The 94,900-nt window shown below is 70.3% G+C and carries 85 protein-coding genes, 2 tRNA genes and 1 pseudogene; 45 read left to right on the forward strand and 43 right to left on the reverse strand.

What is annotated here, in order from left to right; genetic code table 11:
- The 3 genes from KUM49_RS46050 to KUM49_RS46060 form a co-directional block, all read left to right on the forward strand.
- Positions 1-1,237, forward strand: a 1,237-nt coding sequence (locus KUM49_RS46050) for a VWA domain-containing protein (protein WP_254402783.1), incomplete at its 5' end; no start/stop codon positions are given.
- 92 nt (positions 1,238-1,329) lie between these two features.
- Entirely contained in the window at positions 1,330-2,946 is a 1,617-nt protein-coding gene (gene metG / locus KUM49_RS46055; RefSeq protein WP_217242961.1) for a methionine--tRNA ligase, read from the forward strand.
- A gap of 114 nt (positions 2,947-3,060) precedes the next feature.
- The gene (locus tag KUM49_RS46060) at positions 3,061-3,537 is read left to right on the forward strand and encodes a hypothetical protein (protein ID WP_217243046.1); all 477 of its coding nucleotides are present in this window, start codon (positions 3,061-3,063) and stop codon (positions 3,535-3,537) included.
- A gap of 97 nt (positions 3,538-3,634) precedes the next feature.
- On the opposite strand, the gene KUM49_RS46065 is transcribed toward KUM49_RS46060, so the two are convergent.
- Positions 3,635-4,975 carry a polysaccharide lyase family 1 protein gene (locus KUM49_RS46065; protein WP_308407027.1) on the reverse strand — a complete coding sequence of 447 codons (1,341 nt, stop codon included), beginning with the start codon at positions 4,973-4,975 and terminating at the stop codon, positions 3,635-3,637.
- 186 nt (positions 4,976-5,161) lie between these two features.
- The gene (locus KUM49_RS46070; RefSeq protein WP_254402784.1) at positions 5,162-6,745 is read right to left on the reverse strand and encodes a DUF4956 domain-containing protein; all 1,584 of its coding nucleotides are present in this window, start codon (positions 6,743-6,745) and stop codon (positions 5,162-5,164) included.
- A gap of 184 nt (positions 6,746-6,929) precedes the next feature.
- On the opposite strand from KUM49_RS46070, the gene KUM49_RS46075 reads away from it, so the two are divergent.
- The 3 genes from KUM49_RS46075 (at position 6,930) to KUM49_RS50565 (ending at position 11,424) form a co-directional block, all read left to right on the forward strand.
- Entirely contained in the window at positions 6,930-7,751 is an 822-nt protein-coding gene (locus tag KUM49_RS46075; protein WP_217242963.1) for a YsnF/AvaK domain-containing protein, read from the forward strand.
- Between the two features lie 81 nt (positions 7,752-7,832).
- Positions 7,833-8,102 carry a hypothetical protein gene (locus tag KUM49_RS46080; protein ID WP_217242964.1) on the forward strand — a complete coding sequence of 90 codons (270 nt, stop codon included), beginning with the start codon at positions 7,833-7,835 and terminating at the stop codon, positions 8,100-8,102.
- Between the two features lie 112 nt (positions 8,103-8,214).
- Complete coding sequence (locus KUM49_RS50565) at positions 8,215-11,424, forward strand: VCBS repeat-containing protein (RefSeq protein WP_217242965.1); 3,210 nt, start codon at positions 8,215-8,217, stop codon at positions 11,422-11,424.
- Positions 11,425-11,482: 58 nt separating this feature from the next.
- Here KUM49_RS50565 and KUM49_RS46090 read toward each other — a convergent pair whose 3' ends face one another.
- The 3 genes from KUM49_RS46090 to aspS all read right to left on the reverse strand — a co-directional run bounded on the left by KUM49_RS46090 (position 11,483) and on the right by aspS (position 15,884).
- Positions 11,483-12,835, reverse strand: a complete 1,353-nt coding sequence (locus tag KUM49_RS46090) for an MFS transporter (RefSeq protein WP_217242966.1) — start codon at positions 12,833-12,835, stop codon at positions 11,483-11,485.
- Positions 12,836-13,044: 209 nt separating this feature from the next.
- Entirely contained in the window at positions 13,045-13,968 is a 924-nt protein-coding gene (locus tag KUM49_RS46095; protein WP_217242967.1) for an intradiol ring-cleavage dioxygenase, read from the reverse strand.
- Positions 13,969-14,120: 152 nt separating this feature from the next.
- Positions 14,121-15,884, reverse strand: a complete 1,764-nt coding sequence (gene aspS, locus KUM49_RS46100; protein WP_217242968.1) for an aspartate--tRNA ligase — start codon at positions 15,882-15,884, stop codon at positions 14,121-14,123.
- 150 nt (positions 15,885-16,034) lie between these two features.
- Between aspS and KUM49_RS46105 the strand changes: the two genes are divergently transcribed.
- Both KUM49_RS46105 and KUM49_RS46110 read left to right on the forward strand, forming a co-directional pair.
- Positions 16,035-18,152: a SpoIIE family protein phosphatase gene (locus KUM49_RS46105; protein WP_217242969.1), complete on the forward strand. Its 2,118-nt coding sequence runs from the start codon at positions 16,035-16,037 to the stop codon at positions 18,150-18,152.
- A 129-nt stretch (positions 18,153-18,281) separates the two neighbouring features.
- Positions 18,282-18,755 (forward strand): carboxymuconolactone decarboxylase family protein, encoded by a 474-nt coding sequence (locus KUM49_RS46110; protein WP_217242970.1) that lies wholly within the window; start codon positions 18,282-18,284, stop codon positions 18,753-18,755.
- Between the two features lie 284 nt (positions 18,756-19,039).
- Here KUM49_RS46110 and KUM49_RS46115 read toward each other — a convergent pair whose 3' ends face one another.
- Together KUM49_RS46115 and KUM49_RS46120 are read right to left on the reverse strand one after the other, a co-directional pair.
- Complete coding sequence (locus tag KUM49_RS46115) at positions 19,040-20,011, reverse strand: pirin family protein (protein ID WP_217242971.1); 972 nt, start codon at positions 20,009-20,011, stop codon at positions 19,040-19,042.
- Between the two features lie 164 nt (positions 20,012-20,175).
- On the reverse strand, positions 20,176-21,732 hold the full coding sequence (locus tag KUM49_RS46120) for an MFS transporter (RefSeq protein ID WP_217242972.1): 1,557 nt from the start codon (positions 21,730-21,732) through the stop codon (positions 20,176-20,178).
- Positions 21,733-21,861: 129 nt separating this feature from the next.
- Here KUM49_RS46120 and KUM49_RS46125 point away from each other — a divergent pair, with 129 nt between their 5' ends.
- Positions 21,862-22,596: a TetR/AcrR family transcriptional regulator C-terminal domain-containing protein gene (locus KUM49_RS46125; protein WP_217242973.1), complete on the forward strand. Its 735-nt coding sequence runs from the start codon at positions 21,862-21,864 to the stop codon at positions 22,594-22,596.
- A gap of 6 nt (positions 22,597-22,602) precedes the next feature.
- Here KUM49_RS46125 and KUM49_RS46130 read toward each other — a convergent pair whose 3' ends face one another.
- Positions 22,603-23,076 (reverse strand): SseB family protein, encoded by a 474-nt coding sequence (locus KUM49_RS46130; RefSeq protein ID WP_217242974.1) that lies wholly within the window; start codon positions 23,074-23,076, stop codon positions 22,603-22,605.
- Between the two features lie 180 nt (positions 23,077-23,256).
- Here KUM49_RS46130 and KUM49_RS46135 point away from each other — a divergent pair, with 180 nt between their 5' ends.
- From KUM49_RS46135 to KUM49_RS46160, 6 genes are all read left to right on the forward strand, one after another.
- The gene (locus tag KUM49_RS46135; protein ID WP_217242975.1) at positions 23,257-24,108 is read left to right on the forward strand and encodes an intradiol ring-cleavage dioxygenase; all 852 of its coding nucleotides are present in this window, start codon (positions 23,257-23,259) and stop codon (positions 24,106-24,108) included.
- 136 nt (positions 24,109-24,244) lie between these two features.
- Positions 24,245-26,071, forward strand: coding sequence for an acyl-CoA dehydrogenase (locus KUM49_RS46140; protein ID WP_217242976.1), 1,827 nt, complete (start codon positions 24,245-24,247; stop codon positions 26,069-26,071).
- Between the two features lie 99 nt (positions 26,072-26,170).
- Entirely contained in the window at positions 26,171-27,466 is a 1,296-nt protein-coding gene (locus tag KUM49_RS46145) for a M18 family aminopeptidase (RefSeq protein WP_217242977.1), read from the forward strand.
- Positions 27,467-27,565: 99 nt separating this feature from the next.
- The gene (locus tag KUM49_RS46150) at positions 27,566-27,817 is read left to right on the forward strand and encodes a DUF6458 family protein (protein ID WP_217242978.1); all 252 of its coding nucleotides are present in this window, start codon (positions 27,566-27,568) and stop codon (positions 27,815-27,817) included.
- 291 nt (positions 27,818-28,108) lie between these two features.
- Positions 28,109-29,218, forward strand: coding sequence for a glycosyltransferase family 2 protein (locus KUM49_RS46155; RefSeq protein WP_308407030.1), 1,110 nt, complete (start codon positions 28,109-28,111; stop codon positions 29,216-29,218).
- Positions 29,219-29,263: 45 nt separating this feature from the next.
- The gene (locus KUM49_RS46160) at positions 29,264-29,428 is read left to right on the forward strand and encodes a hypothetical protein (RefSeq protein ID WP_217242979.1); all 165 of its coding nucleotides are present in this window, start codon (positions 29,264-29,266) and stop codon (positions 29,426-29,428) included.
- 166 nt (positions 29,429-29,594) lie between these two features.
- Here KUM49_RS46160 and KUM49_RS46165 read toward each other — a convergent pair whose 3' ends face one another.
- Entirely contained in the window at positions 29,595-29,987 is a 393-nt protein-coding gene (locus tag KUM49_RS46165; protein ID WP_217242980.1) for a cupin domain-containing protein, read from the reverse strand.
- Between the two features lie 52 nt (positions 29,988-30,039).
- On the opposite strand from KUM49_RS46165, the gene KUM49_RS46170 reads away from it, so the two are divergent.
- Both KUM49_RS46170 and KUM49_RS46175 read left to right on the forward strand, forming a co-directional pair.
- Positions 30,040-31,029 (forward strand): helix-turn-helix domain-containing protein, encoded by a 990-nt coding sequence (locus KUM49_RS46170; protein WP_217242981.1) that lies wholly within the window; start codon positions 30,040-30,042, stop codon positions 31,027-31,029.
- Positions 31,026-31,520 (forward strand): LURP-one-related/scramblase family protein, encoded by a 495-nt coding sequence (locus KUM49_RS46175; RefSeq protein WP_217242982.1) that lies wholly within the window; start codon positions 31,026-31,028, stop codon positions 31,518-31,520. The genes KUM49_RS46170 and KUM49_RS46175 overlap by 4 nt, the downstream gene beginning before the upstream one ends.
- Positions 31,521-31,704: 184 nt before the next feature.
- Here KUM49_RS46175 and KUM49_RS46180 read toward each other — a convergent pair whose 3' ends face one another.
- The gene (locus tag KUM49_RS46180; RefSeq protein WP_217242983.1) at positions 31,705-32,499 is read right to left on the reverse strand and encodes a carbon-nitrogen family hydrolase; all 795 of its coding nucleotides are present in this window, start codon (positions 32,497-32,499) and stop codon (positions 31,705-31,707) included.
- A 184-nt stretch (positions 32,500-32,683) separates the two neighbouring features.
- Here KUM49_RS46180 and KUM49_RS46185 point away from each other — a divergent pair, with 184 nt between their 5' ends.
- Positions 32,684-33,508 carry a maleylpyruvate isomerase family mycothiol-dependent enzyme gene (locus KUM49_RS46185; protein ID WP_217242984.1) on the forward strand — a complete coding sequence of 275 codons (825 nt, stop codon included), beginning with the start codon at positions 32,684-32,686 and terminating at the stop codon, positions 33,506-33,508.
- Between the two features lie 28 nt (positions 33,509-33,536).
- Here the strand turns inward: KUM49_RS46185 and KUM49_RS46190 are convergent, their stop codons facing one another.
- Together KUM49_RS46190 and KUM49_RS46195 are read right to left on the reverse strand one after the other, a co-directional pair.
- The gene (locus KUM49_RS46190) at positions 33,537-34,838 is read right to left on the reverse strand and encodes a nitrate/nitrite transporter (RefSeq protein ID WP_217242985.1); all 1,302 of its coding nucleotides are present in this window, start codon (positions 34,836-34,838) and stop codon (positions 33,537-33,539) included.
- Positions 34,835-35,485: a GntR family transcriptional regulator gene (locus KUM49_RS46195; RefSeq protein ID WP_217242986.1), complete on the reverse strand. Its 651-nt coding sequence runs from the start codon at positions 35,483-35,485 to the stop codon at positions 34,835-34,837. The genes KUM49_RS46190 and KUM49_RS46195 overlap by 4 nt, the downstream gene beginning before the upstream one ends.
- 232 nt (positions 35,486-35,717) lie before the next feature.
- On the opposite strand from KUM49_RS46195, the gene KUM49_RS46200 reads away from it, so the two are divergent.
- Positions 35,718-36,620 (forward strand): D-alanyl-D-alanine carboxypeptidase family protein, encoded by a 903-nt coding sequence (locus KUM49_RS46200; RefSeq protein WP_374200284.1) that lies wholly within the window; start codon positions 35,718-35,720, stop codon positions 36,618-36,620.
- A gap of 114 nt (positions 36,621-36,734) precedes the next feature.
- Here the strand turns inward: KUM49_RS46200 and KUM49_RS46205 are convergent, their stop codons facing one another.
- The 3 genes from KUM49_RS46205 to pdhA (KUM49_RS46215) are packed head-to-tail and all read right to left on the reverse strand — an operon-like array spanning position 36,735 to position 40,387.
- Complete coding sequence (locus KUM49_RS46205) at positions 36,735-38,174, reverse strand: dihydrolipoamide acetyltransferase family protein (protein WP_217242988.1); 1,440 nt, start codon at positions 38,172-38,174, stop codon at positions 36,735-36,737.
- Positions 38,175-38,184: 10 nt separating this feature from the next.
- Positions 38,185-39,186 (reverse strand): alpha-ketoacid dehydrogenase subunit beta, encoded by a 1,002-nt coding sequence (locus KUM49_RS46210; protein ID WP_217242989.1) that lies wholly within the window; start codon positions 39,184-39,186, stop codon positions 38,185-38,187.
- A gap of 1 nt (position 39,187) precedes the next feature.
- Complete coding sequence (gene pdhA / locus KUM49_RS46215; RefSeq protein ID WP_217242990.1) at positions 39,188-40,387, reverse strand: pyruvate dehydrogenase (acetyl-transferring) E1 component subunit alpha; 1,200 nt, start codon at positions 40,385-40,387, stop codon at positions 39,188-39,190.
- Between the two features lie 602 nt (positions 40,388-40,989).
- Between pdhA (KUM49_RS46215) and KUM49_RS46220 the strand changes: the two genes are divergently transcribed.
- Positions 40,990-42,027, forward strand: coding sequence for a phosphotransferase (locus tag KUM49_RS46220; RefSeq protein ID WP_217242991.1), 1,038 nt, complete (start codon positions 40,990-40,992; stop codon positions 42,025-42,027).
- A gap of 90 nt (positions 42,028-42,117) precedes the next feature.
- Here KUM49_RS46220 and KUM49_RS46225 read toward each other — a convergent pair whose 3' ends face one another.
- Entirely contained in the window at positions 42,118-43,692 is a 1,575-nt protein-coding gene (locus KUM49_RS46225; RefSeq protein ID WP_217242992.1) for a protein kinase, read from the reverse strand.
- Positions 43,693-44,027: 335 nt separating this feature from the next.
- Between KUM49_RS46225 and KUM49_RS46230 the strand changes: the two genes are divergently transcribed.
- On the forward strand, positions 44,028-45,662 hold the full coding sequence (locus KUM49_RS46230; protein ID WP_217242993.1) for a protein kinase: 1,635 nt from the start codon (positions 44,028-44,030) through the stop codon (positions 45,660-45,662).
- 84 nt (positions 45,663-45,746) lie between these two features.
- Here the strand turns inward: KUM49_RS46230 and KUM49_RS46235 are convergent, their stop codons facing one another.
- Entirely contained in the window at positions 45,747-46,289 is a 543-nt protein-coding gene (locus KUM49_RS46235; RefSeq protein WP_217242994.1) for a bacterial proteasome activator family protein, read from the reverse strand.
- Positions 46,290-46,436: 147 nt separating this feature from the next.
- On the opposite strand from KUM49_RS46235, the gene KUM49_RS46240 reads away from it, so the two are divergent.
- Positions 46,437-46,973 (forward strand): hypothetical protein, encoded by a 537-nt coding sequence (locus tag KUM49_RS46240; RefSeq protein WP_308407029.1) that lies wholly within the window; start codon positions 46,437-46,439, stop codon positions 46,971-46,973.
- Between the two features lie 21 nt (positions 46,974-46,994).
- Here the strand turns inward: KUM49_RS46240 and KUM49_RS46245 are convergent, their stop codons facing one another.
- The gene (locus tag KUM49_RS46245) at positions 46,995-47,975 is read right to left on the reverse strand and encodes an NAD(P)H-quinone oxidoreductase (protein ID WP_217242995.1); all 981 of its coding nucleotides are present in this window, start codon (positions 47,973-47,975) and stop codon (positions 46,995-46,997) included.
- A gap of 238 nt (positions 47,976-48,213) precedes the next feature.
- Between KUM49_RS46245 and KUM49_RS46250 the strand changes: the two genes are divergently transcribed.
- Positions 48,214-49,242 (forward strand): ATP-binding cassette domain-containing protein, encoded by a 1,029-nt coding sequence (locus KUM49_RS46250; protein WP_217242996.1) that lies wholly within the window; start codon positions 48,214-48,216, stop codon positions 49,240-49,242.
- On the forward strand, positions 49,239-50,087 hold the full coding sequence (locus tag KUM49_RS46255) for an ABC transporter permease (protein ID WP_217242997.1): 849 nt from the start codon (positions 49,239-49,241) through the stop codon (positions 50,085-50,087). Before KUM49_RS46250 ends, KUM49_RS46255 begins: the two co-directional genes overlap by 4 nt.
- 18 nt (positions 50,088-50,105) lie before the next feature.
- Here the strand turns inward: KUM49_RS46255 and KUM49_RS46260 are convergent, their stop codons facing one another.
- The 6 genes from KUM49_RS46260 to pdhA (KUM49_RS46285) all read right to left on the reverse strand — a co-directional run bounded on the left by KUM49_RS46260 (position 50,106) and on the right by pdhA (KUM49_RS46285) (position 57,043).
- Positions 50,106-51,203, reverse strand: a complete 1,098-nt coding sequence (locus tag KUM49_RS46260; protein WP_217242998.1) for a TrkA family potassium uptake protein — start codon at positions 51,201-51,203, stop codon at positions 50,106-50,108.
- Entirely contained in the window at positions 51,200-52,579 is a 1,380-nt protein-coding gene (locus KUM49_RS46265) for a molybdopterin molybdotransferase MoeA (RefSeq protein ID WP_217242999.1), read from the reverse strand. Before KUM49_RS46265 ends, KUM49_RS46260 begins: the two co-directional genes overlap by 4 nt.
- A complete protein-coding gene (locus KUM49_RS46270) occupies positions 52,576-53,493 on the reverse strand; it encodes an NTP transferase domain-containing protein (protein WP_217243000.1) in 918 nt (305 codons plus the stop codon). The genes KUM49_RS46265 and KUM49_RS46270 overlap by 4 nt, the downstream gene beginning before the upstream one ends.
- Before the next feature lie 81 nt (positions 53,494-53,574).
- Positions 53,575-54,906 (reverse strand): dihydrolipoamide acetyltransferase family protein, encoded by a 1,332-nt coding sequence (locus tag KUM49_RS46275; protein WP_217243001.1) that lies wholly within the window; start codon positions 54,904-54,906, stop codon positions 53,575-53,577.
- Positions 54,906-55,910, reverse strand: a complete 1,005-nt coding sequence (locus tag KUM49_RS46280; RefSeq protein ID WP_217243002.1) for an alpha-ketoacid dehydrogenase subunit beta — start codon at positions 55,908-55,910, stop codon at positions 54,906-54,908. Before KUM49_RS46280 ends, KUM49_RS46275 begins: the two co-directional genes overlap by 1 nt.
- Entirely contained in the window at positions 55,907-57,043 is a 1,137-nt protein-coding gene (pdhA, locus tag KUM49_RS46285) for a pyruvate dehydrogenase (acetyl-transferring) E1 component subunit alpha (RefSeq protein ID WP_217243003.1), read from the reverse strand. Before pdhA (KUM49_RS46285) ends, KUM49_RS46280 begins: the two co-directional genes overlap by 4 nt.
- Positions 57,044-57,232: 189 nt before the next feature.
- On the opposite strand from pdhA (KUM49_RS46285), the gene KUM49_RS46290 reads away from it, so the two are divergent.
- Positions 57,233-57,718: an Lrp/AsnC family transcriptional regulator gene (locus tag KUM49_RS46290; RefSeq protein ID WP_217243050.1), complete on the forward strand. Its 486-nt coding sequence runs from the start codon at positions 57,233-57,235 to the stop codon at positions 57,716-57,718.
- 2 nt (positions 57,719-57,720) lie between these two features.
- Here KUM49_RS46290 and KUM49_RS46295 read toward each other — a convergent pair whose 3' ends face one another.
- Together KUM49_RS46295 and KUM49_RS46300 are read right to left on the reverse strand one after the other, a co-directional pair.
- Entirely contained in the window at positions 57,721-58,311 is a 591-nt protein-coding gene (locus KUM49_RS46295; protein ID WP_217243004.1) for a TetR/AcrR family transcriptional regulator, read from the reverse strand.
- A complete protein-coding gene (locus tag KUM49_RS46300; protein ID WP_217243005.1) occupies positions 58,308-59,825 on the reverse strand; it encodes a 3-hydroxyacyl-CoA dehydrogenase in 1,518 nt (505 codons plus the stop codon). Before KUM49_RS46300 ends, KUM49_RS46295 begins: the two co-directional genes overlap by 4 nt.
- A 160-nt stretch (positions 59,826-59,985) precedes the next feature.
- On the opposite strand from KUM49_RS46300, the gene paaN reads away from it, so the two are divergent.
- Positions 59,986-61,692 (forward strand): phenylacetic acid degradation protein PaaN, encoded by a 1,707-nt coding sequence (paaN, locus tag KUM49_RS46305; protein ID WP_217243006.1) that lies wholly within the window; start codon positions 59,986-59,988, stop codon positions 61,690-61,692.
- 223 nt (positions 61,693-61,915) lie between these two features.
- Here the strand turns inward: paaN and KUM49_RS46310 are convergent, their stop codons facing one another.
- Genes KUM49_RS46310 through KUM49_RS46320 form a run of 3 tightly spaced genes read right to left on the reverse strand, consistent with a single transcriptional unit; the run spans position 61,916 to position 64,904 of the window.
- A complete protein-coding gene (locus tag KUM49_RS46310) occupies positions 61,916-62,677 on the reverse strand; it encodes an RNA methyltransferase (protein ID WP_217243007.1) in 762 nt (253 codons plus the stop codon).
- Positions 62,674-63,915: an HTTM domain-containing protein gene (locus tag KUM49_RS46315; protein ID WP_217243008.1), complete on the reverse strand. Its 1,242-nt coding sequence runs from the start codon at positions 63,913-63,915 to the stop codon at positions 62,674-62,676. Before KUM49_RS46315 ends, KUM49_RS46310 begins: the two co-directional genes overlap by 4 nt.
- The gene (locus KUM49_RS46320; RefSeq protein WP_217243009.1) at positions 63,912-64,904 is read right to left on the reverse strand and encodes a DUF5819 family protein; all 993 of its coding nucleotides are present in this window, start codon (positions 64,902-64,904) and stop codon (positions 63,912-63,914) included. The genes KUM49_RS46315 and KUM49_RS46320 overlap by 4 nt, the downstream gene beginning before the upstream one ends.
- Positions 64,905-65,190: 286 nt before the next feature.
- On the opposite strand from KUM49_RS46320, the gene paaA reads away from it, so the two are divergent.
- The 6 genes from paaA (at position 65,191) to KUM49_RS46350 (ending at position 70,096) form a co-directional block, all read left to right on the forward strand.
- Positions 65,191-66,222 carry a 1,2-phenylacetyl-CoA epoxidase subunit PaaA gene (gene paaA, locus KUM49_RS46325; RefSeq protein ID WP_217243010.1) on the forward strand — a complete coding sequence of 344 codons (1,032 nt, stop codon included), beginning with the start codon at positions 65,191-65,193 and terminating at the stop codon, positions 66,220-66,222.
- Positions 66,219-66,506 (forward strand): 1,2-phenylacetyl-CoA epoxidase subunit PaaB, encoded by a 288-nt coding sequence (gene paaB / locus KUM49_RS46330; RefSeq protein ID WP_054242083.1) that lies wholly within the window; start codon positions 66,219-66,221, stop codon positions 66,504-66,506. The genes paaA and paaB overlap by 4 nt, the downstream gene beginning before the upstream one ends.
- Complete coding sequence (paaC, locus tag KUM49_RS46335; RefSeq protein ID WP_217243011.1) at positions 66,503-67,240, forward strand: 1,2-phenylacetyl-CoA epoxidase subunit PaaC; 738 nt, start codon at positions 66,503-66,505, stop codon at positions 67,238-67,240. Before paaB ends, paaC begins: the two co-directional genes overlap by 4 nt.
- Positions 67,234-67,773: a 1,2-phenylacetyl-CoA epoxidase subunit PaaD gene (paaD, locus tag KUM49_RS46340; RefSeq protein WP_217243012.1), complete on the forward strand. Its 540-nt coding sequence runs from the start codon at positions 67,234-67,236 to the stop codon at positions 67,771-67,773. Before paaC ends, paaD begins: the two co-directional genes overlap by 7 nt.
- Positions 67,773-68,834, forward strand: a complete 1,062-nt coding sequence (locus KUM49_RS46345) for a 2Fe-2S iron-sulfur cluster-binding protein (protein ID WP_217243013.1) — start codon at positions 67,773-67,775, stop codon at positions 68,832-68,834. The genes paaD and KUM49_RS46345 overlap by 1 nt, the downstream gene beginning before the upstream one ends.
- A 128-nt stretch (positions 68,835-68,962) precedes the next feature.
- On the forward strand, positions 68,963-70,096 hold the full coding sequence (locus KUM49_RS46350; protein WP_217243051.1) for an acyl-CoA dehydrogenase family protein: 1,134 nt from the start codon (positions 68,963-68,965) through the stop codon (positions 70,094-70,096).
- A 132-nt stretch (positions 70,097-70,228) separates the two neighbouring features.
- Here the strand turns inward: KUM49_RS46350 and KUM49_RS46355 are convergent, their stop codons facing one another.
- The 4 genes from KUM49_RS46355 to KUM49_RS46370 form a co-directional block, all read right to left on the reverse strand.
- Positions 70,229-70,558 (reverse strand): rhodanese-like domain-containing protein, encoded by a 330-nt coding sequence (locus KUM49_RS46355; protein ID WP_217243052.1) that lies wholly within the window; start codon positions 70,556-70,558, stop codon positions 70,229-70,231.
- Between the two features lie 64 nt (positions 70,559-70,622).
- Positions 70,623-71,465: a J domain-containing protein gene (locus KUM49_RS46360; RefSeq protein ID WP_217243014.1), complete on the reverse strand. Its 843-nt coding sequence runs from the start codon at positions 71,463-71,465 to the stop codon at positions 70,623-70,625.
- Between the two features lie 100 nt (positions 71,466-71,565).
- On the reverse strand, positions 71,566-73,026 hold the full coding sequence (locus KUM49_RS46365; RefSeq protein ID WP_217243015.1) for a DUF2252 domain-containing protein: 1,461 nt from the start codon (positions 73,024-73,026) through the stop codon (positions 71,566-71,568).
- A 191-nt stretch (positions 73,027-73,217) separates the two neighbouring features.
- Entirely contained in the window at positions 73,218-73,583 is a 366-nt protein-coding gene (locus KUM49_RS46370; protein ID WP_217243016.1) for a helix-turn-helix domain-containing protein, read from the reverse strand.
- 131 nt (positions 73,584-73,714) lie between these two features.
- Between KUM49_RS46370 and KUM49_RS46375 the strand changes: the two genes are divergently transcribed.
- The 3 genes and pseudogenes from KUM49_RS46375 (at position 73,715) to KUM49_RS46385 (ending at position 75,256) form a co-directional block, all read left to right on the forward strand.
- Positions 73,715-74,368: an FMN-dependent NADH-azoreductase gene (locus KUM49_RS46375; RefSeq protein ID WP_217243017.1), complete on the forward strand. Its 654-nt coding sequence runs from the start codon at positions 73,715-73,717 to the stop codon at positions 74,366-74,368.
- 269 nt (positions 74,369-74,637) lie between these two features.
- A pseudogene (locus KUM49_RS50995) lies at positions 74,638-74,820 on the forward strand (helix-turn-helix domain-containing protein); the annotation flags it as partial.
- 22 nt (positions 74,821-74,842) lie between these two features.
- A complete protein-coding gene (locus KUM49_RS46385) occupies positions 74,843-75,256 on the forward strand; it encodes a hypothetical protein (protein WP_254402787.1) in 414 nt (137 codons plus the stop codon).
- A 184-nt stretch (positions 75,257-75,440) separates the two neighbouring features.
- Here KUM49_RS46385 and KUM49_RS46390 read toward each other — a convergent pair.
- Positions 75,441-75,524: transfer RNA gene (locus KUM49_RS46390), tRNA-Leu, on the reverse strand.
- A gap of 486 nt (positions 75,525-76,010) precedes the next feature.
- On the opposite strand from KUM49_RS46390, the gene KUM49_RS46395 reads away from it, so the two are divergent.
- From KUM49_RS46395 to pknB, 6 genes are all read left to right on the forward strand, one after another.
- Positions 76,011-76,886, forward strand: coding sequence for a DUF3662 and FHA domain-containing protein (locus KUM49_RS46395; protein ID WP_217243020.1), 876 nt, complete (start codon positions 76,011-76,013; stop codon positions 76,884-76,886).
- Between the two features lie 10 nt (positions 76,887-76,896).
- Complete coding sequence (locus KUM49_RS46400) at positions 76,897-77,412, forward strand: FHA domain-containing protein (protein WP_217243021.1); 516 nt, start codon at positions 76,897-76,899, stop codon at positions 77,410-77,412.
- 98 nt (positions 77,413-77,510) lie between these two features.
- A complete protein-coding gene (locus tag KUM49_RS46405) occupies positions 77,511-79,070 on the forward strand; it encodes a Stp1/IreP family PP2C-type Ser/Thr phosphatase (RefSeq protein WP_302185589.1) in 1,560 nt (519 codons plus the stop codon).
- Positions 79,071-79,097: 27 nt separating this feature from the next.
- Positions 79,098-80,540, forward strand: a complete 1,443-nt coding sequence (locus tag KUM49_RS46410; RefSeq protein ID WP_217243022.1) for an FtsW/RodA/SpoVE family cell cycle protein — start codon at positions 79,098-79,100, stop codon at positions 80,538-80,540.
- A complete protein-coding gene (locus KUM49_RS46415) occupies positions 80,537-82,018 on the forward strand; it encodes a penicillin-binding protein 2 (RefSeq protein WP_217243023.1) in 1,482 nt (493 codons plus the stop codon). The genes KUM49_RS46410 and KUM49_RS46415 overlap by 4 nt, the downstream gene beginning before the upstream one ends.
- Before the next feature lie 170 nt (positions 82,019-82,188).
- Positions 82,189-84,210, forward strand: coding sequence for a Stk1 family PASTA domain-containing Ser/Thr kinase (pknB, locus tag KUM49_RS46420; protein WP_217243024.1), 2,022 nt, complete (start codon positions 82,189-82,191; stop codon positions 84,208-84,210).
- An 88-nt stretch (positions 84,211-84,298) separates the two neighbouring features.
- Here pknB and KUM49_RS46425 read toward each other — a convergent pair whose 3' ends face one another.
- Genes KUM49_RS46425 through KUM49_RS46450 form a run of 6 tightly spaced genes read right to left on the reverse strand, consistent with a single transcriptional unit; the run spans position 84,299 to position 88,492 of the window.
- The gene (locus tag KUM49_RS46425) at positions 84,299-85,057 is read right to left on the reverse strand and encodes a class E sortase (protein ID WP_217243025.1); all 759 of its coding nucleotides are present in this window, start codon (positions 85,055-85,057) and stop codon (positions 84,299-84,301) included.
- Positions 85,058-85,070: 13 nt separating this feature from the next.
- Positions 85,071-86,153, reverse strand: coding sequence for a class E sortase (locus KUM49_RS46430; protein ID WP_217243026.1), 1,083 nt, complete (start codon positions 86,151-86,153; stop codon positions 85,071-85,073).
- A complete protein-coding gene (locus KUM49_RS46435; RefSeq protein ID WP_217243027.1) occupies positions 86,150-86,788 on the reverse strand; it encodes an aminodeoxychorismate/anthranilate synthase component II in 639 nt (212 codons plus the stop codon). The genes KUM49_RS46430 and KUM49_RS46435 overlap by 4 nt, the downstream gene beginning before the upstream one ends.
- Positions 86,785-86,946, reverse strand: a complete 162-nt coding sequence (locus KUM49_RS46440) for a hypothetical protein (protein ID WP_217243028.1) — start codon at positions 86,944-86,946, stop codon at positions 86,785-86,787. Before KUM49_RS46440 ends, KUM49_RS46435 begins: the two co-directional genes overlap by 4 nt.
- 52 nt (positions 86,947-86,998) lie before the next feature.
- On the reverse strand, positions 86,999-87,685 hold the full coding sequence (locus KUM49_RS46445) for a class E sortase (RefSeq protein ID WP_217243029.1): 687 nt from the start codon (positions 87,683-87,685) through the stop codon (positions 86,999-87,001).
- Between the two features lie 27 nt (positions 87,686-87,712).
- Entirely contained in the window at positions 87,713-88,492 is a 780-nt protein-coding gene (locus KUM49_RS46450; protein ID WP_217243030.1) for a DUF881 domain-containing protein, read from the reverse strand.
- Positions 88,493-88,632: 140 nt separating this feature from the next.
- On the opposite strand from KUM49_RS46450, the gene crgA reads away from it, so the two are divergent.
- A complete protein-coding gene (crgA, locus tag KUM49_RS46455) occupies positions 88,633-88,887 on the forward strand; it encodes a cell division protein CrgA (RefSeq protein ID WP_217243031.1) in 255 nt (84 codons plus the stop codon).
- 264 nt (positions 88,888-89,151) lie between these two features.
- Here the strand turns inward: crgA and KUM49_RS46460 are convergent, their stop codons facing one another.
- Positions 89,152-90,039 carry a rhomboid family intramembrane serine protease gene (locus KUM49_RS46460; protein ID WP_217243032.1) on the reverse strand — a complete coding sequence of 296 codons (888 nt, stop codon included), beginning with the start codon at positions 90,037-90,039 and terminating at the stop codon, positions 89,152-89,154.
- Between the two features lie 100 nt (positions 90,040-90,139).
- On the reverse strand, positions 90,140-90,673 hold the full coding sequence (locus tag KUM49_RS46465; RefSeq protein ID WP_217243033.1) for a peptidylprolyl isomerase: 534 nt from the start codon (positions 90,671-90,673) through the stop codon (positions 90,140-90,142).
- 365 nt (positions 90,674-91,038) lie between these two features.
- On the opposite strand from KUM49_RS46465, the gene KUM49_RS46470 reads away from it, so the two are divergent.
- Entirely contained in the window at positions 91,039-91,752 is a 714-nt protein-coding gene (locus KUM49_RS46470; protein ID WP_217243034.1) for a DUF5324 family protein, read from the forward strand.
- A gap of 189 nt (positions 91,753-91,941) precedes the next feature.
- On the opposite strand, the gene KUM49_RS46475 is transcribed toward KUM49_RS46470, so the two are convergent.
- Positions 91,942-92,014: transfer RNA gene (locus KUM49_RS46475), tRNA-Ala, on the reverse strand.
- A 183-nt stretch (positions 92,015-92,197) separates the two neighbouring features.
- Here KUM49_RS46475 and KUM49_RS46480 point away from each other — a divergent pair.
- Together KUM49_RS46480 and KUM49_RS49585 are read left to right on the forward strand one after the other, a co-directional pair.
- Entirely contained in the window at positions 92,198-92,746 is a 549-nt protein-coding gene (locus tag KUM49_RS46480; protein ID WP_217243035.1) for a DNA-binding protein, read from the forward strand.
- A 203-nt stretch (positions 92,747-92,949) separates the two neighbouring features.
- Positions 92,950-94,900: serine/threonine protein kinase (locus KUM49_RS49585; RefSeq protein WP_254402788.1), on the forward strand; the 1,951-nt coding region annotated here is incomplete at its 3' end.

The following is a 94,900-nucleotide window of genomic DNA, read 5'->3' on the forward strand; positions in this document are numbered from 1 at the left end:
GGTGGAGACGCCGGTCGCGGAGGCCACTCCCGAGCCCGAGCCGGTGGCGGCCGAGGAGCCGGTCGCGGCCACGAAGGTCACGCCGGAGCCGGAGCAGGTCGCGGAGGTTGCGCCCGAGCCCGAGCCGGTGGCGGCCGAGGAGCCGGTCGCGGCCACGAAGGTCACGCCGGAGCCGGAGCCGGTCGTCGAGCCGGAGCCTGAGCCGGTCGCGGAGCCGACCGCCGAGGTGACGCCCGAACCCGCGCCCGAGCCGGTAGCGGAGGTCAGCCCCGAGCCGGAGCCCGCCGCCGAACCGGTCGCGGTCACGGAGGTTGCTCCCGAACCCGAGCCCGAGCCGGTCGCGGAAATCGCTCCCGAGCCCGAGCCCGAGCCGGTGGCGGAGGTCAGCCCCGAGCCGGAGCCCGAGCCCGTCGTCGAACCGGTCGCCGCCGCAGACCCGGAGCCGGTCGCGGAGGAGACCCCGGCCCCCGAGCCGGTCCCCACCCCCGAACCGTCGGCCGCCGACGGCGAGGACGCCCCACAGGTGCCACCCGCAGTCGACGACGAAAGCAGCACGGGTGGTGCGGGTGGGAACACCGAGGCCGAAGGCGAAGCCGAGGCCACCGTCCCCGCCACCCTCCGAACCGCCTACGAGGCCGCCGACACCACCCTCAAGGACAGGAACCTCACCGGCACCCGTGCCAAGGTCTACCTCGTCCTCGACCGCTCCGCGTCCATGCGCCCGTACTACAAGGACGGCTCCGCCCAGGCCCTCGGCGAGCAGACCCTCGCCCTCGCGGCCCACCTCGACCCCGAGGCCAAGGTCCACGTGGTCTTCTTCTCCACGGAACTGGACGGCACCGGCGAGCTGACCCTCACCGACCACGACAACAAGATCGACGAGCTGCACGCCGGCCTCGGCCGCATGGGCCGTACCAGCTACCACGCCGCGGTCGAGGCAGTCGTCACCCACCACGCGCAGGAAGCGGCCCCCGGCACCCCCGCCCTCGTCGTCTTCCAGACGGACGGCGCCCCCGACGCCAAGACCCCGGCCACCCAGTCCCTCACGGACGCCGCGAAGAGCCACCCCACCGTCTTCTTCTCCTTCGTCGCCTTCGGTGAGCAGGACAACAAGGCCTTCGACTACCTCCGCAAGCTGAAGACGGGCAACACGTCCTTCTTCCACGCGGGCCCGACCCCGCGCGAGCTCACGGACGCCGAGCTCTACGAGGGCGTACTGGCCACCTGGCGCCCGTAGCCCCGCAGCGACCTCGGGGGGTGGACCGATCTCCGGTCCACCCCCCGAAACGCATGTGAGTCGATCTTCGCGAGCCCAGTAGGATTTCGGGCATGGCGGCCACTGGATCCGAGAAGCAGGGGGCGAAGGCGTACTACGTCTCGACCCCCATTTACTACGTCAACGACGCTCCTCACCTGGGCCACGCCTACACGACCGTCGCAGGGGACGTGCTCACGCGCTGGCACCGTCAGCGCGGCGAGAAGGTGTGGTACCTCACCGGCACGGACGAGCACGGTCAGAAGATCATGCGCACCGCGGACGCGAACGGGGTGAGTCCGCAGGAGTGGTGCGACAAGCTCGTGGAGGAGGCCTGGAAGCCCCTCTGGGAGCACCTGGAGATCGAGAACGACGACTTCATCCGCACCACGCAGAAGCGGCACACCGACCGCGTCCAGGAGTTCGTCCAGGACCTGTACGACAAGGGCGAGATCTACAAGGGCGGCTACGAGGGCCCGTACTGCGTCGGCTGCGAGGAGTACAAGCTCCCGGGCGAGCTGCTCGACGGCGAGGGTGACTTCGCGGGTCAGAAGCTGTGCCCGATCCACAAGAAGCCGGTGGAGATCCTCAGCGAGGAGAACTACTTCTTCAAGCTGAGCGAGTACGGCGAGAAGCTGCTCGCCCACTACGAGGCGAACCCCGGCTTCATCCAGCCGGAGTCCGCGCGCAACGAGGTCGTGAACTTCGTCCGCCAGGGCCTGCAGGACCTGTCGATCTCCCGCTCGACCTTCGACTGGGGCATCCCGATCCCGTGGGACCAGAAGCACGTGATCTACGTGTGGGTCGACGCGCTGCTGAACTACGCCACGGCGGTCGGTTACAACGAGAACCAGCAGAAGTTCGAGGAGACCTTCCCGGCCGACGTCCACCTGGTCGGCAAGGACATCCTCCGCTTCCACGCGGTGATCTGGCCCGCGATGCTGATGGCACAGGGCCTCCCGCTGCCCGGCAAGATCGCCGCGAACGGCTGGCTGATGGTCGGCGGCGAGAAGATGTCGAAGTCGAACCTGACCGGCATCAAGCCGCAGGACCTGACCTCGCACTTCGGCGTGGACGCGTACCGCTGGTACTTCCTGCGCGCGATCGCCTTCGGCCAGGACGGCTCCTTCTCCTGGGAGGACTTCTCGGCCCGCTACACCAGCGAGCTGGCCAACGACTACGGCAACCTCGCCTCCCGCGTGGCGGCCATGGTCGGCAAGTACTTCGGCGGCGCCCTGCCCGAGGCGACGGCGTCCGGCGAGGCCGAGAAGGCGGTCCAGGACGGCCTGGCGAAGGCGGTGGCGGAAGCCGACCGGAAGATCGGCGAGGAGCTGGACTTCCAGGGCGGCATCCTGGCGGTCTTCGACTTCGTCAAGCAGGTCAACGGCTACATCACGGAGCAGGAGCCGTGGAAGGTCGCGAAGGACACCTCTGACGAGGGCAAGGCCCGCCTGGCCACGATCCTCTACACGGCCGCGGAGTCCCTCCGCGCGGCCGCGGTCCTCCTGAACCCGGTCATGCCGGACACCTCCCAGAAGCTCTGGGACTCGCTCGGCGCCGGGACCTCCCTCGGCGCCCTCGCGGACCAGAAGGTCCAGGAGGCCGGCGAGTGGGGCAGGCTGCCGGTCGGCACGACGGTCACCAAGGGCGCGGTCCTCTTCCCGCGTCTGGAGGAGAAGCCGACGGCGTGACGCGCGCGCTCGACAGCGCGGGGCCCGGGAAGCACACCGCTTCCCGGGCCCTTGCCTGTACCCCTACCCCCTGCCGGAATGTCCCCGACCACCCGTATGGTTTCCGCCATGGCAATGGCAGTACCCGAGGTCATTCCGATCGCCTACGCGCCCAGGCGTCACACCGAGTCCATCGGCCGGTACGCGGACGGCCAGTTCCTGGCGTCGATCACGTACGCCTTCCCCGAGGGCTTCCGTCCCGACGAGGGCTGGGAAGAGCACAAACGCCTCTACGTGGCACTGCACACCTTCGACGCGGACGGCCACTACCGCGACTCGGAGATCTGGTGCGCGGGCACCTGGGCGGACCAGCAGCGCGCCCCTGACGGCAACGACTCGGTCCTCGGCCGCGCCCGCATCCACCTGTCGAAACTCCTGCGCAGCCTGCCGCGCCGCTCCTACACCGACATCGCCGTCCGCCCCTTCCAGCTCACCGTCGACGGAGTCCGTTTCGGCCTGGTGATCCGCAAGGAGGAGGACGAGTCCTGGGCCGAGCTCTACCCGGACCGCCTGGAATTCGGCGAACCCTGGGACGGCCGGTACGTCACCTGACCCGCAGCCGGTGCAGGAGGGCGGCGAGGCCGCTCTGGATGAGCACGGCCTGACCGCCCTCGCGCAGGGTGCCGGCCCCGCCGGCCTCGGCGGTGCCCTACAGCACCCCCGCCCCCGTCGTCGTCGCCAGCGACGTCAGCAGGTTCTTCGCCGACGGCTCCAGCCCCGCCGTGAGCGACGGCGTCCAGTTCACCGTCGTCTTCAGCTTCTTCGAGTTCGCGGCGTTGTACGCGGCGACGACATCCGTCGCCGTGCCGTTGACGAGGTTGCCGCCGCCCGCGACCGAACCCGTGCCGTCGCCGCTGAGCAGCTTGGCGACCTTGCCGCCGGCCGGCACCGTCCAGTAGTTGTTCTCCGCGACGACCTGAGCCTTGGCGCGGGAGTCGATGCTGTACTTCGGCGCGTAGCCGTTCAGCGTCGTCGTGTCGTAGACGTTGTTGTAGATGTGGATCTGGCCGATGCGGGCCAGCGGGGCCCGCTGGGTGATGCCCTTCCACACGTTGTGGTGGATGGAGACACGCAGCTTGCCGACGCTGTCGGTGTCGCTGCTGCCGATCAGCATCGTCTTGTCGTGGTTGGTGAACTGGTTGCGCTCGACGGTCACCAGGTCCGAGCCGTTGGTGATGTCGAGGGCGCCGTCGTGGATCTGGTACTTCCGGCCGAAGTACGTCTTCTCCGCACTGTCGAAGAACGGCGCGTCGGTGAAGGTGTTGTGGTCGGCCCAGACGTGGGTCGCCCCGCGCAGGGTGACGGAGTCGTAGTTGGAGTTCCACTCGCCCGCCGAGCCGTCGGTCGGGTCCCATTGCGGGAAGCAGTCCTCGGTGGCGGCGAAGGTGAGGTTGCGGATGATGACGTTGTCGACGCTCTTGACCTGGAGACTGCCGCCGGTGATGCCGGCCTTGGTGCCGGGGACGCCGACGAGCGTCGTGTTGGCGGGCACCTTGAAGACGATGTTCTTCGCCTGCTTGGCCTGGGCGGCGGCGCGGGCGCTCTCCTGGGTGCCGGAGGGCAGCTTCGAGGTGCCGTACGTCGCCGGGTCGAACGCCTTCAGATAGGCCGACAGCGAGTAGCCGGTGCCCGACGCGTAGTCCGCGCAGGTCAGTTTCTTGCCCGCGGCGTCGGTGTTGGCGTCGATCGTGCCCTTGACCTTGATGATCCGCGGCGTGGTGTCGGAGGCGGAACCGAGCGCCTTCACTAATTCGGCGCGGGTGGAGACGGTGAAGGTGTGCGCGGAGTCGGCCTTCGCGCCACCGGTCGTGCCGGTGCCGGAGGCCGCCCAGCCGTTCTTGGCGGCGAGCGACTGGTGGTACAGGTCCACGGCATCGGCGTTCGCGTTCATCACGAAGACACCGGCGCCGGCCCCGGCGGCCAGGGCGGCGACGGAGACGACGAGGATGCGCCGCGAGCGGAGGGACCGGCGGTGGGAGGGTGCTGCCACGGAGGAGTCCTTACGTGGGTGTGTGCGCATGTGTTGTGTGCTGCGCGTGTTGTCCGTGAAGCTCCGGTGAACGGGGCTTCCGACTCCTCAGTGGCCGCCGGGATCACAAGGGTTGCCGTGAAGAGAGAAATTGACGGAACGCCAGGTGCGGCAAAAAACTACAGACCCTCCCGAACCTCCGGATCTCTACCTCCGCCCGCCCCCGAAGCCGCCCTCCGGTGCCTCCCCCGCCGTCACCGTCGCGAGCTCCTCCGCCGAGCCGAGGTCGCCCGACGTCGCCAGACCGCCCGTGCTCGCGCCGGACGCCGAGCCGCCGGAGTGGATCCGGTACTCCTCGCCGCTGCTGACCGCGGCGGAGGAGAAGACGACGTTCTGGATCGCCTTCGAGGTGACGTACGTCGCCACCACCTTGCCGTCGGCGTCCACCACGTGCAGCGTCGTACCCGCATCGACCGTCGTGTCGAGCGTCGCCGACACCCAGCCCTGCCCGGACTCGGTGTCGGGGGCGACGGCCATGCCCGCGCTCCCGGCGGCCATCACCACCCCGCCGCTGACGGTGAAGCTGCCGTTGACGTCGAGTGCGCCGTTGCCGCCCTGTTCGGGGCCGTTGACGACGAGGGTGCCGCCGGTGATCTCGGCGGTGCCGTTGGAGTCGAAGCCGTCGCCGTCGGCGTTGATGACCAGGGTGCCGCCGGTGACCTTCAGGGTGAAGTCCCCCGCGGGCTCGCCCCCGCCGCCGCCCGGGCCGCGGCCTGCGCCGCCGCTCTCCTCCGTCGTCGTACCGCCGGACGCGTTCACCCCGTCGTCGGAGGAGGTGATCTCCGTCGAGCCGCCGGCGACCGTGATGTCCTTGCCCTCCAGGCCCTCGTTGGACCGCGTGAGCTTCACCGTGCCGCCGTCGACGACCAGATCGCCCTCGGCGTGCACGCCGTCGTCGCCGGCGGCGATCGTCACCGCGGCCCCGCCCAGGTGCACCGCCGCGTCGCTGTGCACGCCGTCGGCGGAGGAGTCGACGGCGACGGTGCCGTGCTCCAGGACGGTGATGACGCCCGACTTCAGTCCGTGCGCGGAGCTGTCGTCGGCGGCCTCGCTGTGCACGTCCAGGGAAACGCCGCCGGTGACGACGAGGTCGGTGGCCGCGTCGACGCCGTCGCCCGTGGAGGTCACCTCGACCGTGCCGCCGTCGACGGCGACGTAACCGGCATCCGCCTTCTCGGTGTTGTCGGCCTTGAGTCCGTCGCCCTCGGCGGTCACGGCGAGGTCGACGCCCCTGACCGACAGGTTCACCACCCGACCGCCCAAGAGCATGTCGAGGTGTGCGCGCAGGGCGTCCTCGTCGGTGTAGGCGGAGTCGAGGCGAAGGCTGCGCGTGCGGTGCCGGGCGAACAGGCGGGGGTGGTCACCGAGGTACATCGTGCCGACGATCAGCAGGGTCAGCGCGGTGGTCAGCACGGTCGCGTGTTGCGGCAGTCCGCCGAGCAGTCCGATCGCCAGGGCGGAGAAGTAGTACGCGATCTCGTGCTGGGCGATCTCGTACGACCGCAACCGGATGATCGACAGCACCCCGAACAGGCCCATGCCCAAGCCGATCCCGACCGACGTGGAACTGAGCGTCATCGCCACGGAGAGCACGCCGACGTTGACACCGAGGAACGCGGCGACGAGGTCCCGGCGGTGATGACGCGGGAAGAAGACGCCGAAGGTGAGTACGGAGACTGCGACGAGGTCGCAGGCGACCAACACCAGTTGGTTCACGGCCGTTGAGGTCATGGGACGACAGTCGGGGAGTCGTCTGTGAAGCGTCTTTGAGCTGCCTTAAATGGGCGTTCCCCATGTCCAGCGTCACAGGCTCATCGCGACTTGCTGAGAGATTTCCGCTTTTTCGTGATTTTCCGCTTTTGCCACGGCAGCGAGTGGTTACGCGTAAGGAACGACAGAAGCAAGGAGAGCGCCAATGATCACTCGCGACCAGATTGCCACCGTTCTGGATCATCCCGTCCACGACGCGGAGGGCGTCAAGATCGGTGACGCCAAGCACGTCTTCTTCGACGATGTGACCGGTGAGCCCGAATGGGTGAGCGTGAGGACCGGCCTGTTCGGGACCAGCGAGTCGTTCGTGCCGATCCACGACGGGACAGTGGTGGAGGACCACTTGGAGGTGCCCTACGCCAGGGACACGGTCAAGGACGCGCCGAACGTCGACGTCGACGCCGGCGGACACCTGTCCGAACAGGAAGAGCACCGCCTCTACGAGCACTACGGCATCGACTGGGACACCGCTTGGCAACAGGCCAACCAGCCCCCCGAAGGCGGCCGGGCACGCCTCGGCACCGACACCACCGGGCAGGACATGACCGCTACCGGGACGCGGCCTGGAGGCGACGACGCGATGACGCGCTCCGAGGAGCAGATGCACGTCGGTGTCGAACGCCGAGAGACCGGCCGGGCGCGCCTGCGCAAGTACGTGGTCACCGAGGAGGTCCAGCGGACCGTTCCCGTGCGCCACGAAGAAGTCCGCGTCGAGCACGAGCCGATCACCGACGCCAACCGGGACGCGGCCATGTCCGGCCCCGACATCACCGAGGCCGAGCACGAGGTGATCCTCCACGAGGAGCGCCCCGTCGTGGAGACGGAGGCCGTCCCCGTCGAACGCGTCCGGCTGAGCACCGAGGAGCGTACCGAGGAGGAAACCGTTCATGGCGAGGTCCGCAAGGAGCGGATCGAGACCGATCGCACCGACGAGACCGAGACCGAGACCGGCCAGGGTGACCGATGACCGGATCCTCGTGGACCCGCCGGACCCACCCGGACACGCACTGCGGGATCTTCTCGTTGATCAGCGCATGAGGAGGACGTCATGGGCACCATCAGCCAGCCCCTCACCGACGAAAGCATCAAGGTCCGCCAGCTCAGCCACTACCAGTTCAGCTGGGTCGCCGGCGACGCAGGCGCACGCGGCACGTTCACCCTGCAGCTCGTTCTCGACGAGGGCGCCTGGGAGGAAGTGCTGACCATCGACGTCGACGACGCCGATGTCCTGGACGACCTGCTGAAGACCACCGGCACCGTCCACTACGACGTCGGTCGCCGCACCCTGATCTTCGGCGTCACCCGCGTCGCCGGCTAGACCAGGCTTAGCACCCGCCCTGCCCCTCCACCTGCGCGGACACACCCCCGCCCCCTGATAGCATCCGGCCACTTGTGCGAGGGCGGGGGCCCTCGTGGGGAGGGAACTTCACGTGGGCAGACACGCCCCGAGACGGGGCGGTCGTGCCGCTCTCGTCTCCGTGCTCGCGGTCGCCGTGGCGGCCGGATCCATCACCCTGTTCTCCGGTACGGAGGACGGCGGCGGCGCGGCGCAGGCCGCCACCACGGCCGCGGCGGCCGGAACCACCGAGATCGTCCTGGACGATCCGCGCCTTGAGCTGCGGCGCGCCGAGCGGCTGCTGGCGGCGGGCGAGACCGGCTTCCTGCACCGCCAGGCGGGGGCCGCCGGCCTGTTCTGGACGGACTACGAGGACGGCAGCACCGTCACCGTCGAGGGACCGTCCGGGGTCTACTCGCCGACCACCACCAGCTGCTACGACGAGCAAAGGCGCTGTGCCTCGGGCGTGTTCGGGCAGGCCGCCGACACGGTGGCGCTGCCGAACAGGACCGACGGCGGCGACCCCGTGTCGCTGTGGAGCCCGGACGGCGGCGCCCTGCGGACCCTGGACCTGAGCCAGTCGGCCGACCGCGTGGGCACGTACGGCGAGACCACCGTCACCGTCGAGTACAACGGCGTCGTCGACGGCACCGAACTGGACGGACACGTGCTGCACCTGGTCGACCTCGTCGACGGCAAGCAGCGAGACCGCCTGGTCACCGGCTACCCGGCCGACGTGTTCTGGGAGTGGAACTTCGCGCGCACCGGCGACGAGAACGGCGCCCTGCTGACCCACCCCGCCCGCGACGAGAACGGCGCCCTCACGTCGTACACCGTCGGCTACCTCGACTTCGCCACCGCGCGGCTCACCCCGGTCTTCACCGGTCTGTCCAAGGAGACGGTGCCGGAGGTCGTGCTGAGCGACGACCGCGTCGGCTGGTACACGCAGGCCGCCGGTCTGCACCTCAAGCCGCGCACCGACCTCGCCGCCGAGGAGACGGTCCCGGTGGCCGGGGAGGAGACCACCGTCTCCCCCGTTCCCGTCCTCGTCGGTGACTGGCTGGTCCTGACCGGCGCCCCCGGCGTCAAGGCCGTCTCCCTGGCCGACGGCACCACCAAGACCCTGCTGCCCGGGTCGTACGGCACCCCGCTGGCCACCCCGGACGGCGGCGCCCTCGTCACCGGCGGCACCACCACGACCGACTGGTGGGTGCAGCGCGTGAGCCTCGGCGCCGACGGCACCCCGCAGGTGGCGAAGCTGACCAAGGTCCCTCCGTACGAGAACAAGAAGACCGGGCTCGCGCTCAGCCGCGGCAGCCTGCGCGTCGCGGAGGACACCACGAGCAGCACCTCGGACACCACGTCCGTCCGCAGGCTCACCACCAACGGCAGCACCCTGCTGACCGCGTCCGCCGCCACGGAGAGCAGTTCGGTCAGCCCGACGTGCCCGTACCCGAACACCACCTGCTCGGCGATGTGGGGCAACTTCGACGGCACCGACCCCGAGGACGTCTACCTCGACACGTTCTACGACGGCGACGAGGGCGGCAGCGGCCTGGAGAACGCGGACCGGCTGGTCTCCATCGGCTACAACCCCCTGTCGTTCTTCGGCACCACGGGCGGCTCGATCGTCGACGTCTCCGACGACTACGCCGTCTACAACTCGGGCGGCTCCGCCCCGGCGCAGTACGTCGGCGAGTTCGGCTACGCGCAGAAGCTGAAGCGCTCGGTGCGCGCCGCCGCCCTGAACGGCTCCACGCTCTGGAGCGCCGCCGGCACCGGCAGGCTCACCTCCTACAGCCTCACCGAGGACAAGACCCTCGCCACGCTGACGGTCCCCTCGCTCGCCTGTACGCCGAGCGAGCTCCAGGCGGCGGGCCGCTGGGTGTACTGGTCCTGCGGGACGGCCTCGGCGGGCGTCTACGACACCAAGGCCGGTACGTCCCGCGCCGTGCAGCCCGGTGACGTGCTGCTCGGCGACGGCTTCACCGTCCGCCACGACCACGACGCCGACCGGCTGGTCCTCACCGACGCGGCCACCGGCACCACCCGCGTGATCGCCTCCGGCCTGCCGGACAGCGGCCTCGCGGTGGACCGCCGCTACCGCTGGACGGTGGACGAGTACACGGGCCTGGTCGCCTGGTTCGACTCGTTCGAGCAGACGCACGTGGCCACCACCGGCGTCACGCCGTCCACGCCGACGGCCTTCTCCACGGAGACCGAGGGCATCATGGAGCCGCCCTCGGCGGAGCCGTGGAGCGGTCACTGGCTGCTCTCCCGCCCCGTCACCTCCTGGTCCCTCACCCTCACCTCGGTGCAGAGCGGCGCGAGCGGCAGGGCGACCCGCACGATCACCGGCGGTGCGACCTCGGCCTGGGTGTCGGCGACCTGGAACGGCAGGACGGCGAGCGGGGGTTACTTCCCCAACGGCGCGTTCACGTGGACGCTGAACGCGACCGGCCTGGGCACCTCGACCCCGGCCACGGTGAAGTCCGGAGAGGGGTTCGTCCTCCGGGGCGCGCCCGCACTCCGCGACTTCACCAGCCCCGACGGCCCGGACGGCAGGGGCGACCTGCTCACCCTCAACGCCTCCGGCGGCCTGACCTTCCACAGCGGCACCGGGACCGGAAAATTCGGCGAGAAGACCACCGGCACCGGCTGGCCGACGACCGCGAGGCTCGTGCCCTTCGGCGACCTCAGCGGCGACCGCTGCAACGACGTCCTGGTCCGCCTGAGCAGCGGCGCCCTGCGCCTGTACAAGCCGGGCTGCAACGCGGCGGTCAGGCCGTCGACGTCGTACACGACGCTGTCGACCGGCGGCTGGACCCAGTACGACGTCCTGACCTCCCCCGGTGACGTCAGCGGCGACGGCCGCCCGGACCTGATCGCCCGCAACACGTCCACCGGGACGGTCTACCTCTACAAGGGCACCAGCACCGGCAAGCTGTCCGCCCGCGTGAAGCTCTACGACAACTGGAAGACGTACAAGAAGATCGTGGGCGTCGGCGACCTCAACGGCGACGGCATCGGCGACCTGCTCGCCCAGGACAAGGCGAACACCCTGTACCGCTACTACGGCAAGGGCAACGGCACCTTCGGCGCCCGCACCCAGCTGTTCGCGAACTGGGGCGGCTCGTACAACGTGATCGTCGGCGTCGGCGACATCACCGACGACGGCAAGGCCGACATCGTCTCCCGCGACAGCAGCGGCAACCTGTTCCGCAACAGCGGGGACGGCAAGGGGTCGTTCGGGGCGCGGGCGACGATCGCCACCGGCTGGAGCGGCTACAAGTCGCTTTCGTGAACTGTGAGTTCGAATGCGGGCGCCCGGGGTTCGGTCACCCCGGGCGCCTTCGCGCTTCTCAGGACACGACAGGCCGCTGTGCGCTCGCCTCCGGCGCGGTCCGCGGCAGGGCGCCGGACGTCCCGCGGGTGTTCCTGATGAAGACCACCCCGATCACCGCGAGGAGCGACGCGGCGGAGAGCGTGTACAGGCCGCCGTTCGTGCTGCCGGTCGTGTCCTTGAGGTAGCCGAAGAGCGTGGGGGAGACGAAACCGCCCAGGTTTCCGATGGAGTTGACCACGGCGAGTCCCGGCGCGGCGACCTTGAGGTCGAGTCCGGACTGGGCCATCGGCCAGTACAGGGTGGCCGCGCACTTCCCGCCGACCGCGGCGAGCGTGAGGGCGGCGAGCCCGAACCAGGGGGAGCCCAGGGTGGCGAGGAAGGTGCCCACGGCCGACAGGACCAGGGCGATCGCCAGGAAGGGGCGGCGGTCCGGGGCGGCGTCGGTGAAGTGGCTCACGGTGTACATCGCGATCACGGCGCAGATCCACGGTACGGCGGTGAGCAGCCCGACCTGGAAGGACGACAGCCCGCCGATGTCGTCGACCAGGCTGGGCAGCCAGAAGGTGATCGCGTACCCGGTGAGCGCCATGGCGAAGAAGACGCCGGTCAGCAGGGCGACCTGGGGGTGGAACAGGAGCTTGAGCCGGGAGACCCTGGGGGCTCGGCTGCGGGCTTCCTTGTCGCGGTCGACCGCCGCGCTCAGTGCCGCCTTCTCTTCGACGGTGAGCCAGCGGGCGTCCTCGATGCGGGAGACGAGGAAGAACCCGGCGACGATCCCGACGAGGATCGAGAAGGCGCCCTCCAGCGCGAACATCCAGCGCCAGCCGGCGAATCCGCCCGCCCCGTGCAACTCCAGCAGGGCTCCGGTGATCGGTCCCGTCACGATGTACGCCGTGGCCGAACCGCCGAGGAAGATCGCGCTCGCCCGGCCCCGGCTGGAGTCGGGCAGCCACTGGGTGAAGTAGAGGAGCACGCCGGGGAAGAAGCCGGCCTCCGCGACGCCGAGGAGGAAACGGAGGGCGTAGAACATCGCGACGTTGTGGATGAAGCACATCGCCACGATCACCACGCCCCAGGTGATCATGATGCGGGTGAGCCAGACCCGGGCGCCGAACCGCTCCAGGAGCATGTTGCTCGGCACCTCGAACAGCGCGTACCCGATGAAGAACAGGCCGGCGCCGAGACCGTACGCGGTGGCACTCACCCCCACATCGGCCCGCAACTCGTCCTGGACGAAGCCGACGTTCGTCCGGTCCATCTGGTTGACCAGCAGCATCAGGACCAGGATCGGCAGCATGCGACGCAGGAACTTGCCGACTGCTCGGCTTTCGGCGTCGGGTGTCACGACCTCTGACACGACTTCTGACATCGTTGTCTCCCTCGCGATGCACATACGTGAACTGCAATCACGTACGCGGGCACTGGGGGACGTTACGGAGGGCGATCTTCCGGGTCAATGGGTTGAGCAAATGTTCATGTACGCGAACGACGTGAACCGCGTGAACCGCGTGAACAACCCATCGACCCGGTAGGTGCACGGCAGGGATCAGGTGCCGTCGTGATCAGGTGCCGTCATGATCAGGTGCCGTCGTTCGTCTCGTCAGGCGCGACGCCCACGGTGAGGGAGCCGACGACGCCCTTGGCGATGTTCTTCTTGTTGTACTTCAGCCTGAGGAGACCGCCCTGGGTGCCGCTCTGGTCGTAGATCGTGTCCTCGGTGAGCGTGGTGCGCTCGGTGGTGCTGGTGGCGTACGGCTCGACCTCGGCGGAGGCGAGCACGGACTCCTCGTCGAAGAAGAACTGGCCGGTGTGGCAGGCGTGTCCGCCCTCGTAGCCGGCGTCGGTCCACTCGCCGTCCACGTGCACCTTGGTGTGGATGTGGACGCAGCGGCCGCGGTACCAGCCCGGGAAGATCGTCTTGAAGGTGACCCGGCCCTGCTTGTCCGTCTTCCAGGTGCCGCGCAGGTAGCGCTCGTCGTCCGTGGGCTCCTCGTGAACCCCGCCACCGCCGGGGCCGCCGGACGGTGCGCCCGACGGCGGTTCTCCCGTCGGCGTGCCCGAGGGGGCGCCGGTCGGGGCGGTGCCGCCACCGCCGGTCGACAGGCTCTCGTAGCCGGAGTAGATGCCCAGCGCGTCGCAGTGCCAGATGTCGACGGCTGCGTCGCGGATCGGCTTGCAGGTCTCGGAGTCGATCACCTTGAGGGTGAGGGTGAGCGGGATGCCCTCCTTGTCCTCGGTGATGTCCTGGCGGATCTTGTCGGCGTCGATGTAGTAGGGACCCTCGGTGGTCTCCGAGGTGAGCTTGTAGCAGACCTCCGCGCTGCTCGACGTGCTCGACGCGGTCGAGGTCGCGCTCGCCGTCGTCTCGTCCGCGGAGGCGGTCATGGCGAGGGCACCGCCCACGCCCACGGCGGCCACCGCCGCGCCGCCCGCCACGACGACCTTGCGACGCGTCGGATCCTGCTTGTGTTTCGGCCCTTGGGCCGTCTGGTTTCCCGTCATGAGCAGGGAAGTTAGGTAAGGAGACTGTCAAAGACATGGGAGCGGACTGTGGCTTCCCCAGGCACGCCGAAGGGGCCTGAAACCGACGTCGGTTTCAGGCCCCTTCGCGAAGCGAACCACCAAGCGGACTACGAAGCGGATTCCGAAGCGGCCTACTTCGGCTGCGGCTTGCGCACCGTCAGGTGCAGCTCCCGCAGCCGCGCCTCCTCCAGCTCCGTCGGCGCGCCCATCATCAGGTCCTGGGCGTTGCCGTTGAGCGGGAAGGCGATGGTCTCGCGGATGTTCGGCTCGTCGGCCAGCAGCATGACGATGCGGTCGACGCCGGGGGCGATGCCGCCGTGCGGCGGGGCGCCGAAGCGGAACGCGCGGAGCATGCCGGCGAACTTCTCCTCGACGGTCTCCCGGTCGTAGCCGGCGATCTCGAAGGCCTTGAGCATGATCTCCGGCTCGTGGTTCCGGATCGCGCCGGAGGACAGCTCGACGCCGTTGCAGACGATGTCGTACTGCCAGCCCAGGATGTCCAGCGGGTCCTGGGTCTCCAGGGCCTCCAGACCGCCCTGCGGCATGGAGAACGGGTTGTGCGAGAAGTCGATCGTGCCGCTCTCCTCGTCCTTCTCGTACATCGGGAAGTCGACGATCCAGCAGAACCGGAAGACGTTCTCCTCGAAGTGCCCGGCGCGCTTGGCGGCCTCGACCCGCACCGCGCCCATGATCTTCGAGGCCTCGTCGAACTCGCCCGCGCCGAAGAACACGGCGTGACCGGCGGCGAGCGACAGCCGCTTGGTCAGCTCGGCGACGTTCTCCTCGGTGAGGAACTTCGCGATCGGGCCGGTCAGCGAGCCGTCCTCGGTCACCCGCACCCAGGCCAGGCCCTTCGCGCCCTGCGAGACCGCGAAGTCACCGAGCTGGTCGAAGAACTTGCGGGGCTGCGCGGAGACGTCCGGCACCGGCAGGGCACGCACGTGCTTGCCGGCGAAGGCCTTGAACTCCGAGCCCTCGAAGATGTCGGTGATGTCGACGAGCTCCAGCTGGGCGCGCAGGTCCGGCTTGTCCGAGCCGTACTTGAGCATCGCCTCGCGGAAGGGGATGCGCGGGAAGGGGGACGTCACGTGCCGGCCGTTGCCGAACTCCTCGAAGAGCTCGGTCATGAGCTTCTCGATCGGCTGGAAGACGTCCTCCTGCTCGACGAAGCTCATCTCGACGTCGAGCTGGTAGAACTCGCCCGGCGAGCGGTCCGCGCGGGCGTCCTCGTCGCGGAAGCAGGGCGCGATCTGGAAGTAGCGGTCGAAGCCGGAGATCATCAGCAGCTGCTTGAACTGCTGCGGGGCCTGCGGGAGGGCGTAGAACTTGCCCGGGTTCAGGCGGGAGGGGACGACGAAGTCGCGGGCGCCCTCGGGGGAGGTGGCGGACAGGATCGGCGTCGCCATCTCGTTGAAGCCCAGCGCCGTCATCTTGTGCCGGATCGCGGAGATGACCGACGTACGCAGCAGGATGTTGCGGTGCATGCGCTCGCGGCGCAGGTCCAGGAAGCGGTACTCCAGACGCCGCTCCTCGTTGACCCCGTCCTCCGTGTTGATCGTGAACGGCAGCGGGGCGGCCGCGCCGAGCAGCTCGACCTCGCCGACCTCGACCTCGATCTCGCCGGAGGGGAGGTCCGGGTTCACGTTCTCGGTTCCACGTGAAACAACGCGGCCGTCGACGCGGACCGTGGACTCCTTGGAGACCTTGTCCAGGGCCTCGTACGCCGGGGTGCCGGGGCGGGCGACCAGCTGGGTGATGCCGTAGTGGTCGCGCAGATCGATGAAGAGGATGCCGCCCAGGTCGCGCCGATTGTGCAGCCAGCCGCTCAGCCGGACGTCGGTGCCGACGTCAGAGGCGCGGAGCTCGCCGCAGGTGTGGGACCTGTACCGATGCATCGTCGTTCATCCAGCCTTCGCTGATCGGGAATCTCCGGGGCCCGGTGCCCGGACCTCCCAAGGGTACCGGCCACCTCGAGATCGCCTCCCCACCATTGAAGAGCCGGTGATCAGTGGCACTCCTCGTCCTCGTCTTCTTAGAGTGGGGCAATGCGCAATGGCGAGCCTCTGCCCGCCGTGGGGGAGGTTCTCGCCGTCCTCGCGACCGGCCTGTGGCACTGGGACACCGCCACCGGACTGGTCACGGTCGACGCCGAGGCAGCCCGGCTGCTCGGGCTGCCCGCCGAGCAGACCGTCCTCACGGAAGCCCAGACACGGGCCCGTCTCCACCCCGTCGACTGGAACGAGATCACCGGGGTGATCCAGCTCGCCGTCGCCGAGGACACCCTCGCCGAAGTGCGCGTCAGGATCATGGACCCCGAGGGGCACGTCGTCCGCGTCGTCCGCAGCCGCTCCAAGCCGTCCTTCGACCCGGCGAGGAAGGTGTACGAGCTGATCGGCACCCTCCAGGAGGTCACCGAGCCCAGACCCGGCACGCCCGCCGGACGCACCGCCGTCACGGGCGACTGGCGCCGCTCCCGCGAGGCCTTCCTGCTGGACGCGGGCCGCGCCCTGGCCGAGGCCCGCTCCACGGCCGAGGTCCTGCGGGTCGCCGCGGGCCTGTCCATGCCCGGCTTCTCCCCGGACGGGCTGGCCGTCTTCGGAGTCGAGGGAGACCGCCTGACGATCATCGGCCACCACGGCCACCGGCCCGGTGACGATGGCCCCTTCTCCCAGATGTCCCTCGCGACCGACTACCCGGCCGCCGAGGTGGTCCGCACCGGCCGCGCCGTCTACCTCTCCGACCCCGAGGACTACAAGTCCCGCTACCCGCTCACCTGGCCGCTCGCCCGGCACTTCGGCCGCCGGTCCTGGGCCTTCCTGCCGCTGACCGTCGCCGGCCGCACGATGGGCGCGTGGATGGCGGCCTTCACCTATCCGGTGGCGTTCACCCCGGACGAGCGCTCCGTCCTGACGACGGTGGCCCGCATGCTCGCCCAGGCCCTCTCCCGGGCGGGCGCGGCGGAGTCGGAGCGGGAACTCACGGACGGCCTCCAACGCTCGATGCTCCCCACCCTCGGCCCTCGGATACCGGGCATGAGCATCGCCGCGCGGTACGTCCCCACCGGCGGCGGCCTCCAGGTGGGCGGCGACTGGTACGACATGATCCCCCTGCCGGGCGGCCGCTTCGCCCTGGTCATCGGCGACGTCCAGGGCCACGACGTCCGCGCGGCCGGCCTGATGGGCCAGCTCCGCATCGCGCTCAGGGCGTACGCCTCGGAGGGCCACCGCCCCGACGCGGTCCTCTCCCGCGCCTCCCGCTTCCTGCACGGCATGACGTACGACGATCCCGAGACCGCCGACCACCGCTTCGCCACCTGCCTGTACGTGGAGGCCGACCCCACGACCGGCATCCTGGACGTCGCCCGCGCCGGCCATCCCGACCCCGCGATCCGCATGGCGGACGGCACGGTCCTGACCCGCCCCACGGCAGGCGGCCTCCCCCTGGGCATCGACCCCGACGCCGACTACCCCACCACCCGGATCACCCTCGAACCCTCCGAGACCCTGCTGCTGTGCACCGACGGCCTCATCGAGACCGGCGGCCACGACATGGAGACCGGCTGGAAGCGCATCCGCACGATCCTGGAGGACCACGAGGGCGACCTGGAAGCCCTTGCCGACGCCCTGGTCCAGGCCGTGCACGGGCCCTCCTCGCACCACACCGTCGGGCCCCTGGCCGACCGCCGCGAGGACGACATAGCCGTCCTGCTGCTGTGCCGGCAGGGCGAGGGCTGCGGCTGCGGCGACACGGTCGCCGTAAGCCCCAGGGTCCGCCGCACGATGCTCTCGGTGGCCCAGGTCGAACCGGAACGGGTGGCGGTGGCCCGGCAACAGCTGCGGGAGCTGCTGCACGACTGGGCGTCGCAGGACCAGATCGACTCGGCGGTGCTGCTGCTCTCCGAGATGCTGACCAACGTCCTGGTCCACACCGACGCGGACGCCCTGCTGCTGGCCGAGGTGCGGGGCGAGCCGGGCGCACGCCGGATGCGCGTCGAGGTCACGGACACCAGCGACGACCTCCCGCACAAGCGCAGACCGGGTGAGCTGGCGTCGTCCGGCCGCGGCCTGGTGCTCATCGAACTGCTCGCGGACGTGTGGGGGGTGGACCCGCGGGGCGAGGGGAAGAGCATCTGGTTCGAGTTGTTCGAGGCCGGCAAGTCGTAGAACGGGTGGTCCTCGCAGGCGTCGTGAGCCGCGCGGCGAGGAGACGCACGTCACATTCGAGCCTGTCACATCTTGGTGAGCTGTTCCGTCAGGGAGGTGTAACCACCAGCCACCACACAGGAGTTCACCATGGACGCTCGACTGAACCTCTTCGGCAGCCCGGTCGCGGCCAAGTTCCTGAGGCACATCAACTCGGCGGGGAAGGTGGTCGCGGACACGACCCTGCCGGCCGCGACGCAGGAACTGGTGAAGATCCGCGCCAGTCAGATCAACGGCTGCGGTTTCTGCACCGACATGCACACCAAGGACGCCGCCCACGCCGGGGAGACCTCGACCCGCCTCAACCTGATCGCGGCGTGGCGGGAGGCCAAGGTGTTCACCGAGGCCGAGCGCGCCGCCCTGGAGCTGACGGAACAGGGCACTCGCATCGCCGACGCGGCCGGCGGTGTCACGGACGAGGCCTGGGCGGACGCCGCGAAGCACTACGACGAGGAACAGCTCGCCGCCCTGGCGGCCCTCATCGCCGTCATCAACGCCTACAACCGCCTGAACGTCATCGTCCAGCAGCCCGCCGGGGACTACCAGCCCGGCCAGTTCGGATAACGAGAGCCGGGACGGCGGACCGGGGGCCCGAGGCCCCCGGACGACGACGGGGCCCGGTCCACCCGGGCCCCGTCCGAGCCCTAAGGGGTCCTTTCACTATGCCCGTTCGGGTCGCGCGGCCTGGCACCGCACCTCGCCGCGTTGCCGAAACGCCCACGTGGCTCCTCCCCCCCCACGCTCGAACAACCTCGCGTGGGGGAACCTCCATCGCGGCCGCTCCGGCGCCTTGCGATGCACGGCACCAGACCACGCGTCCTGATCGGACGCTCATAGTGAAAGGACCCCTAAAGGCCACCCTCGGACATCCCGTGCACCGCCGGGATCGTCCCCAGCCGCCCCTTCTGGAAGTCGTCGAAGGCCTGCTGCAGTTCGTCCCGCGTGTTCATCACGAAGGGCCCGTAGTGGGCCATCGGTTCACGGATCGGCTGTCCGCCCAGGACCACGACTTCGAGGTCCGGCGTGTGGGAGTCCTGCCTCTCGTCCGCGCGGACGGTCAGCGAGGAACCGGCGCCGAAGACGGCCGTCTGGCCCATGTGGACGGGACGCCGCTCGGCGCCGACCGCACCCTTGCCCGCCAGGACGTACGCGAGACCGTTGAAGTCCTCCCGCCACGGCAGCGTGAGCTCCGCGCCCGGGGCCAGCGTCGCGTGGACCATGGTGATGGGGGTGTGGGTGATACCCGGACCCTGGTGACCGTCCAGCTCACCGGCGATCACGCGCATCAGCGCGCCGCCGTCCGGCGAGGTGAGCAGCTGCACCTGGCCACCGCGGATGTCCTGGTAGCGCGGGGGCATCATCTTGTCCCTGGCAGGCAGGTTGACCCAGAGCTGAAGCCCGTGGAACAGCCCGCCGGACATGACCAGCGCCTCCGGCGGGGCCTCGATGTGCAGGAGGCCCGAGCCCGCGGTCATCCACTGGGTGTCGCCGTTGGTGATGGTGCCGCCGCCACCCTGGCTGTCCTGGTGGTCGAAGATGCCGTCGATGATGTAGGTGACGGTCTCGAAGCCGCGGTGCGGGTGCCAGGGCGTGCCCTTGGGCTCACCCGGCGCGTACTCCACCTCGCCCATCTGGTCCATCATGATGAACGGGTCCAGATGGCGGTAGTTGATCCCGGCGAACGCTCGGCGCACCGGGAAGCCCTCACCCTCGAAACCGCTCGGCGCGGTCGTGACGGTGAGCACGGGACGGGCCACGGCGTCGGTGGGCGCGGCGACGCGGGGCAGCGTCAACGGGTTCTCGACGGTCACTGCAGGCATGTCGGTACCTCCTTGTGCTCCGAGTTTAGTTGAGCGTTGAACTTTCTGCCACCTCCAACCCCGAAACACGGGAAGCCATTCCCGCCCTTCGGCCGTGACGGCGGCCAACGCCCGAGGCCGGCACCCTTCCCAGGGCACCGGCCTCCCGGCCCAACTCAATCAGGTCAGGCGATCAGCTCGGACTCCTTCACGGAATCCGAGCCCGAACCCAGGGCCTGACCCGCCTCGGCACCCGAACCCGCCTGCGGCTCCTGCGGCCGCTTCTTCCCGTCCCGCATCACCACCGCCGCCAGCACCGCCGCCACCAGCACACCGATCGCGCTCACGGTGAAGGTCGTCGACATCGACGCGGTGAAGGCCTCCCGCGCCGCCCGCACCAGCCCGCTGTCCCCCTGGGCCACCGCCAGCGCCTCCGCGATCGAGTTCCCGGCCCCTTCCGGAGCGTCCGCCGGCATCTCCGCCCTGAAGCCGCTCGACAGCAGCGAGCCGAGGATCGCGATGCCCAGGGCCGTACCGGCCTGCTGGATGGTGTCGTTCAGGGCCGAGCCGACGCCCGCCTTGTCCGCGGGGATGGTGCTCATCAGCGCGGCCACCGCGGCCGGCATCGCGAGGCCCGCGCCGAGGCCGAGGAGCCCCAGGGCCACCGCCGGGAGCGTGAAGCCGGAGTCGGCGTCCACCGTGGCCATCAGGGCGAAGCAGACGACCATGAGCAGCATGCCGCCGAGGATCACGAACCGGTTGCCGATCGCCGCGGAGAGTTTGACGCCGACCCCGTTGCCGATCAGCGCGGCGACCGCCAGCGGCAGGAAGGCGAGGCCCGCCTCGATCGCCGAGTAGCCGAGCACGAACTGCAGGTACTGGGTGAGGACCAGCAGCAGACCGCCGTTGCCGATCTGGACGAGGGCGAGGGACAGCGAGCCGCCGCTGAAGTTGCGGTGCTTGAAGAGGACCAGCGGGACCATGGGGGACTTCGTGACGTTCTCCCAGATCACGAAGCCTGCCAGGGACAGCACCGCCACCACCAGCGTGAGGGTGGAGCGGCCGCCGAGCGCGCCGTGCTGCGGCAGCTCGATGATCCACCAGACCAGGGCCGTCATGCCGGTCGCGGACAGCACCGCACCCAGCGGGTCGGCCTTCTGCCAGGGCGCCTTCGACTCCGGCATGAGCGTGACACCGGCGACGAGGGCGAGCGCGACGACGGGCACGTTGATGAAGAAGATCGCCTGCCAGGAGAAGTGTTCGATCAGTACGCCGCCCAGGACCGGACTGCCGACCAGGCCCAGCATCGACACCGAGCCCCAGGCCGCCATCGCCTTGCCGCGCTCGTCCTCGTCGAAGACCGTGATGAGGATCGAGAGGGTCGACGGCATGATCAGCGCCCCTCCGACACCCATCGCGGTGCGTACGGCGATCACCTCGCCGGGGCTGGTGCAGAAGGACGCCGCCAGCGAGGCGGCCCCGAACAGCAGCAGGCCGATCAGCATCACCCTCCGGCGGCCGAAGCGGTCGCCCAGGCTGCCGGAGGTCAGGAGCAGACCGGCGAACACCAGGATGTAGGAGTCGAGGATCCACTGCGTGTCCTGGGCGCTGGCACCGAGGTCCTCGGTCATCGCCGGCACCGCGACGGTCAGCGCCATGTTGTCGACCACCAGGACCAGCGTGCTCAGGCAGAGCACGACGAGGATCCACCAACGACGTGGGTTGCGGGCTTCGGCTTCCATGGGACTCCCCTTCGCGAACACCGTTCCTTCGATGCGCACACTGTACGCATGACGGAACAGCGTACGCAACCGCCTATCGCTGTACGCTCGATGCGAACGACGTACGCAGCAGGTCGCGTGAGGAGTGACATGGCAGCCAAGACGACGAAGCAGAACCCCATCCCGTCCGTGTGGGCCCGCCCCCAGCCCAGGGCCGACCAGCCCACCCTCAACCGGAACGCCATCGTCCGTGAAGCCGTCGCCATGCTGGACGCCGACGGCATCGAGGCCCTGAGCATGCGCAAGCTCGGCGCCCGCCTGAACGCCGGCGCGACCTCCCTCTACCGGCACGTGGCCACCAAGGACGAGCTGATGGAGCTCGCCGTGGACGAGGTCGCCGCCGAGATCCACGTACCGGCCGCGGACGGCTCCGACTGGCGTGCCGCCGTCAGCGAGGCCGCGGGATCGTTCCGTACGACGGCGCTACGCCACCCCTGGCTGTCCTCGGTGCTCGGCCAGGCCGGACTCGCCTACCTCGGCCCGAACCTGATGTCCTTCTCCGAGCGGCTGGCCGCGCTGTTCAAGGGTGCCGGGTTCCTGGAGCCGGAACGCGCGATCGAGACGGTCATGGCCTACGTCGTCGGCATGAGCACCACCGAGGCGGCCTGGCTCACCACCATCGCCCGCTCCGGCGAGAGTGAGGCGGACTTCATCGCCCGCCTCCTGCCCGCCGCCCAGCAGGCCGCGGCCGGCCACGCCCACCTCGAAGGCGGCTACGCCGATGCCACCGCCGCGACCCAGGACCCCGTGGCCGTGCGGGACGGGAAGTTCGCGTACGGTCTGGAGGTCGTCCTCGACGGCCTGGCTCTGCGCCGACCGGAGTGAGAACGATCAGCCGTACATCCGCCGCATCGCGAACTCGACCATCTGTTCCACGGCCTTCGCGTCGAAGACCATGCGATGCTCGCCTTCCATGTCGAGGACGAAGCCGTAGCCGGTCGGGAGCAGGTCGATGACCTCGGCGCCCGTGATGACGAAGTACTTGGACTCCTTGCCCGCGTACCGGCGCAGTTCCTTGAGCGAGGTGAACATGGGGATCACCGGCTGCTGGGTGTTGTGCAGGGCGAGGAAGCCGGGGTTGTCACCGCGCGGGCAGTAGACCTTCGAGGTCGCGAAGACCTGCTGGAAGTCCTCGGCGGACATCTGCCCGGTGGTGAAGGCGCGCACCGCGTCCGCGAGGGAGGGCGGGGACGGCTCGGGGTAGAGCGGCGGCTGCTGGCCGTAGCCGCCGACGCCGCCGGACATGGGCTGCTGCGGCGGGGCGTACCCCTGCTGTGCACCGACGTTCTGGTCGTAGCCGTACATGCGCGCAAGAGTACCGAGAGCGGCCGGGGAGCGGGCCGCTACGGGGTGGGTCGGCAAACCGACAGGGGATCGACAGTGACTTGACAGCCGTCGGCCTGGTGTTCTCGCCGCCACGGCTCATAACGTCTGCCATGCCAGATAAAAGCACCGGAACGGCACCACACGGGCAAGGGGACAGCCATGCACGGACACCACGGCGACGAGGTCCACGAGCACGACAGGGGACTCTCCTACGACCTTCCCGTCCTCGCCCGCCGCCGGATGATCCGGCTGATGGCGGGGGCGAGCCTGGTACCGCTGGTGGGCTGCACCACCGAGGACGCCCCGTCCACCCCCTCCGCCGCCTCGTCCGGCTCACCCTCCGCCGCCGGGAGCTCCGCCGCCGCGGGAACCTCTCCCGAGTGCGCGACGATCCCCGACGAGACCGCCGGCCCCTTCCCCGGCGACGGGTCGAACGGCGTGAACGTCCTGAAGGAGAGCGGGGTCGTCCGCAGCGACATCACCAGCAGCTTCGGCGACTCCGCGGGCGGCACCGCGCAGGGCGTGCCCCTGACCCTCACGCTCACGGTCGTGGACGCGGCCTCCGGCTGCGGGACCCCGAAGGCGGGCGCCGCCGTCTACGTCTGGCACTGCGACCGGGACGGCGACTACTCGCTGTACTCGGAGGGTGTCTCCGACGAGAACTACCTGCGCGGCGTCCAGGAGACCGACGACAAGGGGCAGGTCACCTTCACGAGCATCTTCCCCGGCTGCTACCCGGGACGCTGGCCGCACGTCCACTTCGAGGTCTACGGCAGCCTGGACGACGCCACCGCGGCGACGTCCATCACGAACACCTCGCAGCTCGCCTTCGCCCAGGACGTCTGCGACACGGTGTACGCCACGGACGGCTACAGCGGGAGCGTGACGAACCTCGGCCGGCTCTCCCTGGAGACGGACAGCATCTTCAGCGACGGCCACGAGCAGCAGATGGCGACGACGACCGGCAGCGTCGAGAAGGGATACACGGCGACGTTGACGGTTCCGGTGTGACCTGTCACAGATGTCGGATCGGGGTTGCTTCTTATTACCGGCGGGTAGCATCATCAGTAGCTACTTGTTGGTACATGAACTAGGTGCGAGGAGCCAGTGCCTCGCCGATCCGCCGATCCGCTACGGAGCCGTCGCCATGGGGCACTACAAGTCGAATCTCCGCGACATCGAGTTCAACCTCTTCGAGGTCCTCGGGCGCGACAAGCTGTACGGGACCGGTCCGTTCGAGGAGATGGACACCGAGACCGCCAAGAGCATCCTCGAGGAGATGACCCGCCTCTCGGAGAACGAGCTGGCGGAGTCCTTCACGGACGCCGACCGCAACCCGCCGGTCTTCGACCCGGAGACGAACACCGCGCCGGTCCCGCCGTCGTTCAAGAAGAGCTACAAGGCGTTCATGGAGTCGGAGTACTGGCGCCTCGGACTGCCCGAGGAGGTCGGCGGTACGACCGCTCCCCCGAGCCTGATCTGGGCGTACGCGGAGCTGATCCTCGGCGCCAACCCGGCCGTGTGGATGTACTCCTCCGGCCCGGCGTTCGCCGGCATCCTCTACGACGAGGGCAACGACGTACAGAAGAAGATCGCGCGGCTCGCCGTGGAGCGGACCTGGGGTTCGACCATGGTGCTCACCGAGCCCGACGCGGGCTCCGACGTGGGCGCCGGCCGTACCAAGGCGATCCCCCAGGACGACGGCTCCTGGCACATCGAGGGCGTGAAGCGCTTCATCACGTCCGGTGAGCACGACATGGAGGAGAACATCCTCCACTACGTCCTCGCCCGCCCCGAGGGCCACGGCCCGGGCACCAAGGGCCTGTCCCTGTTCCTCGTCCCGAAGTACCACTTCGACGTCGAGACCGGCGAGCTGGGCGAGCGCAACGGCGTGTACGCGACGAACGTCGAGCACAAGATGGGCCTGAAGGCCTCCAACACCTGCGAGATGACCTTCGGCGACCGGCACCCCGCCAAGGGCTGGCTGATCGGCGACAAGCACGACGGCATCCGCCAGATGTTCATGATCATCGAGGCCGCGCGGATGATGGTCGGCACGAAGGCGATCTCCACGCTGTCGACCGGCTACCTGAACGCGCTGGAGTACGCCAAGGAGCGCGTCCAGGGCCCCGACCTCGCCAACTTCATGGACAAGACCGCGCCCAAGGTCACCATCACGCACCACCCGGACGTCCGCCGCTCGCTGATCACGCAGAAGGCGTACGCGGAGGGCATGCGCGCCCTGGTCCTCTACACGGCGTCGGTGCAGGACACCATCGTGGTCAAGAAGGCGAACGGCGAGGACGCCTCGGCCGAGGAAGCCCTCAACGACCTGCTCCTGCCCATCGTCAAGGGCTACGGCTCCGAGAAGGGCTACGAGCAGCTCGCCCAGTCCCTGCAGACCTTCGGGGGCTCCGGCTTCCTGCAGGAGTACCCGATCGAGCAGTACATCCGCGACGCCAAGATCGACACCCTGTACGAGGGCACGACCGCGATCCAGGGCCAGGACTTCTTCTTCCGGAAGATCGTCCGCAACCAGGGCGCGGCGCTGAACTCCCTCGCCGAGGACATCAAGAAGTTCCTGGCGCTCGGCACCGGCGGCGAGGCCCTGTCCGGCGCCCGTGAGCACCTCGCCAAGGCGGCCGTGGAGCTGGAGGCGATCGTCGGCCTGATGCTTACGGACCTCGCGGCCACCGAGCAGGACGTCAAGAACATCTACAAGGTGGGCCTGAACACCACCCGCCTGCTCATGGCCTCCGGTGACGTGGTCGTCGGCTACCTGCTCCTCAAGGGCGCCGCGATCGCCGCCGAGAAGCTGGAGACGGCCTCCTCCAAGGACGTGCCCTTCTACACCGGCAAGATCGCGGCGGCGAAGTTCTTCGCGGCCAACGTCCTGCCGGGCGTCACCCTGGCCCGCAAGGTCGCCGAGGGAGTGGAGCTGGACCTGATGGACCTGGACGAGGCCGCGTTCTAGGACACATCAGACCAGCCGCCCGGACCTCCACACCGTCCTTACGAGGGCCCGCTCCGCATCGCCGGGAGCGGGCCCTCGTACGTCGTTAAGGTGAACCCCATGAGCGCACCCTCCCGCTTCGACCGCGGCCACACCGACGACCTCATGACCTTCCTGGCGGCGAGCCCCTCGCCGTACCACGCGGTGGCCAACGCGGCCGAGCGCCTGGAGAAGGTGGGATTCCGACAGGTCGCGGAGACGGACGCGTGGGACGGGACGACCGGCGGCCGGTACGTGCTGCGCGGCGGGGCGATCGTGGCCTGGCACGTGCCCGAGGGCGCCCAGCCGCACACCCCCTTCCGGATCGTCGGCGCCCACACGGACTCGCCGAACCTGCGGGTCAAGCCGCGGCCCGACACGGGGGCGCACGGGTGGCGGCAGGTGGCTGTGGAGATCTACGGCGGGCCGCTGCTGAACTCCTGGCTGGACCGCGATCTGGGCCTGGCGGGCCGGCTGACCCTGCGGGACGGTTCGACGCGGCTGGTGAACGTCGACCGGCCGCTGCTGCGGGTGCCCCAACTCGCCATCCACCTGGACCGTTCGGTGTCGGCGGAGGGCCTCAAGCTCGACAAGCAGCGGCACCTGCAGCCCATCTGGGGGCTGGGCGGCGACGTCCGGGACGGCGATCTCATCGCCTTCCTGGAGGAGGAAGCCGGGATCGGCGCGGGTGAGGTCACCGGCTGGGACCTGATGACGCACTCCGTGGAGCCGCCGGCCCACCTGGGCCGGGACGGCGAGCTGGTCGCCGGGCCGCGCATGGACAACCTGCTGTCCGTGCACTCCGGGGTGGCCGCGCTGGCCGCCCTCGCCGGCGGCGGCGACCTGCCGTACATCCCGGTGCTCGCCGCCTTCGACCACGAGGAGAACGGTTCGCAGTCGGACACGGGCGCGGACGGGCCGCTGCTCGGGAGCGTGCTGGAGCGTTCGGTGTTCGCGCGCGGCGGGTCCTACGAGGACCGTGCCAGAGCCTTCGCGGGGACCGTCTGTCTGTCCTCCGACACGGGCCACGCGGTCCACCCCAACTACGCGGAGCGGCACGACCCGACGCACCACCCGCGCGTCAACGGCGGCCCGATCCTGAAGGTCAACGTCAACAACCGCTACGCCACGGACGGTTCGGGGCGTGCGCTGTTCGCCGCCGCCTGCGAGAAGGCGGACGTGCCCTTCCAGACCTTCGTCTCCAACAACTCCATGCCGTGCGGCACGACGATCGGCCCGATCACCGCGGCCCGCCACGGCATCACGACCGTCGACATCGGTGTGGCGATCCTGTCCATGCACAGCGCACGGGAGTTGTGCGGCGCGGACGACCCGCATCTGCTGGCGAACGCGCTGGTGGCGTTCCTGGCGGGGTAGCTTCCGAGCTCGAACGGTTCCCTGCGGCATGGGGGTTGACAGACGGGGTACCCGCAGTTCCGGACCGGATCGACCGGACCGGACAGGGAGGCGACACTCATGGGCCTCGGCGGGTGCATCATCCTCATCGCCGTGGGCGCCATCCTCACGTTCGCGACCGACTGGGACATGCAAGGGGTCAACCTCGACCTCGTCGGCATCATCCTGATGGTCGTCGGACTGATCGGCGTCAGCACCTTCAGCAGCATCGCGCGGCGCAGGCGCGTCGTGATGCCGCCCAACACGCCGGTCGTCGAAGAGGAACGGCCCCACAGCAGGCGGAACGGATACAGCGACGGCTACGGCGTCTGACCGGCAGGCTGCATGACGCATCGGCAGGTAGCCCCGATAAAACCCCAATCGGGGCACAGGCACTGCAGCGGCACAGGACCCCCGGAGCGGTATGCACAGGGCATGCGGAGACAACCTTGAGCATTTCGTAACCGGGGGCATCTTGTGCGCTTGTGTGAATATCGTGAAGAGTGGAGTCTCTGAGGCCCGGGGGGATGCAGTGCCGGGCCGTTGCACCAGTACCTCGGGGGGCTCCACGTGCTCGACCTCGCTGCCCCGGCGTCCGCTCCGGCACACGATCCGCGGCAGCGGATCTCCGGCCGCCATGCCGCTCGCCGCGCGCACGCCGCCCCCGAGAACCCCGGCCCCGTACCGCGCGTCGCGGCACTGATACCGGCCCACAACGAGCAGGACCGCATCGCGGCCGCCATCCAGGGCCTGTGGAACCAGACCCGGCCCCCGGACCTCGTCGTGGTCATCGCCGACAACTGCACCGACGACACCGCCCTCGTCGCCGCGTCCCTCGGCGCCCAGGTCTTCCACACGCAGGGCAACACCCACAAGAAGGCCGGCGCCCTCAACCAGGCCATCGCCTGGATGCTGCCGCACCTGGACGACCGCGACCTGCTGCTCGTGCAGGACGCCGACACCGTGCTCAACCCGTGGTTCGCCGAGACCGCCCTCGCCACCTTCAACCGCAGGGTCGGCGCCATCGGCGGCGTCTTCTACGGCGAGGAGGGCGGCGGCTTCCTCGGCCTGCTCCAGCGCATGGAGTTCCACCGCTACGCCTGGGAACTGGAGCGCACCGGCGGCAAGGCGCAGGTCCTCACCGGCACCGGCACCATGTTCCGCGCCCGGGTCCTGCGCGAGGTGCGCGCCGCCCGCCGCGACGGTGTGATCGGCGGCGGCACCAGCTACTACAGCCTCGCCTCGCTCACCGAGGACGACGAGATGACCAAGGCGGTCAAGACCCTCGGCTACCGGGCCATGTCCCCGGCCGGCTGCGCGGTCACCACCGAGGTCATGCCCACCCTGGGCAAGTTGTGGCACCAGCGGCTGCGCTGGCAGCGCGGCGCCCTGGAGAACCTGCGCGACTACGGCTGGACCCGGGTCACCGCCCGCTACTTCGCCCAGCAGTTCCTGATGGGCTTCGGCGCGCTGTCCTTCCTCGTCTACATCACCTTCATGATCACGTACACGACGCTGTACGGCTGGCCCGGCTTCTCTCCGTTCTGGACCGCGATCGGCCTGCTCTTCATGGTCGAGAAGACCGTCTCGGTGCGCCGGGCAGGTCCCCGTGCCGTCCTGGTCGCGGCGCTGATGATCCCGGAGATGTTCTACGACCTGTTCCAGCACGCCATCTACTTCACGTCGCTGTGGGGCCTGTTGCGCCGCAGCGAGGAGAAGTGGGTGGCCACGTGAACCGCCCCCCACGGACCACCGCACCACACCACTAGGAGAACGACCATGTACGGAAGAGTGATAGGCGTCGGTTCCACCGGTGCCGGCGGCGCCACCCTGGCCGCCACCGGCCTGTGGGTGAACAGCATGGCGCTGATGGTCACGGCCACCACGCTGGTGGCCGCGGGCGTGGCCCTGTACAAGCTGGCACCGCGCCCGCGCCGCCGCTGACCACGACGACGGGGCCCAGGAGGCGTCCGGCCCGGCGAGCACGAGGGGCAGACGATCCGCCACGCCCTCGGTGAGGCGGACCGGGACGCCCCAGTTTTGCTGCGAGGGTGCGGGAGAGATCACTTCCCGCACCCTCGCCTTTGAGCCTGCCACCGAGCACCGACAGTCACGTCAGCGCGTGGCCCGTGGTCACGTCCACGTGGTCCGGTACGTCGTCGTGACGGTCGCCGACGGTGAGGGTGCCGGTGGGTTCGAGGACGAGGATCGCCGTCGGCCGCGGGGCGTAGGGCTTGTGTTCGGTGCCGCGCGGGACCGTGAAGACCGAGTCCTTGGGGAGGACGACCGTGCGCTCGCCGTCCGTCTCCCGCAGGGCGATGTGCAGTTCGCCGTCCAGGACCAGGAAGAACTCGTCGGTGTGGTCGTGGACGTGCCACACGTGCTCGCCCTCGACCTTGGCGATGCGTACGTCGTAGTCGTTGACGGCGGTGACGATGCGGGGGCTCCACAGGTCGGCGAACGACGCGAGGGCCTGGGGAAGGGAGACGGGTTCGCTGCTCATGGGGTCATGGTGCGGGGTGCCCGGGCCGCCGTACGAGTGCTAGAAATCGCACATGCCGCAAGGATCCTCTCAGCCGCACACAGTGGTTCTGCTCGTGGACGAGAACTCCAACCCGTTCGAAATGAGCTGCGCCATCGAGATCTTCGGGCTGCGGCGACCGGAACTGGGCCGGGAGCTGTACGACTTCCGGCTGTGCGCCGCCGAGCCCGCGACCCGTATGCGGGACGGGTTCTTCACGCTCACCGGGGTCGCCGGGCTGGAAGCGGCCGAAGAGGCGGACACCCTGATCGTGCCGAACCGGCCCGACACCAACGCCCCGCGGTCCCCGCGCGTCCTGGACGTCGTGCGCCGGGCACACGCGCGTGGCGCCCGGCTCGTCGGCTTCTGCTCCGGGGCGTTCACGATCGCGCAGGCCGGGCTGCTGGACGGTCGCCGGGCCGCCTGCCACTGGATGTGGGCGGACTCCTTCCGGACACGCTTCCCGCGCGTACACCTGGAGTCTGACGTCCTGTTCGTCGACGACGGCGACATCCTCACCGCGTCGGGCAGCGCCTCGGCCCTCGACCTGGGCCTGCATGTCGTACGGCGCGACCACGGTGCCGAGGTCGCCAACCACGTCTCCCGGCGCCTCGTGTTCGCCGCGCACCGGGACGGCGGGCAGCGGCAGTTCGTGGAGCGGCCGGTGCCCGCGGTGCCGGACGAGTCGCTGGGGCCGCTGCTGGCCTGGGCGCAGGAGCGGCTGGGGGAGCCACTGACGGTGGCCGGCCTGGCGGCGCGGGCGGCGGTGTCGCCGGCGACCCTGCACCGGCGCTTCCGCGCGCAGCTGGGGACGACCCCGCTGGCCTGGCTGACGGGGGAGCGGGTGGCGCTCGCGTGCCGGCTGATCGAGCGCGGGGAGGAACGGCTGGACGTGGTGGCGGCCCGCAGCGGGCTGGGGACGGCCGCGAACCTCCGCGCGCGCGTGCGGCGCGAGACCGGACTCAGCCCGTCGGCCTATCGGCGGCGTTTCGGACCGGGCGGCGGGGAAGCCCTGGTGTCATGAGATTCCTCGTACGCGACCGGATCCTCGGCATCGGTGACGACTACTGGATCGAGGACGACCACGGCAACAGGGTGTTCCTCGTCGACGGCAAGGCGATGCGCCTGCGGGACACCTTCGAGCTGAAGGACACGCAGGGGCGCGTCCTCATCGACATCCGCCAGAAGATGTTCGCCGTGCGCGACACGATGGTGATCGAACGGGAGGGTGAACCGCTCGCCACGATCCGCCGCAAACGGCTCTCACTCCTGCGCAACCACTACCGTGTGGCCCTGGCCGACGGCAGCACCGAACTCGACGTCAGCGGCAAGATCCTCGACCGCGAGTTCGCCATCGAGTACGACGGCGGACTGCTCGCCGTCGTCTCCCGCCGCTGGCTGCACGTGCGCGAGACATACGGAGTCGACGTCGTCCGGGAGGACGCGGACCCGGCGCTGCTGATCGCGGTGACGGTCTGCGTGATCCACCTGGCGGAGAAGGAGCGACGGGACTGAACCCCAGCCCGTCCGGCGCCTGTGGAGCGACGGGGACTGAACCCAGCCCGTCCGGCGTTTGAGGACGAGGCCGTTCAGGCCGAAGCGGGGGTCTGGGGGCGGCAGCCCCCAGGGACGGGACGGGAAGGGGCGGCGGGGGCGAAGAAACCCTGGTGGAAACCCTGCGCGCGGCTCCAGGCCACCTTCACCGACGCGGCGCCGCCACCCCGAGTACCCGGTCCCTGAGCGCCGGGAACTGCTCGCGGGTCGTCGTGACCTTCTCCGGGGCGAACTCCACCGTGAGGACCTCCTCGTCGGCGCCTGCCTCGGCCAGCACCTCGCCCCACGGATCGACCACGATCGAGTGACCGGCCTGCGGAACCCCGGCGTGCGTCCCGGCCGTTCCACACGCGAGCACGAACGCCTGGTTCTCGACCGCCCGCGCCTGGGCCAGCAGCGTCCAGTGCGCCCGGCGGCGCTCCGGCCAGCCCGCCGGGACGACAAGGGTCTGGGCACCGGCATCGACGAGACCGCGGAAGAGTTCGGGGAAACGGAGGTCGTAGCAGGTCGCAACCCCGACGGTCGTGTCGGGCAGACGCACCGTCACCAGGTCCTCGCCCGCACCCATCAGCACGGCCTCGCCCTTGTCGAAGCCGAAGCGGTGGATCTTGCGGTAGGACGCGGCCAGGTCGCCGGAGGGAGAGAAGACGAGCGAGGTGTTGTAGAGCGTCCCGTCCGGGGCGCGCTCCGGAATCGAACCGGCGTGCAGCCACACGCGCGTGTCACTCGCGGCCTTCGCCATGGCCTCGTACGTCGGCCCCTGAAGCGGTTCGGACTCCCGCCCGAACTCCTCGAACGCGAACGCCCCGGTGGTCCACAACTCGGGCAGTACGACGAGGTCGGCGCCACCTTGATCGCGTACCAGGGAGGCCACGCGCAGCCGCCGGGAAGCGACCGATTCGCCCTCGTCCACGGCGATCTGGATCAAAGAGGCGCGCACACTACCACCGTCCTGGCATTCGAGCCGTCCACACGGGCCTACGATCGTCACACGAAAGCACTGCCGGGGTGCCTCACAGCAGCGTAACTTAGCGTTCCAAGACACCCGCCGACAGCCACCTCCCGCTGGCAACGCCGCCGACGCCACCACCGCCCGAGTACCGACCGCCGAGGGGTCCCGTTCCGTGAGTCTGCATCCCACCCTCCAGCCCTACGCCGACGCCTGGACCCACTCCATCGAAGCGATATCCGAGCTGGTGTTGCCCCTGGTGGAGGGTGAGTGGAACCGCCGCACCCCGTGCCCGGGCTGGTCGGTCCGTGACGTCGTCTCCCATGTCATCGGCCTGGACTGCGAGATGCTCGGCGACCCGCGTCCCATCCACACGCTGCCGCGCGACCTGTTCCACGTCACCAACGAGCACCAGCGCTACATGGAGATGCAGGTCGACGTCCGCCGTCACCACACGGCGCCGGAGATGACCTCCGAGCTGGAGTACGTGATCATCCGCCGCAACCGCCAGCTGCGCAACGAGTCGCGCGACCCCGGCCACAAGGTGCGCGGCCACGTCGGCACGGAACTCACCCTCGAAGAGTCCATGCGCGGCCACGCCTTCAACGTGTGGGTGCACGAGCAGGACCTGCGCGCCGCCCTCGGCCGCCCCGGCAACCTCGACTCCCCCGGCGCGCACATCGCCCGGGACGTGCTCCTCTCCGTCCTCCCGCGCATCGTGGCGGAGGACGCGGGCGCGCCCCGCAGTTCGGCGATCGTCTTCGACGTCCACGGGCCCATCGAGTTCCTGCGCACGATCCGCGTCGACATCCAGGGCCGCGGCACCCTTGAGACGGCTCCCGCCCTCGGCCCCGCCGCCACCCTCACCCTGGACTGGGAGACCTACGTCCGCCTCGCCTGCGGCCGCGTCACACCGGAGGCCGTCGCCGACCGGGTCAAGGCGGAGGGCGATCCGCAGCTCACCGGGGCGATTTTGCGGAACTTCGCGGTGACGCCGTAGCGGGGGTGCCGCCAACCAGCCGGGTGCCCTACGCGGGCACGTGCACCGTCTCCACCCGGCTGGCGACCAACCGCTCCCGCTCCCTGCGGGCCGTCCGCTTCCGCAACCGCAGAATCTGACTCACCCCGACCGCCTGGAGCACGAACACCGAGGAGAACGCGACGCGATAGTCGTCGCCGGTCGCGTCCAGCAGCACCCCGATCGCGAACAGCGTCGTCATCGAGGCGACGAAACCCCCCATGTTCGTGATCCCGGACGCGGTCCCCTGCCGCTCCGGCGGATTCGCCGGCCGGGCGAAGTCGAAGCCGAGCATCGACGCGGGCCCGCACGAACCCAGGACCGTGCACAACACGATCAGCAGCCACATCGGCGCGTGCTCGCCGGGATAGGCCAGCGTGACGGCCCACATCAGCGCCGTCGTCCCCACGGTCCCCAGAGCCAGCGGCAGCCGCGCCGCGTGATGCCGGGCGACGACCTGCCCGTAGACCAGCCCGACAACCATGTTGGACAGCACGACCAGCGTCAGCAGCTCCCCCGCCACGGCCCGTGACAGCCCCTGCGCCTCGACCAGGAACGGCATGCCCCACAGCAGCAGGAACACCATCGCCGGGAACTGGGTCGTGAAGTGCACCCACAGCCCGAGCCGCGTCCCCGGCTCCCGCCAGGACGCGGCGATCTGCCGCCGTACGTACGCCGCCCCCTGATGCGGGGACGGCTCCGGCTCGTGCCCCTCGGGGTGGTCCTTCAGGAAGAGCAGCAGCAGAACCAGCACCACGACACCGGCGAGCGCGCTGCCCGCGAAGGCCGCCGTCCAGCCGACGCCGTGCAGCAGCCGCGCCAGTACGAGGGTGGAGACCAGGTTGCCCGCCATGCCGACCAGCCCCGCGAGCTGCGCGACCATCGGACCGCGCCGGACCGGGAACCAGCGGGAGCCGAGCCGCAGCACGCTGATGAACGTCATCGCGTCCCCGCAGCCGAGCAGCGCCCGCGAGGCGAGGGCCATGCCGTACGACGGGGAGAAGGCGAAGCCGAGCTGTCCGGCCGTGAAGAGGACGACCCCCAGGCCCAGCACCTTCTTGGTGCCGAGCCGGTCCACCAGCAGGCCGACGGGGATCTGCATGCCCGCGTACACGAGGAGCTGGAGGATCGAGAACGTCGACAGGGCGGACGCGTTGACGTGGAAGCGGTCGGCGGCGTCGAGGCCGGCCACCCCGAGCGACGTGCGGAAGATGACGGCGACGAAGTACACGGAGACGCCGATGCCCCAGACGGCCATGGCGCGCCGCCCGCCCGGAGGGTCACCCGGCAGGGTGACCGACGCCGAGCTCATCGGACGTCCCCCCGGGCCAGATGGGAGAACCAGCCGACGTGCCGGTGGACGACACCGACGGCGGCCTCCGCGTCCCCGGAGCGCAGCGCCTCGAGGATCTCCTCGTGCTCGACGAGGGTCTTGGCGATGCGGTCGGGGTGGGAGTGCAGGATGGCGACGCCCATGCGCAGTTGGCGGTCGCGGAGCTGGTCGTAGAGCCGGGAGAGGATTTCGTTGCCGCCGCTGCGGACGATCTCGGCGTGGAAGCAGCGGTCGGTGACGGCGGCTTCGGCGAGGTCTCCGGCGGCGGCCTGCGCCTTCTGCTTGGCCAGCAGTCCCTCGAGCCGTTCGATGAGTCCGGCGGGGGCGGGTACGGCCTTGCGCGCCGCGTGCTCCTCGACCAGCAGCCGGGTCTCGACCACGTCCTTGATCTCCTGGGCGGAGACGGGCAGGACGAGCGCTCCCTTTTTCGGGTAGAGCTTGATCAGCCCTTCCACCTCCAGCCGCAGCAACGCCTCCCGCACAGGTGTGCGGGAAACCCCCACGGCGTCGGCGAGTTCACCCTCGGTCAGAAGAACGCCGCCCTCGTAACGGCGGTCCAGGACGCCCTGCTTGACGTGCGCGTACACGCGGTCGGCGGCGGGCGGGTGCTTGACTGCCAGGCTCATGCCCACAACTTAGATACAACACGTACGCATGATGGCGACCGTCCACCATGCGGACCTGGAGGGCATCTCCGGTAAAGGCTGCGGCAAATAACGGGAACCCGCCCCAGCAGCCGCACAACCTTCTGTGCTAGTTACGAGTCACACACCTGCGGCCCCACCTTCTTTGCACCTCAACTCGGCCGCACCTCCAGGGGCATTCGACACAATCGGGGTATCTCAGTTGATAACCGGCATCAAGGACGGCTTCCAGGTTGTCCGCTTCCGCCGAGCCGCCGCCGTCACCGTGACCGCAGGCGCCATGCTCGCGTCCGGAGCCCTCGCCGCGGCACCCGCACAGGCCGTCACCGCGCCCACGATCGTCGCCAAGGGCGGCTACGTGATGAACAACGCGAACGGCGCGGGGCTGTACGGCAAGGCCGCGAACACCAAGCGCTCCACCGGCTCCACCACGAAGATCATGACCGCCAAGGTCGTGCTCGCGCAGTCGAACCTCAACCTCGACGCGAAGGTCACGATCCAGAAGGCGTACAGCGACTACATCGTGTCGAAGGGCGCCTCCTCGGCCCGCCTGATCGTCGGCGACAAGGTCACCGTCCGCCAGCTGCTGTACGGGCTGATGCTGCCGTCCGGCTGTGACGCCGCGTACGCGCTCGCCGACAAGTTCGGCTCGGGCACCACGCGTGCGGCACGCGTGAAGTCGTTCATCGGCAAGATGAACAGCCAGGCGAAGAGCCTCGGCCTGACGAACACGCACTTCGACTCGTTCGACGGCATCGGCAACGGCGCCAACTACTCGACGCCGAAGGACCTGACGAAGCTCGCCAGCAGCGCGATGAAGAACTCCACGTTCCGCACGGTCGTCAAGACGAAGTCGTACACCGCCAAGACGATCACCAAGACCGGCAGCACGCGCACCATGCCGACGTGGACGAACACCAACACCCTGCTCAGCAGCTACAGCGGCACGATCGGTGTCAAGACCGGCTCCGGCTCCGAGGCGGGCTACTGCCTCGTCTTCGCCGCCACCCGTAACGGCAAGACGGTCATCGGCACGGTCCTGTCCTCCACGAGCGCAAGCCAGCGCGCGACGGACGCGACGAAGCTGCTCAACTACGGCTTCGCCAGGCTCGGCTGATCCGGCCTTCGACCGGCCGCACCTGTGAGTGAAGGGCCCTCCGCCGTCGGCGGAGGGCCCTTCACCATGTCGGCCGTGACAATGCCGGGGGCCGGCCTTCGCCCCCGCCGCCCCCTACGCCCAGGTGATCAGCCGCTTCGGCTGCTCCAGGATCGCCGCCACGTCCGCCAGCACCTTGGAGCCCAACTCCCCGTCGACCAGGCGGTGGTCGAAGGACAGGGCCAGTGTCGTGACCTGGCGGGGCTTCACCTTGCCCTTGTGGACCCACGGCTGGAGCTTGATCGCACCGACCGCGAGGATCGCGGACTCACCCGGGTTGAGGATCGGTGTGCCGGTGTCGACGCCGAAGACGCCGACGTTGGTGATGGTCACCGTGCCGCCCTGCATGGCGGCGGGGGAGGTCTTGCCCTCCCTCGCCGTGGACACCAGTTCGCCCAGCGACTGGGCCAGTTGCGGGAGGGTCTTGGCGTGCGCGTCCTTGATGTTCGGGACGATCAGGCCGCGCGGGGTGGCGGCCGCGATGCCCAGGTTGACGTAGTGCTTGAGCACGATCTCCTGGTTGGCCTCGTCCCAGGAGGCGTTGATGTCAGGGTTGCGCCTGATCGCAACCAGCAGGGCCTTGGCGATCAGCAGCAGCGGGTTGACCCGCAGGCCCTGCATCTCGTGCTTCTCGGGGGCCCGCTTGATCTCCTCGATCAGCTTCATCGTGCGGGTCACGTCGATCGTCACGAACTCGGTGACATGCGGGGCGGTGAAGGCCGAACCGACCATCGCCGCGGCCGTCGCCTTGCGGACGCCCTTCACCGGGATACGGGTCTCGCGGGAGGTGTCGTACGCCGCCACAGCCACGGCGGCGGGAGCGGCGGGCACGGGCGCGGGCTCCGCGACCGGGGTCTGCGTCACCGGCTCGGACACCGGTGCCGCCGCCGCGTGCACGTCCTCCCGGGTGATGATGCCGTCCGGGCCGGAGGGCACCACCGTCGCCAGGTCGACGCCCAGGTCCTTCGCCAGCTTGCGCACCGGCGGCTTCGCCAGCGGGCGCGGCTTGGCGGTCCCGGTGCCCGTCCCGTGCCCGTTCAGCTCCGCCTGGATCGCTGACGACGCCTCCTGGGCCGGGATCTCCGGGCCCTTGCGGGGGCGGCGCTTGGTGGAGGAGGTCGCCACGCCGTAGCCCACCAGGACCGGCTGGCGGCCGGAACCCGCCGTCTTCGGCTCCTCGGGCTTCGGTTCGGCGGGAGCCGGCGCCGTCGCGGGGGCGGTCGCCTCCGCGGAAGCGGCGGCAGCGGGGCCCCCGCCGGACACGTTCACCGCGATGATCGACGTGCCCACGTCCACCGTGGTGCCCTCGGCGAAGTGCAGCTCCTGTACGACTCCGTCGTACGGGATGGGCAGTTCCACCGCCGCCTTGGCCGTCTCGACCTCGCACACCACCTGGCCGTCGGTGACCGTGTCGCCGGGCTTGACGTACCACTTGAGGATCTCGGCCTCGGTGAGCCCCTCGCCCACGTCCGGCATCTTGAACTCGCGTACGGACGCTTCCGTCATCGTCGTCACGACCCTCTCCTCAGTACGCCAGGGCACGGTCGACGGCGTCGAGTACCCGGTCCAGGCCCGGCAGGTACTCCTCCTCCAGGCGGGCCGGCGGATACGGGGCGTGGTAGCCGCCGACCCGCAGCACCGGGGCTTCCAGGTGGTAGAAGCAGCGCTCGGTGATCCGGGCGGCGATCTCCGCGCCCGAGCCGAAGAACACCGGTGCCTCGTGGACCACCACCAGGCGGCGGGTCTTCTCCACCGAGGTCTGGATGGAGTCGAAGTCCAGGGGAGACACCGAACGCAGGTCCAGGATCTCCAGGGACCTGCCCTCCTCGGCGGCCACGTCGGCGACCTCCTTGCAGAGCTTCACCATCGGGCCGTAGGCGGCGAGGGTGAGGTCCGTGCCCTCGCGGACGACCTGCGCCTTGTGCAGCGGGCCGGGGATCGCCTCCCTGTTCACCTCGCCCTTGTCCCAGTAGCGGCGCTTCGGCTCGAAGAAGATCACCGGGTCGTCGCTCTGGATGGCCTGCTGCATCATCCAGTAGGCGTCCGACGGGTTCGACGGGGAGACCACCTTCAGGCCCGCCACATGCGCGAACAGCGCCTCCGGGGACTCCGAGTGGTGCTCCACCGCGCCGATGCCGCCGCCGTACGGGATGCGGACGACGACCGGCATCTTGACCTTGCCCAGCGAACGCGCGTGCATCTTCGCGAGCTGCGTGACGATCTGGTCGTACGCGGGGAAGACGAAACCGTCGAACTGGATCTCCACCACCGGGCGGTAACCGCGCAGGGCGAGGCCGATCGCCGTGCCCACGATGCCGGATTCGGCGAGGGGGGTGTCGATGACCCGGCTCTCGCCGAAGTCCTTCTGCAGGCCGTCCGTCACACGGAAGACACCGCCTAGCTTGCCGACGTCCTCACCCATGACGAGGACCTTGGGGTCCGCGTCCAGGGCCGTGCGCAGCGATTCGTTGATCGCCTTCGCCAGCGCCATGTTCTTGACCGGCTCGGAAGCCATCGTCTGGGCCATCTCAGTTTCCCCCCTCTGCCTCGGCGAACGACGCCTGGTAGGCGGCGAACTGCGCCCGCTCCTCGTCCACCAGCGCGTGTCCGTCCGCGTACGCGTGCTCGAACATGGCGAAGTGGTCCGGGTCCGGCATGGCACGGACCGCTTCGCGCACTCGCCTGCCCAACGCCTCGCTCTCGGCCTCGAGTTCCGCGAAGAATCCCTCGTCCGCGTGGTTTGCGGCCTCCAGGAAACGGCGAAGGCGCAGGATCGGGTCCTTCGCCTCCCAGGCGGCCCGCTCGTCGTCGTGGCGGTAGCGGGAGGGGTCGTCGGAGGTGGTGTGGGCGCCCATGCGGTACGTGTACGCCTCGACGAGCGTGGGGCCCTCGCCGCTGCGGGCGCGCTCGAGCGCCCACTTGGTGACGGCCAGGCAGGCCAGTACGTCGTTGCCGTCGACCCGGACGCCCGGGAAGCCGTAGCCCTGCGCGCGCTGGTAGAGCGGGACCCGGGTCTGCCTCTCGGTCGGCTCGGAGATCGCCCACTGGTTGTTCTGGCAGAAGAACACCACGGGGGCGTTGTAGACGGCCGAGAAGGTGAAGGACTCGGCGACGTCGCCCTGGCTGGAGGCGCCGTCGCCGAAGTAGGCGATGACCGCCGAGTCCGCGCCGTCCTTGGCCACGCCCATCGCGTAGCCGGTGGCGTGCAGGGTCTGCGAGCCGATGACGATCGTGTACAGGTGGAAGTTGTTGCTGTTCGGGTCCCAGCCGCCGTTGTTCACGCCGCGGAACATGCCGAGCAGGTTGGTCGGGTCCACCCCGCGGCACCAGGCGACGCCGTGCTCGCGGTAGGTGGGGAAGACGTAGTCGTCGTCGCGCAGGGCCCGGCCGGAGCCGATCTGGGCGGCCTCCTGACCGAGGAGCGACGCCCACAGACCCAGCTCACCCTGGCGCTGCAGGGAGGTGGCCTCGGCGTCGAAGCGGCGGGTGAGCACCATGTCGCGGTACAGGCCGCGGAGCTCGTCGGGGGTGATGTCGGCGACGTACTTGTCGTACGCGGCGTTCTCCGCGCTCTCGATCCGCTCGCCCTCGGGCGTCAGCAGCTGGACGAGTTCGGGCTTGGTGCTTGGCGCTTTCTTTGCGGTCGGGCGCTTGCCGGCCGTGCTCTTCGCACCGGTCGTACCTGCGCTGCGTCGCGGTTTGCGCGGGGCAGTGCTCTCCACGGTCACGTGTGCTCCTCCGTCGGTCCGGCTACCCGGGTTCGCCGGGTGCCAGTGCGGCTCACCTGTGGTCCTCCGGACGCACGGGGTGGGTGCGGCTCGTCGGCGACAGGCGTGACAGGTGCCCCGGCGAGCGCCCTGCAACAGGCACGTTACCCAGTGCTCCACATTTCTGTGAAACCCCTTCTGACCTGCGTTTTTGCTTGGATTTCCAAGTAAAATCGCGAAATCGGACACCGTCCCTGGTCACAGCCTTGCAGGGGGCCGGAACAACGGCACGTTATCCCGGTGACCCAGGTCACGGGAAGAGTCTCCCCGGCGCGGGTCTCGCGGGCGTGTACGACACCGCCTTGTGGGCGAAAACGGGGATTTCCCGCTGAGCCGCCGCGGCCGGGACGGACACCGAGGCGCCGGCCGAGCAGGAACGGCCGCCGACGCGTCGGCACGGATTCCAGCCACCCGGGCCCCCTTCACGGGGCTCGACCACGCGGGCGCGCAACTTCCGGCACCTCACGTGATCGAAAGCGACTGTCTGTGACAACCCCCAGCTCAGAGGCCTGGATTCTGCCCTAGCATCGGGTAGCGTGCCGCGCTCTTGTGTACCACCCCTCATGCCCCACGCGCCCCCGCTGGGAGCCCTCCTCCGCCAGTACTCCGCCGGATCCGCCCTCGCCTGCGAGCCCGTCGACCAAGGGCTTCTCAACCGCGGCTACCGGCTCTGTACGACCCGCGGCCGCTACTTCCTCAAGCACCACTTCGACCCCGAGACCGCCGACCCCGCCGCGATCGCCCGCCAGCACCGGGCCACCCAGCGCCTGGCCGACCTCGGCGTCCCGGTCGCACCTCCGCTGACCGGCCGCGACGGGCGCACGGTCGCGGTCGTCGGCGGCCACGCCTACGCCCTGCACCCCTGGATCGACGGCCGGCACCGCCACGGCGGCCAGCTCAGCACCGCCCAGTGCGGACGGCTCGGGGGCCTTCTGGGCGTGGTGCACGCGAGCCTGGAACGCGTGATGCAGATGCAGTCGCACGCGCGGGCGCACGCGAAGTCGCCCAGAACAGCCGAAACGCCCGAGACAGCCGAGACGGCCAAGGCGGCCGACACCTTCGCCCTCATCGACGCCCTGCTCGCCCACGTACACCGCCACCGCCCCGCCGACTCCTTCGACGAACTGGCCCGGCACCGGCTCCTGGAGCGGCGCGCGCTCCTGGAACAGCACGCCGACCGGCGTCCGCCGCGGGGCGGCTCGGTGGGCTGGGTGCACGGCGACTTCCACCCGTTCAACCTGCTCTACAAGGGGGACGCCCCCGCCGCGATCGTCGACTGGGACCGGCTCGGCGTGAAGCCCCGCGCGGAGGAGGCCGTACGCGCCGCAGCGATCTTCTTCGTACGGCCCGCGGGGGCACTCGACCTGCCGAAGGTGCGGGCCTACGCGCGCGCGTACCGGCGGAGGGCCGGCGCCACGCCCTCCGAACTCGCGGCGGCCGTGCACCGCGTGTGGTGGGAGCGGCTCAACGACTTCTGGATGCTGCGCTGGCACTACGAGCGGGGCGACACCCGCGCGGATCCCCAGTTCCCGGCGGCCTCGGCGCTCGCGGTGTGGTGGACGCGGGAGTACGACGCGGTGTGCGGCGCGTTCACCGACTGAGCGTCCTGGAGAGAGCTGACAAACAGCACGCGCGCGTGCAGCCCGTTTCCGGGTGCACGCGCGCGTGGACGCGCTGCGGTCAGCCGATGATCAGCCGCCGGTGGTGCCGCCGTCGCTCGTGCCGCCCACGAGCGCCTCGCCCGTCGGGTCCGGGCTCACCGGGTCGTCCGGCGGCTCCGAGGTCGTCGGCTCGTCCGACGGCTCCGAGGTCGTCGGCTCGTCCGACGGCTCGTCCGACGGCTCCTCGCTGAACGACTGCGACGGCGTGCTGGAAGGACTGGACGAGGGCGTGTAGTCCGGGTCGGGCCCCGTACCGGTGCCGTTGTCCGTGGACGTGTCCGTCGGCTGCTCGCTGGTGTCGCTGCTCGGCGTCTCGCTGGCCGTCTCGTCCGCGGTGGTCTGCGAGGGGGTCGGCGACTTCGTGGGGTTCGTGCCGCCACCGTTCGCGCCATCGCCGTTGAGGGCGAGCGCGACACCCGCCGCGATGGCGATCACCGCGAGCACGGCGAGGATCCACAGCTTGCCGCGGCCGCCGCCCCGGTTGCCCCGTCCCTCGAAGCCGCCGTCGTCCCCGCCGCCGTAGCGGTTGGGCAGGATCGGCTGCGGGATCTGCGTGGTGCCGGAGGAGTCACCGGGGTGCGGCATCACGCTGGTGCCCGCGAAGCCCCCCGCCGGGGTGTGCCGGCCCTCGTGCATGTCGACGGGCCCGGTGTTCCAGGTGCCGGTGTGGCCGCCCTGCTCGTACAGCATCTGCAGGCCGTACTGGACCAGCCCGCGCATCTCCTCGGCCGTCTGGAAACGGTCGTCCGGCTCCTTGGCCAGCGAGCGCATGACAAGACCGTCGAGCTCCGGCGGGACGGCGTCGGAGACCTCGGACGGAGGCGTCGGGATGTCCTGGACGTGCTGGTAGACGACCGACAGGGGCGTCTCGCCGGTGAAGGGCGGGCGCAGCGCGAGGAGTTCGTAGAGGAGACAGCCCGTGGCGTACAGGTCGGAGCGGTGGTCGACCGCCTTGCCGAGGGCCTGCTCCGGGGAGAGGTACTGCGGGGTGCCCATGACCATGCCGGTTTGAGTCATCGTCGTGGACGCGCCGTGCAGGGCGCGGGCGATGCCGAAGTCCATCACCTTCACGGCGCCGTTGTGCGTGATGATGACGTTGGCCGGCTTGATGTCACGGTGCACGATGCCGTGCTGGTGCGAATAAGCAAGCGCTTCCAGCACACCGGAGACGATGATCAGGGCCTGCTCGGGGCCCGGGGCCTCGGCGTTGAGGAGCAGGTCGCGGATGGTGCGCCCCTCGACGATCTCCATCACGATGTACGGCACGGACTGGCCGCCCACGAAGTCCTCGCCGGAGTCGTACACGGCGACGATCGCGTGGTGGTTGAGTCCGGCGACCGACTGCGCCTCGCGCGTGAAGCGGGCCTTGGAGACGGGGTCCTCGGCGAGGTCGGCGCGCAGCAGCTTGACCGCGACGGTGCGCCCGAGGCGCACGTCCTCGGCCGCGAAGACCTCGGCCATGCCGCCCCGGCCGAGTCTGCGGGTCATCCGATATCGGCCGTCTCCGACCAGTCCGCCGTTCCCCCACAGTTCCGGCGCATCTGACATTCCGCCGCCAGTCGCCTCGGGGTCGGACGGGCCCTGAGCGCGCTGCTGCTGTGCCATCAGTCCTCGCCGTCGTTTCTGCCCGCGGTGCGCGCGGTGTTGTTACGGTCTCCGTCGGCCACGCTACAGCCTCCGCGCAAGCCTCCGATCCGGGAAGACCCCGGGAACCGGCCCGAAGACGGACCGGCCATCAAACCTGCAGTCCGTACCGGCGTGCAAATTGTGTGTACCGGCCGTACGTCTGCTGTAACGCTTGCGCGACCTTTCTTTCGCGTACGGTCACGGATCGGGCACCGCGCTTGACGTGTCAGTGCCCTCCGGCAGACTTGGCCGGGAATAGCACTTTGGATCAATGGCACGCACGGCGCCTGAAGGCCTACGGGGGACGCAGAGACATGAGCCAGGACGGCGCACAGGGCCGGTACGCGGGGCGGGCGCTCGCCGGCGGCCGCTATCAGCTGCGCGACTTGCTCGGCGAAGGCGGTATGGCCTCGGTGCATCTCGCGTACGACGCCGTGCTCGACCGACAGGTCGCGGTCAAGACGCTGCACACCGAGCTGGGCCGGGAGCAGGCCTTCCGCGAGCGCTTCCGCCGCGAGGCCCAGGCCGTGGCCAAGCTCACGCACACCAACATCGTCTCCGTCTTCGACACCGGCGAGGACGAGCTGGACGGCACGACGATGCCGTACATCGTCATGGAGTACGTCGAGGGCCAGCCGCTCGGCTCGGTGCTGGGCGCGGACGTCCGGCAGTACGGCGCGATGCCCGCCGACAAGGCGCTGAAGATCACCGCGGACGTGCTCGCCGCGCTGGAGATCAGTCACGAGATGGGCCTGGTCCACCGGGACATCAAGCCGGGCAACGTGATGATGACCAAGCGCGGCGTGGTCAAGGTGATGGACTTCGGCATCGCCCGCGCCATGCAGTCCGGTGTCACCTCGATGACCCAGACCGGCATGGTCGTCGGCACCCCGCAGTACCTGTCGCCGGAGCAGGCGCTGGGCAGAGGCGTCGACGCCCGCTCCGACCTCTACTCGGTCGGCATCATGCTGTTCCAGCTCGTGACCGGCCGGCTGCCGTTCGACGCGGACTCGCCGCTGGCGATCGCGTACGCGCACGTGCAGGAGGAGCCGGTCGCTCCTTCGTCGATCAACCGCGCCCTGCCGCCCGCGGTGGACGCGCTGATCGCCCGCGCGCTGAAGAAGAACCCCAACGAGCGCTTCCCGAGCGCCGAGGTGATGCGCGACGAGTGCCTGCGCGTGGCCGCCTCCTTCCAGCCCGCCGCGCCGAGCATCGTGCCGGGTGCGCCGTCGCAGAGCGGCGCGGGCGTCGGCTCCGCCGTGTTCCCGCCGGTCGACCAGGCGACCCCGGGGCCCATGGGCAACGTACAGACGCCGTACCAGCCGGCCCCGACGCCTAATCCGTACGGCACCCCGCATGCGTCGGCGCCTTCCCCGGCGTACGGCTATCCGCAGCAGGCCGGCTACCAGACGCCCGGTCCGTCCGGGTACGCGCCGCAGCACCCGTCGACTCCACCGCCGTACAACCTGACGCCCCAGACCGCCCCGGTCTCCTCCGGCGGCGGCAAGGGCAACAAGCCGGTGATCATCGGGTCGGTCGTGGTGTCGCTGCTCGCGGTCGGCGGGCTGATCGCGGCGCTGATGATGAACAGCGGCGGGACCGAGGACCCGAACGCCGGCAACAGCCCCAGCGCGTCGACATCGACCAAGGCGGCGGGCTACCGGGGGCCGGACACCTCCAAGACGGTCGAGAAGACCGAGTGCACCGAGCCGGACGAGTCGTACAACGACCCGGCCCAGGTGCGGATGCCGGACTTCGCGTTCAAGAACTGGGACTCCGTCCTGGACTGCCTCAAGGCGGCCGGGTGGAACTACGACAAGACCTCCGTCGACGAGAACACCTACGGCGACGGCACGGTCATGAAGCAGTACCCGACGGCGGGCACGGACTTCGACCCGAAGAAGCCGCCGGAGATGCAGTTCGAGATCTCGACCGGCAATCCGTCGTGACGCCGGTGCGGTGAGACGACGTGGAAGGGCCCGGCAGCCATCGGCCGCCGGGCCCTTGTGCGTAGGGGGTGGGGTGACTCGGCCCTACAGGTACGGGCCGCCCGAGCGGCCGACCGTACGCGGGTCGTCACCGTCCTCGTGACCGCCGACGCCCGGCGGAAGGGCGCGGCGCATCTGTTCCAGCTGGGCGCGCGCGGCCATCTGCTGGGCGAACAGGGTGGTCTGGATCCCGTGGAAGAGACCCTCCAGCCAGCCGACCAACTGCGCCTGCGCGATCCGCAGTTCCGCGTCACTCGGGGTCGCCTCGTCCGCGAACGGCAGCGACAGCCGCTCCAGCTCCTCCACGAGCTCCGGGGCCAGACCGTCCTCCAGCTCCTTCACCGAGCTGGAATGGATCTCCTTGAGCCGGACCCGGCTCGCCTCGTCCAGGGGAGCCGCGCGAACCTCTTCGAGCAGCTGCTTGATCATGCTTCCGATCCGCATGACCTTCGCCGGTTGTTCCACCATCTCCGTCACGGGAACCTCGCGGGAGTCCTCGTCTCCTCCGCCGCCGAGAGCCATCCCGTCCTGCCCAACGACCAGGATCTGTGGGTTCTCCGGCGACCGTTCGTTCCTCGGCATCTCCATGCCGCCATTCTCTCGCACCCCTACACCTCATCACCGTCGTGCCCCCGGTAAGGGCTGATCCACCGTTCACGACGACATCGACCCGGATATGGCCCCTCCGGACCAGTCCACAATGCCCTGTGTACGGGTGAATGCCAGGCTTGTTCCGTGACTTCATGGCTGCGATCGTTGCGCGTGACAGGGGTGCTGATCGTGGTGTCCGCCGGGGTGGTCGTGTCGCCGTACGGGAGTGAGTGGACGTACGGGAATGAGGGAGCGTACGCGGCCGAGTCCTCGCCCCCCGCGTCTCCGCCTGGCTCCGCGTCCGCGTCGGCGTCCTCCGCGTCCTCGTCGTCCGACCCCGCATCCGCCTCCCCGTCCGCCGTCGAGCCCTCGCGGGCCGGGAGCCGGCCGGGTGAGGGGCGGGAGCGGCCAGGGCGGAGGTTCGAGGCGGAGGAGGCGGAGCGGGTGGACACCGAAGCCGCGGTGCCGGAGGACGAGGGCGGTGTCACCGCCGTACCGGAACCGCCGCGCGAGACCGCTGCCCCGCCCCCCGGACATCCGACACGCTCCGCGAAGGACAGCGCCGCCCGCCCCGCCGAGCCCGGACTGCGGATCATGCCCCTGGGCGGCGGGCTGATCCTCGTCGGACTCGGGCTGGGGCTCGCCTTCGTGGCGCTACGGGTGCGGCGGACCGCCTCCTGAGATCTACGGCGTGACGGGCAGCTACGGCGTGACGAGCAGGACCTTGCCGATGTGGCCGCTCTCCTCCACCACCCGGTGCGCGGCGGCCGCGTCACTCATAGGGTGCTCGCAGTCGACGACCGGGCGGACGTGACCGGCGTCCAGCAGCGGCCAGACGTGCTCGCGCACGGCCGCGACGATCGCCGCCTTCTCGCCGAGGGGCCTGGCCCGCAGGGAGGTCGCGCTGATCGCGGCCCGCTTGCGCAGAAGGGCGGCGATGTTCAGCTCGGCCTTGACGCCGCCCTGCATGCCGATGATCGCCAGCCGACCGTTGACGGCGAGGGCCGTGACGTTGCGGTCGAGGTACTTGGCACCCATGTTGTCGAGGATGACGTCGGCGCCGGCCCCGTCGGTGGCCTCCTCGATCTCGGCGACGAAGTCCTGCTCGCGGTAGTTGACCAGGATGTCGGCGCCCAGTTCGGCGCAGCGGGCCAGCTTCTCCTTGCTGCCGGCCGTGACCGCGACCTTGGCGCCCACAGCCTTGGCGAGCTGGATCGCCATGGTGCCGATGCCGCTGGAGCCGCCGTGCACGAGCAGGGTCTCGCCGGGACGGAGGTGGGAGATCATGAAGACGTTCGACCAGACCGTGGCGACCACCTCGGGCAGTGCGGCGGCCTGTGTGAGGCCGACGCCCTTGGGCAGCGGCAGCAGCTGGCCGGCCGGTACGGCGACCTTCTCCGCGTAACCGCCGCCCGCGAGCAGCGCGCACACCTCGTCTCCGACGCTCCAGCCGGTGACACCGGGGCCGACCTCGGCGATCCGTCCGGAGCACTCCAGCCCGGGGTAGGGGGAGGAGCCGGGCGGCGGGTCGTAGAAGCCCTGCCGCTGCAGGATGTCGGCGCGGTTGACGGCACTGGCCGCCACCTCGACCAGCACCTCGCCCTCGCCGGGCACGGGATCCGGGACCTCGTCCCACACCAGCGCCTCGGGTCCACCAGGTTCGGGAATCGTGATCGCATGCATGAAAGGGACGCTACCTCTCGGTCCTTGGCCGGACCCTCGCCGGTCATCGGTCTGGTCCTCGTCGGCCCTTGGTCGGATCCTCGTCGGTCCTTGGTTCCGGATCCTCGTCGGTCCCTGGTCGGGTCCCCATCGGTCCTTCGACCGATCTCCCGGAAATTCGCTGTGCGGGAGCGATGAGTTTGCGCGACCGTAAAGGTCTCCCCATGCGTAACCCAAGTACGCGGAAGGACATCACCCCATGAGCCAGCACACGTCCGGCCTGGCCATCGAGACCGCAGGCCTGGTGAAGACGTTCGGCGAGACCCGGGCCGTCGACGGAGTCGACCTGTCGGTGCCGGCGGGCACCGTCTACGGCGTTCTCGGTCCGAACGGCGCCGGAAAGACCACCACGGTGAAGATGCTCGCCACGCTGCTCCGGCCGGACGGCGGTGAGGCCCATGTCTTCGGGCACGACGTCGTACGGGAGGCCGACGAGGTCCGCGCCCGGGTCAGCCTGACCGGCCAGTACGCGTCGGTGGACGAGGACCTCACCGGCACCGAGAACCTGGTCCTGCTGGGCCGGCTGCTCGGTCAGCACAAGAAGGCCGCGCGGGAACGTGCCGCGCAGCTGCTGGAGGCCTTCGGCCTCACGGAGGCGGCCGGCAAGCAGGTCAAGCACTACTCCGGCGGCATGCGGCGGCGCATCGACATCGCCGCCTCCATCCTCAACACGCCCGAGCTGCTCTTCCTGGACGAGCCGACGACCGGCCTCGACCCGCGCAGCCGTAACCAGGTGTGGGACATCGTGCGGGCGGTCGTCGCCCAGGGCACCACGGTGCTGCTGACCACGCAGTACCTGGACGAGGCCGACCAGCTGGCGTCCCGGATCGCGGTCATCGACCAGGGCAAGGTGATCGCGGAGGGCACCAAGGGCGAGCTGAAGGCGTCGGTGGGCGCCGGGTCCGTACATCTGCGACTGCGTGATCCCGCGCAGCGGCCACAGGCCGAGGAGGTGCTGCGGCTGGCCCTGGGCGTGGACGTGCAGCTGGAGCCCGACCCGGTCGCGCTGACGGCCCGTGTCGGGGGCGGAGCCGCGAACGGGCAGGGGGCGGCCGAGCAGGCGGCCCGCGCGCTCGCCGAGCTGGCCCGCACCGGGGTCGTCGTCGACAACTTCTCCCTGGGCCAGCCCAGCCTGGACGAGGTCTTCCTCGCCCTCACCGGACATGACACCCGCGACGCGAAGAACTCCCACGACGCGAACGACTCGAAGGACGAGGTGGCGGCATGAGCACCGCGACGACCACGGAGACCAAGGACCTGGCCCCGGTCAGTGCCGAATCCCTCGCCGCGCTGCTCGTCGCCGGTGAGCGGCCGCCGCGCCCGAGCGCCCTGTCGGCCTCGCTGACCTTCGGCTGGCGGGCCGTCCTCAAGATCAAGCACGTGCCGGAGCAGCTTTTCGACGTCACGGCGTTCCCGATCATGATGGTGCTGATGTACACGTACCTGTTCGGGGGCGCCCTCGCCGGGTCCCCGAAGGAGTACATCCAGTTCCTGCTGCCGGGCATCCTGGTGATGTCGGTCGTGATGATCACGATGTACACCGGCGTCTCGGTGAACACCGACATCGAGAAGGGCGTCTTCGACCGGTTCCGCACGCTGCCGATCTGGCGGCCGTCGGTGATGGTCGGCTATCTCCTGGGCGACGCGCTGCGCTACACCATCGCATCCGTCGTCATGCTCACGGTCGGCATGATCCTTGGCTACCGCCCGGACGGCGGGGCCGCCGGAGTGCTCGCCGGGATCGCGCTGCTGGTGGTGTTCTCGTTCGCGTTCTCGTGGATCTGGACGATGTTCGGACTGATGCTGCGCACCGAGAAGTCGGTGATGGGCGTCAGCATGATGGTGATCTTCCCGCTGACCTTCCTGTCCAACGTCTTCGTCGACCCGAAGACCATGCCGGGCTGGCTCCAGGCCTTCGTCAACAACAGCCCGGTGACACATCTGGCGTCGGCGGTGCGCGGACTGATGGCGGGCGACTGGCCGGCCGACGAGGTCGCCTGGTCGCTGGGCTGGGCGGGCCTGTTCGTGCTGGTCTTCGGGCCGATCACGATGCGGCTGTACAACCGCAAGTGACCGGCCCCCGTGCCGTGGTCAGTCCTGGGGCAGCGGGCGGACGTCGGGCGCGATCTGCGAGCCCGGCGTCGCCCGCACGATGGTGATCAGCCGGTCCGTCAGCTCCAGTGTGCCTACGGCGACATCGTCGTAGCCGAGCACCCGGTGCCCGCGTACGACACTCACCACCAGGTCGGCCGTCTCCCGCGGGCTCTTGCCCACCTCGGCCTTTATGACCGGCCGTTCGATGATGTCGAGGCCGCTGCCCTGCTGGATCAGGTCCTCCATCACCATGCCGGCCGCGGGGCTCAGCACGGACAGACCGAGGAGCCGCCCGGCGGCGCTGGCGCTGGTGATCACCGCGTCAGCGCCGGACTGCTTCAGCAGCGGAGCGTTCTCCTCCTCCCGCACCGCGGCCACGATCTTCGCGCCCTTGTTGAGCTGCCGGGCCGTGAGCGTCACGAGGACGGCCGTGTCGTCGCGCTGGGTCGCGATGATGATCTTCCGGGCCCGGTGCACCTCGGCCCGCATCAGGACGTCGCTGCGCGTCGCGTCCCCGACGACCCCGGCATACCCGTCCGCGGTCGCCGCGTCGATCACCTTGGAACTGGGGTCGACCACGACGACCTGCTCCTTCTTCAGCCCCGTCGCACAGACGGTCTGGATCGCCGAACGCCCCTTGGTGCCGAAGCCGATGACGACGGTGTGGTCGCGCAAGGTGGACCTCCAGCGGTTGAGTCGCCACTCCTCACGTGTGCGTTCGGTGAGGACCTCGAGCGTGGTGCCGACCAGGATGATCAGGAACAGCACGCGCATCGGCGTGATGACGAAGATGTTGGTGAGCCGGGCGGCGTCGCTGACCGGGGTGATGTCGCCGTAGCCGGTGGTGGAGAGGGTGACGGTCGCGTAGTAGCAGGCGTCGAGGAAGTCGACGGAGCCGTCGGAGTTGTCGTTGTAGCCGTCGTGGTCGGCGTAGACGATCACCGCGGTGGCCACGAGCAGGAACAGGGCCATGAGCACCCTCTTGGCGACCTGCCGGAACGGGTGCTCCACCACCTTGCGGGGGAGCAGCACCCGATGGGTCACGAGATGCTCGTCCGCCTGCCGAGCGATCGCGTCCTGGCCGGGAAGTTTCACGTGAAACACACCCCGATCCCGGCGCTGGCCCAGGGCAGGTCGAGCAGTTCCGTCTCCTGACCGGGCCGTGCCCCGCCCGGAGGGACGACGGCCAGGGCGTCGGCCGCCGCGATGCCCCGCAGCATCGCCGGGCCGTTGTAGTGCAGCGGCACGGCACAGTCACCGCGCAGGACCACGGGAATGAGCCGGGTGTCGTGCGGGTGCCCGTGCGCCTCGTCCCGCAGCGGCAGCGTGTACTGCTCCGGGGCGGGACGGGCCGCGAGGATGCGCAGCAGCGGCTCGGCGAGCGTGAGCAGTCCGGAGACGGCCGCGAGGGGGTTGCCGGGCAGTCCGACGAGGTGCTGGTTGCCCTTGGTGCGGGCCAACAGCATGGGGTGGCCGGGGCGCACCTTGACGCCGTCGACCAGGAGCTCGGCGCCGATGCGCTGAAGGGTGGGGTGGACGTGGTCGACGGGGCCGGAGGCGGTGCCGCCGGTGGTCACGATCAGGTCGGCACCGGAGGTGGTGATCGCCTTGTGGAGCGCCTTGGCGTCGTCACCGAGCCGGCGTACGGCGGTGACCTCGGCGCCGAGCGCGCGCAGCCAGGGCGGGAGCATCGGGCCGAGTGCGTCCCTGATCAGCCCGTCGTGCGGCCTGCCCTCGGTGAGCAGTTCGTCGCCGAGGACGAGGACCTCGACGCGGGGGCGGGGCACGGCGGTGACGGTGTCGTATCCGGCGGCCGCGGCCAGGCCGAGCACCGCCGGGGTGACGAGGGTGCCGGCCGGCAGGAGCTGGTCACCGCTGCGGCACTCCTGTCCGCGCGGGCGGATGTCCTGGCCGTGGGCCATCTCGCGGGTCGGGTGGAGGTGGCCCTTGGCGTCCGCGCGGCCGTGCTCGCTGCGCAGGACGGCGGTGGTGTCGAGGGGGATGCGGGCGCCGGTGGCGATCCGGACGGCCTCGCCGTCGGTGAGCGGATCGGGCTCCGCTTGCCCGGCGAGTACGCCCTCGTCCCGTACGGCCCAGGGGCCGGGGCCGGCGACCGCCCAGCCGTCCATCGCCGAGGTGTCGAAGGAGGGCAGGTCGGTGAGGGCGGTCAGGGGGGCGGCCAGCGTCAGTCCCAGGGCGTCGCCGAGCGTGACGGAGACGGGGGCCCGGTGGGCGCCGCGGCCGGCGGACCGGGCAGCGCGCTCGGCGATCTCGCGGGCCTTGGGCCAGGGGGTGGCCCGGTGGCGGGGGTCCGGTCGGTGGGAGGCCTCGGGGGGGCCGGCCTGCGGGGCGGGCACGTGATCACCGGCGGGGTGGCCGTTGCCTTCCTTCACGAGGGCGAGCACCTCCTCGACGTCGAAGTCCTCCGCGTCGTCGGCGTCCTCACCGGTCCGGGCGGCGCGGGCGATCATCCGGCGTCCGGTCGGGTGTCGGGCGTGGCGTCGGGGGCCACGTCCGGCTTGGCGTCGGCGGTGTTCTCGTCGGCCCAGCGGAGGGCGAGGGCGGCCGCCTTGCGGGACGCCTCCGCCACCGCCTCGGGGCCTCCCCCGGCCCGTGCTGCCGCGTAGCCGACGAGGAAGGTGGTCAGCGGTGCCGCCGGCCTCGCCACGCCGTGGGCGGCGTCACGGGCTAGGTCGAGCAGCACACCGGTGTCGACGTCGAGGTCGATGCCCAGCTCGTCCTTGACTGCGGAAATCCATTCATCCAACACGAGCCCATGCTCCCTGATACGTGCCCTGGCGGTGGCGATGTCGTCCCAGGTGTCGCAGTCGAACGACGCGACGGGGTCGGGGACGCGGGTGAGGTCGAGACCGGCGGTGAGCCGGCGCAGGGGCAGCCCCGTGGCGCTGCCGTGCGCTGCGACGAGGCCGGTCAGTTCCCGGCGCAGTGCGGGCGCGCGGTAGGCGGCCACCAGTGGCTGGTCGCGGCCGTCGCCGTCGGTGAGCAGCGCGCCCTCGGTGCCGGTGGCCCGCAGGGCGGCCAGCAGCCGCCGTACCGTCGCCTCGCCGAGGAACGGCAGGTCGGCCGAGAGGACGACGACCTCGTCGGCCGTGGTGCGGCGCAGACCGGCGTCGAGTGCGGCCACCGGCCCGCCGCCGGGCGGGTCCTCACGCGCCCACGTCACCGGGCGCGCGGTCGGGCGCGGATCGGCGACGACGACGGTGCCGCGCGCGTCGGCGCAGGCGGCCAGCACTCGGTCGAGCAGTGCCCGCCCGCCCACCCGCACCCCGGGCTTGTCCGCACCGCCGAGCCGCCGGGCGGCACCGCCCGCGAGTACGACGGCGTCGTACGCGGCGACAGCGGCGGGCGGCTGGTTGGCGGTCACCCCCCGAGTATGCGTGCCGCCGCGATCACAGGGAACGCCGATCAAGGGGAACACGGCAGGGGCGGCGCGGTCACGACGTGATCAGAGGGTGCGCAGCAGGACCGCCGGCTGTTCCACACAGTCCGCCACGTAGCGCAGGAAGCCGCCCGCCGTGCCGCCGTCGCACACCCGGTGGTCGAAGGTGAGCGACAGCTGGACCACCTGGCGCACCGCCAGCTCGCCCTCGTGCACCCACGGCTTGGGGACGATACGGCCGACGCCGAGCATGGCCGCCTCGGGGTGGTTGATGATCGGCGTGGAGCCGTCGACGCCGAACACGCCGTAGTTGTTCAACGTGAAGGTGCCGCCGGTGAGCTCCCGGGGAGTGAGGGTGCCCTGGCGGGCCGACTCGGTCAGCCGGGCGAACTCCGCGGTCATCGACTGGGCGTCCCGTGCGTGCGCGTCCCGTACGACGGGCACGACGAGCCCCCGCTCGGTCTGCGCGGCGAACCCGAGGTGCACGGCGTCCAGCCGGACGATCTCCCTGGCCTCCAGGTCCACGGTGGAGTTGAGCTCGGGGTGGCGGGCCAGGGCGGCGGTGCAGATGCGGGCCAGCAGGGCGAGGAGGGAGATCTTCGGCCCGTCGGCGGCGTTCATCGCCGCACGTGCGTTCATGAGTTCCGTGGCGTCGGCGTCCACCCAGCAGGTGGCGTCCGGAATCTCGCGGCGGCTGCGGGAGAGCTTGTCGGCCGTGGCACCCAGGATGCCCTTGAGGGGGATGCGGGTGCCTCCGGCGGTCGCCGCGGAGGGGGCCGGGGTGGTGGCGGGCGCCACGGGCGCGTGCGTGTCGGCGGCCGGAACCGTCGTACGCCCTTGGGCCGCCGCCGCCCGCAGCGCGTACTCCACGTCGGCCCGCAGGATCAGGCCGTCGGGGCCGGAGCCGGTCAGTTCCCTGAGGTCGAGGCCGTTCTCGCGGGCGAGGCGCCGCACCAGCGGCGAGATCACCGGGATCGGGCCGTCCGCCGGCTCGGGGGCGTCGACGTGGCCGTCGGCCGCGGCGGTCGTCGGGGCCGGCTGTCCCGGCCGCACCCTGCCCCTGCGGGCCGGCGCCTGTGAGGTGCCGTAGCCGACCAGCACATTGCCCGAGCCCTCGCTCCGACCGCCGGAGGCCGGCGTGCCCACCGCGACCGTCAGCAGCGGGGCGCCGACGGGCAGTTCCGTGCCCTCCTCGCCGAAGCGGGCGGTGACGACACCGCCGTAGGGGCAGGGCACCTCGACCATCGCCTTGGCCGTCTCGACCTCGACGACCGGCTGGTCGACGACGACGAGGTCCCCGACCTCGACGAGCCAACGGACGATTCCCGCCTCGGTGAGCCCCTCCCCGAGGTCGGGGAGCCTGAACTCCAGGCTGTGCATGTCAGAAGCGTGTGCCATCAGCCCTCGGCCTCCCATTGCAGACGCCCCACGGCGTCCAGGATCCGGTCCACGCCGGGCAGGTGGTGACGCTCCAGCATCGGCGGCGGGTAGGGAATGTCGAACCCCGCCACGCGCAGCACCGGCGCCTCCAGGTGGTGGAAGCAGCGCTCGGTGACACGGGCCGCGATCTCCCCGCCCGGGCCGCCGAACCCGCCCGACTCGTGTACGACGACCGCCCGCCCGGTCCGCCGTACCGAGGCGCAGACCGTCTCGTCGTCGAACGGCACCAGGGAGCGCAGGTCGACGACTTCGAGGTCCCACCCCTCGTCCCGGGCCGCCTCGGCGGCTTCGAGGCAGACGGGCACGGACGGTCCGTACGTGATGAGTGTGGCGCTCCGGCCCGAGCGCCGCACCACCGCGCGGCCTATCGGTTCAACGGTCTGCGGGTCGTCCGGGTTCCAGGAGGCCTTGGACCAGTACAGGCGCTTGGGTTCGAGGAAGACGACCGGGTCGTCGGAGGCGATGGCGGCGCGCAGCAGGCCGTAGGCGTCGGCGACCGTGGCGGGCGTGACGACGTGGAGCCCGGGGGTCGCGATGTAGTACGCCTCGGACGAGTCGCTGTGGTGCTCGACTCCGCCGATGCCGCCGCCGTAGGGGACGCGGATGGTGAGCGGGAGTGGCAGCGCGCCGCGGGTGCGGTTGCGCATCCTTGAGACATGGCTGATCAGTTGCTCGAACGCCGGGTAGGCGAACGCGTCGAACTGCATCTCCACGACCGGGCGCAGCCCGTACATCGCCATGCCGACGGCCGTGCCGAGGATGCCGGCCTCGGCGAGCGGGGTGTCCGTGCAGCGGTCCTCTCCGAACTCCTTGGCGAGGCCGTCGGTGACGCGGAAGACTCCCCCGAGGGTGCCGACGTCCTCGCCCATGACGTGCACGGTCGGGTCGGCGGCCATGGCGTCGCGCATCGCGCGCGTGAGGGCCTGCGCCATGGTGGCCGGCTTGAGGGCGACGGTGGTCATCGGTGCGGCCCTTCCTGTTCCGCCGCCAGCTCGGCCCGCAGCTGGGCCTGCTGCTCGCGCAGTTGCGGGGTGGGCTCGGCGTACACGTGGGCGAACAGGTCCATGGGGTCGAGCGGCGGGTCCTGGTTCATGCGCTCGCGCAGGTCTGCGGCCATGGCCTCGGCGGCGTCGCGCGCGGCCTGGATGCCGCTGTCGTCGATCAGGCCGCGTTCGGTGAGTTCGTGCTCCAGGAGGACGATCGGGTCGTGGTCGCGCCAGGTGTCGACCTCCGCGTCGCCGCGGTAGCGGGTCGCGTCGTCGGCGTTGGTGTGGGCCTCGACGCGGTAGGTGATGGCCTCGACCAGGGTGGGGCCGCCGCCCGCGCGCGCGTGCCGTACGGCGTCGGAGAGGACCTCGTGCACGGCGGCGGCGTCGTTGCCGTCGACCAGGCGGCCGGGCATGCCGTAGCCGACGGCCTTGTGTGCCAGCGACGGGGCCGCGGTCTGCTTGGCGAGCGGGACGGAGATCGCGAAGCCGTTGTTCTGGACGAGGAAGACGACCGGGGCCTGCCAGACGGCGGCGAAGTTCAGCGCCTCGTGGAAGTCGCCCTCGCTGGAGCCGCCGTCGCCGACCATCGCCAGCGCGACCACGTCGTCGCCCTTGAGGCGGGCGGCGTGCGCGAGGCCGACGGCGTGCGGAAGCTGGGTGGCGAGCGGGGTGCACAGGGGCGCCACGCGGTGCTCGCGCGGGTCGTAGCCGGTGTGCCAGTCGCCGCGCAGCAGGGTGAGGGCCTGCACGGGGTCGAGGCCGCGGGCGACGGCCGCGAGGGTGTCGCGGTAGCTGGGGAAGAGCCAGTCGCGGTCCTCCAGGACCAGCGCCGCGGCGACCTGACAGGCCTCCTGGCCGGTGCTGGACGGGTAGACCGCCAGACGGCCCTGCTTGGTGAGGGCGGTGGCCTGCGCGTTGTACCGGCGGCCGCGCACCAGCTCGGCGTGGAGCCGGCGCAGCAGCCCGGGATCGGCCTGTGCGGCCGCCTCGGTGCCGAGTACGCGGTACGGACGTGCGTCGGGCAGCAGCGGCGCGGGGTCCGTGCGCGGCTGCCAGGCGGGCGGCGGGGTCGGCTTGTAGGCGCCCCGCTGCTCCATGACCGTCATGACGGCACCTCCTCGTGGGAGCGGCTTCAGGCGCGCCACGGATGTGATGCGCCTCACCTACCGATTGTTCGGTCGTCGGCACATTTTGGCTACCGGCACCCGCAGGCTGTGGACAAACGGTTCTGCACAGCCTCAAATGAACGCAGTACGTCCATGGCGGAGAGGCGGGGGCACGTGGCATCTGAACAAATGGCCGAGCGCCCGGAAGGCAGCGGCCCCGAGCCACCCGCGCGTCCACTCGACGCGATCGATCTGGACATCCTGCAGATGCTTCAGGCGGACGGCCGCGCGTCCATAAGGTCGGTCGCCGAACGCGTCCATGTCTCGCGTGCCAATGCCTACGCCCGCATCAACCGCCTCATCGAGGACGGCGTGATCCGCGGCTTCGGGGCCCGCGTCAACCACGAACGCGCCGGTCAGGGCACTTCGGCGTACATCACCCTGAAGATCGTCCAGAACTCCTGGCGCACGGTGCGGGAACAGCTCAGGCAACTGCCCGGCGCCTCCCACATCGCCCTGGTGGGCGGCGACTTCGACGTCCTGCTGCTGGTACACACCTCCGACAACAGGGCGCTGCGCGAGCTGGTGCTGACCCGGCTCCAGGCGATTCCCGAGGTGCTCAGTACGCGCACCCTGCTGGTCTTCGAGGAGGAGGACCTGGAGCCGCAGGGCTGACGTCAGCGCTCCTTGCGAAGCCCCGAGAACACCAACCGCGCGACGGCGTCGGCGACCTCGCGCTCGTTCATGCCCCGACCGTCCGGCCGGTACCACTCCACGATCGAGTTGATCATCCCGAAGACGAGCCTCGTCGCGAGCCGTACCTCCACGTCGCCGCGCACGTCCCCGTCGGCCGCCGCCGCCTTCAGCAGCTCGGCGACCCGGTGGTCGAAGTCGCGGCGCCGCTCCAGGGCCCACCGCTCGGTGCCGGTGTTGCCGCGCACCCGCAGCAGCAGGGTCACGTACGGCAGCTCCGCTATGAGCACCTCGACCATGCGCCGTACGACGTACTCCAGACACTCCGCGGCGCTCCCCACGCGCGCGGGCTCCTCGTCGAGGATCCCGAAGAGGCCGTCCAGCGCGCGGCTCACGGCACGGCGCAGCAGCTCCTCCTTGCCTGAGACGTGGTGATAGATCGACGACTTGGAGATGCCGGCCGCCTTGGACAGGTGCTCCATGGAGGTGCCGTCGTAGCCGCGCTCGTTGAAGACCTGGACGGCGACGGACAGCAGCGTCTGCGGGGTGTACGTGTCGCGCTTGGCGGTGGTCATGAGGTGCTGCCCTCCCGCTTGTCGGTCGCGTACGCGTGGCGGTACAGCGCGAGGGACGGTGCGTAGCGCCCCGAAGGGTCACGCATGTGCAGGTCGTCGAGGAGGGCGTAGGCCCAGTTGCGGCCGAGCCTGCGGCTCCACTCGAAGGGGCCGAGGGGGTAGTTGACCCCGAGCCGCATCGCGGTGTCGATGTCCTCCTTGGTGGCCACGCCCTTGGCGACGGCGTCGTGCGCGAGGTCGACGATGCGCGCGACCGTCCGGGCGACGATCATGCCGGGGACGTCGCCGATGACGCTGACCTGCTTGCCGAGCGCCTGGAAGAGGCCGGTGGCCTCGGCGAGGGTCTGCTGGGAGGTGTCCTGGGAGGCGGACAGGGCGATGCGGGTGGCGCGCCGGTAGTCGAGCGCGAGGTCGAAGTAGACGACGTCCCGGAACTCGACCGAGGTCTGTCCGTCGGCGAGGGCGAGTTGGCCGCCGCTCGGCAGCACCAGGCGGGTGCCGTGGTCCTCTTCGTCCTCGCGGACCGGGATGCCCGCCTCCCGGATCAGGTTGAGCAGTTCGGAGGCCGGGCCCAGGTCGCCCTCGGCGGCGACGTACGCGGGCGGCTGGGCCGGCTCCGCGGTGTGCGGTTCGGGGCGGTCGGCGTCCTCGGAGTGGTCGTACCAGCCGTGTCCGGTCTTGCGGCCGAGCCGGCCCGACTCGACCAGGCGGCGCTGGGCGAGCGACGGCGCGAAGCGCACGTCCTGGAAGAAGGCCTGCCACACGGAGTGGGTGACCGACTCGTTGACGTCCTGGCCGATGAGGTCGGTGAGTTCGAAGGCGCCCATCTTGAAGCCGCCGCACTCGCGCAGGACGGCGTCGATGGTGGCCGGTTCGGCGCCCTGGGCCTCGTGGACCGCGAAGGCCTCGGCGTAGAAGGGCCGGGCGATGCGGTTGACGATGAAGCCCGGGGTGTCGGCGCAGGCGACCGGGGTCTTGCCCCAGGCGCGGGCCATCTCGTACGCGCGCGTGGCCGACGTGACGTCGGTGGCGAAGCCCGAGACGACCTCCACGAGGGGCAGCAGTGGTGCGGGGTTGAAGAAGTGCAGGCCCACCAGGCGGCCCGGGTTGCGCAGGGCGCCGCCGATGGCGGTGACCGACAAGGACGAGGTATTGGTGGCGAGCAGACAGTCCTCGCCGACGATGTCCTCCAGCGCGCGGAACAGCTCCTGCTTGGCGTCCAGCCGCTCCAGGACGGCCTCGACGACCAGGGCGCAGTCGGCGAGGTCGGCGAGGTTCTGTGCGGGCAGCAGGCGGGCGCGGGCGGCGTCCCGGTCGGCGCCGCCGAGCCGGTCCTTCTCGACGAGCCGGTCCAGGCGTGCGCCGATCGCGTCGGCTGCCTCCTGCGCCCGGCCGGGGGCGGCGTCGTACAGGCGTACGGAATGGCCGGCGACCAACGCGACCTGGGCGATGCCCTGGCCCATGGTGCCGGTGCCGACGACGGCCACGGGGCTGCTGAGGTCGAGTGCTGTCATGTGCGCGATCCTCCCGCACGGGGTTTTCCACAGATGCGGCGGACCCCCTTGTACCGACCGATCGTTCGGTTACTCTAACTCTGACTGGCTGTTCCTGCCCATATTTCTGCCCAGGTCATGAGCTCGACGAAGAGTTCTTGAGACGAGGAGTTGGTCCCGCATGGCCGCCGAACTCACCGCGCACGATCTGATCGCCAAGCACCGGCCCACCCTCGACCAGACGCTGGAAGCGATCCGCACCCGCGCGTACTGGTCCCCGCACCCCGAGCACCCCAAGGCGTACGGCGAGAACGGCAGCCTGGACATGGCGGCGGGCAAGGCGGCCTTCGACGCCCTCCTGGGCACCCGCATCGACCTCGGCCAGCCCGGCACGGACGACTGGGTCGGCGGCGAGGTCTCGCCGTACGGCATCGAGCTGGGCGTGAGCTACCCGCACGCGGACGTGGACGAGCTGCTGCCCGCCATGAAGGCCGGGCAGAAGGCCTGGCGTGATGCGGGCGCGGAGATGCGCGCGGTGGTGTGCGTGGAGATCCTCAAGCGCATCAGCGACCGGACCCACGAGTTCGCGCACGCGGTCATGCACACCTCCGGCCAGGCGTTCATGATGGCGTTCCAGGCGGGCGGCCCGCACGCGCAGGACCGCGGCCTGGAGGCGGTGGCGTACGCGTACGTGGAGCAGGTCCGCACCCCCTACACGGCGGAGTGGACCAAGCCCCAGGGCAAGCGCGAGCCGCTGGCGCTGTCCAAGCAGTTCACGCCGGTCCCGCGCGGCATCGCGCTGGTCATCGGCTGCAACACCTTCCCGACGTGGAACGGCTATCCGGGCCTGTTCGCCTCCCTGGCCACCGGTAACGCGGTCCTCGTCAAGCCCCACCCGCGCGCGGTGCTGCCCCTCGCGCTGACCGTTCAGGTCGCGCGCGAGGTGCTCGCCGAGACCGGCTTCGACCCGAACCTGGTGGCGCTGACCGCCGAGCGGCCGGGCGAGGGCATCGCCAAGACCCTGGCCACCCGCCCCGAGATCCGGATCATCGACTACACCGGCTCGACGGAGTTCGGCGACTGGCTGGAGGCCAACGCCCGCCAGGCGCAGGTCTACACGGAGAAGGCCGGCGTCAACACGGTGGTGGTCCACTCCACGGACGACTACAAGGGGATGCTGTCCAACCTGGCCTTCTCGCTGTCCCTGTACAGCGGCCAGATGTGCACCACCCCGCAGAACCTGCTCGTCCCCCGCGACGGCATCCGCACCGAGGAAGGCCCCCGGACCTTCGAGGAGGTCGTCGCCGACCTCGCCCGCTCGGTCGACGGCCTGCTCGGCGACGACGCGCGCGCGAACGCCCTGCTCGGCGCGATCGTCAACCCGGACGTCAAGGCCCGCCTGGAGGCCGCCGCCGGTCTCGGCGAAGTCGCCCTCGCCTCGCGGGAGATCAGCAACGCGGAGTTCCCGCAGGCCGTCGTCCGCACGCCCGTCATCGTGAAGCTGGACGGCGCGCGGAAGTACTGGGAGGGCACCGACGACGAGGCCGCCTACATGCGCGAGTGCTTCGGTCCCGTCTCTTTCGCCGTCGCGGTCGACTCGGCGGCGGACGCGGTGGAGCTGCTGCGGCGCACCATCCGCGAGAAGGGCGCGATGACGGTCGGGGCCTACACCACCGACGAGGAGGTCGAACAGGCCCTTCAGGAGGTCTGTCTGGAGGAGGCGGCCCAGCTGTCGCTGAACCTCACGGGCGGGGTGTACGTCAACCAGACCGCCGCGTTCTCCGACTTCCACGGCTCGGGCGGCAACCCGGCGGCCAACGCGGCCCTCACCGACGGCGCGTTCGTGGCCAACCGCTTCCGCGTGGTCGAGGTGCGCCGGGAGGCCTAGCTAGGTCCTGTCCGGCGGATCATGCCGCAGACGCGGGGCCTGGCACGCCGATCTGCCGCGTTGTCGTCGGTTGCCGACTCCCCCACTCTCGACCTCGCTCGAGCGGGGGGACCCCCATCGCGTCGACGCCCTCCTCCGCCTCGCAGCTCGACGCACCAGGCCCCGCTCACCTGCGTCGACGAGGCGCCGCGGATGTCCTGCGACCTGATCCGCCGGGCAGGCCCTAGGGGACGTGCGGTGCGCTCCCGGTGACGCTCCAGTGGTACAGCGTCATGGCCACACTGGTCGCGAGGTTGTAGCTGGAGACCTGGGGGCGCATCGGCAGCGCCACCAGATGGTCGGCACGCGCGCGCAGGCCTGCGGACAGCCCGCTGCGTTCCGAGCCGAAGGCGAGGACCGCCTCGTCCGGGAGCTTGGTGTGGCGGATGTCGTCGCCCTCGGGGTCGAGGGCGAACACCGGCCCGGGCGGCAGGTCGTCGACGGTCAGCCGTTCCACGGCCGTCGCGAAGTGCAGCCCGGCTCCGCCGCGGACGACCGTGGGATGCCAGGGGTCGAGCGTGCCGGTGGTCACCACACCGGTCGCGCCGAAACCGGCGGCCAGCCGGATCACGGCCCCCGCGTTGCCCAGGTTGCGCGGATCGTCGAGGACGACGACGGGCGCGGTGCGGGGGAGGTGCGCGAGCCTGTCCCGGTTGGCCGCGCGGGACGGCCGTACGGCCAGGGCGGCGACCGCGGTGGGGTGCGGGCGCGGGACCAGGCCCCGGTACGCCGGCTCCGGCACCTCGGCCAGGAGCGCGTCCAGCGTGTCCCGAACGTCCGGTGCCAGTTCCTCGGCGAGGGCGAGCGCGGCTGCCCGGTCGGCGGTGACCGCCACCGGGACCTCGGCGCCGAAGCGCAGCGCGTGCTTGAGGGCGTGGAAGCCGTCGAGCAGCACGGAGGTGCCAGCGAGCCGGTGCCAGACGTCGAGGGGATCGGAGGCGCTCATGCCCTGGAGCCTACGGGCGTGTCACCCACGTCCCCCGCGTCCGTGACGTCCGCCGCGCTCTCCGGGGCGCGCGGCTTCGGCAGCGTCGTACGGCCCGTGCTCGGGACCAGGCGTCCACGCGCGCGTGCCGCCCAGCCGCCGAGCCGGCGCAGGAACGAGGTCGGCAGGAAGACCGCGTCGGCGGCGATCATCGCCAAGGAGAAGAACGGCAGTCCGAGGAGCACGGCGATCGCGGCGTGCTCGATCATCATGACCGCCAGCAGGACGTTCTTGACGCGCCGGTTGAAGAGGGTGAAGGGGAAGGCGACCTGCGCGGCGACCGTGCCGTAGGTCACCAGCATCACCATCGTGCCGCTGGCCGCCAGTACGTCGGCGAGCGCGGGCCACGGGGAGAAGTAGTCGAGGTGCAGGGGGTAGTAGACGGCGGTGCCGTCCTGCCAGCGCGAGCCCTGGATCTTGTACCAGCCCGCCGTGGCGTAGATCAGACAGGCCTCGGCCATGATCACGAAGAGGGCGCCGTTGTGGACGATGTTGGCGACGACGTCGAGCAGGATCCGGGGCTGGCCGGTCTTGGCGCGGCGTCCTGTGAGCCACCACAGGGCCTGCGCCAGCCATATCGTCCACAGCAGCAACGGCACGAACTCCTCGCCGTCGAAGAGCCGGCCCGAGAGGGTCACCGCGGTGAGCGCCAGTCCCAGCACGCCCCACAGGGCCGGGCCGACCCGGTCGGCCACGTGCTCTCCACGCGCGCGTGCCTCGCTTGTGAGCCGGGCCCGCCGCGCGTCCAGCGACCACACCTGGCCGCAGCGCGTGAACACCAGGTAGACGCACATCAGGTGCAGGACGTTGTCGCCGCCGTCGCCCATGAAGATGCTGCGGTTCTGCATCGACAGCACGCCGACCATGAACAGCACGGACATCGTGCGGGTGCGCCAGCCCAGCAGCAGCAGGAAGCTCGCCAGGACGGCCAGCGCGTAGACGGTCTCGAACCAGAACCCGCCGTCGGACCACATCAGGGCCGTGAAGGCGCCATTGTTCGAGATCAGCTGCTGGGCGAGGTCCCAGCTCCAGGGGCCGCCCGGGCCGTACATCTCCTCACGGTGGGGGAACTCGCGCAGCAGGAACAGCAGCCACGTCACGCTGAAGCCGATGCGGATCACGGCGGTCTGGTACGGGCCGAGGGCCGACTCGGTGACCCGGGCGATGGCGGCGGAGACGCAGAGCGCGAAACGGTTCACTCGGCGTCCCCCTCGGTGCTCTCGGCCGGTATCGACCACCAGGGCAGCACCCGGTACACAGGCTGGTCCGACACCTTCTCGTCGCTCCACCGAGGCGGGCGCACATTGGTGGTGCGCGAGCGTATCTGGACGAGATCGATCGCTTCGCCCTTGCCGGCCGCTTCCTCACGGTCCAGACGCAGCAGCACGATGCGGCGCAGATACGTCTCCGAAAGGGAGCCGCGCAGGCCCATCGCGCGGTTGTCGCCGCCGTGCGTGGCGACGAAGAAGTCCCAGGCCCGGCGCAGCTCGTTCTGCTGGGTGTGGCTGGGCAGCAGGTTGCCGTCGATGGCCCGGCCGTCCTCGGCGGAGAGGTCGTACCAGCCGGTCGTCCGCGTCCCGCCGTCCGCGGTGTCGATCTGCGCACGGACCTGGACGGCGATGTTCTGCTGCAACGGGTTCGGCGCGAACAGCTTCCAGTTCTGCTCGAACTCCGGGTAGATCCAGTCGTCGATCGCCCTGCCGTGCTGCTTGGTCACCGTGTTCGACGGCGCCACGTGCAGGAACACCATGCCGATGTGCACACAGACGGCGACGCCGACGACCGCGAGCGCCACGGCGACGACGATCCGGTAGCGGAGGGAGAGGGCGGCGACGCCGGTGCGGGGGCCGGGGGGCGCGGAGGGGGCGAGGGTGGCGTGCGCCTGCTCGGCGGCGTGCGGCGCATACGCGGCGCGGGCAGGCGGCTCGGGCCCCGAAGCGGCGGCGGACACCGGACCGGTGCCGGACTCCGGCTCGGCAGCGTGCGGCGGCTCGGCGGCGCTCGGCTGCTCTTGGGCACTCGACTGCTCGTGGGCGCTCGGCCGCCCGTGAGCCGTGGTGTCGGCCGGCCTGCCGTGCGTCGGGGCCGGGCCGGGCGAGGAGGCCTGGGGGGCGGGCGGACCGGCGGGCGCGGCGCCCGGCTCGCCCGGCCCGTGCAGGGCGTTCGAGCCTCCGTCGTGCACGTCCATTCCGCCCCGTTTCCGATTCCGGTCCGTCTTCCGGCGCCCCACGCAGGGCAGCAGCACCACCCGTGCACCGCTCGAACGGAACGGTACTCAGGCCCGTGCGCCCGGCACAGCCCCCAGTGGACCCGCCGCGAAGACCACTCCGGTTGTCCACAGGTGATGCCCGGGGACGCCCGCAGGTTATCCACAGCGGTTGACACCTTACGGCGCCCGTCTCACCATGGAATCGCACGAACCGAACGATCGGTCGGGAGCAAGCACCGGCAGAGCCCAGGTCGAAGGGGACCTCATGGCGACAGCAGCCGCACACCAGACGGCGCGCACTCAGGCGTACGACGGCCAGGCCGACGCACAGGCCGGCGCCGGCGACACCGCCCCGTACGAGAGGGCCTTCGACGCCGCCGTGGCCGCGGACGAGCGCGTCGAGCCGCGCGACTGGATGCCCGACGCCTACCGCGCGACCCTCGTCCGCCAGATCGCGCAGCATGCCCACTCCGAGATCATCGGCATGCAGCCGGAGGCGAACTGGATCACGCGCGCGCCCTCACTGCGCCGCAAGGCCATCCTGATGGCCAAGGTCCAGGACGAGGCCGGACACGGGCTCTACCTCTACAGCGCCGCCGAAACCCTCGGCACCGGCCGCGACGAACTGCTCGACAAGCTCCACACCGGCCGCCAGAAGTACTCGTCGATCTTCAACTACCCCACACTGACCTGGGCGGACGTCGGCGCGATCGGCTGGCTTGTGGACGGCGCCGCGATCACCAACCAGGTGCCCCTGTGCCGGTGCTCCTACGGCCCGTACGCGCGCGCGATGGTCCGCATCTGCAAGGAGGAGTCCTTCCACCAGCGCCAGGGGTACGAGCTGCTGCTGGCCCTCAGCCGCGGCACCCCCGAGCAGCACGCGATGGCGCAGGACGCGGTGGACCGCTGGTGGTGGCCGTCCCTGATGATGTTCGGCCCGCCCGACGAGGAGTCCGCGCACTCCGCGCAGTCGATGGCATGGAAGATCAAGCGCCATTCGAACGACGAACTGCGTCAGCGCTTCGTCGACATCTGCGTCCCCCAGGCCGAGTCCCTGGGCCTCACACTCCCCGACCCCGACCTGCGGTGGAACGAGGAGCGCGGTCACCACGACTTCGGCCCGATCGACTGGACGGAGTTCTGGGACGTCCTCAAGGGCAACGGCCCCTGCAACGAACAGCGGATATCGCAACGCAGGCGGGCCCACGACGAGGGCGCCTGGGTCCGGGAGGCGGCCTCGGCGTACGCGGCCAAGCACAGTGCCTCCGGTGCCAAAAGGGGAGGGGAGCAGGCATGACGAACACCGACTGGCCTCTGTGGGAGGTCTTCGTGCGCTCCCGCCGCGGCCTCTCGCACACCCACGCCGGCAGCCTGCACGCGCCGGACGCGGAATTCGCGCTGCGCAACGCCCGTGACCTGTACACCCGGCGCGGCGAGGGCGTCTCGATCTGGGTCGTCCCCTCCTCCGCGATCACCGCGTCCTCTCCCGACGAGAAGGACCCGTTCTTCGAGCCGTCCGCCGACAAGCCGTACCGGCACCCGACGTTCTACGAGATCCCGGAGGGGGTGAAGCACCTGTGACCGCACCGGAGACGACCACCGCCGCCGTACCCAGGGCGGCCGCCCTCGCCCTCGGCGACGACGCGCTCGTGCTCTCGCACCGCCTCGGGGAGTGGGCCGGCCACGCCCCCGTCCTCGAAGAGGAGGTGGCCCTCGCCAACATCGCGCTGGACCTGCTCGGCCAGGCCCGGGTGCTGCTGTCGCTGGCCGGCGACGAGGACGACCTGGCGTATCTGCGCGAGGAGCGCGCCTTCACCAACCTCCAGCTGGTGGAGCAGCCGAACGGCGACTTCGCCCACACCATCGCCCGCCAGCTGTACTTCTCCACCTACCAGTACCTGCTCTACGCCGAACTGGCCGTCGGCGACGGCCCGTTCGCCCCGCTCGCCGCGAAGGCCGTCAAAGAGGTCGCCTACCACCGCGACCACGCCGAACAGTGGACCCTGCGGCTCGGCGACGGCACGGACGTCAGCCATGATCGGATGCAGCGGGCGTGCGAGACGCTGTGGCGGTTCACCGGGGAGATGTTCGCGCCCGTGGCAGGGCTGGACGCCGACCGGCAGGGCATGGAGTCGACCTGGGCCGAGGCCGTCGGGGACGTCCTGCGCCGCGCGACCCTCACGGTCCCCGAGGGCCCCCGGTCCGGGGCGTGGGCGGCCGGGGCGGGTCGTCAGGGCCTGCACACCGAGTCCTTCGGGCGGATGCTCGCCGAGATGCAGCATCTGCACCGCAGTCACCCGGGGGCGTCATGGTGACGATCACTCCGCTGGAGGCGGAGCTCCTGGAGGTGGCCGGTGCGGTGCCCGACCCCGAACTGCCCGTGCTCACCTTGCGGGAGCTCGGCGTCCTGCGCGCGGTGCGCGTCCACGGCCCCGACTCGGTCGAGGTCGAGCTCACCCCGACGTACACCGGCTGTCCGGCCGTCGAGGCGATGTCCCTGGACATAGAGCGGGTGCTGCACGAACACGGCGTGCGGGACGTCACCGTGCGCACCGTGCTCGCGCCCGCGTGGTCGACGGACGACATCACGGACGAAGGGCGGCGCAAACTGAGGGAGTTCGGCATCGCCCCGCCGCGCACAGGGCGGGCGGCCGGGCCGGTCGGCCTGCGACTGGGGCCGACCCGCACCCTCGGCCCGGCAGCCGGTGAAGCGGCCGACCCCGTCCGCTGCCCGCGCTGCGAGTCCGCCGACACCGAACTGCTCAGCCGTTTCTCCTCCACCGCCTGCAAGGCGCTGCGCCGGTGCCTGGCCTGCCGTGAACCCTTCGACCACTTCAAGGAGTTGTGATGGCCCGCTTCCACGCGCTCCCCGTGGCCGCGGTCGACCGGCTCACCGACGACTCCGTGGCCCTGACCTTCACCGTGCCCGAGGACCTGCGCGAGGAGTACCGGCACGCCCCGGGCCAGCATCTCGCCCTGCGGCGCACGGCGGACGGTACGGAGATCAGGCGCACCTACTCGATCTGCTCCCCGGCACCGTCGCCGGACGGCGAGGGACCCCGCACCCTGCGCGTCGGAGTGCGGCTGGTCGACGGCGGCGCCTTCTCGACGTATGCGCTCAAGGAGATCAACATCGGCGACGAGCTGGAGGTGATGACCCCAGCGGGCCGCTTCACCCTCGACCCGGCGCCCGGCCTGTACGCCGCGATCGTCGGCGGCAGCGGCATCACCCCGGTGCTGTCGATCGTGACGACGCTGCTGGCGCGCGAGCCTGAGGCCCGGTTCTGTCTGATCCGCAGCGACCGTACGTCCGCCTCGACGATGTTCCTGGAGGAGGTCGCCGATCTGAAGGACCGCTACCCGCAGCGGCTGCACCTGGTGACGGTCCTGTCCCGGGAGGAGCAGCAGGCCGGGCTGCCGTCCGGGCGGCTCGACCAGGAGCGGCTCGGCGGGCTGCTTCCGGCACTGCTGCCCGTGGAACGGGTGGCGGGGTGGTTCCTGTGCGGTCCGTTCGGACTGGTGCAGGGCGCGGAGCGGGCGCTGCGCGAGCTGGGAGTTTCCCGTACCCGTGTCCACGAGGAGATCTTCCATGTGGACGCCGCCGCCCCCGTGACCACCGCGCCCGCACCCGCGCACAGCACGGTGACCGCCCGGCTCGACGGCCGCGGCGGCAGCTGGCCGGTCCAGCAGGGCGAGTCACTCCTGGAGGCGGTACTGCGCAACCGCGCCGACGCGCCCTACGCCTGCAAGGGCGGCGTGTGCGGGACCTGCCGGGCCTTCCTGGTCTCCGGCGAGGTGCGCATGGACCGCAACTTCGCGCTGGAGCCGGAGGAGACGGAAGCGGGGTACGTGCTGGCGTGCCAGTCCCATCCGGTGACGGAGACAGTGGAGCTGGACTTCGACAGGTGAGAAGCCGAGAAGAGTCCGCCCGCGGGCAGGCGGACGTCGGCAGCGTTCCCTTCTTCTAGAACCTGTTCTATCTTGCGGACCACTTGACGGACCGTCAGATCAGCGGGGCCGGGCGGAAGGACAGGATCGTGGACTTCACCTTCACCGAGGAGCAGCAGGCGGCGGCCGAGGCGGCGCGAGGGGTGTTGGCCGGCGTCGCCCCGGACTCGGTGCCCAGTCCGGCCCTCACCGTGGGCGCCGTCGCGGACGACTTCGACCGTGCGCTGTGGACCCGGCTCGCCGACGCCGACCTGGTGAGTCTCCTGCTGGACCCGGAGTACGGCGGGGCGGGCCTGGACGCCGTCGCGCTGTGCCTGGTGCTGCGCGAGGCGGCCAAGGTGCTGGCGCGGGTGCCGCTGCTGGAGAGCAGCGCCGCCCTGGCCGCCGTACAGGCCTTCGGGGGCGAGGAGTTGAAAGCCCACCTGGCGGCGCGGGCGGGCCGCGGAGAGGTGGTCCTGACCGTCGCCGCGAGCGGCCGCACCGGTCACGACCCGGCCGAACTCGCCGTGACGGCACGGCAGGAGGGGGAGGTGTGGGTGCTGGACGGGGTGCAGACGGCGGTGCCGTGGGCGTACGGCGCCGACTTCGTCCTCGTCCCCGCGCACACGGCCGCCGACCGGACCCTGCTCGCCCTGGTCCCCCGGGCCCAAGCGGGGGTCGAGCTCGCCGAGCAGATCTCCACGACCGGTGAGCGCCTCGCCGAACTGCGTCTGGACGCCGTACGGATCGCGGAGCGGGACGTCATCGACGCCGACGGCGCCTGGGAGTGGCTGCGGGACCTGCTGGCCACCGGGACGTGTGCGCTGGCGCTCGGTCTGGGCGAGCGGGTGCTCGGGATGACCAGCGAATACACCGGCAAACGGGAGCAGTTCGGGTTCCCGGTGGCGACGTTCCAGGCCGTCGCCGTACAGGCCGCCGACCGCTACATCGATCTGCGCGCCATGGAGGTCACCCTGTGGCAGGCCGCGTGGCGGATCGCCTCGGGGGCGCCGGGCGCGCTGCCCGCCTCCGGTGACGTGGCCGTCGCCAAGATCTGGGCGTCGGAGGGCGTACGGAGGGTCGTGCAGACCGCGCAGCATCTGCACGGCGGGTTCGGCGCCGACGTCGACTACCCCCTGCACCGGTACCACGCCTGGGCCAAGCACCTCGAACTGTCACTCGGTCCGGCGGCGGCACACGAGGAGATGCTGGGCGACCTGCTGGCGGCCCACCCACTGGCCTGACCGCCAGGCACCGACCGGTCCGGGGGCCCAGGGCCTGTCCGGCGGATCATGCCGCAGACGCGGGGCCTGGCACGCCGATCTGCGGCGTTGAGGCGCCGCGAATGTCCTGCGACTTGATCCGCCGGACAGGCCCTAGAGGACGAAGCCCGGCTGCCCCTCGTCGGTCACGACGGGGCGGCCCGTCGCGGCCCAGACCTGCATGCCGCCGTCGACGTTCGCCGCGTCGATGCCCTGCTGGACGAGGTACATCGCGACCTGGGCCGAACGCCCGCCGGAACGGCAGATCACGTTGACCCGGCCGTCCTGCGGGGCGGCCTCGGTCAGCTCGCCGTACCGGGCGACGAATTCGCTGATGGGGATGTGCAGCGCCCCCGCGGCGTGACCCGCCTGCCACTCGTCGTCCTCGCGGACGTCCAGCAGGAAGTCACTGTCCTTGAGGTCCGTGACCTCGACCGTGGGCACACCAGCTCCGAATTGCATGCCTCCGACGCTACCCGACGCGGGCGCGCATCGGCCCGGCCACCCACTACCCGACCAGACCCGCCAGTTCCGCCTCGCGTGCGGCGACGTCGGCCAAGAGCTTCTCGGCGACCTCGTCCAGGAGGCGGTCCGGGTCTTCCGGGGCCATCCGGAGCATCGAGCCGATCGCGCTCTCCTCCAGTTCCCGGGCGACCACGCTGAGCAGTTCCTTGCGCTGGGAGAGCCATTCGAGGCGGGCGTAGAGCTCCTCGCTGGGAGTCGGGCCCTGCTCCGGGAGCTTCGGCCCGGCGGCCCACTCCTCGGCCAGCTCCCGCAGCAGCATCTCGTCGCCACGGGCGTAGGCGCCGTTGACCCGGGTGATGAACTCCTCGCGCCGCGACCGCTCCGTGTCGTCCTGGGCGAGGTCGGGGTGGGCCTTGCGGGCCAGCTCGCGGTAGAGCTTGCGGACCTCCTCGCTGGGCCGCACCCGCTGCGGGGGCCGTACCGGCTGATCGGTGAGCATCGCCTCGGCCTCCGGGGACAGCCCCGCACCGTCCATCCAGCCGTGGAAGAGCTCCTCGACACCGGGCATCGGCATGACCCGGGCCCGCGCCTCGTCCGCCTTGCGCAGGTCCTCGGGGTCGCCGGTCCGGGCGGCCCGGGCCTCGGCGATCTCGGCGTCCAGCTCGTCGAGGCGGGTGTACATCGGGCCGAGCTTCTGGTGGTGCAGCCGGGAGAAGTTCTCGACCTCGATGCGGAAGGTCTCCACCGCGATCTCGTACTCGATCAACGCCTGCTCGGCGGCCCGTACGGCCCGTTCCAGCCGCTCCTCGGGCCGGGGCACACCGGCGTCCGGCGTCGGCCGGTCCTCACCGGCGACACCACCCTGTTCAGCTTCCGGGGTCGTCACCCGACCAGCGTAGGCCACGCCGGAAGAAGCACCCCGGGCACACCTCCTCAGGACCGTGAGCGCACCCGTCCCCGCAGGCCGGAGCAGACCACCCGCCTCCTCACACCCCCACCTCCGCCGCGATCCGCCCCGACCGCACCGCCGCCACCAGCTGCGCGTGGTCCGCCTCCGTACGGTCGGCGTAGGCGACGGCGAACGCGGTGATCGCCTCGTCCAGCTCCTCGTTCTTGCCGCAGTAGCCGGCGACCAGGCGCGGGTCGGCACTGTGGGCGTGGGCGCGGGCCAGGAGCGCGCCGGTCATCCGGCCGTAGTCGTCCAGCTGGTCGACGGCGAGGGCGGCCGGGTCGACACTGCCCTTGCGGTTGCGGAACTGCCGTACCTGGAAGGGCAGTCCGTCGACCGAGGTCCAGCCGAGAAGGATGTCGCTGACCACCTGCATGCGCTTCTGCCCCATGACCACCCGCCGGCCTTCGTGGCCGGCCTCCGGCGCCTCGAACCCGGCGCTCACCAGATGCGGCACCAACGCCGAAGGGCGGGTCTCCTTGACCTGCAGGACGAGCGGTTCGCCGCGGTGGTCGAGAAGCAGGACGACATACGAGCGGGTGCCGACACTGCCCGTGCCGACGACACGGAAGGCGACGTCGTGCACCGCGTGGCGGGCCAACAGGGGGAGCCGGTCCTCGGAGAGCGAGGTCAGGTACTCCTCCAGGGACGCGGCCACCGCCGCGGCCTCCGCGTCCGGGACGCGCCGCAGCACCGGCGCGGCGTCGACGAAGCGGCGGCCGCCGTCCTCGGTCGGCTCCGTCGACTTCGCGGCGAACCGCCCGCTGGTGTTGGCCCGCGCCTTCTCGGAGACCCGCTCCAGGGTGCCGAGCAGGTCGTGGGCGTCGGTGTGGGAGACCAGTTCCTCGTCCGCGATGGCGTTCCACGCGTCCAGGACCGGAAGCCTGGCCAGCAGCCGCATGGTGCGGCGGTAGGCGCCCGCCGCGTCGTGGGCCGCCTTGCGGCAGGTGTCCTCGTCGGCGCCCGCCTCACGGGCGGCGAGCACGAGGGAGGCGGCGAGCCGCTTGAGGTCCCACTCCCAGGGGCCGCTCACCGTCTCGTCGAAGTCGTTCAGGTCCATGACCAGGCCGCCGCGCGCGTCGCCGTACAGGCCGAAGTTGGCGGCGTGGGCGTCGCCGCAGATCTGGGCGCGGATCCTCGTCATGGGTGTGCGCGCCAGGTCGTACGCCATGAGGCCGGCCGTACCGCGCAGGAAGGCGAAGGGCGTGGCCGCCATCCTGCCCACCCGGATCGGCGTGAGCTCGGGGATACGGCCCCGGCCGGACTCCTCGACCGCGCTCACCGCGTCGGGCCGGTCGCCGTCCAGGTCGAGGGCGGCGTGCGCGCTGCGCGGGACGCTTCGCCGCAGCGCCCTGCCCTCTTCCTTGGGCGTGCCTTCGGCGGGCCAGTCGGCGAAGCCGCGGACCCGGGGAACCCGGCGGGCGTCACCGGCACTCTTCGCCGCCTGCCGAGCGGGAACCGCGTCCCCGACAACCGTCTCCGCACTGACCTCGGTCACAGCGACCGCCTTCCCCGTACCGGCACGAACATCAACTCGTGCCGACCGTACAGCCGGTGGCCGAAACGCGTCAGACCCTGTGGACAACTCCACAACTGTGGAAAACGCCGGCAGCCCTCAGCGGCCCTGCCGTCCCACAGCCCCTCGGCACCCGGCACCCAGTCACCCATTCACCACACCGGCAGGGGCCGTCAGCACTCCGTCGGCCGCTCCCCCTCCGGCAGATGCTCCTTGGCCCACTCCCCAAGCAGTCGCAGCGCTGGCGCCAGCGCGGCCCCCGCCTCCGTCAGCCGGTACGACACCCGCAGCGGCGGCCCCTCGTCGACCTCGCGCACCAGCAGGCGCGCCGCACCGAGTTCGGTGAGCCGGTCGGAGAGCATGCGTTCGCTGATGCCGGGGACGGCCCGGCGCAGGTCGACGAAGTACGCGGGTCCTCCGTTGACGAGGACGGACACGATCGGGCCTGTCCAGCGCTTTCCGAGCAGCTGGAAGACGCGCGTGATGCCGTCGTCGACGCGCTTGCACGCCGCCAGGTCATGAGTCTGCTCCACCGCCATGCCCTCAGGGTACTGCCTTTCCCCACGGAGCTGAAAAAAAGTAAGCGACTGTGTTATCCATAGTCGAGTACGAAAAAGCAGCCCGCGGAACGAGCGTCCCGTGGGCCTTCGCACCGTCCCCTGGAGACCCCATGGCCACGCTCCTGCACATCGACTCCTCCGTCTTCCCCGTCGGCGCCTCCACGTCCCGTGCCGTGACGGACGCCTTCCGCAAGGCCTGGGAGGAGCAGCATCCCGAGGGCACGGTGATCTACCGCGACCTCGCCGCGAACCCCGTCCCGCACATCACCGCCGACGCCCACACCGCCGGCTTCGCCGACCCGGCCGCGCACAGCCCGGAGCAGGCGGACGCCTTCGCCGCGCGCGTGCAGCTGATCGAGGAGCTGGAGCAGGCGGACGCGGTGCTGATCGGCGCCCCGATGTACAACTTCTCGATCCCGTCGACCCTCAAGGCCTGGCTCGACAACGTGGTCCTCATCGGCCGCACCGCCATGACCGAGGACTCGAAGATCAAGGGCACCCCCGTCACCGTCGTCGCCAGCCGCGGCGGCTCGTACGCCCCGGGCACCCCGCGCGAGGGCTACGAGTACGTGCAGACCTACCTGAAGGCGATCTTCACCGACACCCTCGCCGTGGACCTGCACTTCATCGTCCCGGAGCTCACGATGGCCCCGCACAACCCGGCGATGAGCGAGCTGCTCCCCCTCTTCGAAGCCTCCCGCGAGCGCGCCCTCCAGGACGCGTCCGCCAAGGCCAAGGAAGTGGCCGAGCGCGTCGCGGCGTAGGCCTGCCGGCCGGGACGGGGGTGGGAGACAGACCGCCCCCACCCGGCCGCGAGCCGGGACCACTTCACGAACACAACTTCACGAATGACAAGAACGAGAAAAAGAGCCGCAACAGCGACGGCCACCCCGGCCAAGCCACGCGGACTAGCCGCCCCGTCCGGCCGACCAGGCAGACAGCCCGCCCCCGGCCCCTCCTGCCGCCGTCCTCCTCCGTGTGCCAGTCTTCGCCGGAGCAACCGGAGGAACAGGGGCAACCTGAGGAGCAGGCGATGACGCAGAGCGCGAAGGCGGCGCCCCGCCGGCGGCACGCGCAGGCGAACCGGCGACGCATTCTGGACACGGCACGCGAGACGCTGAGCGCGGATCCGGAGACGACCATCGACGACATCGCCCGCGCCGCAGGCGTCGCCCGCCGCACCCTCTACGGCCATTTCACCAGCTGGGAGGAGCTCGTTAACGCCCTCCGACGAGGCGGTGGAGACGCTCCGGCAGGCGTTCCTCGAGGAGCGCAACCCCGCCGAGCCCTCCGATCTGGCCCTGGCCCGCTACATCCTGGCCGTCTGGGGCATCGGCGATCGCTTCCGCATGCTGATCGCGCTCGGCCGCCGGGACCTGGACGGTGACATCCGCGGCGCCCTGACCCCCGTACGGGACCTGGCCGGCGAACTGCTCGCGCAGGGACAGCGGGACGGGGTGTTCGCCGGCCATCTGCCCGCGCCGGTGCTGGCCCACGTACGGGAGTCGGTCGTGGTCTCGATGCTGGAGTCGGTGAACGACGAGGCGTGGGAGATCCCCGCCCCCGCCGCCGCCACGGCCGTCCTGCTGGCCGCCGGTAGGACACGGCCCGAGGCGGAAGCCGTCCTGCGGCACCTGCGCACCAACGGCTGAAGCCGGGCACGCCACGAACCGGCCGACGGGCACGACCCCGACCGGGAGAGACGGTGAGGGACGGTAAGAGACGGTGAAAGCACCGTGAGATACCTCACCGCGGAGCCCTCGCCGACGCAACGAAAAACGGGCCCTCACCGTGACTTTCGTCACTGGTGAAGACCCGTTCATCGGTTCTTCGCTGTGCGCGAGGGGGGAGTTGAACCCCCACGCCCTTTCGGGCACTGGAACCTGAATCCAGCGCGTCTGCCTATTCCGCCACCCGCGCATTGGGTGTGTCCTCAGGCCCTGTCCCCCTAGGGGCTGGCGCCTTCCGACACGCAGAACATTAGCACGCAGGACGGGGTGGGTTCACATCCCTTATGGCGGGGCAGCAGCCGACCAGCACACTCTGCGTCCGTCCGCCACCCCACCTCCGATCCCGCTGCTACGTATCAACGCGGACCGGTTCACGTATCAACCTCGTACCGGTCCAGCCCCTGTCCGCAGGAGCCGGTCCGGGTCCACAGTCCGGTGCGGGACACTTGTCTTCGGCCGCCTCTACGATCCTTGGCAGGACGACGTCCGAGAAGAGTTCGAAGGGGTGCTCCGGAGGGAACTTCGGAGGCGTCGACACCGTCGACCGGGCCGACAGGGGGAACCAGCCGATTTACCGGCGCGTGGATACGATCAGTAAGCAGTACCAGCAGTACCGGGCAAGGCAGTGCCCGCTCAGCGGGACGCAGGACGGCAGCAGCGACGGAGGAGGTGCCCCATGGGAGTCCTGAAGAAGTTCGAGCAGCGTCTCGAAGGTCTGGTCAACGGCACCTTCGCCAAGGTGTTCAAGTCCGAGGTACAGCCCGTGGAGATCGCGGGAGCGCTCCAGCGCGAGTGCGACAACAACGCGACCATCTGGAACCGCGACCGGACGGTCGTACCCAACGACTTCATCGTGGAGCTGAGCACGCCGGACTTCGAGCGGCTCAGCCCCTACTCCGGCCAGCTCGGCGACGAGCTCGCCGGCATGGTGCGCGACTACGCGAAGCAGCAGCGCTACACCTTCATGGGCCCCATCAAGGTCCATCTGGAGAAGGCGGACGACCTCGACACCGGCCTGTACCGGGTGCGCAGCCGTACGCTCGCCTCCTCCACCAACCAGCAGTCTCCCGGCAACGCCCCGGCAGCCCCGGCAGCAGGCCGGCCGGCACCCGGCGGCTACGGCTATCCGCCGCCCTCCGCTCCCGCGGGCGCCCCGCCCATGCCCGCCGCGCCGCCGCCCGGCAGCCGCCCCGGCGGTTACGGCTACCCACAGCCCGTGGGCGGACAGCGCCCCCCGGCCGCACCCGCTGCCGCACCCGCGGCCGGCGGTCGCATGCGCCACTGGGTCGAGATCAACGGCAACCGCCATCAGATCTCCCGCGCGACGCTGGTGCTGGGCCGCAGCACCGAGGCCGACGTGCGGATCGACGACCCCGGCGTCTCCCGCCGGCACTGTGAGATCCGGACCGGAACGCCCCCGACGATCCAGGATCTCGGGTCCACCAACGGCATCGTGGTGGACGGGCAGCACACCACCCGCGCTACGCTCCGCGACGGCTCGCGGATCGTCGTGGGCAGTACCACCATCATTTACCGGCAAGCCGAAGGGTGAAGCGGGGGCAATGTCAGAGCTGACCCTCACGGTCATGCGGCTGGGTTTCCTGGCCGTATTGTGGCTGTTCGTGATCGTGGCCGTGCAGGTCATCCGCAGCGACCTGTTCGGTACGCGTGTCACCCAGCGCGGTTCGCGCCGGGAGAGCGGGCGGCAGCAACAGGCCGCCGCCCGACAGGCCGCGCCTCCGCAGCAGCGCCAACAGGCGGCCGGCGGCCGCCAGCGTCGTAACGCACCCACCAAACTGGTGGTGACCGAGGGCACACTCACCGGCACCACCGTCGCGCTCCAGGGCCAGACCATCACCCTGGGCCGGGCGCACGACAGCACCATCGTGCTGGACGACGACTACGCGTCCAGCCGCCATGCCAGGATCTACCCGGACCGCGACGGCCAGTGGATCGTCGAGGACCTGGGCTCCACCAACGGCACGTACCTCGACCGAACGCGGCTGACGACCCCCACACCGATTGCGCCGGGCGCGCCCCTCCGCATCGGCAAGACCGTCATCGAGCTGCGGAAGTAGTGCCACGTCATGAATGAGCGCGAGCGGAGCGAGCACGCAGCGGCGCCCGGCACCCCGGGCCCCGGCGCGCTCCCGACCGGAGGGTGGGCACCGTGCGGATGTACCCGGAGCCGACGGGCGAGGTGCGCATGAGTCTGTCACTGCGCTTCGCCGCCGGATCGCACAAAGGCATGATCCGGGAGGGCAACGAGGACTCCGGATACGCCGGTCCGCGCCTGCTCGCCATCGCCGACGGCATGGGCGGCGCGGCGGCCGGCGAGGTCGCCTCCTCCGAGGCCATCTCCACCATCGTCGCCCTCGACGACGACGTGCCCGGCTCCGACATCCTCACCTCCCTCGGCACCGCCGTACAGCGCGCCAACGACCAGCTGCGCGCGATGGTCGAGGAGGACCCGCAGCTGGAGGGCATGGGCACCACGCTCACCGCCCTGCTGTGGACCGGCCAGCGCCTGGGTCTCGTGCACGTCGGCGACTCGCGTGCCTACCTGCTGCGCGACGGCGTCCTCACGCAGATCACGCAGGACCACACGTGGGTGCAGCGCCTGGTCGACGAGGGCCGTATCACCGAGGAAGAGGCCACCACCCACCCGCAGCGCTCCCTGCTGATGCGCGCGCTGGGCAGCGGCGAACACGTCGAGCCCGACCTGTCCATCCGTGAAGTCCGTGCCGGCGACCGCTACCTGATCTGCTCCGACGGCCTGTCCGGCGTCGTGTCCCACCAGACGCTGGAGGACACCCTCGCCAGCTATCAGGGCCCCCAGGAGACCGTGCAGGAGCTGATCCAGCTCGCACTGCGCGGCGGCGGCCCCGACAACATCACGGTCATCATCGCCGACGTCCTCGACCTCGACACCGGGGACACCCTCGCCGGGCAGCTCTCCGACACCCCCGTCGTGGTCGGCGCCGTCGCCGAGAACCAGCTCCAGCTGCACGACAACGGCATCATGCAGACCCCGGCCGGGCGCGCCTCCGGTCTCGGCCGCCAGGTCCCCGGACAGGGCGGCGGCGAGTTCGGCCCGCCCGGCTCCGGCGACACCACCGGATACATCTCCACGTCCGGTTTCGGCGACTACGGCGACGACGACTTCGTCAAGCACCGCAAGGGCCGCAGGTGGCTCAAGAGATCCTTCTACGTCGCGCTCGCGCTCGCCGTCGTCGGCGGCGGCCTGTACGGCGGTTACCGCTGGACGCAGACGCAGTACTACGTCGGCGCCAACGGCGAACACGTCGCCCTGTACCGCGGCATCAGCCAGGACCTCGCCTGGGTCTCGCTGTCCAAGGTGCACAAGGACCACCCCGAGATCGAACTCAAGTACCTGCCGACGTACATGCAGAAGCAGGTCAAGGCGACGATCACCGAGGGCGGTCTCAAGGACGCCCAGACGAAGATCAACGCCCTGGCGGTCCAGGCGTCCGCGTGCGAGAAGGAAGCCGCGCGTCAGAAGGCCGAGAGCGAGAACAACGCCAAGACCGGCGAAGGCGAGGCCGGCGGCACCACGGGAACCACACCCGCCTCTTGGTCGTCCAAGGCCTCACCGAGCCCGAATCCATCGGCGCCGACCTCGCCCGCCCCGTCCACGACTGCGCCCACGCCCACCCCCGGCCCCAGCCTCTCCGACCAGGAGCAGAAGGTCGTCTCGCAGTGCGACAAGCAGTAGCCGAGCCGTGAGAGGCCCTGTCACACGATGAGCAGTTCTACCAACCCATCGACGCACCACACGTCCACCATCGGTGCCATCGGCACGCCGAGCCGCCGCAACACCGAGCTCGCGCTGCTGGTGTTCGCCGTGGTGATCCCGGTGTTCGCCTACGCCAACGTGGGCCTGGCGATCAATGACGAGGTGCCGCCCGGTCTGCTGGGCTACGGCCTCGGACTCGGCCTGCTCGCAGGCGTCGGCCATCTCGTCGTACGGAAGTTCGCGCCGTACGCCGACCCGCTGATGCTGCCGCTGGCGACGCTGCTGAACGGGCTCGGGCTGGTCGTCATCTGGCGGCTGGACCAGTCGAAGCGGCTCAGTAACTACGCCGCTGCGGCACCTCGCCAGTTGCTGTACTCCGCGATGGGCGTCGCCCTGCTGGTGGCCGTGCTGATCTTCCTCAAGGACCACCGCGTCCTGCAGCGCTACACCTACATCTCCATGGCCGGCGCGCTGTTCCTGCTGGTCCTGCCGCTCGTGCCCGGACTCGGCGCGAACATCTACGGCGCCAAGATCTGGATCAAGATCCCCGGCCTCGGCACGCTTCAGCCCGGTGAGTTCGCGAAGATCGCTCTTGCGGTGTTCTTCGCCGGCTATCTCATGGTCAAGAGAGACGCCCTGGCCCTGGCAAGCCGCCGCTTCATGGGCCTGTACCTGCCACGCGGTCGTGACCTCGGTCCGATTCTCGTCGTCTGGGTGATCTCGATTCTCATCCTGGTCTTCGAGACCGACCTCGGAACATCCCTGCTGTTCTTCGGAATGTTCATCATCATGCTGTACGTCGCGACCGAGCGGACCAGCTGGATCGTCTTCGGTCTGCTGATGTCCGCGGTCGGCGCCGTCGGCGTGGCCAGCTTCGAGCCGCACATCCAGACGCGTGTGCAGGCCTGGCTGGACCCGATGCGCGAGTTCCAGCTCAGCCGCTCCGGGGCCAGTGACGGCATCGTGCACTCCGAGCAGGCCATGCAGGCCCTGTGGGCCTTCGGCTCCGGCGGCACGCTCGGTACCGGCCTCGGGCAGGGCAACTCCGACCTCATCGGCTTCGCCGCCAACTCCGACTTCATCCTCGCGACCTTCGGCGAGGAACTGGGCCTGGCCGGCGTCATGGCGATCCTGCTGCTCTACGGCCTGATCGTGGAACGCGGGGTGCGCACCGCGCTCGCGGCCCGCGACCCGTTCGGCAAGCTGCTCGCCATCGGCCTGTCCGGCGCCTTCGCCCTCCAGGTCTTCGTCGTGGCGGGCGGTGTCATGGGCCTCATCCCGCTGACCGGTATGACGCTGCCGTTCGTGGCCTACGGCGGTTCGTCCGTCATCGCCAACTGGGCTCTCATCGGCATCCTGTTGCGCATCAGCGACACCGCACGCCGTCCGGCCCCCGCCCCCGCCCCCAGCCCCGACGCCGAGATGACCCAGGTGGTCCGCCCGTCATGAACAAGCCCCTGCGCCGGATCGCGATCTTCTGCGGACTCCTCGTCCTGTCACTGCTCATCCGGGACAACTGGATCCAGTACGTCCAGGCCGACGAGCTCAAGTCCGACAAGGACAACCGCCGCGTCATCATCGAGCGGTACGCCACGCCACGCGGCGACATCATCGTCGACGGCAAGCCGATCACCGGCTCCAAGGAGACCGCCGGCAGCGACTTCAAGTTCAAGCGCACCTACACGAACGGCCCCATGTGGGCGCCCGTCACCGGGTACGCCTCGCAGGCCTTCGGGGCCAACCAGCTGGAGAACATCGAGGACGGCATCCTCACCGGCAACGACGACCGGCTGTTCTTCCGCAACACCCTCGACATGTTCACGGGCGACGAGAAGGAGGGTGGCAACGTGGTCACCACCCTCAACGGCGCCGCGCAGAAGGCCGCGTACAACGGCCTGAAGAAGCAGGGCGGCAAGGGTGCCGTCGTGGCCCTCGACCCGTCCACCGGCGCGATCCTGGCGCTGGCGTCCTACCCGTCGTACGACCCCTCCTCGTTCGCCGGCAACTCCACGACGACCGACACCGAGGCGTGGCAGAAGCTCCAGAAGGCGAACAACGACCAGGACCCGATGCTCAACCGCGCCCTGCGCGAGACCTACCCGCCGGGCTCCACCTTCAAGGTCGTCACCGCCGCCGCCGCGCTGGAGAACGAGCTGTACACCTCGGCGGACGAGAAGACCGACTCGCCGCTGCCCTGGACCATGCCGGGCACCACGACGGTGCTGCCGAACGAGGGCAACATCCCCTGCAAGAACGCCACGTTGCGGGTCGCCCTCCAGTACTCCTGCAACACCGTCTTCGGCAAGGTCGGTTCCGACCTCGGCAACGACAAGATGCTCGCGGAGGCCAAGAAGTTCGGCTTCGGCGAGGAGCACTTCACGCCGATCCGTTCCAGCGCCTCGGTCTTCTCCGAGGACATGGCTCCTTCGGAGGTCGCGCTGTCCTCCATCGGCCAGTTCAACACCGCCGCGACCCCCCTCCAGATGGCGATGGTCGCCTCGGCGATCGCCAACGACGGCTCGTTGATGAAGCCGTACATGGTCGACGAACTCCAGGCTCCGAGCCTCGATCCCATCGAGAAGACCGAGCCGGAGAAGCTGAGCCAGCCGCTGTCGGCGAAGAACGCCCAGATCCTCCAGTCGATGATGGAGACCGTCGTCAAGGACGGCACGGGCAAGAACGCGCAGATCGGCGGCGACATCACCGTGGGCGGCAAGACCGGTACCGCCCAGCACGGCGTCGACAACAGTGAGAAGCCGTACGCCTGGTTCCTCTCGTACGCCAAGCTCGCCGACGGCAGCTCGCCGGTCGCCGTGGCCGTGGTGGTCGAGGACGACAGCGCCGTCCGTGACGACATCTCCGGCGGTGGCCTCGCGGCGCCCATCGCGAAGAACGTGATGGAGGCGGTCATCAACAGCAAGCAGTGACCCCGATCACGTCCCCCTCACATCGGTGCACGTTGCGATACCGGTCCTGTATCGGGTGACGGGCTTGGCCAGGTCACACACGGCCATCCGGGTACGGTAGGCCCGGACGGCAGCCACCCGACCGCACTGATGTGCCGGTCGGGACCGACGGAGAGGGCTGGTAGGAAGCTATGGAAGAGCCGCGTCGCCTCGGCGGCCGGTACGAGCTGGGCCAGGTGCTCGGCCGTGGTGGCATGGCGGAGGTCTACCTCGCACATGACACCCGGCTCGGCCGCACCGTGGCGGTGAAGACGCTGCGCGTGGATCTCGCACGCGACCCGTCCTTCCAGGCCCGGTTCCGCCGGGAGGCCCAGTCGGCCGCCTCGCTCAACCATCCCGCGATCGTCGCGGTCTACGACACGGGCGAGGACTACATCGACGGGGTCTCGATCCCGTACATCGTCATGGAGTACGTCGACGGCTCCACCCTCCGTGAGCTTCTCCACAGCGGCCGCAGGCTGCTGCCGGAGCGCACGCTGGAGATGACCATCGGCATCCTGCAGGCCCTGGAGTACTCGCACCGGGCGGGCATCGTCCACCGCGACATCAAGCCGGCCAACGTCATGCTGACGCGCAACGGCCAGGTCAAGGTGATGGACTTCGGCATCGCCCGCGCCATGGGTGACTCCGGCATGACGATGACGCAGACGTCCGCCGTCATCGGCACCGCCCAGTACCTCTCCCCGGAGCAGGCCAAGGGCGAGCAGGTGGACGCACGGTCCGACCTCTACTCCACGGGCTGTCTGCTCTACGAGCTCCTGACGGTCCGCCCGCCCTTCGTGGGCGACTCCCCGGTGGCGGTCGCGTACCAGCACGTACGGGAGGAGCCGCAGGCCCCGTCCGTGTTCGATCCCGAGCTCACGCCCGAGATGGACGCCATCGTCCTGAAGGCCCTGGTCAAGGACCCGAACTACCGCTACCAGTCCGCCGACGAGATGCGCATCGACATCGAGGCCTGTCTCGACGGCCAGCCAGTGGCTGCCACCGCGGCGATGGGCTCCGTGGGCTACGGCGGCTACCCCGACGACCAGCCGACGACGGCCCTGCGCGCCGACGCGGGCGCCACGACCATGCTCCCGCCCGTGAATCCGGACGACGCCGGCTACGGCTACGACGACCGCCCCGACCGGCGCCGCCAGAACAAGTCGAACACCTCGACGATCCTGCTGGTCGTGGCCGGTGTCCTGGTGCTGGTCGGCGCGATCCTCATCGGCAAGTGGATCTTCGACGGCAGCAGTGCGGGCAACGAGCAGGTGGCCGTGCCCTCCCTCATCGGCCAGACCGAAGCCGATGCCAAGAAGCAGTTGACCAACAGCGACCTGGTGGTGGGGACGGTCACGCCGAAGGCCTGCGAGGAGCAGCCCAAGGGCAATATCTGCGACCAGGACCCCAAAGCCCCGGCCAAGGTCGACAAGAAGACTGTCGTCAACCTGGTCGTCTCGACCGGCGCCCCGAAGGTCACCGTCCCGAGCGTCATCGGCCTGACCCTCGACGAGGCCAAGGACCAGCTCACCGGCGACGACTACGAGTTCACGATCAAGACGGAGACGCGGGTGTCCTCGGACGACCCGGGCTCCGTCCTCGACCAGGACCCGGTCAAGGGCGAGGAAGTGGAGAAGGGCTCCACGATCACCCTGACCATCGCCAAGGCCGAGGAAAAGGCCACGGTCCCGGACGTCCTGGGCAAGTCCTGTGACGAGGCCAAGGCCCAGATGACGGCCAACAACCTGGTCGGCAACTGCACCGAGGTCGAGACCGACGACGTCAACCAGATCGGCAAGGTCATCCAGACCACGCCGCAGGCCGGCACTCCGGCCAACAAGAACTCGTCGGTCAACATCCAGGTCGGCAAGGCGGCGGACAAGACGCAGGTCCCGAGCGTCATCGGCCGAACCGTGGGTGAGGCCAAGCAGATCCTCAACGCGGCCGGCTTCACGAACATCCAGTTCGCCAACGGCAGCGACCAGAGTGACACCGCGTTCGTGCAGCAGCAGGATCCGGGCCCGGGCAACGAGGTCGACGACCCCGCCGGTACCCAGATCACCCTGACGACCATCGGCGTCGGCAACAACGGTGGCAACGGCAACGGCGGCAACGACGACGGCGGCTTCTTCGGCGGCGCCACCGGAACGGCGGCCCGCACCGAGGACTGACCTCCTCCGCCCGGCGCACGGCGAAGCCCCGGCACCCTCCTCAGGAGGATGCCGGGGCTTCGCCGTGCGCCGGGACGCTTCAGTCAGCTCAGCTCAGTTCCGCGGGCGGCGTCCGCTGCTTGTTCACCGCGTCCACCCGCACCAGCTCACCCCAGACGACGTACCGGTACGTGGACGTGAACACCGGCGTGCAGGTCGTCAGGGTGATGTAGTGGCCCGCCTTCTTCTTGCCGGACTCCTTGGGGACCGCCGACAGAACCTTGACGTTGTACTTCGAGGTCTCGGGAAGGACCGCGTAGACCTTGTAGACGTACCACTTGTCCTTCGTCTCGAAGACGATCGGGTCGCCCTTCTTGAGCTTGTCGATGTTGTGGAACTTCGCGCCGTGGCCGTCGCGGTGGGCGGCGAGGCTGAAGTTGCCCTTCTTGCCGGAGGTGGGGAGCGCGGACTTGACCGGGTCGGTGTAGTAGCCGGCGACGCCGTCGTTGAGGATCTTCGACGACGTGCCCTTCTCGACCAGGACCTCACCGTTCTTCATCGCGGGCACGTGCAGGAATCCGATGCCGGCCCCGGGGCTGAAGGCGCCGCGACCGGCGTCCTTCTGCGCGGCCCAGTGGTCGCGGACCTTGTCGCCCTGCTGGTCCGCCTTGCGGTCGGCGAGGACGTTCGTCCACCACAGCGAGTAGACGACGAAGAGGCCGAGGATCAGGCCCGCGGTGATGAGGAGTTCGCCGAAGAGACTGACCGCCAGGGCGATCCGGCCCGTGCCGCGGCGACGCGGTGCGGGCGCGGGCGCGGGTCCGGACGTGCCGGTCTGTTCTGCGGTGCCGTCGGTGGTCGCTGCCACTTGTCATCTGCCCTTACTCGACGAGCGCATCCGGCTTGCCCTTGCTGCGCGACCGTTCCTCGATCATCTTGCCCCAGACGATCAACCGGTACTTGCTGGTGAACTCCGGGGTGCACGTGGTGAGGGTGATGTAGCGACCCGCCGTCGTGAACCCCGACCCCGGGGGAATGGGATCCAGCACGCTGGTGTTGCTCGGCGACGTCACCGGCAGGATCGACTCCATTTTGTAGACGAAGTACTTGTCCTGCGTCTCGACCACGATCGCGTCGCCCCGCTGGAGCCTGTTGATGTACCGGAACGGCTCGCCGTGGGTGTTGCGGTGGCCCGCCAGCCCGAAGTTGCCGGTCTTCGCGTCGGGCATCGCCGTCTTCAGCGGATCCTCGCCGTAGTGGCCGACCATGCCCCGGTCCAGCACCTTCTTGTTGCTGATGCCCTCCGCGATCGGCACCACCACGTCCAGTTTCGGGATGTGCAGCATGGCGAAGCCCTGCCCCGGCGAGAACACCCCGGGGTTGCGCTTGCCGTTCGCCCAGTCGTCCTGGAGGCTGCTCGCCGCCTTGTCCGCCTGCGCATGCGCCCGGACGTTCGTCCACCACAACTGGTAGGTGACGAACAGCAGCATGAGGACGCCGGTGGTGATGAACACCTCACCGATCGCCCGGCTCGCGACGACGGCCGGGCCGGGTTTGCTCGCCCGTGCCCGCTGCCGTGCCTCCACCCGGGAGAGCGGCCTGCCCTCGTCGGGAGAGTCCGGCGACTCCGCAGACGTCTCGGGAGCACCCCCATGACGCCCACGACGCCCCTTGGCGGCCTTTCTCCGGGCCGCACGCCCACCCGCGGGGGATCCAGTGGCAGGCGAGACGGCTGAGGCTCCAGAAGCGGATACGGACTCGCCGCCGACCGGACGCGCCGGCGGCTCGGGTATCCGCAGCGCCACCGTCTCATCGTCGAGGGGCGGTTCGTAGGGCACCCCGTTGCCGAGAGGCGGTTCGTAGGGCACCCCGTTGCCGATGGGCGGTTCGTACGGCACCGAGTCGTACGACTCGTACGGCGCCCCTCCGTACGAGTCCTCGCGCTCGGGGCGCAGCGCGGTCACGCCGTGGCCCTGCCCACCACCGGGGCGAGCCCCGCCGACCTCGCCACCGCGCCCTGGTCCCCGCACTCGAGCAGCCAGTTGGCCAGCATCCGGTGCCCGTGCTCCGTCAGCACCGACTCGGGGTGGAACTGAACCCCCTCGACGGGCAGCTCCCGGTGGCGCAGGCCCATGATGATGCCGTCGTGGGTACGGGCCGTGACCTCCAGCTCGGCCGGGACCGTGGCCGGCTCGGCCGCCAGAGAGTGGTACCGGGTCGCCGTGAAGGGCGTCGGCAGCCCGGCGAAGACGCCGCCGCCCTCGTGCTCGACGAGCGAGGTCTTGCCGTGCAGCAACTCGGGCGCACGGTTCACGACACCGCCGTACGCCACCTGCATCGACTGCATGCCCAGGCACACGCCGAAGACGGGCACGCCGGTCGACGCGCAGTGGCGCACCATGTCGACGCAGATCCCGGCCTCCTCGGGCGTCCCCGGGCCCGGCGACAGCAGTACGCCGTCGAAGCCGTCCTGGGCGTGCGCCGTCGACACCTCGTCGTTGCGCAGCACCTCGCACTCGGCGCCCAGCTGGTACAGGTACTGGACCAGGTTGAAGACGAAGCTGTCGTAGTTGTCGACGACGAGAATCCGCGCGCTCACTGGTTGTCCACCGTCACATCGTTGAAGGGCAGCAGCGGTTCGGCCCACGGGAAGACGTACTGGAAAAGGACGTAGACCACAGCAACGACCAGCACGAGTGAGATGAGCGCCTTCAGCCAGGCGTTCCCCGGCAGATGCCGCCAGATAAAGCTGTACATGCCGTCCCTTCTGTCGCACCACGGCACCGGACTCACGCCGTACCGCACCAGACTAACGGCGCAGGGCCGGTGGTTTCCCTGCCTCCACAGGCTGTGTGGAGTCCAGGTGCGCCCAGACGATCAGCCGGTGGCTGTGCCCCCACTCCGGATCACACGTGGTCAGGGTGAGGTAGCGGCCCGGACGCGTATACCCCGACTTACGTGGCACGGGGTCGATCACCTCGACGTCCGAGGGCACGGTTTTGTAGGGGCCTTTGTCGACCCGATACGTGAACCAGGTCGTCCCGTCCGTCAGCACCACCGCGTCACCCCGCCTCAGCTTCGGAAAGTCCTTGAAGGGATCGCCGTACGTCCGCCGGTGGCCGGCGACCGCGAAGTTGCCCCGCTGTCCGAGCTGCGCGGTCCCCGCGTAGTGCCCGAGGCCCTTCTTCAGGGTCTTGGTCGCGGTGTTCTCCAGCACGGGCTTGTTCCACGTGAAACCAAGCCGCGGAATGTACATGATCGCGAAGGGCTGCCCCGCCGTGTACGCCGCCGGCTCGGGCGGACTCTGAGAACCACCCGTCGTCGCCGTGGGCCGCACGGGCTCCTGTGACCACTGCTCGTGCAACCGGTCGATCTGGTCGTCCATGACATCGTCGGCCTGCACACCTGTCCAGAACAGTACATAGACGACGAACAGGACTATCAGGGCGCCGACGGTGACACACACCTCACTGACGGTCCTGATCACGACGCGCACCGGCAGCTCCTGGGGCCTACTCGGGAGTCACTCCACGGGCTTCGCGTACTGCAGATCCACTGTGCCCGAGTAGCCGGGCAGAGTCACCGCCCCGTCCTCCTCGACTTTCCATCCGAGCCCGTAGACGTTGACGTACACCATGTAGTTCTGGATCGCCGGGCTCTCCGCCAGCGCCTTCTGCAGCGCGTCCGGGTCCCCGACCGCCGTGATCTTGTACGGCGGCGAGTAGACCCGGCCCTGCAGGATCAGCGTGTTGCCCACGCAGCGCACGGCGCTGGTCGAGATCAGCCGCTGGTCCATGACCTTGATGCCCTTGGCCCCGCCCCGCCACAGGGCGTTCACCACGGCCTGGAGGTCCTGCTGGTGGATGACCAGGTAGTCGGGCTGCGGCTCGGGATAGCCGGGGAGCTTGGCCGTAGCGTTGGGCGGGGCGTCGTTGAGCGTGACCGAGACCGCCTTGCCCGAGAGCTTCTGCGTGCCCGCGTTCTTTTCCAGGGCCGCGAGCTTGTCGTCCTCGGCCTTGGTGCTGCCGTCGTCGCGCTCGGCGAGCGAATCGATGTCGCGGCGCAGGACACCGTTGGACTCGTCCAGCTCGCCGTTCTTGCGGCTGCGCTCATGGATGAGGTCGGACAGCTTCAGCAAGGAGGCGTCCGTCCGGATGTTGGTGCCCTTGGCCGTGTCGAAGCTCGTGAAGAAGATGAGCCCCGCGAGAGCGAAGACGGCCGCCGTCAGCACCCGCACGGGCCGGAAACGTCGCCGGCCGGCTGGACTGGATCCCGTCCCGGGAAAGTCGGCAGAATTGCTCAACGTACCCTTATCTCCTTCGGCGGCGCGGAAGCACTACGCTAACGGACGCCCGGGGGAGCACTAAGTGTCCCCTTGTACGCTGCCCCGGAGCCCGCCCCAGTTCCCTGCGCGGCCACAGCGCATCGACAGGAGAGACCCTCGTGCCGAAGTCACGTATCCGCAAGAAGGCCGACTACACGCCGCCCCCGGCGAAGCAGGCGACCACCATCAAGCTGAACAGCCGCTCGTGGGTCGCACCCGTGATGCTGGCCATGTTCCTCATCGGCCTGGCCTGGATCGTCGTCTTCTATGTGACCGACGGTTCGCTGCCGATCGACTCGCTGGACAACTGGAACATCGTGGTGGGCTTCGGCTTCATCGCCGCCGGATTCGGTGTTTCCACACAGTGGAAGTAGCTCTGCCCAGGGGTATCCGCTGAGTTATCCACAGCCCTGCGTAAATTTCCACAGCTGGCTGGGGAAAAGACGACGATCTGTGGATAACCGATCGGAGGTTGACGCCGGTACGACTGACACACCGGTAACCGAAACCCTGTTCGCCCCCTGCCTGACCTGCGGAATCTCGGGTCAGCGACAGGGGGCACAGCTGTTCCCGCACGGTATGCACAGGACTCGCCACTCGCTGTGGACAACGGCCGCTCAGCTGCGGGAACGCGCGCTTCAACCGAGCTGCGCGGTCCTCAGAATTGTCATGACCATGACTACGGCCAGAACCAGCGCACAGGTGCCGTACTGGATCAGGGCGCGGCGCTTGCGCGGCGCGTGGACCATGGCGTAGCCGGTGATGAGGCCGGCCACCAGACCGCCGATGTGCGCCTGCCAGGAGATGTTGAATCCCGGGTTGAACGTGAAGATGAGGTTGATCACCAGCAGGGCGATGATCGGCCGCAGGTCGTAGTTCTGGCGGCGCATGAGGACGGCGGTGGCGCCGAAGAGGCCGAAGATGGCCCCGGAGGCGCCGAGGGTGGCCGTCGTCGGCGAGGAGAGCAGATACGCCAGTGCGCTGCCGGCGAGGCCCGAGACGAAGTAGAGGGCGAGGTAGCGGGCTCTGCCGAGAGCGGCCTCGAGGGGGCCGCCCAGGAACCACAGACTGAGCATGTTGAAGCCGATGTGCCATACCTCGTTGTGCGTGAACATCGAGGTGACCAGGCGGTACCACTCGCCGCCGGCGACGCCTTCGGTGGGCGCGAAGGGGGCGGGCGGCCAGGCACCGATGAGGACCAGGTCGCTCAGCAGGGCGGACCGGGCCTGGACCGCGATGAACACCGCGACGTTGATGCCGACCAGGATCTTGGTGAGCAGGCGGGGGTCGGCCACGATCGTGCCGCCGGCGATGGTGCGCGGCTGGGTGGCGGTGGGGGCGTGGCCGGTGCCGGAGCCGCCGCGCACGCAATCGGGGCACTGGAAGCCGACGGAGGCGCTGACCATGCACTCGGGGCAGATGGGCCGTTCGCAGCGGATACAGCGAATACCCGTCTCGCGGTCCGGGTGCCGGTAGCAGCCGGGCAGGCTCTGGGCGCCCTGCGAGCTGCTTGCCGCCTGGTCCATGGCATCCCCTAAGTCGTCGTACACGTACACCGCCCCGCCCATCCTTACGGACGAGCGGGGCGATTGGTTCCCTTCGCGCAGGCCGGAGAGAGGTCTCGTCTCAGCCTTCGCGAGTCTCGATGACGACCGACTCGATGACGATGTCGTTGACCGGCCGGTCGTTGGGGCGGGTCGTCGGGACGGCGGCGATGGCGTCGACGACCTTCTGGCTGGACGGGTCGGTGATCTCACCGAAGATGGTGTGCTTGCGGTTGAGCCAGGCCGTCGGGGAGACGGTGACGAAGAACTGCGAGCCGTTGGTACCCGGGCCGGCGTTGGCCATGGCCAGCAGGTAGGGCTTGTTGAAGGAGAGGTCGGGGTGGAACTCGTCCTCGAACTCGTAGCCAGGCCCACCGATGCCGGTGCCGAGCGGGTCGCCGCCCTGGATCATGAAGCCGCTGATGACCCGGTGGAAGATCGTGCCGTCATAGAGCTTCTTCGTGGACTTCTCGCCGGTGGCGGGGTGGGTCCACTCGCGCTCGCCCTGGGCGAGCTCGACGAAGTTGCGAACCGTCTTGGGGGCGTGGTTCGGCAGAAGCCGGACTTCGATGTCGCCGTGGTTCGTCTTCAGGGTGGCGTAAAGCTGCTCGGCCACGATCTGCCTTCCGTTGTTCCTCTGTGCCCTTCCGATCCTTGCACGGTTCCTGCCGTGCGTCGCCCGGCACCCGCCCGGGGCCGGGCCTTCGGAGGTTTCGCGGACAGAAATCCGGTCGAGTGGTCACGGGGAGGGGGGCGCTGCGCGGCGATCCGTGGCATTGTCGACGACAAGCTCCCGTTGCCCTGTATTCATCCGCTATTGCACGTGATCATTTCTCGAGCAGTGCTTGATCGCAGATGCTCCGGAGTCTGTGGCTGTGACCCGGATGCCCGCCCTGCACATGCCTAAGAGCTCCCCGACAGGCATGATCCGTAAAAGGGTGGAAAGTCGAAATACCGTACGCCACCGAGGAGGAGGAACCCGTGACCCGCATCGACAGCGTGCGCGCCGCGACCGGCTCGGCGAAGGACAGCGTGCTGCACGCCGCGGAAGTGGTGGCGCCCTACGCCGACACGGCCAAGGACAGGGCCTCGCACTACGCGCAAGAGGCACGCGTACGGCTCGCGCCGAAGGTGTCGCAGGCCGCCGAACAGGCTCGTGTCCAGTACGACGCCCATCTCGCGCCGCGTCTGGAGTCCGCCCGTTCGCAGGCTCTCGCACATGTCCCGCCGAAGGTCGACCATGCCGCCCACGAGGCTGCGACCCGCACCCGTAAGGCGGCCAAGCAGGCCGCCGACTATTCCCGGCCAAGGATCGAGCAGGCGGTGGCCGTGGCGGTCCCCGTCCGCGACGAGGCCGCGGCCCGTAGCGTGGCCGCGTTGGCAGCGCTCCGCGGCCAGGTCTCGCCGAAGGACATCCACAAGCTTGTCCGCAAGCATGAGCGGCGGGCGCGGGCCGGCCGGCTCGCCAAGGCGCTGGCGGTGGCGGGCCTCGTCGCCGGCGGAGCCTTCGCCGCATGGAAGTGGTGGGACAAGCAGGCCAACCCGGACTGGCTGGTCGAGCCGCCCGCCGCCACGGAGGTGCCGGAGTCGAGCCGTCTGGCCTCGGTCGACGGCAGCGGCCAGGCCGTCCTCGACCCGGAGGTGCAGGCCAAGCAGGCCGAGGAGGAGGCCGCACACCGCGACGAACGCGGCTGAGCAAGATATTGGTGTGGGGCGGAAGACCGTGCGTCTTCCGCCCCACTCCGGTCTGTACCTCGTCCCCGGCCGCGCGTGTTTCACGTGAAACACCACCCGCTTGCCAGTGCCGGAGACGTGGGACGTGGTCCCGGCACGAAAAAACGCCCTCCGAACTGCGTTTCCGCAGTTCGGAGGGCGTTTCTCATGTGGAGCCTAGGGGAGTCGAACCCCTGACATCTGCCATGCAAAGACAGCGCTCTACCAACTGAGCTAAGGCCCCGGAAGATGGCCGACCGCCCGGAAGAACCGCGTACCGGGAGGCGACGCAGACCAGAGTACCGGGTCACCCCCCGGATCTCGCAAAAAGATTGGGGGTCCCCGTGGACGACCACTCTCCGTAAGATGCTCCGCGTGGTTCGCTACAGCGAACCACCGTTTTTTGGGGAAGCGATGGGGAGACGCAATGGACGCCGCACAGCAGGAAGCCACCGCAAGAGCGCGGGAACTGCAGCGGAACTGGTATGGGGAGCCGTTGGGGGCGCTCTTCCGTAAGCTCATAGACGATCTTGGTCTCAACCAGGCTCGTCTCGCGGGGGTGCTGGGACTGTCCGCGCCGATGCTGTCGCAGCTGATGAGCGGTCAGCGGGCGAAGATCGGCAATCCCGCCGTGGTCCAGCGGGTGCAACTGCTCCGGGACCTGGCGGGTCAGGTCGCGGACGGCAGCGTCAGCGCGGCCGAGGCGACCGAACGCATGGAGGAGATCAAGAAGTCGCAGGGGGGTTCGGTGCTCAGCAACACCACACAGACGACCAGCAGTTCGGGAGCGCCCACGGTCAAGCGGGTGGTCCGCGAGATCCAGTCGCTGCTGCGCTCGGTGGCGGCCGCGGGAGACATCATCGAGGCGGCTGACACTCTCGCCCCCACCCACCCGGAACTGGCAGAGTTCCTCCGGGTGTACGGGGCGGGCCGCACCTCCGACGCGGTCACGCACTACCAGTCCCACCAGAGCTGAACCCGCGGCCCGGTTACCGGAGGGGGTTCGGCAGCCGGGCCGACGGCCGAGGAGGAACGCGAGGGGGTCGCGTTCCTCGCCGGGAGGGACACGCGGGGGTGTGTCCCACACCGGCGAGGACGCGAGAGGGGTCGTATCGCTCATCACGGGGGAAGCAGGGAGAAGCAAGGGGGTAACCGAAGGGGGAGGGGCGACGCACAACCATGGGTGAGGTCTTCGCCGGCCGGTACGAACTGGCCGATCCGATCGGGCGCGGAGGAGTGGGCGCCGTCTGGCGTGCCTGGGACCACCGCCGCCGCCGGTACGTCGCCGCCAAGGTCCTCCAACAGCGCGACGCGCACGCGCTGTTGCGCTTCGTCCGCGAACAGGCGCTGCGGATCGACCACCCTCATGTGCTCGCGCCCGCCAGCTGGGCCGCCGACGACGACAAGGTCCTGTTCACCATGGACCTGGTCGCCGGCGGTTCGCTGGTCCACCTCGTCAACGACTACGGGCCGCTGCCGCCCGCCTTCGTCTGCACCCTCCTGGACCAGCTCCTGGCGGGACTTGCCGCGGTGCATGCGGAAGGCGTCGTCCACCGCGACGTCAAGCCCGCCAACGTGCTCCTAGAAGCCACCGGTACGGGCCGGCCCCGGCTGCGCCTGTCCGACTTCGGCATCGCGATGCGGCTGGGCGAACCGCGCCTGACCGAGACCAACCTCGTGGTGGGAACGCCCGGTTATCTTGCGCCCGAGCAGATGATGGGCGCGGAACCGGACTTCCCCGCGGACCTGTTCGCCGTGGGGCTGACCGGGCTGTATCTCCTGGAGGGGGCCAAACCCGACGCCAAGGCCCTCATCCAGTATTTCACCGCACACGGCACTCCGAGCGCCCCGCAGGGCATCCCGGACCCGCTGTGGCAGGTCGTGGCCTCGCTCCTGCAGCCCGATCCGCACGCCCGCTTCCGCACGGCCACGGGCGCACGCAAGGCACTCGCATCGGCCGTAGAGCTCCTTCCCGAGCCAGGTCCCGACGACGAGATCATCGAGATTTTCGACCAACTCGGCCCTCTCCCTGCGGGCTTCGCCCCGACCGGCCCGCTCAAGCGGGCACCGGGGGTGGAGACGGGGTCGACTTCGCGATGGCCGACAGAGAGGGCATCCCGGTCGGGAGGAGAGGCCTACTCGCCGGCAGGGGGATCGTCGCCGACGGAAGACAGGGGCTGGTCGGACGAGGGGGCCGCCGGCCGGATGGAGGGACCCGGGTCGGTGGCCGACGCTGCCGGGCGGATGGAGCCCGGGGCCGGAACCGGAGCTGCCGGCCCACCGGGGGAAGCAGCTGGAGTACCGCAGGGGGCCGCAGGGTGGGCGGGCGGTGATGGCGGCCGTGTCCCGTCCACGCCAGGGATGCGTACGCCTTTCCGTCCCGCTGAGGGTCCGCCCTCCCGGCCGGAAGCCGCGGGCATTCCCCTCGGTCCAGAGCCAGGGCACGCCGCTTCCCCGCAGGAAGACGCGAACTCGGCATCCGGATCGACCGACGCTGCTCCAGCCGTACGGCAGGGTGACGCCCCCTTGGCCGCCCGCCCCCGCACGGATCCCTTCGGGCCCGGCCCAGGCACGGGCTCCATGGCCGCCCAGGTCGGCTCGGGCCACATACCCTCTGCTCCTGGTGCAGACTCGGTACCCCCTCACGAGACGAGCGGCGCCACCCCGGTCGGCCAGGCCGCAGAGGCCGTGTCCCCTCATCTCCGTCAGGGCACCGGTTGGACATCGCCCTCGGGCGGGGACGTTCCCCCGCCCGCTCCCGCCCCAACTGCCGTACACCCGCGGTCGTCGGCTCCGACCGCCGAAGGCCTGGAGGCGCAACCGCCCTCCATGTCGGACACCGGCAGCTTCCACCTGCCGCCTCCGCAGACCACCGCCACCAGCCCATCCGCCCAAGCACTCACCTCGCATGAGCCACACGGCCAACCACAGCCGCAGGCACACCAACAACCACAACCACAGGCACACCCGGAGCCACAGCCACAGCCCCACGCTCAGCCACTCCCAACTCCCCTGGCCCCTGCGGCGCCCGCTGTCTCCCCCCACGACCCCACGCACGTCCTCTCCTCCCCCCTGCCTCATGCCGCAGCCCCCCACCACGCCCCGTACACCCCCGCCACGGCCCTGCACC

The sequence above is a fragment of the Streptomyces sp. AC555_RSS877 genome (assembly GCF_019049245.1).
In the GTDB taxonomy this organism is placed as follows: Bacteria; Actinomycetota; Actinomycetes; order Streptomycetales; family Streptomycetaceae; genus Streptomyces.

Bases quoted from the DNA above. Each gene is read 5' to 3' on its own strand.
- metG (WP_217242961.1), top strand. From the start codon at position 1,330: ATGGCGGCCACTGGATCCGAGAAGCAGGGGGCGAAGGCGTACTACGTC.
- KUM49_RS46060 (WP_217243046.1), top strand. From the start codon at position 3,061: ATGGCAGTACCCGAGGTCATTCCGATCGCCTACGCGCCCAGGCGTCAC.
- KUM49_RS46070 (WP_254402784.1), bottom strand. From the start codon at position 6,745: ATGACCTCAACGGCCGTGAACCAACTGGTGTTGGTCGCCTGCGACCTC.
- KUM49_RS46075 (WP_217242963.1), top strand. From the start codon at position 6,930: ATGATCACTCGCGACCAGATTGCCACCGTTCTGGATCATCCCGTCCAC.
- KUM49_RS46080 (WP_217242964.1), top strand. From the start codon at position 7,833: ATGGGCACCATCAGCCAGCCCCTCACCGACGAAAGCATCAAGGTCCGC.
- KUM49_RS46090 (WP_217242966.1), bottom strand. From the start codon at position 12,835: ATGTCAGAAGTCGTGTCAGAGGTCGTGACACCCGACGCCGAAAGCCGA.
- KUM49_RS46095 (WP_217242967.1), bottom strand. From the start codon at position 13,968: ATGACGGGAAACCAGACGGCCCAAGGGCCGAAACACAAGCAGGATCCG.
- aspS (WP_217242968.1), bottom strand. From the start codon at position 15,884: ATGCATCGGTACAGGTCCCACACCTGCGGCGAGCTCCGCGCCTCTGAC.
- KUM49_RS46105 (WP_217242969.1), top strand. From the start codon at position 16,035: ATGCGCAATGGCGAGCCTCTGCCCGCCGTGGGGGAGGTTCTCGCCGTC.
- KUM49_RS46110 (WP_217242970.1), top strand. From the start codon at position 18,282: ATGGACGCTCGACTGAACCTCTTCGGCAGCCCGGTCGCGGCCAAGTTC.
- KUM49_RS46115 (WP_217242971.1), bottom strand. From the start codon at position 20,011: ATGCCTGCAGTGACCGTCGAGAACCCGTTGACGCTGCCCCGCGTCGCC.
- KUM49_RS46120 (WP_217242972.1), bottom strand. From the start codon at position 21,732: ATGGAAGCCGAAGCCCGCAACCCACGTCGTTGGTGGATCCTCGTCGTG.
- KUM49_RS46125 (WP_217242973.1), top strand. From the start codon at position 21,862: ATGGCAGCCAAGACGACGAAGCAGAACCCCATCCCGTCCGTGTGGGCC.
- KUM49_RS46130 (WP_217242974.1), bottom strand. From the start codon at position 23,076: ATGTACGGCTACGACCAGAACGTCGGTGCACAGCAGGGGTACGCCCCG.
- KUM49_RS46135 (WP_217242975.1), top strand. From the start codon at position 23,257: ATGCACGGACACCACGGCGACGAGGTCCACGAGCACGACAGGGGACTC.
- KUM49_RS46140 (WP_217242976.1), top strand. From the start codon at position 24,245: ATGGGGCACTACAAGTCGAATCTCCGCGACATCGAGTTCAACCTCTTC.
- KUM49_RS46145 (WP_217242977.1), top strand. From the start codon at position 26,171: ATGAGCGCACCCTCCCGCTTCGACCGCGGCCACACCGACGACCTCATG.
- KUM49_RS46150 (WP_217242978.1), top strand. From the start codon at position 27,566: ATGGGCCTCGGCGGGTGCATCATCCTCATCGCCGTGGGCGCCATCCTC.
- KUM49_RS46160 (WP_217242979.1), top strand. From the start codon at position 29,264: ATGTACGGAAGAGTGATAGGCGTCGGTTCCACCGGTGCCGGCGGCGCC.
- KUM49_RS46165 (WP_217242980.1), bottom strand. From the start codon at position 29,987: ATGAGCAGCGAACCCGTCTCCCTTCCCCAGGCCCTCGCGTCGTTCGCC.
- KUM49_RS46170 (WP_217242981.1), top strand. From the start codon at position 30,040: ATGCCGCAAGGATCCTCTCAGCCGCACACAGTGGTTCTGCTCGTGGAC.
- KUM49_RS46175 (WP_217242982.1), top strand. From the start codon at position 31,026: ATGAGATTCCTCGTACGCGACCGGATCCTCGGCATCGGTGACGACTAC.
- KUM49_RS46190 (WP_217242985.1), bottom strand. From the start codon at position 34,838: ATGAGCTCGGCGTCGGTCACCCTGCCGGGTGACCCTCCGGGCGGGCGG.
- KUM49_RS46195 (WP_217242986.1), bottom strand. From the start codon at position 35,485: ATGAGCCTGGCAGTCAAGCACCCGCCCGCCGCCGACCGCGTGTACGCG.
- KUM49_RS46210 (WP_217242989.1), bottom strand. From the start codon at position 39,186: ATGGCCCAGACGATGGCTTCCGAGCCGGTCAAGAACATGGCGCTGGCG.
- KUM49_RS46220 (WP_217242991.1), top strand. From the start codon at position 40,990: ATGCCCCACGCGCCCCCGCTGGGAGCCCTCCTCCGCCAGTACTCCGCC.
- KUM49_RS46225 (WP_217242992.1), bottom strand. From the start codon at position 43,692: ATGGCACAGCAGCAGCGCGCTCAGGGCCCGTCCGACCCCGAGGCGACT.
- KUM49_RS46230 (WP_217242993.1), top strand. From the start codon at position 44,028: ATGAGCCAGGACGGCGCACAGGGCCGGTACGCGGGGCGGGCGCTCGCC.
- KUM49_RS46235 (WP_217242994.1), bottom strand. From the start codon at position 46,289: ATGGAGATGCCGAGGAACGAACGGTCGCCGGAGAACCCACAGATCCTG.
- KUM49_RS46245 (WP_217242995.1), bottom strand. From the start codon at position 47,975: ATGCATGCGATCACGATTCCCGAACCTGGTGGACCCGAGGCGCTGGTG.
- KUM49_RS46250 (WP_217242996.1), top strand. From the start codon at position 48,214: ATGAGCCAGCACACGTCCGGCCTGGCCATCGAGACCGCAGGCCTGGTG.
- KUM49_RS46255 (WP_217242997.1), top strand. From the start codon at position 49,239: ATGAGCACCGCGACGACCACGGAGACCAAGGACCTGGCCCCGGTCAGT.
- KUM49_RS46265 (WP_217242999.1), bottom strand. From the start codon at position 52,579: ATGATCGCCCGCGCCGCCCGGACCGGTGAGGACGCCGACGACGCGGAG.
- KUM49_RS46275 (WP_217243001.1), bottom strand. From the start codon at position 54,906: ATGGCACACGCTTCTGACATGCACAGCCTGGAGTTCAGGCTCCCCGAC.
- KUM49_RS46280 (WP_217243002.1), bottom strand. From the start codon at position 55,910: ATGACCACCGTCGCCCTCAAGCCGGCCACCATGGCGCAGGCCCTCACG.
- pdhA (WP_217243003.1), bottom strand. From the start codon at position 57,043: ATGACGGTCATGGAGCAGCGGGGCGCCTACAAGCCGACCCCGCCGCCC.
- KUM49_RS46290 (WP_217243050.1), top strand. From the start codon at position 57,233: ATGGCCGAGCGCCCGGAAGGCAGCGGCCCCGAGCCACCCGCGCGTCCA.
- KUM49_RS46295 (WP_217243004.1), bottom strand. From the start codon at position 58,311: ATGACCACCGCCAAGCGCGACACGTACACCCCGCAGACGCTGCTGTCC.
- KUM49_RS46300 (WP_217243005.1), bottom strand. From the start codon at position 59,825: ATGACAGCACTCGACCTCAGCAGCCCCGTGGCCGTCGTCGGCACCGGC.
- paaN (WP_217243006.1), top strand. From the start codon at position 59,986: ATGGCCGCCGAACTCACCGCGCACGATCTGATCGCCAAGCACCGGCCC.
- KUM49_RS46310 (WP_217243007.1), bottom strand. From the start codon at position 62,677: ATGAGCGCCTCCGATCCCCTCGACGTCTGGCACCGGCTCGCTGGCACC.
- KUM49_RS46320 (WP_217243009.1), bottom strand. From the start codon at position 64,904: ATGGACGTGCACGACGGAGGCTCGAACGCCCTGCACGGGCCGGGCGAG.
- paaA (WP_217243010.1), top strand. From the start codon at position 65,191: ATGGCGACAGCAGCCGCACACCAGACGGCGCGCACTCAGGCGTACGAC.
- paaB (WP_054242083.1), top strand. From the start codon at position 66,219: ATGACGAACACCGACTGGCCTCTGTGGGAGGTCTTCGTGCGCTCCCGC.
- paaD (WP_217243012.1), top strand. From the start codon at position 67,234: ATGGTGACGATCACTCCGCTGGAGGCGGAGCTCCTGGAGGTGGCCGGT.
- KUM49_RS46345 (WP_217243013.1), top strand. From the start codon at position 67,773: ATGGCCCGCTTCCACGCGCTCCCCGTGGCCGCGGTCGACCGGCTCACC.
- KUM49_RS46370 (WP_217243016.1), bottom strand. From the start codon at position 73,583: ATGGCGGTGGAGCAGACTCATGACCTGGCGGCGTGCAAGCGCGTCGAC.
- KUM49_RS46375 (WP_217243017.1), top strand. From the start codon at position 73,715: ATGGCCACGCTCCTGCACATCGACTCCTCCGTCTTCCCCGTCGGCGCC.
- KUM49_RS46395 (WP_217243020.1), top strand. From the start codon at position 76,011: ATGGGAGTCCTGAAGAAGTTCGAGCAGCGTCTCGAAGGTCTGGTCAAC.
- KUM49_RS46400 (WP_217243021.1), top strand. From the start codon at position 76,897: ATGTCAGAGCTGACCCTCACGGTCATGCGGCTGGGTTTCCTGGCCGTA.
- KUM49_RS46405 (WP_302185589.1), top strand. From the start codon at position 77,511: ATGTACCCGGAGCCGACGGGCGAGGTGCGCATGAGTCTGTCACTGCGC.
- KUM49_RS46410 (WP_217243022.1), top strand. From the start codon at position 79,098: ATGAGCAGTTCTACCAACCCATCGACGCACCACACGTCCACCATCGGT.
- KUM49_RS46415 (WP_217243023.1), top strand. From the start codon at position 80,537: ATGAACAAGCCCCTGCGCCGGATCGCGATCTTCTGCGGACTCCTCGTC.
- pknB (WP_217243024.1), top strand. From the start codon at position 82,189: ATGGAAGAGCCGCGTCGCCTCGGCGGCCGGTACGAGCTGGGCCAGGTG.
- KUM49_RS46440 (WP_217243028.1), bottom strand. From the start codon at position 86,946: ATGTACAGCTTTATCTGGCGGCATCTGCCGGGGAACGCCTGGCTGAAG.
- KUM49_RS46460 (WP_217243032.1), bottom strand. From the start codon at position 90,039: ATGGACCAGGCGGCAAGCAGCTCGCAGGGCGCCCAGAGCCTGCCCGGC.
- KUM49_RS46480 (WP_217243035.1), top strand. From the start codon at position 92,198: ATGGACGCCGCACAGCAGGAAGCCACCGCAAGAGCGCGGGAACTGCAG.